We start from the raw sequence: 88658 nt of genomic DNA, 5'->3' as shown, positions 1-88658 counted from the left end.
AGCGGGGGGAGGGTGGCGCCGTCTGACATGGGAGCTACTTTATCACTGGCTTTAAAAAATCTCGATAAAAATTATTGACGCCGAGATTTATGCTGCTTATCGTAGAAAAAAAGCGTCAAGACTACGACCGGTAATCAGCCGGCGGCAGGCGCAACCTGGAGACAAGCAGTGATACGGCTACACGACATCCGGTACGTCCGGCTGGGTACCCGCGACCTGGAATCCGCGGTCCGCTACGCGACCGCGGTGCTGGGGCTGGAAGTGGCGCGCAAGGAGCACGGCGCGGTCTATTTCAAATCCGACTCGCGCGACCACACCCTGTGCTATTTCGAAGGCGATCCGCGCGACCACACCACGGCGTTCGAAGTGGACACGTCCGAGGAACTGGAGCATGCCGGCGCGGTGCTGGAGCGCAGTGGCTATCAGGTCGCCGCGGGCAAGCGCGAGGACGCCGAGCAGCGCTACGTACGCGATTTCCTCAGTTTCATCGACCCGTCCGGCAACCGCATCGAGCTGGTGCACGCGCCGCACCACAGCGGCCGCCGCTATTTCCCCAGCCGCGATGCCGGCGTGACGGGCTTTTCGCATATCGGCCTGCGCACGCTGGACGCGCGACGCGACGAGGCCTTCTGGACCGGGCTGCTTTCAGCCCGGGTCAGCGACCGCATCGGCGAAGCGCCCTTGCTGCGCATCGACGAAGTGCACCACAAGATCGCGCTGTTCCCGTCCAGCTATCCGGGCGTGCAGCACATCAACCACCAGGTCGAAAGCATCGACGACATCATGCGTGCCTGGTACCAGCTGAAGGAATGGCAGGTGCCGATCCGCTTCGGCCCGGGGCGCCATCCGACCTCGGGGGCGATGTTCCTGTACTTCGACGGCCCCGACGGCATGATCTACGAGTACTCCACCGGCGTGCGCCTGATCACCGCCGAAGACGAGAAGACCTACCGGCCGCGCAGCTTCCCCGCAGTGCCGTCCTCGTTCTGCATGTGGGGCGCGAAGCCCGACATCCCGGAGTTCAAGACGTGAGCGCCGCGCCGATGAAAGCCGACGCCGGCCAGGAAGCGCTGGTGCGGACGGCGGCGCGCGGCCTGGCCCGCGCCGGCCTGGTCCACGCTTACGGCCATTGCAGCAGCCGCCTCGACGCCGATCATTTCCTGGTATGCGCCGCGCGGCCCATGGGCCTGATCGAACCGGGCGAGGCGGGCACGGTGGTGCCGGTGCACGGCGAACTGCCCGAAGGCGTGCTGGGCGAGGTCCGCATCCACCAGCACATCTACCGCATGCGCCCCGAAGTGGGCGGGGTGGTGCGCTCCATGCCGCCCACGGTCATGACGCTGTCCTCGGCCCGCGTGACGCCGCAGCCGCGCCATGGGATGGGTTCGTATTTCTCTCCGTCCGTGCCGCTCTGGGACGACCCGCAACTGGTGCGCAGCGACGCCCAGGCGCGCGGCGTGGCCCAGACCCTGGGCGCGGCCCGCGCCGTGGCCATGCGCGGCAACGGCGCGGTGGTGGCAGCCGAATCGCTGATGCATGCCGTGGTGCTGACCTGGTATCTGGAGGATGCCGCGCGCATCGAATGGCAACTGCGCTCGGCCGGCCTGGCCGACGGCGCGCCCACGTTCTCGCCCGAAGAGGCGGCGACCCGCGCCGTGGGCACGGGCCGGATCTACGAGCGCATGTGGGAATACCTGACCGCCGGCGACCCTGAAGCGGCGCTGGCAGACCTGTCACAACCGAGGACGCAATGACCGATTTCCGCAATTTCATCAACGGCGAATGGGTCGCCACGGACAAGACGTTCGACAACCGCGATCCGGTCGACAACCGCCTGATCGGGCGCATCCACGAGGCCGGCGACGCCGAGGTCGACGCCGCCGTGCGGGCCGCCAAGGCGGCGTTGCGCGGCCCCTGGGGCAAACTCAAGACGCAGCAGCGCGTGGAGCTGCTGCACGCGGTGGCCGACGGCATCATCCGCCGCTTCGACGAATTCGTCGATGCCGAGATCGCCGACACCGGCAAGCCCTACGACCTGGCCAGCCATCTGGACATTCCGCGCGGCGCGGCGAACTTCAAGATCTTCGCCGACCTGGTGCGCAACATCCCCAACGAGACCTTCGACCTGGAAACGCCGGATGGCGGCCATGCCCTGAACTACGGCGTGCGCGTGCCGCGCGGCGTAATCGGCGTGATCTGCCCGTGGAACCTGCCGCTGCTGCTGATGACCTGGAAGGTGGGGCCGGCGCTGGCCTGCGGCAACACCGTGGTGGTCAAGCCTTCTGAAGACACCCCGGCCACGGCCACGCTGCTGGGCGAAGTCATGAACGAGGTCGGCGTGCCGCCCGGCGTCTATAACGTGGTGCATGGCCGCGGCCCCGGTTCGGCGGGCGAAAAGCTCACGCGCCATCCGTTGGTAGACGGCATCACCTTTACCGGCGAAACCCGCACCGGCGAAGCCATCATGCAGGCCGCGGCGGTGGGCGTGCGTCCCGTGTCCTTCGAACTGGGCGGCAAGAATGCCGGCATCGTGTTCGCCGATGCGGACTTCGACAAGGCGGTGGCCGGCATCGCGCGGGCCGCCTTCGACAACACCGGGCAGGTCTGCCTGGGCACCGAGCGCGTCTACGTGCAGCGGCCGATCTTCGACCGCTTCGTGGCGGCGCTGGGCGAGCGCGCCCGCGGCTTCAAGCTGGGCCGTCCGAAGGATCCCGGCGTCAACCTGGGTCCGCTGATCTCGCAGCGCCATCGCGACAAGGTGCTGGGCTACTACGCCCGCGCCCGTGAAGAAGGCGCCACGGTGGTGGCCGGCGGCGGCGTGCCGGACATGCCGGACGACCTGGCCGGCGGCGCCTGGATCCAGCCCACGGTCTGGACCGGCCTGCCGGAAAGCTCGGCCGTGATCCAGCAGGAGATCTTCGGCCCCTGCTGCCACATCGCGCCCTTCGACACGGAAGAAGAAGCCGTCGCCCTGGCCAACGCCACGCCCTACGGCTTGGCGGCCTCGGTCTGGACCAGCAACGTGGGCACCGCCCATCGCATGGGACAGGCCCTGGAAGTGGGCATCTGCTGGATCAATTCCTGGTTCCTGCGTGACCTGCGCACGGCCTTCGGCGGAGCCAAGCAGTCCGGCATCGGCCGCGAGGGCGGTGTGCATTCGCTCGAGTTCTACACGGAGCTGCGCAATGTCTGCGTGAAGCTCTGACCTGTAAGCAGGCCTTAGTACCGGCAGGCGCCGCGCAGAACGGCGCCGCCGTCCATCCCCCAAGGAGACTTAGCATGCAAGCATACGCACGCGGCCTGTCCGCGCTGGCCGCGGTCGCGGCCCTGACCGTGGCCAACGCCGCAATGGCGGACATCCGCATCGGTTTTACCGGGGTGCTGTCCGGCCCCCAGGCGGCATTGGGCCAGGATCAGTACGACGGCCTGATGTTGGGCATCGAGCAGCTGGGCGGCAGCCTGGGCGGCCAGAAGGCGGTGGTGATCCGCGACGACGACCAGCTCAAGCCCGACGTGGGCGCGCAGATCGTGCAGAAGTTCATCGAGAAGGACAAGGTCGACGTGATCGTCGGCCTGGGCTTTTCCAATGTGCTCATGGCCGAACTGCGGCGCATCAAGGAATCGGGCGTGGTGGCGCTGTCCACCAACGCCGGACCCGCGCCCATCGCCGGCCGCATGTGCCTGCCCAATCTGTTCGTGCTCGGCTGGCAGAACGACAGCATGTCCGAAGCCATGGGCAAGTACGTCAAGGACCAGGGCTACAAGCGCGCCTACCTGATGTCGTCCAACTACCAGGCCGGCAAGGACAAGCTGGCGGGCTTCAAGCGCTTCTATGGCGCCGCTCCCGCCGACGAGATCTACACCCAGCTGGGGCAGCTGGATTACTCGGCCGAGATCTCGCGCATGCAGTCGGCCTCGCCCGACGCGCTGTTCGTGTTCTATACCGGCGGGGTGGGCGTGAACTTCGTGCGCCAGCTGCGCCAGGCCGGCCTGATGGAAAAGCTGCCGTTCTTCTCGGAAAGCCTGATCGATTCCAACACGCTGACCGCGCTGAAAGAGCAGGCGGTGGGCGCGATCTACGGCACGCCTTGGGCCACCACGCTGGACAACCCGCAGAACCGCAAGTTCGTCGAGGCCTTCAAGGCCAAGTACGGCCGCTTGCCGTCGGAATATGCGGTGGGCGGCTATGACGCGGCGTTCCTGCTGGATACCGCCATCAAGCAGCAGGGTGGCAAGGTCGGCGACAGCAAGGCCCTGGCCGCGGCGGTGAAGGCGGCCGGCGCCAACTTCCCCACGGTGCGCGGCAAGTTCCGCTTCAACAGCAACAACATGCCGGTGCAGGACCTGTATGCCTACCAGGTCGTGAAGGAAGGCGACGGCGTGGGCTTGAAGCAGCTGGCCAAGGTGTTCACCGACCATCAGGACGCCTACGTGGCCGACTGCCCGCTGAAGTAACGTCCCGGGAGACGCCCCATGAACGGATCCTTGCTGTTGTCGCAGATGCTTAATGGCCTGCAGCTCGGCGCCTTGCTGTTCCTGCTGTCCTCGGGGCTGACCCTGATCTTCGGCATCATGAACTTCATCAACCTGGCGCACGGGTCGCTGTATATGATCGGCGCCTTCCTGGGCGCCACCGCCTACAACGCCAGCGGCTCGTTCGCCTTCGCCATCCTGGCGGCGGTGACGGGCAGCGGCCTGGTGGGGGTGGCGCTGGAACGCCTGATTGCGCGGCCGCTGTACAAGCATGATCACCTCTATCAGGTGCTGGCCACCTTCGGGCTGATGATGTTCTTCAATGAACTGGCCTCGGTCATCTGGGGCAGCCGGCCGTACTACGCCGCCGTGCCGCAGGGGCTGGAAGGGGCGGTCAGCCTGTTCGGCAACGACTATCCGGTGTATCGCCTGATGATCATCGGCGTGGGCGCGCTGGTGGCGGTCGGCGCCTGGTTCCTGATCCAGCGCACGCGCTTCGGCATGCTGATCCGCGCCGGCGCCAGCAATGCGCCCATGGCCAGCGTGCTGGGCGCCAACGTGGACCTGCAGAAGACGCTGCTGTTCCTGCTGGGCGCGGTGCTGGCCGGCGTGGCGGGCGCGCTTGCGGGGCCGATCCTGTCGGTGCAGTCCGGCATGGGTGAGCCGGTGCTGATCCTGGCGCTGGTGGTGATCGTCGTGGGCGGCATCGGCTCGGTGCGCGGCACGCTGGTCGCGGCGCTGCTGATCGCGATGATAGACACGCTGGGCCGGGCCTTCCTGCCCGACATGTTGCGCGCCGTGTTCGACGCTTCCGTCGCCAATGCGGTCGGGCCGGCACTCGCCTCCATGCTGATCTACGTGCTGATGGCCGTGGTGCTGGCGTTCCGGCCGCAAGGCCTGGTCTTCTCGGCGCGGCGTTGACGCGCGCTTGTACTGGGGTTGGATCATCATGCAAGAACACACATACCGGCGCTGGGCGCTGCCTTTGCTGTTCCTGGTCCTGGCCGGCGTGCCTTTCGTGGCGCAATGGCTGGGTGAACCGTTCTACGTGACGCTGGGCGCGCGCATCCTGATCTATGCGCTGGCCGCGCTGGCGCTGAACCTGGTGCTGGGCTTTGCCGGACTGGTGAGCTTCGGCCACGCCATGTTCCTGGGCCTGGGTTGCTATGCCGTGGGCATTCTCAGCTATTACGGGTTTGGCAACGGCTGGCTGCAGCTGGCCGTGTGCATCGCGGTGTGCGCGCTGGTGGCGCTGATCGTCGGCACGGTCTGTCTGCGGACCTCGGGCATAGGTTTCATCATGATCACGCTGGCGTTTGCGCAGATGTTCTATTTCCTGGCGGTCAGCCTGCGCGAATACGGCGGCGACGACGGCCTGAACATCTACGAAGCCAGTTCCTTCGGCCTGTTCGACCTGGGCGGCAGCCAGCCCGTGTACTGGGCGGCCTGGGCGGTGCTGCTGGTGTCCAGCCTGGCGATGCTGCGCCTGCGCCGCTCGCCCTTCGGCATGATCCTGCGCGCCACGCACGCCAACCCGCGCCGCGTGGACGCGCTGGGCTATTCGGTGTTCGGCGTGCGCCTGACGGCCTACGTGGCCTCCGGTGTGCTGACCGGCGTGGCCGGGCTGCTGCTGGCCAATCTGACCGCCTTCGCTTCGCCCAGCTATATGTCGTGGCCGGTGTCGGGCGAACTTATCGTCATGGTGGTGATAGGCGGGCTGGGCAATGTGCTGGGGCCGATTTTCGGCGCCGTTGCCTATCTGCTGATGGAAGAGGCCTTCAAGAGCATGACGCAGCATTGGATGCTGCTGATGGGGCCGGCGGTGGTGGTCATCGCCATGGTGGCCAAGGGCGGCTATGCCAACTCCCTGGCCTGGCTGCGGCGTCCGCCGCCCGCCGCGCCGACGGTCCAGCCCCCGACCGCGGGTGAACAACAGGACCGCCGCCCGCCGGACGCGATCGCCAAGGAGGCTTCGGCATGAGCATGCAAACCGCAGCCGCGCCCGTTGGATTGTCCACGCAGGACCTGGTGCGCCGCTTCGGCGGCCTGAAGGCGACCGACGGCGTGTCGCTGGACGTGGCGCCTGGCGAACTGCACGCGCTGATCGGCCCCAACGGCGCGGGCAAGACGACTTTGATCAACCTGCTGTCGGGCGAACTGCGGCCCGATGGCGGCGCCGTGCGCCTGGGCGCCGCCGACGTTTCCCGCGCCTCGGTGCAGGAACGCGTGGCGCTGGGCATGCTGCGCTCCTATCAGGTGACCTCGGTGTTCGACAGCTATACGGTGCTGGACAACGCCTGCCTGGCAGCCTTGCGCAAGCGCCGCCGGCGCCTGTCGGCCTGGACCGCCTTGCGCGATTGCGCCGACGTGGTAAGCGCCGCGACCGCGGCGCTGCGGGCCTGCAAGCTGGAAGACGTGGCCGAGGCCCAGGTGGACAGCCTGGCCTATGGCCAGCGCCGCCAGCTGGAGATCGCCATGGCATTGGCGGGCGAGCCGTCGGTACTGCTGCTGGACGAGCCCATGGCCGGCATGAGCGCGGCCGAAAGCGCGGGCGTGATCGCCTTGCTGCAAAGCCTGAAGGGCCGCTACACCATCGTGCTGGTCGAACACGACATGAACGCCGTGTTTGCGCTGGCCGACCGCATCAGCGTGCTGGTCTACGGCAAGGTCATCGCCACCGGCAGCGCGGAACAGATACGCAACCATCCCGACGTGCGCCGCGCCTATCTGGGCGACGACGCCGACGCATAAGGAGCCGCCATGTTGAGCATCAGCGGATTGACGGCGGCCTATGGGCATTGCCAGGCCTTGTTCGGCGTAGACCTGGACGTGGGCCAGGGCGAGGTCATCGGCCTGATCGGCCGCAACGGCATGGGCCGCAGCACCGTCATCAAATGCCTCTTTGGCCTGCTGCCCGCCAGCCAGGGCAGCATCCGCTACGGCGAGCGGTCTCTGCGCGGACTGGCGCCGTACCGCATCGGCCGGTTGGGCCTGTCGCTGGTACCCGAAGGGCGCCAGATCTTCCCGACGCTGACGGTGGAAGAAAACCTGGTCGCCACGGCTATACACCGCGGCGGCGGCCGCGGCTGGACGCTGGAACGCGTGTATGAGCTGTTTCCGCGCCTGCACGAACGCCGCGCCAACCTGGGCACGCAGCTATCCGGCGGCGAGCAGCAGATGCTGGCGCTGGGCCGGGCGCTGATGACCAACCCGAGCCTCTTGGTGCTGGACGAAGCCACCGAAGGGCTGGCGCCGGTGGTGCGCGCCGAAATCTGGCGCGTGCTGGCGCAATTGAAAGCCGAAGGTTTGTCGATGATCGTGGTGGACAAGAACACCACGGCCTTGCTGCGCCTGTCGGACCGCAACGTCATCCTCGACAAGGGCGTGACGGTGTGGCGCGGCAGCTCGGCGGAATTGTCCCAGCGGCCCGACCTGGTGGCCGCCTACGTAGGAGTCTGAGATGAGATTGCAGGACAAGGTGGCGCTGGTCACCGGCGCGGCCGGTGGCATCGGACTGGCGATCGCGCGGCGCTTCGCGGCCGAGGGTGCATACGTGCTGCTGGCCGACCGAAAGGAGGCCGAACTGATGGCCGCGGCCCGCGCGCTGGGCGATCGCGCCGCCGCGCTGGTGGCGGACGTGACCGATCCGGCTGATGCCCAGAAGCTGGCCGACGAGTGCGTGCGGCGCTGGGGCGGCCTGGACATCTGCGTCTGCAACGCCGGCGTGATCCGCGCGGCGGACTTCCTGGACCTGAAGCTCGAAGACCTGGATGCGGTCATGAACGTCAATGTGCGCGGCACCTTTCTGGTCGCACAGGCCGCCGCGCGCGCCATGGTGGCTGGCGGACGCGGCAACGGCGCCATCGTGACGCTGTCCTCGATGACGGCGGAACTGGCGATGCCGGACCAGCCGGCCTACGGCGCCAGCAAGGGCGCGGTGCGCCAGATGACCAAGTCGATGGCGCTGTCCCTGGCGCCGCACGGCATCCGCGTCAACGCCATCGGCCCCGGCAGCATCGACACCGAAATCCTCGCCACGATCACCAGCAATCCCGCAGCCCGCAGGACCGTGCTGTCGCGCATACCGATGCAGCGCCTGGGATCGACGGACGAAGTCGCCAAGGTGGCGGTGTTCCTGGCCAGCGATGACGCCAGCTACGTCACCGGGCAGACGGTGTACGCGGATGGCGGCCGGCTGGCGCTGAACTATACGGTGCCGGTGCAGGAGTAGGGCGGGGCAGGCCGAGGCCGGATACGCTTCGACAGCAAGAAGGGCAGGGTGATAAATTTCCACGCGTCATCCGGAACACAAACCCTGCCCATGAAAACCGCCCCGATTACCTCCTCCCGGGATGCCGCCTGGCTGCAACTGCGCATGGCGCTCTGGCCTGACGCGTCAGCGTCTGAGCATCAGGAAGACATGGAGGATCAGGTTTGCGCGCCGGACCGATACGTCCAGTTCCTGGCGCGCGCCGACAACGGGCAGGCGATCGGCCTTGCCGAAGCTGCGATCAGGACGGACTACGTCAATGGCACCGACTCCAATCCCGTGGCGTTCCTGGAGGGCCTGTATGTCATGCCCGAGGCCAGGCGACAGGGCGCGGCCAGGGCCTTGATCGACGCCGTCCGGGCATGGGCGCGGGACAGGGGCTGCAAAGAGCTGGCCTCGGATACCGCGCTGGACAATGTCGTGAGCCAGGCCGCGCATACGCGTCTGGGGTTCAGGGAGACGGAGCGCGTTGTCTACTTCAATATGCAGCTGATGTAGCGAGAGTCGGGCCGGTTCACGTATCCGTTTGGGCCGGATTTTTTCCAGAACTGAAGCTACTGGTTCCTTTGATGAGGTCAAAGGACATCAGGGGCTGTTCGCGATCTTCTGTGCTCTTGCGTTGTTGAAAGGCCTTCAACGATACGCACCGGCTCTCCCTTGTTCTAAAGATATTGCACAATCTCTAGGTTGTCCCCGTTTAATAGTAAGATCGCCCCGCTTCGATCATGAAACTGCATGAACTTCAACGCAACGCGCAACATCGCAATTATTTGGTCAAATCTCCATGCCTCTCTACGAACTCTCGGCTGATTCGCTTGTTAGCATTCCAAGCGCTACATACAGTGCGCTCAATCTTCGTGAGCGGGACGACATTCAGCGTCTCATTAGGGACCAGACTGAAGTAATTCTGCCGGATTTGTTCGTTCTGACAGAGGAGTTCGGAGACTGGGAAGACAGCAAACGTCGGATTGACCTTTTGTGCCTTGATCGCGATCGAAAATTGGTCGTAGTGGAGCTGAAGCGCACCGAAGACGGTGGCCATATGGAATTGCAAGCCCTCCGCTATGCTGCGATGGTCTCAACCATGCGATTTGAGCAGGCCGTGGAAACACACCGGAAGTACCTTGCATTACGCGGTAAATCTCCGGACGGTGCCGAAACGGAAATTCGCACATTTCTTGATATTCCAGAAGGACCCGTATCGTTTGCCGACAAGGTTCGAATTGCTTTGGTGTCGGCTGATTTTTCCAAGGAAATTACCTCTACTGTGCTCTGGCTAAATGCTCAGGGTCTTGATATCACATGCGTCAAGGCAAGACCATATCCATTTAAGGATCACGTGCTGTTGGATGTTCAGCAAGTGATCCCATTACCCGAAGCAGCTGAGTACCAAGTGGCGATACGCGAGAAGACCATGGATGTGGTCGCAGCTGAGACACAGGGAAGGGACTACACGCGCTATCGACTGCAGACCAATTCGGGGCAAGTCTTCTCTGATCTACCAAAGCGTCGGCTCATCTTCCAGGTGGTTCGGGAGGCACTCCAATTAGGCGTCAGCCCAGAGCGTATCCGCGATGCTGTGCCCTGGCGCGCATCCAACATTTTTGTGTCTGTCGAGGGGAACCTCTCAGGCGAGCAATTTGTGGCTGTCTCGCCAAACAGGTACCAAGTACGGTATTTCTGCCGCGATGACGAGTTGTTCTATCTAGGCGGTCGTACATTCGCGCTTAGTAACCAGTGGGGGTTACGCACGGAAGAGGCGGTGGAAGAGATCTTCAAGTGTTTACCCTCCGGACACGGCCTTCAATATGAAGCGTTGGCCTAGATGGCAGCATGGCCGCCGGCCACGTCGCTAGTCTGGCGTCAGGCGTGCGACCGCGCGTTGACGGCAGAGGCGTTGCCGGTGATGGGTCAGTATGTCGGGGAGGCTCGCGTCGAACTACGTGAGACGCCCGCGCCGACCCCATATTGCGAGTAAGGTATGGGCTGGAGGCCCTGATTTTCCGGCACCTGGGCCTGTGCCCTTCAGCGGGAACCTGAATACCATGAAGATATTTCGTTCGGCGCTGCGGACCATTCTTGCCGCGACCGCATGCACCTTGATCGCCGCCTGCGCAGATAAACCTCCCCAGCAAACCGAGCTGGACTATCGCAGCCGCTCTCCGTCCACGGGGCAGGGCACGAACAACGCGCCTGGATCTTCGGACCAACGCCTGACCATACAGTCCGGCGAAGGGGAGCGCTTGAATCTGCCCTGGTTCGTCCGGGATACGCAGGAATGGATCAACAGCAACTGACACATGACCAAGCCCATGACCATGCGATGGATACTCCTGGCGCTTGCCGCGCTGGCCGTGTCGCCCGCCATCAACGCCCAGATACCTTCCAAGCCTGCCGCCTGGACCCCGCCGGGCCCGACCGCATGTAACTTTTCCGGATGGACCACCGACCAGAAGCCAGTCATCCAGGTGCGCGCCTCGGCGTCCGCCCAAGGAGCGGTGGTGGGCAACCTGCCGACGACTCGCGGCGACGGCCCTGATCCCGAGATCGACTACTACAGCGTCACCTTCGACGTGACCGAGGCGCGCGACGGCTGGCTCAAGATCAGGAACGCCAGCGACGACAAGACCGGCGATGAACAGAGCAAGCCGCGGCCCGTGTATCGGGGCGAGGGCTGGATCGAAGCTGCGGATGCACAGGTCGGCATCCAATCGGCGCGAGGCTACGTCCGCCCCGACGCCGGCAGTGAACGTTTGCTGGATCTGGGCAGCGACTGGCTGACCGAGCGCGCCTCGCTGCGCGGCATCGCCGCCTGCGAGGGCGAATGGTTGTTGCTGGACTACGAGCTGCGCAACAGCGACACGTTCGAGCCGCTCGCGCCCAAGGACCGCACGCGGGGGCGGGCGTGGTTTCGCGGCATCTGCTCGTCGTCGGAGACGACTTGCGATATGAGGTCGGTTGATAGGTAGCGGGAGTGTCGGCCACAAAACTCCGAAGAGGCTCGCCTACAAAATTATTCCCCCGACCTCCTCTCGTCCGTTCAACTAAACGCTAGTATTCCGTCCCCCTCATGTCCTTCATGGACGCGCTGCGGTGATGGGTCACCGCAGGCAGTTCGAACTCTCTTGCCATATCAATCAAGGATAACCATGCATGTTTCGGCGTTTCATCCTGCACAATTGCAAATCACACGCAACGAGTATGCATATCCCGCCATGGCGCTCACGGGAACGCTATCCGATCTTGGCCAGATTGTGTTCGACAGCACGTCGAAACTAGACCAGTATCAGAAGGAGTTACTGCATTCTGATGATGATAACCAAGCAGTACTGGGCTATGCGTCTGCGCTATTTTGGGGGCATGTGAGCGGACAAGATAGGCGGCTAAGGTCGGAACGTGCGCTCGGCAAGGTTCTCCTGGCGCTTAATGGTGTCGATCGGATAGTAAAGGGAAAGCCCCAACGCATGCGTGGGGCCAACGATTTTGGCATTGACGTTGTGGCGCGCCATATTCGGGACGCGAAGTACTGCCTACAGACCGATGACTATGCGTCGGCCTTGAAAACCCTCAACTGCCTGCCACAACTTAAAATTGCGTTTTCATCGAAAGTCTGCGCTTTTCTTGCGCCCGAGAAGTGCGGGGTCATTGATTCTGTGATCGCTGAGAAGTTCCCGCAATTCGGTTTCGAAGTTGCAGAGGGATTCGTCAAAAGCAATGTCGCCAATCTTGAGCGCTACAAAGACTATTGCCTGTATTTGCAACATACTGCGCAAGTGCTCAATGACAGCGACGAGCACACAACTTGGACAGATCGAGATGGAACGCAACATGCGTGGCGTGCTCTGGATGTTGAGCGCGCGTTGTACGCTTGAGACTATTGAGGCTTGGGTGAGGCCGACATAAAGAAGCCCGGGCGTCAAACCATAAGGTGCCTCGAACAAGAGCAGCCTGAGCTACCAGCATTTGTCGAAAGTTAGTATCAGACTACAAATTGCGCGGCATCGCCGCCTGCGAGGGCGAATGGTTGTTGCTGGACTACGAAATGCGCAATAGCGACACGTTCGAGCCGCTGGCGCCCAAGGACCGCACGCGGGGGCGGGCGTGGTTTCGCGGCATCTGCTCGTCATCGGAGACGACCTGCGACATGCGGTCGGTCGACAAGTAGGGCGCGAATCCAGTTTATTGACATATCGGGAAATCCCGATATCATGGCGCCATGGATCTGCTCGAAATATTCAAAGCCCTCTCCAACCGTACGCGCCTTGAGATCCTCAAAGGACTGAAGGACCCCGCCAAGAACTTCCCGCCGCAGGACGAGGGCGACGTTCATACGGTGGGGGTCTGCGTCAGCAGCATCCAGGAAGGCGTGGGGCTGTCGCAGTCCACGGTGTCCGACTATCTGGCGACGCTGCAGCGCGCGGGCCTGGTGGAAGCCAGGCGCATTGGGCAGTGGACCTACTACAAGCGGAACGAAGCAACCATACGTGCTCTTGCCGGGCTCATCGGGAAAGAGCTGTAATTTTTTGCAGGTAAATATCGGTATTTCCCGATATCCCTATTTTTCGAAACAAGGAAAACCATGAAAGCGATGACACTCAAATCATTCGGCGGCCCGGAATCGTTCGAACTCCGCGACCTGCCCAAGCCGGTGCCGCTGGCGGGACAGGTCCTGGTCCGGGTACATGCGACCTCGATCAATCCCCTGGATTACCAGGTCCGGCGCGGCGATTATGCCGATCTGGTGCCGCTGCCGGCCATTACCGGGCACGACGTCTCGGGCGTGGTCGAAGCCGTCGGGCCGGGCGTAACGGCTTTCGTTCCTGGCGACGAAGTCTGGTACACCCCGCAAATCTTCGACGGGCCGGGCAGCTATGCCGAGTACCACGTCGCCGCGCAGGGCATCGTCGGGAAGAAGCCGTCCGCGCTCAGCCATCTTGAGGCGGCCAGCCTGAGCTTGGTGGGTGGCACGGCTTGGGAAGCGCTGGTCGTGCGCGCGGGGCTGAGAGTCGGGGAGAGCGTCCTGGTGCACGGCGGCGCGGGCGGCGTCGGCCATGTGGCTATCCAGCTGGCCAAAGCCATCGGAGCGCAGGTGTACACGACCGTGCGCGCCGCCAACGCCGAGTTCGCGCGCAGCATGGGCGCCGACGTGGTCATCGACTACGAGAAGGAAGACTACGTCGAGGCCGTCATGCGGGAAACGGGCGGGCGCGGCGTCGACGTCGTGTTCGATACCATCGGCGGCGACACGCTTGCGCGCAGCCCCGATGCGCTTGCGCAATTGGGGCGGGTCGTCTCGATCGTGGACATCGCCCAGCCGCAAAACCTGATCCAGGCTTGGGGCAAGAACGCGAGCTACCACTTCGTGTTCACGCGGCAGAACCGCGGCAAGCTGGATGAATTGAGCGCGTTGGTCGCGCGCGGCCAGTTGCGGCCGCATGTGGGCGCGGTCTATGCGCTTGCCGACATTGCACAGGCTCATGCGCGGCTGGAAAGTCCCAACAATGGTATCCAAGGAAAGATCGCGATTGCCGTCGCGCCGTCGGCGTACCTTCAGTGCGGGGGGTAGGGCTTCGAGGTCGCGGACGTCGGCGTTCTTTAGCCGCCGAGGCTGCCCTGCGCCATTCCGATGCTCGCCCCGGTGGGGCTGCGCTTCGGATGGCTCCGGGGTCCTCGGCTGGCAGTCGCCTAATGCGTTGGTTTCGGACCCGATCATGGGCAGATGCCGTGAGGCGGGGGCCGGACGGAGGGATCCGAAGCGCAGCCCCACCGGGGCGAGCATCGGAATCCCGCAGTCCGGACGCCGGCGACTCAAGAACCCCGCCTCACAACACCGAAGCGGCAGGGTCTCGGGCTTGCGGACGTCGGCGTTCTTTAGCCGCCGAGGCTGCAGTCGCCTAATGCGGTGGCTTCAGACCCCGTTCATGGGCAGATGCTGTAAGCCGGTGTCCGGGCGGAGGAGGCGAGACCTTATATCGCGCCATGCGCGGCGATATTCCGATACTGCCCTTTGAAATACAGCAATGGCTGCGTGGAAGCAGCGATTTGCAGATCCAACGCTTTCACCTCGCCAATCACGATCAGGTGATCGCCTGCGGCGTGTTCGGCATAAATCTCGCAATCAAGCCAATGCAGGCTGCCGGCAATGATCGGGTTACCCAGCGGCGATTCCTGCCAGTCCACGTCGTGCCACTTGTCCGTGCCGCGCTGCGCGAATTGGTTGGAAATCCTGACTTGCTCGTCGGACAGGATATTGACTACGAATCGACCCGCCTGGCGAATTTTGGGATAACTGGCCGAACTGCACATCACATTGAACGACACCAACGGCGGATTCATCGAAACGCTGTGGAATGACTGGCAGGTGAAGCCTATCGGCTCGCCTTCGATCTGCGATGTGATTACCGTGATGCCGGACGCGTAGTGCCCGAGAGCTTCGCGAAAGCGCCTGGGCTCGATCGCAGTACTGGAAAGTGACATAGTGGGGGTTGAATACTGGGTGCAGCTCGATTTGGTCGTCGCGAGCCGCGCGACGACCATTTCCGCCTGGGAATCAGTTCGGGAGTTCCCGGCGGACGATTTCCGCGCCGGCGCTCAAGGCGCTCAGCTTGCCTCGTGCGACTGCGCGGGACAAGGGAGCCATGCCGCAGTTGGTGCAAGGATAGAGCTTGTCGGCATCGACAAACTGAAGCGCCTTGCGCAGGGTGTCGGCGACTTCCTCGGGAGTTTCAATGATGTTGGTTGCCACATCAATGGCGCCCACCATCACTTTCTTGCCCCGGATGAGTTCGATCAGATCCATAGGGACGCGCGAGTTCTGGCATTCCAGCGAGACGATGTCGATACTGGATTTTTGCAGCTTGGGAAAAGCCTCTTCGTATTGCCGCCACTCCGATCCCAGCGTCTTCTTCCAATCCGTATTGGCCTTGATGCCATAGCCATAGCAGATATGGACGGCGGTTTCGCACTTGAGCCCTTCAATGGCCTTTTCCAGTGTGGCCACGCCCCAATCATTCACCTCGTCAAAGAACACGTTGAATGCGGGCTCGTCAAACTGGATGATGTCGACACCCGCGGCCTCCAGCTCCCTGGCTTCCTGATTGAGAATCTTGGCGAATTCCCACGCCAGCTTTTCGCGGCTTTGATAGTGGCCGTCGTAAAGCGTATCGATCATCGTCATGGGACCCGGCAAGGCCCATTTGATCGGTTGCTTGGTCTGCTGGCGCAAGAACTTGGCATCTTCGACGAACACCGGCTTGCGGCGCGCCACGGCGCCCACAACCGTCGGCACGCTCGCATCGTAGCGGTCGCGGATCCTGACGGTCTTGCGGTTCTCGAAGTCCACGCCTTCCAGGTGCTCGATGAACGTCGTCACGAAATGCTGACGCGTTTGTTCGCCATCGCTGACGATATCGATGCCGGCGTGCTGCTGTTCCTGCAGCGACAGACGCAGCGCATCCTGCTTGCCTTCGGCCAAGCCCTCGTCCTGCAATTTCCAGGGCGACCAGAGTTTCTCGGGTTCAGCAAGCCAGGAGGGTTTAGGCAAGCTGCCGGCAGTGGAAGTAGGGAGCAATTTTTTCACAATAGATGCCTTGATATTTTTGATTGGTCAAAGAGGGTAGTTGGCGGACCACTGCTCAAGAATCGCCTGGTGCGGTTTGATGAAGTGTTCCTCGACAAACCTTCCCTGCTCGATAGCCAATTGGCTACGTTCCTCTCGATCGTAGACAATCCGGGTCAAGGAATAATCCTGATGCTTCAAACTGGGCTGATAGGATTTTCCTGCCGCGGAGTTCGCGTTGTAGATCTCTGGCCGGTATATCTTCTGGAAGGTATCCATCGTGCTGATGGTGCTGATCAGCTCCAGATTGGTGTAGTCGCTCAGCAAATCGCCGGAAAAATAAAAAGCCAAAGGCGCGGCGCTGTTCGGCGGCATGAAGTAGCGGACCTTCATGCCCATCTTCTTGAAGTATTCGTCAGTCAGGGAATATTCATCCTGCTGATATTCAACGCCCAGTACGGGGTGCTGATTTTCAGTCCGATGATAGGTCTTGCTGCTCGATACGCTCAGGCATATCACGGGCGGCTTGCTGAAGTGCTGCTTGTAAGTGCTTGAATTTACAAAGCACTTGAACAGCTTCCCGTGCAGGTCTCCGAAGTTCTCCGGAGCGCTGAATACCGGCTGGTTCTTGGTGTGTTCCAGCAGCAGCACGCTGAAGTCATAATCCCGCACGTACGAGGAAAAGTTATTCCCGACGATGCCTTCGATGCGTTCGTTGGTCTTCTTGTCGACGATGCTCGTCTTCAGTATTTCGATCAAGGGGAGGGCATTGCCGCTGCTTGCGCCGGGGATGCTCATCTCGACGGAAATGATCTCAAGGTTGACGGCGTAGCGGTCGCCCTTGGGATTGTCCCAATGCGCCAGGGCATTGAAGCGGTTGTCGATCATCCGGAGGGTGTTGCGCAGGTTCTCCTGGCGACTCGTGCCCCGGGCCAGATTGGCGAAGTTGGTTGTGATCCGCGTATTGTCTGAAGGACGATAGTCCTCATCGAAACAAATGCTCTTGATGGCAAATGCAAACTCTTTACTCATGGTGCTCTGCTGCCCTGAATCCTGAGATAAAACCCGCGTCTATTTCCTGCTTTTCCAGCGCTGCCTGTTTTCTTTCTTTGTTCAGCAGTCTTGACTTTGGCGGTACAGGGGGCGTAGTTTATGTCGGGCAATCCATGAATAAAAGTGAATTGATCTAATGGATCAATTAGTCTGATTCATGGATGAGCGCGCGGCCGATCTGCCGGAAGATCAGACCGCCTGACGAGCAGCCGCAGCCGCGAATCAAGCCGTGGCAGGCTTTTTCGCTTGTTCAATGAACGCGCGCAGATAGTCGATGCCGATATCTGCCTCGCGTGCACCCAGATAGATGTGTTTGGCAATGCCTTTCTTGCCCAAGCGGACTGGCACCACATGCATCGTGTCCGCGTACTCCAGCACCAGCCACCGCGGCAACGCCGCCACCCCACGGCCGCTGGCGACCATTTGCAGCATGATGTCGGTGGTCTCGATGGCCTTGTGGCGCTTGGGTATGATGCCGGCCGGCGTCAGGAACATGTTGTAGATGTCGAGCCGGTCCACCGGCACCGGATAAGCCACCAGTACTTCGTTGGCAAGCTGTTTGGGAGTGACGTACTCCTCCCGGGCAAGAGGGTGGTTGCCGGCGACGACCAGCACTTGTTCGTAGTCGAACACGGGCTCGAACACGAGCCCGGGTTTGTTCAGCGGGTCAGGCGTGACCAGCAGGTCGATTTCGTAGCCGAACAGCGCCCCGATGCCGCCGAACTGGAATTTCTGCTTCACGTCCACGTCCACATCCGGCCAGGCTGCCAGATACGGCGAGACGATCTTCAGCAGCCATTGATAGCAGGGATGGCATTCCATGCCGATGCGCAGCGACCCGCGTTCTCCCTGGGCGAACTGGCGCAGTCGTTCTTCGGCCAGGGTCAGTTGCGGCAATACCCGGTTGGCCACCGCCAACAGGTATTGGCCGGCTTGCGTGAGCCTCAGGCTGCGGCCTTCGCGCAGCCAGATGTCGGTGCCCAGTTGCTGCTCCAGCTTCTTCATGCTGTGGCTCAGGGCCGACTGCGTCACGTGCAGGACGCCAGCGGCGGCAGTCAGCGAACCCTGCTTTTCGACCTCCTGCACGATGGATAGATGGACACGATCAAGCATGATGAAAATTCATGGTTTATTGAGATAAAACCATTTTACTTAATCGTTTCGCTCTATCAGAAGGTCCCGCGCACCGTCAGCGTCGCGTTGCGGGGCTCGCCGTAGAAGCTGCCCCAGCCCGGCGCGCCTATCGTCTGGTAGTAGGTCTTGTCGAACAGATTGTTCACGTTCAATGCCGCCGACCAGTTCTTGTTGATCTTGTAGCCGATGCGTGCATTCCAGACGGCGTACGGCGCCTGCGAGACCCGCACCGAGCGGGTTTCCGTGTAGCTGCCGGTCTGGTAGTTCACGCCGCCGCCCAAGGTCCACGCCGACCATGCGCCGGGCAGGCGGTAGTCGGACCACAGGCGCAGGATGTGCTTGGGCGTCACCGTGCGTCCAAAGTTGGTGCTCGATACCTCGGTGTCATCCAGGAACTTCAGGGTGTTGAAGGTGTAGCCGGCAAACAGCTGCCAGCCCGGGGCCACCTCGCCGCTGATTTCGGCGTCCACGCCCTGGCTGCGCACCTTGCCGCTGGACAGATAGCAGATGTCGCCCACGGTGCATGCGCTGACCAGGTCTTGCTGGGCGCGGTTCTTCTGGTCGACGCGGAAGAGGGCGACCGAGGCGTTGACCCGGCCATCGAGCAGCTCGCCCTTGATGCCGGCTTCGTAGTTCTTGCCCATGATGGGGTCGAGTATCTGGCCCGACGCGTCCACGGCGTTCTGCGGCTCGAAGATTTCCGCAAAGCTGACATAGCCGGACCACTGGGGATTGAAGGCGTAGATCAGGCCGCCGTACGGTGTGACGACGCCGTTTTCCTTGTAGGGGTCGGTGTACTGCTTGCCGTCGTCGCGGTACTTGCCGGTGTTCTCGTACCAGCTGACGCGGGCGCCCGCCACCAGCGTCAACGGATCGGCCAGCTTGAAGCGGCCGACGCCGTAGACGCCGGTCTGCTTCATCGTGATGACGGTCGCGGCGCCGCGGTAGGCATTCTCGCGCAACCAGTCGTCGGTGGGCTCGGGCACGTGGTGATCCGGATCCCAGACGTTCACGGCGCGGTTCAGGCGCGCGGTCGCGAAATCGTTCTTGCTGGTCAGTTCGTTGATGCTGGCGCCCACGCTGATCGAATGCTTGCGGCCCAGCGCCTCAAACGCGCCGTCCACATCCAGGTTGAGCGCCTTGTTGTGCGTGGAGAAATCGAAGATGCCGGCGTACATCGTCGGCCCCAGTCCGGTGGCCGGATTGACCGCGCCTTCGGTGAAGGCGTATTTGGAATCGTTGGACTCCTGGGTGGAAGTCCCGGTGAGTTTCAGCGACCAGTCCTGGTTGAAGCGGTGCGCAAGCTCGGCGAACACGGTGGTCTGCTTGCCGTTCCAGCGGTTCCAGTCTTGCGAGAGCGAGGTCGAACGCTTCAGCCCGATGTCGTCCCCGTTGGTGTAGTGGGGCAGGCCGTGGAAGAACGGCGTGGATCGCAGTTCTTCGTAGCTGACGCCGCCGGTCAAGGTGGTGGCGGGGCCCAGGTCGTAGCTGAGTACGCCATACAGCACGCCGGTGCGGCTGTCGGCGTTGTCGTAGAAGTAGTCCCGGTCGTTGTAGCTGGCCACGGCGCGTCCGCGCAGGGAGCCCGACGCGTTCAAGGGGCCGGTCGCATCGATGTCGGCGCGGTAGTTGTTCCAGGAGCCGCCGCTGGCTAACAACTGCACCTGGTTTTCGGCCAGCGGGCGCTTGCGCACCAGGTTGACCGCGGCGCTGGGCGAGCCGGCGCCCTGCAACAGGCCGGTGGCGCCGCGGATGATTTCGACGCGGTCCAGGATCACGGTGCTGCTGGTGAAGCTGTTGGCCTGGGGGTAATAGAACGCGCGGTTGACGCCGTCGAACTGGTAGCTGTCGACGCGGAAGCCGCGCGAGAACACGTAGTTGCCGCCCATCGGGCTCTTGTAGAGCGTCATGCCGGTGCTATTGGCCAGCACGTCGTCCAGCGTGTTGGCGTTCTGGTCGTCCATGCGCTGGCGCGTCACCACCGTGACCGATTGCGGAATCTCCTTCAGGGTCTGCTCGCCCTTGCCTATGGTCACGAACCCGCTGGTATAGCTGCCCGTGCCTTCGGTGACGGCCGGGTCGGCCATGCCTGTCACCGTGACTGGCGCGAGCGTGGTCGCTTCGCCCTGCGGAATGCGGCGCAGGTGATAACCCTCTCCGTTGGCGTTGGCCACGGCTTGCAGGCCCGTGCCTGCGAGCAGGCGCGTGAGGCCCTGTTCCGCGGTGTAGCGGCCGGTAAGCCCTTGCGTCATCACCCCGCGGGTCAACGTCGGCGACGCGGCCACGGTGACGTTGGCGGCGACGCCGAACTGGCCCAGCGCTTCGTCCAGCGTCGTGGGGGCGATCGCGAAGGCGACCCCTTGCGCGGTCGCGGGCTGGGCCCAGGACACGGCGGGCGCGGCGAGCGGGGCCATTGCGGCCAAGGCCAGTTGGACGGCAAGGCGCAAGCGCGCCGGGACTGCCCCGGGGGGCTGGGGCGCGGCAAGAGTAGAGGGTGTATGGCGTGCTGCCATGAGGGCTTCCTGGTTCGTCGATGGGTAAGGCCAGACCGCGGGCGCCTCGGGTCTGTCTCTATGTCTAACGAACCACATCCGAAAATCTTCGCCGTCGTTACAAATTTCCTGGAAGACCGCCCAGGCTGAGGCTCTGCACGTCAGGCGCGATCGACGCTGACCCAGTAGCGCGTGCGGTATCGCAGCCTCAGGTCCAGCACGCCGGCCAGGACTTCCAGCGCCCGGTCGGTGTCGTCGATGCGGAACGCCCCGGTGACTTCGAGGTCCGCCACCCTGGGGTCGCAACGCAGGATGCCGACGCGGTAGCGCCCCAGTTCCGCGAGGAACTGGTCCAGCCGCATGCGGTTCGCGACCAGCATGCCGGCGGCCCAGGCAGGCTCCGTGCCGTCGACACGGATTGCGGGAGCCAGCGTGCGTCCGTCGAATTCCGCCTGTTCGCCGGCATGCACGACCCGCCCGGCGGGATCCACGCGCACAGCCCCTTCAAAGACGGCAAGGCGCGTCGAGCCATCGCTGTCGTCCAGCTGGCGGACGGTAAAGCGCGTGCCCAGCGGCGTGAGCAGGCCGTGCCGGGTCTGCACGCTGAAGGGGCGTCCGGCGCCATCCGCGCCCGTTGCGATCAGGATTTCTCCGCTGCGCAGCGTGACGCGGCGTTGCTGCGCGTCGTAGCGCAACGCCACGGCAGTGTCGGTGTTCAGCGTCAGGAGGGTGCCGTCAGGCAGGGTCATGGTCCGCTGCTCGCCGGTGGCGGTGCGATAGACGGTGCTGCCTTCCCACCAGCCTTCGCGCGCGCCCGCCCATGCCAGCGTGCCCAGGCAGATGCCGCCCGCGGCCCATTTCATGACGCTGCGGCGCGAACGCTGCTCGCAGTAACGCAGGATGGTCTGGCTGGCGGCGCCTTCGGACACCTTGCCGGTGTTGATGGTGTGGACCTCGCGCCCGATGCCCTGCAGGCGCTGCCAAGCCAGTTCGTGGCGCGCGTCTGCCTGACGCCAAGCCGCACAGGCGGCTTGCGTGGCCGCATCGGGCGCGTCCCCGGTCCGCATCATCCAGAGCGCCGCCTGCTTGATGATGTCGGGATGCAGCCGTTCGGCTTGGGCGGCGCTCATGCGTACAGCACCGCGTAGCAATGCTCCCAGGCCTTGACGATGTCGCGCTGCACGGCCGCCACCGAAATGTCGAGCTGCTGGGCGATGTCGCGGTAGGGCAGGCCTTCCACCTGCGCCAGCACGAAGACCCGGCGCGCCCGCGGCGGCAACTGCTCCAGCATGCGGCATACGGCGTTCAGCGCCTCCATCACCAGCGCATGCGTTTCGGGACTGGGCTCGACGGCCTCGCTGCGCGAGGCCAGCGTTTCCAGATAGGCCTGTTCCACCGCGCGGCGGCGCGACTGGTCGATAAGGAGGCGCTTGGCGACGGTGGTGAGGAAACCGCGCGGCTCGGCGAACGCCGCGCGCGACTCGCTGCGCATGACGCGTTCGAAGGTGTCGTGCGCCAGGTCCGCGGCGTTTTCGGTATTGCCGCTGAGCCGCCGGCGCAGCATCTGCACGAGCCAGCCGTGATGCTCTCGATACAGGCTGACGAAATCGTCGGAGGAGGCAAAGTCGGCGCTAGGCAAGGGGGCTTCCGTTCAAACGCTAATGGGAATGATTGCTAATTGTATAGGATCATCATTCCGGGCGTGCCTCGCGATGCCGCGCCGCATTGGCCAGATCCGCAATCGGCGCCAGCAACCCCCGATCAAAACTCTCCATCGCCGCGCCCGCGCGCAATCTTGCGGGCCAATCGGAATGTGTCAGCGCGCCGCGCCCGAGCGAAACGAAGTCCGCTTCCTCCCGCGCCATCATCCCGTTGGCCGCCATCGGGTCATGCAACGATCCGTTGGCCAGCACCGGGACCGCGACGTGCCGCCGCGCCAATGCCGCGAGGCTTGGGCCCTGATCTCCAAAAGCCGGACGCCAGGCCTCGAACTCGGTCGTGTGCAGGTAGTCGACGGGCTGCGCGCCCAGCGTGCGGTAGATCTGCGCCGCATCCGCCTCGCCGCCTTCCCATTTGTGGGTGAAGTCATTGACCTTGCCCTGGGAGCTGCGCACGCCCACGACATAGCGCTGCCCCGTAGCCTGGCGTACGGCCTGGATGACTTCCAGCGTCAAGCGCAGCCGGTTGTCCAGGTTGCCGCCATAGCGGTCTGTGCGCAGATTGGTGTGGGTGGTGAGGAACTGGTCCAGCAGGTAGCCGTTGGCGCCGTGTATCTCGACGCCGTCGAAGCCGGCCTCCTGCGCCCGGCGCGCGGCCTGGGCAAAGCCGTCGATGGCCTCCGCGATGTCCTCGTCCGACATGGCTTCAGGCGTCCGGTACGGCCCATCGCCCCGATAGAACGCCATCTGCTGTCCCTTGGGCTGTACGGCCGAGGGACCCTTCGTCGTGCCGCGGTATGGGTTGCCCTGCGACAGCGCACCCGCATGCATGAGCTGCGCGACGATGCGGCCGCCGTGCGCATGTACACGGTCGACCACGGCGCGCCAGGCGTCACGCTGGGCGTCGTCGGTCAGGCCGGGCTGGAACAGGTAGCCCTGCGCATGCGCCCGGTCGGTGTAGATGCCCTCGGTGATCACCAGGCCGAAGCCGCCGGCCGCGAAGGCTGCGTAGTAATCGGCCATCTGCGGCGTGGCGCGGCCATCTTCCGTGGCGCTGACGCGGGTCATGGGGGCGACGGCGAGACGATTGGCCAGGGTCAAGCCCCTTTCCAGCTGCAGCGGCGTGAACAGTCCGGCCTGCGCCGCGTCGTTCGTACGATAGTCGAGCGCGCCCATGTCAACGGCCCTCCTGCGGACGGACGGCCGCGATGGCCTCGATCTCGATCATGGCGGCCGGGTCGTAGAGCGCCTTGATCTCGGCGATCGTGTCGGCGGGGTAGGGAGCCGAGAAGTGGCGGCGGCGCAGCGTGACCACGTCCTGGAAGTGCCCCATGTCGGTGACGAAGATGGTCACCTTGATGACGTCCTTCAGGCTGGAGCCGCCGGCTTCGAGCGCGCGGCGCAAGTTCAGGAAGGCTTGTTCGCCCTGGGGCAGAAAGCCGCCCTCGACGATCTTGCCGTCATCGCCGGCGCCAGCCTGGCCGGAGATGAACAGCAGATTGCCGAACTGGATGCCTTGCGACAGCAGGAAGGGTTCGTAGTTGTCGGGCTGGGTGATGACGCGCTGTAGCATGATGCGATTTCCTTCATTTATGGTTGATCTGTGAATCAGCGCGAGAATCGCTGGTCCATGCCGTAAATGTAGAAATCTGCCGGGACGCTGACAAAGGTTCATTTATCAGCTATAAGATGAGAAAATCTCATCCATGACCATGCAACGCCGATCTCTTCCGCTCTCTGGACTGCGCGTATTCGAGGCCGCCGCGCGCCTGGGCAGTTTCAAGGCCGCCGCCGAGGAACTGGCCGTCACGCCGACCGCCGTCAGCCATCAGATCCGCGCGCTGGAAGCGCAGACCGGGCTGGCGCTGTTCGATCGCCACGTGCGCAGGGTGTCGCTGACTGAGGCGGGCGCACAGCTCTATCCTGTGCTGCGGGATGGTTTCGATGCCTTCGAGGCGGCGCTGGCGCGTTTGACGCAGCAGCGCACGCGGATGCAGGTGACCATCTCCGCGACCAACGCGTTCACGGTGAAATGGCTGGTGCCGCGCATGGCGGATTTCCGCAGCAAGCATCCGGGCATCGATCTGCAGTTGCAAGCCAGCGACGACGTGGTCGATCTGCGATCGGCCGCGGTCGACATCGCGATCCGCTATGGCCGCGGGCCGTATCCGGGCCTCGTCGCGCAGCCGCTGTTCACGGACCGCTTCGCGCCCGTGGCGAATCCGCGGCTGGGCGTGGCATCGCCGGACGATCTGGCCGGCGTGCCCTTGATCCGTTTCAACTGGAAATGGTCCCATCCGGACAATCCGACCTGGGAGCGCTGGTTCGCGGTCGCGCAGCGTTCCTTGCCGCGGCAGGCGGGCCAGTTGCGCTTTTCCGATGAAGGCCACGCCATACAGGCCGCCGTCGCCGGCCATGGCGTGGCGCTGGTCAGCCTGGCGTTGATCGCCGAAGAATTGGAAGCGGGCCATCTGGTGCAGCCCTTCGGCCCGGAGATCGCCGGGCATACCTACCATCTGGCCATGCCCGCCGACCGGCCGCCCTCGGCGCCTGTCCAGGCGGTTGCACATTGGTTGAGCATGCAGGCGGTGGCGCAAGAACCGGGCCGCAAGAAAGCGTAGGCGGTCTGGCCGGAACCCGGGTTCGCCGTTGTCAGCGAGCCGCTTTTGCAAGCACTTCCATGGCAGCCGCCTTGGCGCGGCCGAACTCCGCATGGTCGTCCATCGACGCGGCGACGTTGGCATATGCCTGGTAGGCCAGCAGCTCCATGACCAGTTTCGCCTCGTCGGCGTCGGCTGCGATTTGTCCCTGCGCCCGGGCCTCGCGGATCAATCCGTAAAGACGCGTGCGTCCTGCTTCGCGGTATTGCTGGATGGCGTCGCGCAAGGGGCCGGGACGCGCACGATATTCGCTGCTTACCGCGGTGATGACGCAGCCGCCCGGAAGCTGGCGGGTTTCCACGAAGTCGAACCAGCCGTTCATCAGGGCGCGCAGCCGCGTCAGCGGCGTGCGCTTGCGCATGGCTGGCTCGACAACCTGGGTCTGGTACAGGCCTATCGCATGGGCCAAGGCCGCCAGTTGCAGGTTTTCCTTGTCGCCGAACAGAACCTGAAGATTGCTTTTTCCCACTTCAGCCAAGTCGGCCACCTGGCCGAAGGTCAGGCCGTCCAGTCCTTCGACGGAGAGGAGCTTTACGGCTTCGTCGAGCACGCGGGCTCGCGCGCGCTCGCCGCGCAAGCGGCGGCCATCGGGTGGGGGAGAGGGGGGCAACGGTTTCATCGGACCTTGTTTTTCTGCTTGCACGGGTTTCATTCTTTCACGATACTATAAATACGATCGTACATATATAAATGTGAAGAATGAACGCTGAATTTGCGCTGCAAGCTGAAAAGAACCGCCCCTGGCGCGCCCTCGCTGTGCTGTTGACGGGCAACTTCGTGACGATCCTGGATCTCTTCATCGTCAATGTCGCATTGCCCAGCATCCAGAGCGGCTTGTCGGCATCGGATACCGATTTGCAGCTGATCGTGGTGGCTTACGCTTTGGCTTATGGCTTGTGCCTGATCAATGGCGCGCGTTTGGGCGACCTGTTCGGGCGGCGGCGCTTGTTCCTGGCCGGCATGGGGCTGTTCACCGTGGCTTCGGCGTTATGCGGGGTGGCGGTCACGCCGTGGCAGCTCATCCTGGCGCGCGCCCTGCAGGGCGTGGGGGCGGGCGTGCTGATGCCGCAAGTGCTGGCTTCGATAAGAGTGGTGTTCGAGGGCGAGGCGCGCAGGCGCGCGTTCGGCATCATGGGCGCGGTGCAGGGCGTGGCCGCAAGCATTTCGCAGTTGCTGGGCGGCATGCTCATCACGCTGAATCCGCTGGACTTGGGGTGGCGGCTGGTGTTTCTCATCAACGTCCCGATCGGCATTGCTGCAATGCTGGCGGGGCGGCGGGCGCTTCCCGAATGGCGCGCGCCGGTTCCGACGCGGGTGGACCTGCGCGGCGCGCTTGCGGGCGCTGCCGGGCTGGCCCTGATCCTGGTGCCTGTCATGGAGGGACGAGAGCATGGATGGCCCTGGTGGTCGCTTGCGGGGCCCGCGCTGGCGTTGGGTGTGCTGGCGTATTTCGTCCGCTATGAGAAAGCGCTGGCCCGGCGCGGTGGCGTGCCTGTGCTGGATATGGGGTTGTTTGCCAACCGGCCATTCGTGGCAGGCATAGGCGCGGTGTTTTTCTTTTTTTCAGCCATCAGTTCGTTCTTCTTCGCGTTGACGCTGCTGTTGCAGTTCGGGCTGGGGTTCGCGCCGCTGGCGGCGGGCGCCGTGTTCACGCCCTCGGCGCTGGCGTTCTTTGGCGCGTCGCTTGCCGGTCCGAAACTGGCCACCCGCTATGGACGCGGGGCGCTGCTGTTCGGTGTGCTGGTCTTTACCGCGGGCTTGGCGCTGTCCGCGGTTACCGCCGCCACGCAGCCCCAGAATCTGGCGCTGTTGGTGGCGTCACTGGTGCTGAATGGCGCGGGGCAAGGGCTGGTGATCCCGCTGGCATTCAACGCCATTCTGGGGGCGGTGCAGGAGGAACAGGCCGGCATGGCTTCCGGCATGCTCAGCACCTTGCAAGTCGTCGGGACTTCCGCGGGCGTGGCGGTAGTGGGCGGCGTCATCTTCACGATGCTTGAGGCCGCGGGGAGCTTGCCCGCCAGCGACGGCGCATCGATCTACGGAGGCGCGCTGGCGGCGGCCATGCTTTACAACATTGCGGCTGCGCTGCTCAGCCTCGTCCTTTTCAGGCTGGCGACGCGCCGATAGGCGCCAAGAATCCGTTCCAACATTCCCGGGTGAACTCATACAGCGCATCCTGTGCCGTCAACGGAGTGCGCCCCGCCAGCCGGGCCAGCGCATAGTGCCCCTGGCGCTGCGGGTCGGACGGGATCGGCACTTCGACCAGCAGCCCGGCTTCCTGCTGCTGCCGCGTGACGCAGATCACGCCCAGCAGCAAGGCGTCCGTGCGCAGCGCCAGTTCCACCAGCGCGTCCAGATTCTCGCAGCGGTGGGTGACCATTTGTTCCGGCGCGCCGCCCGGCCCCAGGGTTTCCGCGAGCCGCAGCGAGACTTCCGGGCTGAGAGTGGTGGATGCCATGGGGTACTGGCGGACCTGTTCTATGCCGGGCCGCTTGTGGGCAAGGATGGGATGGCCCTTGCGACACACCAGGCCCGCGCGCAGCGGGGGCAGGGCGCGGGTTTCCAGGTCGGCCGCGTCATACAGCATGCGGGCGTCGCAGACCATGGCGTCGATGCGTTCGTCGCGCAGCATTTCCAGCAAGGCGGCGGTGGCGCCCAGTTCGACGCCCACGCGTACCTGGGGATGGCGCTCTGCCATGTGGGCCAGGAAGGGCGACAGCAGCAGCGATGCGGGCGCCGGGCTCAGGCCGATGGACAGCGTGCCCGATTCGCCGCTGTGCAGTGTTTTCAGTTCGCGCTGCAGCTCCGCTTCTTCGAAGCGCATGCGGCGCGCGCGTTCGGCTACGCAGGCGCCGTAGGGCGTGAGGCGCACGCGACGGGTGCCGCGGTCGAGCAGAGGCAGGCCCAGTTCGGCTTCGAGCGCCTGGATGCTGCGGCTGAGCGCCGGTTGCGACAGGTTGACCGCCTCTGCGGCGCGCGAGTAAGTGCCGTGTTCGACCACCGCCAGCAGGTGTTTGAGTTTCTGGAAATCCATGTCCAAGCCGCATAAATACTATGAAATAAATGCATTGGAATTATAGATAGGCTGTTCGTATCATGGTCCGCAGACGGCGCCCGCAGAGGCGCCGCAAACCGTGCCCGGGACTCGCACCGCGGCGCGGCTCGTCAAATACGGAGACAGATTCGAATGAAGCAGCACTTGTTGTCGGCCGCCATCCTGGCGGCCTGCGCGGCCATGGGCGCCCAAGCCCATGCCCAGGAAGTCCAGCAGCACGCTCAGAAGCAGTCCGAGGCCGCGTTGCGTCCGGCCGGCGCGGCCAGCGGCCAGGTCACGATCCGGCGCGACGGCTATGGCATGCCCCATGTGTACGCCAACACCGTGTACGGCATTTTCTATGGCTACGGCTATGCGGTGGCGCAGGACCGCCTGTTCCAGATGGAAATGGCGCGGCGCAGTACCCAGGGCCGCGTGGCCGAGGTGCTGGGCCAGCCCATGGTGGCGTTCGACAAATCCATCCGCGGCAATTTCTCGCCCGAGCGCATCCAGCGCCAATTGGCCGCGCTGCCCGCATCCGAGCGGCAGATCCTGGACGGCTATGCGGCCGGCATGAACGCCTGGATCGCGCGGGTGCGGGCCGAGCCCGGCAGCCTGATGCCCAAGGAATTCAACGATCTGCGTTTCCAGCCCGCGGACTGGACGGCCTATGACGTGGCGATGGTGTTCGTGGGCACCATGGCCAATCGTTTTTCCGATGCCAACAGCGAGATCGACAACCTGGCGCTGCTGACTGCCCTGAAGGACCAGCATGGCGACGAGCGCGCCATGCAGATCTTCAACCAGCTGCGCTGGATGACCGACAGCCGCGCGCCCACCACCGTGCCCGAGGAAGAGGGCGTGTACCGGCCCGATGGCGCCAAGCCGTCCGCCAGGCTGTCCTATGCGCTGCCGCGCTACGACGGCACGCCGCCCATGCTGGAACGCGTGGCGCGCGATCCGCAGACGCGCGGCGTGCTGGATGAGACGCCCGCGGCCGCGTCGGCGCGCCTGCTGGCGCAGTTCGCGGAATCGGGGCAGCCGGGCATCGCCGGTTTTCCGACCACCAGCAACATGTGGATCGTGGGCCGCGACCACGCCAAGGACGCTCGTTCCATCCTGCTGAACGGGCCGCAGTTCGGCTGGTGGAATCCCGCCTACACCTACGGCATCGGCCTGCACGGCGCGGGTTTCGACGTGGTGGGCAACACGCCGTTCGCCTATCCCAGCATCCTGTTCGGCCACAATGCGCACGTGACCTGGGGCTCGACCGCGGGCTTTGGCGACGACGTGGACATCTACGCCGAAAAGCTCGACCCGAACGACCGCACCCGCTACTTCCACGACGGCGTCTGGAAGACGATGGAAAAGCGCACCGAGCTCATCGAGGTCAAGGATGGGCAGCCGGTGGTGATGGACGTGTACCGCACGGTGCACGGCATCGTCACCAAGTTCGACGACAAGCAGCACGTGGCCTATGCCAAGGCGCGCGCCTGGGAAGGCTATGAGCTGCAATCGCTGATGGCCTGGACCCACAAGGCGCAGTCGCGCAACTGGGACCAGTGGAAGCAGCAGGCGGCGCGCCACGCGCTGACCATCAACTGGTACTACGCCGACGACAAGGGCAACATCGGCTACGCGCACACGGGCTTCTATCCCAAGCGTCGTCCGGGCCATGATCCGCGCCTGCCCGTGCCGGGCACGGGCGAGATGGACTGGGACGGCATGCTGCCGTTCTCGACCAATCCGCAGGTCTACAACCCGCGCCAGGGCTTCATCGCCAACTGGAACAACCAGCCCATGCGCGGTTATCCGTCCACCGACCTGTTCGCCATCGTGTGGGGCCAGGCCGACCGCTACGCCGAGATCGAGACCCGCCTGAAAGCCATGACGGCCAACGGCGGCAAGGTCAGCGCGCAGCAGATGTGGGACCTGATCCGCACCACCAGCTATGCCGACGTCAACCGCCGCCACTTCCTGCCGTATCTGCAGCAGGCGGTGCAGGGCTTGCCGGCGGACGATGCGCGGGCCGGGCTGGTTGCGGGGCTGGCGTCCTGGGACGGCATGGCCACCAGCGACAAGCAGGCCGGCTACTACGACAACGCGGGACCTGCCGTGATGGACGCCTGGCTGCGCGCCATGCTCAAGCGCACGCTGGCCGACGAGATGCCCGCGGACTTCTTCAAGTGGTACAGCGCCACCGGCTATCCGACGCAGGCGGCGCCCGCCACGGGTTCGGTCAACCTGACGGTGGGGGTGAAGGCGCTGTTCAATGCGCTGGCCGGCCGCGATTCGGGCGTGCCGCAGAAGTACGACTTCTTCAATGGCCAGCGGCCGCGGGACGTGAGCCTGGCCGCGCTGGACGATGCGCTGGCGGCCTTGCAGAAGGCCTATGGCCAGGATCCGGCAAGCTGGCGCATACCCGCGCCGCCCATGGTGTTCGCGCCCAAGAATTTCCTGGGCGTGCCGCAGGCGGATGACAAGGCGGTGCTGAGCTTTCCGGCCACGCAGAACCGCGGCACCGAGAACAACATGACGGTGTTCGATGGCAAAGGCGTGCGCGCGGTGGACGTGGTGGCGCCGGGGCAAAGCGGTTTTGTCGCCCCGGACGGCACGCCGTCGCCCCACATCCGCGACCAGTTCGACCTGTACACCAGCTTCGGCAACAAGCGGGTCTGGTTCACGGATGCGGAAGTGCGCGCCAACGCTAAGTCGGTAGAGACGTTGCGCTATTGACGGCGTAGCCGCCCTGGTGGCTGGCCAGGCGCGCATAGACCCCTTGCCGTCTGAGCAACTGGTCGTGCGTGCCGGCCTCCGCCAGCGTGCCGCGATCCAGCACCAGGATCAGGTCGGCATCGCGTATCGTCGACAGGCGGTGCGCGATGACCAGCGTGGTCCGATGGCGCATCAGCACGTCCAGCGCGCCGCGCACCTGCATTTCCGACAAGGTGTCCAGGTGCGAGGTGGCTTCGTCCAGGATCAGCACTGGCGCGTTCTTCAGGAAGGCGCGGGCAATCGAGATGCGCTGGCGCTGGCCGCCGGATAGCTGCATGCCGCGTTCGCCCACGCGCGTCGCCAGACCGTCCGGCAGCGCGCGCACGAAGTCCGCCAGCGCGGCCTGCTCCAGCGCGCGCGCCAAGTCCTCGGGGCTGGCTTCGGGGCGGGCCAGGCGGATGTTGCCTTCCAGCGTATCGTTGAACAGATAGGTGTCCTGCGTCACCAGCGCCACGCGTTCGCGCAGGCCGTCCAGCTGCAGTTCCCGCAGGTCCACGCCATCGAGCTTGACCTGTCCCGCGCGCGGATCCCAGAAGCGCAGCAGCAGGCTGGCCACGGTGCTCTTGCCCGCGCCCGATGCGCCCACCACCGCCACGGTGGCGCCGGCCGGCACCTTGAAGCTCAGGTCGCGCAAGGTGTCCGCGGTCTTGCCTGGATAAGCGAAGCTCACGTGGTCGAAGGCCAGCGACAGGCCGTGGGCGGAGACGGGCGCCGGCAGCGGTCCGTCGGTCACGGGTTCGGGCTCGTTGGCGACCACGTGCAGGCGGCGGGTGGCGGCGATGGTGTCCGCCAATTGCCGGCTGACCTGCGAGATCTCGGAGACTGGCAGGAAGGTCGCCAGGGCGATCAGCACCAGCAGAGGCAGCATGCCGGCCGACAGCGCGCCGGCTGATACCTGTAGCGCGCCCACGACGGCCACCGCCAGGCCACCCAGGCCCATCGCGATTTCAAAGCCCGCGGTCTGGCGCGACAGGTCATCCAGGATGTCCAGGCGGCGCGTGCGGTAATGGTCCGCCACCCGCAGGAATTCATCGCGGCGGCGGCCGGTGGCCTGGAAGGCGGTCAGGTCGGCCAGGCCCTGGATGGTGTCGGTGGTGTGGGCGCTCATCTCGCCCAGCGCCTCGCGCGCCTTGTCGCCCAGCGCGTCGACCTTGCGGCGGCCGCGCACCGGCGATACCAGCGCATAGGCCAGGAAGGGCAGCAGCGCCAGCGCCACCGGCCAGCTGTAGACGCCCAGGAAACCCAGCACCGACAGCGGCACCAGCACCGAGACGATGGCGGGGGCGATGGTGTGGGCGTAGAAGTACTCGACCATTTCCACGTCCTGGGTGGCCAGCGCCACCAGGTCGCCGGAACGGCGCTGCAACAGGTAGGCCGGGGCCAGGCGCTCCAGCTTGTCGTAGAGCTTGACCCGCATGTCGGCCAGCAGCTGGTACGCCATGGCGTGGGCCAGCCAGGATTCGAGCCAGTGGAACAGCGCGGCCAGCGGCGCGGCGACCAGCAGGCCCGCTATCAGGGCCGAGTAGTCGCGGCCGTCGCGGATGGCGGCGACGATCAGCGCGCTGAACACGCCCACGCCGATGTAGGCCGCGACCCGCGCCACGCCCAGCAGGATCGTGGCGGTCAGCGTGCCGCGCCACGGCCGGACCACCGAGAGCAGGGTGCCGAGCGTGGCGCGCCAGCCGACCTGGACCGCGTCTGCGTCCAGCGAGCGCAGGGCCGGGCCTTGCGCGCCGGATTCTTCGCCGGAGGCGTTGCGGTCGGTCGTTTCCGCGGGGACGGCAGCGGCGGAGGCAGGCGATCCCGCCGACGGATTGCGGTGCGCGGCCGCCTGTTCGTGCATCAGGCGGTAGTACAGGCCGTTTTGCCGCATCAGTTCTGCGTGCGGTCCTTCCTCCGCGACCCGGCCCTGGTCCAGCACCAGGCAGCGGTCGGCGCCGATGACGCTGGCCAGGCGGTGGGCCAGGATCAAGGTCGTGCGGCCGGCCATCAGGCGGTCCAGCGCCTGCTGGATCAGCGCTTCGTTTTCCGTATCCACCGACGACAGCGCCTCATCCAGGATCAGGATGGGCGCGTCGCGCAACAGCGCGCGGGCGATCGCCACGCGCTGGCGCTGGCCGCCGGACAACTGCAGGCCGCGCTCGCCGATGCGGGTGGCGTAGCCCTCGGGCAGCGCCATGATGAAGTCGTCGATATTGGCGGCGCGGGCGGCGGCGCGCACCTGTTCGTGGGTGGCGTCGGGGCGGCCCAGCCGCAGGTTGTCGTCGATGGTGCCATGGAACAGCGTGATGTCCTGGCTTACCAGCGCGATGTGCGACAGCAGCGCCTGCGTATCCAGTTCGTTCACGTCATGGCCGCCGATGCGGATGCTGCCGGATTGGGGCAGGCATTCGCGCAGCAGCAGGCGCACGATGGTCGACTTGCCGGCGCCGCTGGGGCCGACCACGCCAACGCGTTCGCCCGCGGCGATCCGGAAGCTCAAGCCCTGGTGGGCGCGGCGCTCGGGGGTGTAGGAAAACGCCACGTTGTCGAATTCGATGGTGGGCGCGAGCCAGCCCGGGGTCTTGCCGCCGGCGGCGGGGGCGGGTGTCAGCGGCTGCGCATCCGTCAGCGCATGGATGCTGGCGGCGGCCGACTGGCCCAGCATGCCCCGGTGCAGTACCGAGCGCAGGTCGCGCAGCGGGCGGAAGATCTCGGTGCCGGCCATCAGCACGATCAGCAGGGCTTCCACGCTCATGTCGCCGTGAGCCACTCGCCAGGCGCCCAGCGTCAGCGCCAGCGCCGCGCCCAGGGCCACGCCCAGGTCGCTGATGCCGCGCGTCAAGAGGCTGACGGAAAGTACCCAGAAGGTGTTGTCGGACAGGCTGCGGGCGCGGGCGGCCAGCCGCTGGCCCCAGGCCTTGCCCTGGCCATAGGACTTCAGCGTGGGCAGGCCCTGCACGGCGTCCAGGAAGTCCTCGCCGAAATCGTTCAGGGACTTGCTGCGGGCCAGGCTGGCGCGGCGGTCCAGCATGTGCACGGCCATGGGGCCGAACAGCGCGAACAGCGCCGCCGCCAGGAACACCAGCGCGGTGGGCACGTCCCAGAACGCGATCACGGCGAAGATGGCGAAGGGCGCTGCGGCGGCGATCGCGACTTGCGGCAGGTACTGGCCGAAGAAGGCTTGCAACTGCTCGACTCCGTCGACCACCGTCAGCATCACGCCGCCCGTGCGCTGGTTGGCGAACCAGGCGGGGCCCAGGCTCACGATGCGGTCATAAAGCCGGGCGCGCAGCGCATGCTGCACGGTGGCGGCGCAGCGGTTGGCCTGCACGGTGCGCCAATGGTCCAGGAAGGCGCGCAGCAGCACCATGGCGGCGGCCCACAGCGCCGGCGCGAGCCAGTCCTGCGACGGTGCGCCATCGAATACGCGGGCCAGCAACTGGCCCAGGAACACGTAACGGGCGATGCCGGCGGCCAGGGCCAGCAGGCCCAGGAAAATGCCGCCCGCCATGCTGGCGCGCAAGCCCGCCGTCAACTGCCAAAGGCGCGAATCGAAATACATAGCAAACTCCTTTCAGTGCTTGCATGGTCCCCGATCCCGCGACCCGGCGATAGCGATAGTTTTTCAATCTAGGGTTGAGCTAGACTTGACCCATGGCCGATCTTCCCAACCACACGCCGCCGCTGGCGGCCCTGCGCGCCTTCGAGGCCGTAGCCCGCCTGGGCAGCCTGAGCCGCGCCGCCGCCGAACTTCACGTGACCAAGAGCGCCGTCAGCCATCAACTGCGGGCGCTGGAGGCGGACCTGGGGGTGGCGCTGCTGCGCCGCGGAGGCACGGTGCGCCGCGCAGAAACCACCGCGGCGGGCGCGGACCTGTTGGCATCCGTGCAACAGGCCTTGACCCTGCTGGAGACCGCCTGCCGCAACGTGCGGGCCTCCGCCCGGGGCAAACGGCGCAATACCCTGAACGTTTCCGCCAACCCGTCGCTGGCCGCCATGTGGCTGGCCCCGCGCATCGGACGCTTCATCGAGCTGCATCCCGGCATCGACATCCAGGTGTACCTGCACGCCAGCCAGGACCCGGCCTGGAAAAGCCAGGACATCGACCTGGCGTTCCTGCACGTGCGCGCCATGGGGCCGCATATCGCCGAGCCCGGCGACATCCCGTTGATGACCGAAACCGTGGTGCCCGTGTGCAGTCCGTCGCTGGTCGATCCGGCCGAGCGCGGCGATCCTGGCGTGTTCCTGCGCCATCGCTGGCTGGAGGAAAAGCACGTCGACAGCCCGGAGACCGACTGGCGAACCTGGAGTCCGCGGCTGGGCCTGGCCGAATCCGACTGGCAGGAACCCATGGTGCTGAGCGGCCTGAGCACGGTCGCCGCAGCCGCGGCTGCCGGGGTCGGCATCGCGCTGGGCCGCGCGCCGCTGATTGACGAGGAACTGGCCAGCGGCCGGCTGGTGCCCCTGGTGCCGCACCTGCGCATGCCGGGCTCCTGGGGCTACGTGATGCGGATCCAGGCCAACCGGCCGATGGACGCCGCCTTGCCGACGCTGGTGGAGTTCCTGGCGGAAGAGGGGCGCAGCACCGGCGCCTGGCAGAACCTGGCGGACGCGGGGCGCTGAGACCGCGCCCGGGCGTCAGTCCGCGCCGCTGCGGCCTCGCGGCGGCTTGCTGATGGTGACCGCCGAGGTGACGATCAGCTCCATCAGGATGTTGCGCGCCAGGTTCTCGGCATAGTCGTTGCGCGCCTCCGCCGTGGCGATGGCGCGCTCCACCGATCCCTCCACGATGGCGTTGATCTGCTGGATGTGCAGCTCGCAGATCTGCACCAGGTCCGGATGGCGCTTCTGGTGGAAGTACAGGAAACGCCGCGCCAGCGTCTGCAGCATGGCGTGGAACTCGGCCGCGTAGCTGTTGCGCGAGGCGGCGCCGATCTGGCTGGTCAGGGTGAAATGCAGGCGCATGTACATGCGCATGTCGTTGACGGCCTTCAGGTCTTCGAGTTCACGGGCCAGTTGCGCCAATTCGGCGCGTTCGCCGTCGTCGGCCCACTGCGCGGCCTGGGCCACGATCAGCCGTTCGATCTCGCGGCGCGCCTGAATGATCTTCAACTGGCCCTGGTAGTCGATCTCGGAGATGAAGATGCCCTGGCGCGGGGCGATTTCCACCAGGCGTTGGAACGCCAGCTTCTGCAGGGCGTCGCGCACCGGCGAGCGGCCGATGCCGACGCGTTCGCTCAGGGTGGTTTCCGACCACTGGCTGCCAGGCGGCAGTTCGCCGGTGACGATCATTTCCTCCAGGGCGCAATAGGCCTTTTCGGTCTGGCTGACAGCGGTGCGGCCAAAGAGGGGGAAAGCTTGGGTCATGGAGTCGGAAGCGCGCGTTGTTGGAGTTCGCGTTTTAACACTTTGCCGGTGCTGTTCTTGGGCAGCTCCTCCAGAAAGACGTAGCGCTTGGGGCGCTTGAAGCGCGCGATGGATTCCAGGCAGAGCCGGTCCAGATCCTGCTCGGAGGCCCGGGCGCCGGGCTTGAGCACCACGAAGGCCAGCACCGACTCGCCCCATTCGGGGTCGGGGCTGCCGACCACCGAGACCTCCTGCACGGCATCGTGGCGCATCAGCGCCTCTTCCACTTCGCGCGGATAGATGTTGGTGCCGCCGCTGATGATGACGTCCTTGGAGCGGTCCTTCAGGTGCAGCAGGCCGCGTTCGTCCAGGATGCCGATATCGCCCGTATGGAGCCAGCCGCCAGCCAGCGTGTCGGCGGTGGCGCGCGGATTGTTCCAGTAGCCCTGCATTACGGTCGGCCCGCTGACGACGACTTCGCCCAATTCGCCAGGGGCTGCCGGCCGGCCGGAGGCCTCGCGGATTTCGACGTCCATGGCCGACTGGATGTACCCCACCGAGCCCAGCAGCGCGTCATCGTTGCGGGCCACGGCGTCGGCGATCTGGACGGCGGACAAGGCCGATATCGACATGGGGCTTTCACCCTGTCCGTAGATCTGCGCCACGCGCGCGCCGTAGCAGGCCACCGCGTCCTTGATGTCTTCGATGTAGAACGGCGCGCCGCCCACGATCAGCGTGCGCAGGCCGGGCGGCGGGCCGCCTGCCTGACGGGCGTGGCGCACCATGCGCTGCACGATGGTGGGGGAGGCGAACAGGCTGACGTTGCGGTAGTGCGTCAGCAGCCCGGACAGTTCTTCTTCGTCCAGGCCGCCGCTGTCGGGCACGATCTGCAAGGCGCCGTGCAGCCAGTACGGAATGCTGTAGAGGCCGCCGCCGTGCGACAGCGGCGCCACGTGGACCATGGCGTCGCCGGGCTGTACCGGCTGCACGTCGGCATAGAAGTTCAGGCACATGCCGACCAGGTTGGCATGGCTGAGCATGACGCCCTTGGGCTTGCCGGTAGTGCCGCTGGTATAGAACAGCCAGGCCAGGTCCTGGGGCGGACGCGTTTCCAGGGGCAAGGGCTGGCCCAGGGCGCCGGCCGCGTATTCTGCCGACTCCACGTCCACCACGCGCGTCGCTGGCAAGCTGCGGGCGACGGGCGCCAGCGCCTGCAGCAATTCGCCTTGCGACAGGCACAGGCGCGCATCGCTGTCGCGCAGGATGTATTCGAGTTCGTTGGGATGCAGTTTGGCGTTGACCGGCACGGCGCAGAGGCCGGCGTGCCAGATGGCCAGCATCGATTCGATGTAGCTGGGGTGGTTGCGCAGCGCCAGCATGACGCGCTGGCCGGGCAAAAGGCCCAGCGGGCCGCGCAGCCAGCCGGCCAGCGCCTGCACCCGGGCCTGAAGCTGGGCGTAGCTGAGGGGATCGCGGGTGCCGGCGGCCAGCGCGGGCTGATCGGCGTAAATAGTGGCGCTGCGGTGAAAGAGAGAGCTGAGATGCATGGCGGTCTCTGGGTTGATGGGGGGCGCGGATCAGCGGCCAAGCAGGGTGATGCAGGTCACCGCCTCTTCCACGCCGTTGAAGCCGCCGCCGTTCTCGGCGATGGCGAAGCGCGCGCCTTCGACCTGGCGAGCGCCGGCTTCGCCGCGCAGCTGGATCACCATTTCGTGGACTTGCGCCAGCCCGGTCGCGCCGATGGGGTGGCCGCGCGACAACAGGCCGCCGGACACGTTGATGGGGATGCGGCCGCCCAGGCTGGTGGCGCCGGACTCGGCCATCGGTCCGCCTTCGCCGAAGGCGCAGAAGCCCAGCGCCTCGGTCTGCTGGATCTCGGCGAAGGCGGTGGCGTCGTGCACTTCCGCCAGCGACATGTCCTGCGGGCCGACGCCGGCGCGCTCGTAGGCCTCGAGCGCGGCCAGATGGCACAGGTGCCGGTCGTAGCGGTCGGCCGGGCGGTCGGTGGCGGTGCGCAGCACGCTGGCGTACAAGCGCACGGCGCGGGCGCGTTGCAGGCGCTTCAAGCCCTGGGCGTTGCAGACGATGGCGGCGGCCGCGCCGTCGCTGATGGGGGCGCACATGGGCAGGGTCAGCGGCCAGGACACGGGCCGGGCGGCCAGGGCCTCGTCTATCGTCATGGGGTACTGGAACTGGGCCAGCGGATTGCGGGTGGAATGCATGTGGTTCTTGGCGGCCACGGCGGCAAGCTGGCGCTGGGTGGTGCCGAAGGTCTTCATGTGCAGCCGCGCCAGGCTGGCGTAGATGTCCATGAACACGCTGCGTTTGCCCGGCTCTTCGAAGCCGGGCGGGGGCGTCACGTCGGGAGCCAGCGCCATCAGGCGCGCCATCTGCGCCGGCGCGTCATGCACGTCCCAGGCGCCGTCGAACACGGCGAAGCTCTTGGCCTTGTCCTCGGAAAACAGCTTGTCCACGCCCACGGCCAGGCAGATGTCGCCCGCGCCCGAGGCTACGTACAAGTGCGCGGCGTTCAACGCGGTGCTGGAGCTGGCGCAGGCATTCTCCACGTTGACGACGGGGATGCCGGCGATGCCCATGGCCTTCAGCGCAACCTGGCCGGCCACCATGTATTGGCCTTCGATGGAACCCTGGCCAGCGGTGGCGAAATAGGCCGCCTGCAGGTCGGCGGCGTCGCAACCCGCGTCGGCCAGCGCCTGCGTGACCGCGTCGCGCACCAGGTCCTTGACGCTTTTGGCCGGCTGCTTGTCGAAGCGGGTGATACCCACGCCCGCGATGTAGGTGGTGTCGTTGCTCATGCTTGGATGCCCGTGGTGAGGATGGATTCGATGATGTGGCGGTCGGCCTGGACTTCCGCGGCCGATCCGCTCCAGGCGATTTCGCCGTGGTCCAGCACGTACTGGCGGTGCGCCAGGCGGGCAGGCACCTTCAGGTTCTGCTCGACCAGCACGATGCCGGTGCCCTGACGGTGGACTTCGGCGAAGACCTCGATCAGTTCGTTGACGATGCGCGGCGCCAGCCCCTCGGTCGGCTCGTCCAGCAGCAGGACGCGCGGATTGCCCAGCAGGGCGCGCGCGATCGACAGCATCTGCTGTTCGCCGCCGGATAGCTGGTCGCCATGGAAGCCTATGCGTTCGCCCAGCCGCGGAAAGACCTGCAGCACCCGGTCCTGCGTCCAGTAGCCGGGCTGGTGCGCCAGTGCGCCCATGCGCAGGTTTTCGCGCACCGTCAGGTTGGGGAAGATGCGGCGCGTGTCGGGCACCAGCGCGATCCCGTCGCGGCTGATCTGTTCGACGGCGCGGCGCGTGGCGTCCTGGCCGGCGATCAGGCGGTTGCCGGCGGACAGCGGCAGCAGCCCGATCAGCGTCTTGAGCACGGTGGACTTGCCAGCGCCGTTGCGCCCGACGATGGCGACGATCTCGTCCTGGGCCGCGCGCACGCCTATGTTCTTGAGCGCCAGCGCCTGGCCGTAGTGCACGCTGGCATGTTGCAGTTCGATCATGCCGCCACCTCCTCGCCCAGATAGACGGCGCGCACGGTGGCGTCGTCGCGGATGGCGGCCGGCGGTCCCTCGGCCACCTTGCGGCCGTTGGACAGCACCACGATGTGTTCGGACAGCGTCATGATCACGTCCATGTTGTGTTCGATCAGCAGCACCGTGCGGCCGTCGGCGGCGTGGCGGATCAGGCGGGTGGCGGCGGCTATCTCATGGTGGCCGACGCCGGCCAGCGGTTCGTCCAGCAGCAGGATGCGCGGGTCCGGCAGCAGCGTCAGGCCCAGCTCCAGCGCGCGCTGCAAGCCGTAAGACAAGGTACCCGCCACGGTGTCGCGCCATGCCGTCAGGTCGGTCAGTTCCAGCATGGCGTCGATGGTGGACGCCAGGCGGCGGTCGTAGCGCGGCGCCAGCCAGAACGGCAGCAGATGCGAGTGGCTGATCTGCGCGGCGATGCGCAGGTTCTCCAGCACCGTCATTTCAGGAAAGATCTTGGTGATCTGGAAGCTGCGGCCGATGCCATGCCTGGCGCGCTCATGGGCCCGCAGGCGCGAGATGTCCGCGCCGTGGCACAGGATGCGCCCGCCATGTCCGGGCAGGTTGCCGGACAGCACGTTGAGCAGGGTGGTCTTGCCCGCGCCATTGGGGCCGATCAGGCCGTAGACGCGGCCGGTTTCGAAGGCGTAGCTGAAGTCCTCGATGGCGCGCAGCGCGCCGAAGGTGACGCTGACCTGTGCGCATTGCAGTGCGATATCGCTCATGACGGGCTCCCTTCGCGCGGCGCCAGCGGCACGGCGGGCGCGGGTGGACTGGCGGGGGCGGGCGCCGCGGGGCGCTTGCGGCTCCAGCGGGCCTGCAGCGCGCCCAGCACTCCTTGCGGGAAGTACAGCGTGGCCAGGATGAAGACCAGGCCCAGGATGCCGTACCAATAGGGCGTCCAGCCGCTGAGCCATTCCTTCAGCGCCTCGAACAGCAGCACGCCGGCCACCGGCCCCCACAGGGTGCCGGCGCCGCCCAGCAGGGTCATGATGATGACGTCGCCGGAGGTGGTCCAGTGCAGCATCTGCGGGTTCATGTACATCAGCACCGCGGCCAGCAGTCCGCCCGCCAGGCCGCCGATCGCGCCGGACACGAGGAAGGTGATCTGTTTCAGGCGCTGCACGTTGTAGCCTAGCTGGGCGGAGCGGATCTCGTTCTGGCGCACGCCCGCGACCGCGCGGCCGAATGGCGAAGCGCGCAGCATCGCCATCAGCGCCATCACCAGGGCGAACACGGCGGCGACATACCAATAGAAGTTCACGGTATCGAAGAAGTCTATCCCCGCGAGTTCCGGCCGGCCGATGCCGGGCAGGCCGTCGGCGCCGCCGGTCCATTCGCGCAACTTGCTGTCGGCCAGGATGTACATGAGCTGCGACAGCGCCAGCGTGACCAGGGCGAAGAAGATCCCCGAGACCCGCAGCGCGAACACGCTGAAGATCCAGGCGCAGGCCGCGCCCGCCACGACGGCCAGCGCCAGCCCGGCCTCGAACGGCAGGCCGTAGCGCTGGGTGGCCAGCGCCAGCGCGTAGCCGCCGGTGCCCAGGAAGGCCGCGTGGCCGAAGGACACCATGCCCAGCAGGCCGAACACCAGGTCGAAACCCACGGCGAAGATGGACCACACCATGATCAGGATGGTCAGGTTCAGGAGAAAGTCGTTTTGCGTGCAGAAGGGCACCGCGATCACCGCGGCGGCCACGCCTGCCGCGATGGCGGCATCTTGGCGGGAAGTCGTCATGCCAGCCTCGCTTGGCGGGAGAACAGTCCTTGCGGACGGGTGAGCAGGGTGGCGATCAGCATGGCGAACGTCAGGATGTCGACCCAGCTGGGCATGAAGGTGTAGCCCACCGCACGCACCATGCCGATCAACAGCGACGCCGCGACCACGCCGCGGATATTGCCCAGCCCGCCCAGGATCACCACGATGAAGCAGTCGATGATGGTGTTGGTGGCCATGCCCAGCTCTATCGGGAACAACGGCGCGGAGATGGCGCCGGCCAGCCCGGCCAGCGCCGCGCCCACGCCGAACACCGCGCTGCGGATGGTGGCGGCCGGCAGGCCCAGGATGCGCACCATTTCGCCGTCGCTGCTGGCCGCGCGCACCAGCATGCCGAAGGTGCTTTTCTCCAGCACGAAGAACAGCGCGGCCGACACCAGCAGGCCGAAGACGATGACGAACAGGCGGTAGACGGGGATGGTGCTGCCGGCCAGTTCGACCGTGCCCGCCAGCAGCGCCGGCATCGGCGTTTCCTGGTAGCCCAGGCCCCAGACGAACTTCACGGCCTCGCTGATGACGAGGATGAAGCCGAAGGTCAGGATCAGTTGATAGAAGTGCGGGCGGTTGTACAGCGGTCGCAGGGCCAGCCGTTCCATCGCCACGCCGACGAGGCCGACGCCCACCGTTGCCACGACCAGCCCGGCGATGAAGGAACCGGTGCGCAGCTGGATGTCGAAGGCCAGGTAGGCGCCCAGCATGTACAGCGCGCCATGGGCGAAGTTGATGACGCCCAGCATGCCGAAGATAAGCGTAAGGCCGGACGCCAGCAGGAACAGCAGCATTCCCAGGCTCAGGCCGATGATCACGGTGGACATGGCAAAAATCCGTCAGGCGGCGCGCAGGGGCGCGCCGGGGGGAAAACCGGTCCACGAGGACCGGCGGGTGCGTCACTCGGCGGCTTCAGCCCGCGCAGGGTTCGAAAACCTGATCCGGCGGGAACACCTTGACGATGTCCATGACGTAGGCGGGCTGCGGCGGCTTGCCCGTGTCCACCACGCCCCACAGGCCGTTCTGCATGGCCTGGTGGTCGCAGGCGCGCATGGTTTTCTTGCCTTCCACGGAGTTGGTGCGCTCGCTGGCGGCAAACGCCTCGACCCACTTTTCCTTGTCCCAGGTGCCGGTCTTGTCGACCACGTCCAGCCACCAGCTCATGCCGTCGTAGGCTTCGCCAGCGGCGGCCGAGGGGAACTCGTTGTATTTCTTGCGGAAAGCCTCGACGAATGCCTTGTTGGCGTCGTTCTCGACGGTGAAGTGATATCTCACGCCGGACTGCACGCCGACCGCGGTGGGGCCGACGCCGGCCGCCATGGTCTCGTCGGCGATCACCGGGCCGAAGATCTTGCGCGTCTTGCCCAGTTCGATCTGGCCGGCCTGCTTGACCATGGTGACGGCGTCCGAGCCCGTCATGAACAGCGCCACGCCGTCGGCGTTGGAGCGCGCGATCTTGTCGGCGATGGAGGAATAGTCGCGATTGCCCAGCGGCGGGAAATCGGCGCCCACGATCTCGATGCCGGCCTTCTCGGCTTCGCGCCGGTACCAGTCCCAGCTGTCGCGCGTGGCCTGGTAGTCGGCCGTCACGCCGTAGATGCGCTTGAGCTTCTGCTCCTTGGAGTAGGCCAGCGCCATGCGCTGCTCCATGCCCAGCGTGTTGGAGGTGCGGAAGGTATAGCGCGAGCCGCCCGGCACCGTGATCTTGTCGTCGGCCGACATGGTGACCAGATGGGGAATCTTGCGCTGCTTGGCGATGTTCATGATGGCCAGCGTGCTGGCCGAGCTGACCGCGCCGAAGATCATCTGCGATCCATCGGAGATCAGGCGGGTGGTTTTCTGCACCGCGGGCTGCGGCTTGGTTTCATCGTCTTCCCAGGTGACCTGGATGGGCTTGCCCAGCACCTTGCCGCCGCGCTGCTCGATGGCGATGGTGACGCCCTTGCGCATGTCTTCGCCAAAGATGCCGTAGGTCCCCGACAGCGAGACCACGCCGCCGATCTTGAACGTGTCGGGATCGGCGGCGCGCGCCCCTGTCGCATACAGGGCGCACAGCGCCAGCGCGCCGCAGGCGGCGTGACTCCATGTCTTCATTTTCTGTCTCCGCGTATTTTTCGTTATGGCTCGTAATGTTTTACGTAGCGCGGTTGAGATACTACGTTTTGGATTGTGATGTGAAAAATTGGGGAATACCCGAGCGCCGAGACAAAAAAAACCGCCCCGAGGCGGCAAGCGCCTGGGGCGGTTCGGGGTGGGGACCGGCTTGCGGTCAGCGCTGGCGCGCTTCGGTCTGTTTCAGCGCCGACTGCACCATGCTTTCGACCAGCGGGATGACCTTGCCCGCCAGGTCGGGGCGATAGGCGTAGGGATGCGTTTCGTCCATGTAGGCGGACTGGCACATTTCCAGCTGGATGGCGTGGACGTTGTCGGCGGGCTTGCCGTAGTGGCGCGTGATGTAGCCGCCCTTGAAGCGGCCGTTCACCGCCCAGGTGTAGGCGGTGTTTTCGCGCAGCCGCTCTTCGACGGGCGCCAGGATGTCGGGCGCGCAGGCCGCGCCGTCGGCGGTGCCGATGTTCAGGTCGGGCAGCTTGCCTTCGAACAGGCGCGGCAGCACGCTGGCGATTGAGTGCGCTTCCCACAGCAGTACGGTGCCGTGCTCGGCCTTGATGCGGTCGATCTCCTCGCACAGCTTGGCGTGGTAGGGCTTCCAGTAGGTCTGCAGCCGGTGTTCGCGTTCCGCGTCGGTCAGGACGGCCTCGTTGCGGTAGAGGGCGTCGCCGCGGAAGGTCTGGGTCGGGCACAGGCCGGTCTTGGTCTGGCCGGGATACAGGCTTTCATCGTTGGGCGGGCGGTTCAGGTCCACCACGTAGCGCGAATAGCGCGCGCCGATGACGGACGCGCCCAGCGCCTCGGCGAACCTGTACAGCGTGTCCAGGTGCCAGTCGGTGTCGCCCGACTGCAGGCCCAGCGGCGTCATCTGCGCGCGCTGCGAGTCGGGGATCATGCTGCCCAGATGGGGAATGGAGATCAGCAGCGGCGCCGTGCCGCGGCTGAATTGGTAGATGTCGCTCAAGTAAAACTCCGGGGGAAATGGCGGGGCGCAGGCAAGGGCATGCCTGGCAGCGTCCCTGGGTGTCCGGTATTGCGCCCGGCGGGGCAATGCCGGCAATCATAGTGGATCGGGCGCGCGCCTATGGCCGCGGCGGCGCGGCGTCGCTGGTCCAGGGCGCGCCGCCGCGCCATCTGTCGGCGATGGCATCGATCAGGACGCGCACCTTGGGCGCCAGGTGGCGCCGGTGCGGATAGACCGCGCACACCGGCGCGCCGGCCGGCGCTACCGATTCCAGTACCGGCGCCAACCGGCCGGCGCGCAGATCCTCGCCCACCAGGAAGGCGCCTAATTGGACGATGCCTTCGCCCGCCAGCGCGGCGTCGCGCAGCGCTTCCGTGTTGCCCAGCCTCAGCCGTCCAGTGACATGAACACTGCGTTCCTGTCCGTTGACGGCAAAGCGCCAGGGCACCAGTGCGCCGGCATGGGTGTAGGCCAGGGTGCGATGGCCAGCAAGGTCATCCGGGCTGGCTGGCGCGCCGTGGCGGGCCAGGTAGCCGGGCGCGGCGCAGGTGATCAGGCGATGCGGCGCCAGCACCCGGCGCACCAGCCGGCTGTCGGTTTCGCCGCCGATGCGGATGGCGACGTCCACGCCGTCACGCACCAGGTCGATGTAGTCGTCGGAAAAGCTGACGTCCGCCTCGACTTCGGGCCAATCGCGCAGGTAGTCGCGCAGCAGCGGCATGATGTGCAGCCGTCCCAGCGATACCGGCAGGTCGATGCGCAGCCGGCCCCGCGGCGCCTGCTTGCGGCTGGCCATGGCGTCGGTGGCGTTGTCCACTTCGGACAGGATGCGCTGCGCATGTTCGTAGAAGACGCGGCCTTCGTCGCTGAGGCTGACGCTGCGCGTGCTGCGGTGGAGCAGCCGCGCGCCCAGGCCCAGTTCCAGGCGCGCGATGCACTTGCCGACGGCCGAACGCGACAGGCCCAGCTTTTCGGCCGCGGCGGTAAAGCTCTGGGTGTCGGCCACGCGCACGAACGCGAGCAGATCGCCGATGTGGTCCAGACGGGCGGCTAGGTAGGATGAATTGCGCACGATTCGTCCCTTGTGTTTATTGGTTTTCCTACTTTATCAGCGAAATGGAAACAGTAGACTGCCCAGGAGTCGGCCCGGCCTGGGCCTTGCCTGGAACCTTTGACCATGACTCGCGGCATTTCCCCTGAAGACCACGCCATCGCTGGCGCTTCGTTTACCGAACCCATGCCTGAGCGCGCTGGCTGGCGTGCGTGGCTGGGCGTGATCGCCGTCGGCCTGGCGACCTTCTGCGTGGTCACCACCGAAATGCTGCCGGTGGGGCTGTTCGTGCCCATTACCGCTGCGCTCGACGTTTCGGTGGGCATGGGCGGCTTCATGCTGTTCGTGCCGGCCATCCTGGCGGCGCTGTTCGCGCCGCTGGTCGTCATCGGCGCGAAGGGGGCGGACCGCCGCGTGATCCTTTGCGGTTTGCTGGCGCTGCTGGCCTGCGCCAACGCGGCCAGCGCCTGGGCGCCCAGCATGGCGTGGTTCCTGGCGGCGCGGGTGCTGGTGGGCTTTTGCATCGGCGGCATCTGGGCGATCGCGGGTGGATTGGCGGGCAGGCTGGTCGGGGCGGGCTCGGTGGGACTGGCCACTTCCGTCATCTTCGGCGGGGTCGCGGTGGCGTCCGTGCTGGGCGTACCGCTGGGCGCCTTCATCGGCGAGCTGGCTGGCTGGCGCGCGGCCTTCGGCGCCATGGCCGCGCTGTGCGCCGCCGTGCTGCTGCTGAATCTGCTGAGCCTGCCGCCGTTGCCCACCGCGCGTTCGCTGCGTCCGCGCCAACTGGTGTCGCAGCTGGCCAATCCGGGCCTGCGGCGGGGTCTCCTGATCACGCTGTTCCTCGTCGCGGGCCATTTCATGGCCTACACCTTCGTCCGTCCGCTGCTGCAGATCCACGCGGCGTTCGGAGAGAACTGGATCGGACCGCTGCTTTTCGCCTACGGCGCGGCGGGTGTGGCGGGCAACTTCCTGGGCGGGACTGCGGCCGCCAGGCGGCCGGCCGCGACGCTGCTGATGATCGCGGTCAGCCTGCTGATGGTCTTGCTGCTGCTGGGCATGCTGGGGCAGTTGCGCCCGGCCGTCGCGGTCTTGCTCTTGCTGTGGGGCCTGGCTTATGGCGCGGTGTCGGTGTCGCTGCAAACCTGGATGATGAAGGCCGCGCCGGATGCCGTGGAAGCCGCCACATCGCTGTTCGTCGCGGTGTTCAACCTGGGCATCGCGGCAGGTTCGCTGCTGGGCGTGCCCAGCGTGGACGCATTGGGGCTGCGGGCCAATCTATGGCTGGCTGCGGCCTGCATGCTCTGGCCGGCGCTGATGCTGGCGCGGGCTGGGTGGGGCGAGTGGCGCGGCGATTACGCGCGGAAGGCGCGCAACAGGGTATCCACCCCGTAGCGGCAGGTGGCCAGATGGTCTGCGTCGGGGCCGTCGGCGCGGCCGCCGGTCAGCCGCGCGTGCGAGGCGATGCCGTTGATCAGGTTGCCCAGGGTACGCGCTGCCAGGCGCGGATCGTCGATGCGCAATTCGCCGCGCGCGCAAGCGCGTGTCAGGCATTGTTCCAGGGGCGCGTGCAGTTGCACTTCCACCGCCTGCCGCAGGGATTCGGCCAGGTGCGGCAGGCGATGCGATTCCGACACGATCAGGCGGTAGAGCGCAGCCGATTTGGGCTGCAGGGCGTAGGTCAGCAGGCGTCGCGCAAGTTCATGCAGAGCGGGACCGACGGGCTGGTCCAGCATGGCGTCGGCGAAGACCGCCGCGCGCATGCCGTTCAATTCGTGCTCCAGCACCGCAACCAGCAGGCCTTCCTTGTTGCCGAATAGCTGGTAGGCGGTGGCCGCCGACCCGCCCGCCTGGCGCACGATGCGCTGGATGGAAGTTTGCGCGTAGCCGTGCTCCAGCAGTGACTGGGTTGCGGCTTCGAGCAGGCGCTCGCGGCGCGCCTCGCCGCGGCTGGTCAGCGCGCGCGGCGCCGTATCGTCTGGAATCGTATTCACTTCATTCCCATGGCCGCGTATCGGTCGCGGACTCTCTTGCACCAGGCGGATGTCTGGTTGAATTTGTGTAATGTATAGTACATTACGCGCTTGCAACATCATCCAAGCAGCTGTGACCCGCCGCAACGCCGGCGCCCGCAGCGCTCATCACCATGATCGACGACCTGGTTCAATTGGGAAAACTGGTCAGCCTGGGGCTGGCCTTGATGCTGCCTCTGGCCAATCCCCTGACCTCCATGACATTGCTGCTGTCCCTGGGCCAGCAGATTCCCTATAAAGAGCGCGAACGCCAGGTCAGGCAGGCCGCCTTTTACGTGGTCGGCATCATGCTGGTCACCTACTACGCCGGCGCCTGGATCATGCATACCTTCGGCATTTCGATCCCGGGGCTGCGCATCGCCGGCGGGCTGATCGTGGCCAGCATCGGCTTCAGCATGGTGTTCCCATCCGCGCCGTCGACCGCCTCCGAGGCCGACGTGGCCGATGCTCAGGCCAATCGGCAGACGCCCAACATCGCCTTCGTGCCGCTGGCGATGCCTGGCACGGCGGGCCCCGGCACCATCGCCATGATCATCAGCGGCGCGGCGACCCTCGATGCCTCGGTGACGCAGACCTATGCGCCCTGGGTGCTGGCGGTGACTCCCATCCTTGTGTTCTCCCTGCTGGGCCTGCTGTTCTGGATATGCCTGCGTTCGGCCGGGCGCATCGTGGCCGTGATCGGGCAGGGCGGGGTGGAAGCCATCTCCCGCATCATGGGCTTCCTGCTCGTGTGCATGGCGGTGCAGTTCGTGATCAACGGCGTTCTGGAAATCGTGCAACAGCATGGCGGCATGTAATCGACCCGGGCGCGGCTGCCTGGCGATCGCCGGACGCGTCATCTTCAGTCTTGTTCTTATCCTGTCCGCGCTGTGGGGCGGTCTGGCGCTGTTCTACCGCATGCCGGGCGGCACAGTGGTGCAAGGCGTAGCGGCGCTGGCCTGGGCCGCGCTGTGCCTGTATGCGGCCGTCGCGCTGTGGCGCGGACGCACGCGGCGATCCGCCTGGACCTGGTTGATCGGCATGGCCGCGCTGTGCGTCTGGTGGCAGACTCTGGCCCCGTCCAACGACCGGATCTGGGCGGACGATGTGGCGCGCACGCTGCGCGGCAGCGTCTCCGGATCCATCGTCACGTTGGACAGCGTGCGCGACTTCGACTGGCAGGCCGATACCGACGCGCGCTACACGGCGCGCTGGGAAAGCCAGCAGTACAACCTGAACGAGCTCGTTTCCGTGGACATGGTCCTGTCGTACTGGGGCAGCCCGGCCATCGCCCACACGCTGGTCTCCTTCGGTTTCACCGACGGCCGTCACGTCGTGTTTTCAGTCGAGATCCGCAAGGAACGCGGCGAGCAGTTTTCCGAGATCGGCGGCTTCTTCAAGCAGTTCGAACTGAGCGTGATCGCCGCGCAGGAGCGCGACATCCTCTACGTGCGGGCCGGGCCGCGCGCCGAACGCGTGTACCTGTATCCCGTCGACATGCCCGTGCCCGCCATGCGCGAATTGTTCTTGTCCTATGTGCGCACCGCGAATGAACTGGCCGACGCGCCGCGCTTCTATCACACGGTGACCGCCAATTGCACGACGCTGGTCTACAGCATGGTGCGCGCCATCGTGCCGGGCCTGCCGATGGATTACCGCATCCTCCTGTCCGGCTACCTGCCGGAATACCTCTACGAACAAGGCGGCCTGGATACCCGCAAGCCGCTGGCCAAGCTGCGCGAACAAGCCTACCTTGGCAAGCCCGCATTGCCGGGCCCCGATCCGGTCGAGTTTTCGCGGGCCATCCGCCAACCGGCATCCGCTGGGGCCGCGCAGTGAGCGGAATCCGGGCGGCCGGCGCGAAGGGCGGCGCGATCCTGGCCCTGCTGCTGTGCGCCGGCTGCGCAGGTGTCAAGGTGTCTTCCGTCAGCACCCAGGACTACATCGCCCAGCGCCGCGGCGACGTGCTCACCACCGGCCAGTTGAGCGCCTCCGCGCGCGAGTCCATGGCCGTGCTGGGCCTGAACGCGCAGGAATGCCGCAAGGATCGCGACGCCTGTACCCGCGCGCTTGCCACCATGGATGGGCTGGACAGCGAACGGCGCCTCTCCACGCTGTCCGAAGTCTGGCTGATGGAGGCGTTGGCCACGGAAAAGCAGCGCCCCGACGGCCAGGCCGGCCAGGACGAGCTGCTGGACGCCTATCTGCAGACGGCGCGGGCCGCCTATGCCTATCTGTTCTTCACGCCGCGCTCGCCCAGCGACCGCGCCTTCGAGGACCGCCAGACCCAGGTGCGCGACTATTACAACTACGCGGTGCAGCAGGCCGTCACGCGCCTGTTCGAGCAGCATCGCGGCCGTCCGCCGGAACCCGGGGCCAGCATGGCGGCGGGACCCTGGCAGGTCGTGGGCGAGATGTCCGATGTCAAGCTGCCCGGCGGCAAGCAGTTTCCGCACGAACTGGTGCCCGCGGCTAACTTGACCTTCCGGGGGCTGCGCAGCATGTACCGGCGCGACGGCTTCGGCGCCGAGTTGGTGGCGGTCACGGCGCGCCGTGTCAACGATGCCGACACCTTCAAGACGCCGTACAGTGAAACGCCGTTTCCGGCAGTGACCGTCATCATGGCTTTTCCCGGCGGCACGCTGGAGGAAGTCATGGCCACGCACAATGCGACCCTGGCGGCCTACGATCCATACAAGCGGGACTCGGTCGAACTGGCCGGCACGAAGGTGCCGCTGGCCGCCAACTTCACGTCGGGCTACGGCCTGTGGCTGGCGCGGTCGGGCTTCGCCACCCAGGCGCTGCGCAACGTGCTGGGCAAGGAAGAGGGCATCGAGGCGCCGCACGTATACCTGTTACAGCCCTACGACCCGGACCGGCGCACCGTCGTCATGCTGCACGGTCTGGCGAGCAGCCCCGAGGCCTGGATCAACGTCGCCAACGAGGTGCTGGGCGATGAAACCCTGCGCCAGAATTACCAGATCTGGCAGGTCTATTACCCGACCAACACGCCGCTGGCGCTGAACAACCGCGCCATCCGCGATGCGCTGCGCCAGACGATCGAGCATTTCGATCCCATGGGGGCGGCGCAAGCTTCACGCGATGCCGTTATCATCGGGCACAGCATGGGGGGCGTGCTGAGCCGGCTGCTGGTATCCTCGTCCGGCACCGTGCTCTGGGACGCATTGCGCGACCACGCCAAGCTGGACGAGACCCGCCTGGCCGAGGCGCATGCTGAATTCGACCCGGTGCTGAGCTTCGAGCCATTTCCCGGCATCTCGCGCGCGGTGTTCATCGCGGCGCCGCACCGGGGTACGCCATTTGCCGAGAACACTTTGTCGCGTTGGCTGTCCAACCTGATCACGCTGCCTGTGACCGTAGTCAGGCAGTTCGCCAAGCTCAACAGGCTGGCCGACGCCGATGGGCCGCCCCGGCCAGAAACCTCGATCCGGGTGCCCAATGGCGTGGACAACCTGAGCGAAAAGGACCGATTTGTGAAACTGACCGAGTCCATGCCGATTTCGCCGGCGGTGCGCTACCACAGCATCATTGCGAACAATACGCCCGGCGTCCCGCTGGCGGATTCGGACGACGGGCTGGTGCCGTACCGCAGCGCGCATCTGGACGGAGCCGAGTCCGAGAAGATTATTCCGTTCTCGCACAGCGTGCAGGAGACGCCGCAGGCGATCCTGGAGCTCAGGCGCATTCTGCGGCTTCAGCTGGAACAGGGAGCGCGCTGATGCACGGGTTGTTGTTCGGCCTGCTGGGCGCCGCCGCCGGTATCTTGATCGCGGCGCTGTTGCGCCAGCCGGGCGTACTGCTCTATGACTGGATCGCGACGCGCGCAGCGGCCAGGCGCCAGGCCACTTTCCGCAAACGCCAGGCCCTGATCGTCGAGGCAGCCGCGCGCGATGCCGCGAAGGCCAAGCACAGGCGGCCTGTCACGCAAGCCGGATAATCCTGCGCGCAGGAACGAAATGGCCGGCCAGGGGCCGCTGCGCCGGCCTATCGGGATTCCAGCCCCAGGTGCCCGCGCAGCGTGCGGTGCTGGTACTCGGTGCGGAACAAACCCCGGCGTTGCAACACCGGAATCACTTGCTCGACGAAATCGTCGATGCCTCCGGGCAGGGAAGGCGGCATCAGGTTGAAGCCGTCGGCGCCTTCGTTGCGGTACCAGTGTTCCATCCTGTCGGCGATCTGTTCGGGCGTGCCCACCATGGTGCAGTGGCCGCCGCCGGCCGCCAACCTTCCGAGCAACTGGCGCACGGTGGGCTTTTCGGTTTCGATGATGCGCAGGATGGTGGCGTAGCGGCCCTTGGGGCCGGTGAATTCGGCCAGGGGCGGCAGGGTGGGGACGGGCGCGTCCAATTCCCAGGCGGAGCAATCCTGCAGCACGAACATGCCCAGTTGGCGCAGCGACGCGTCGCTGGGCAGCAGCGTGTCCAGTTCGCGCTGCTTGGCCCGGGCTTCGGCCTCGGTCGAGCCCACGTAGGTGACCAGGCCCGGCATGATGGGCACGAAATCCGGGCGTCCGGCGGCCAGCACGCGCCGCTTGATGTCGCGGTAGTAGGCCTGCGCCGCGGGCAGGTCGTAGGCGACGGCGTAGATCGCTTCGGCGCGCCGCGCGGCCAGATCGCGGCCCTGGTCCGAGGCGCCGGCCTGGAACAGCACCGGGCGGCCTTGCGGCGGACGCGGCACCGTCAGGGGGCCATCGACCAGGAAATGCTCGCCATGATGGCCGATCTTGTGCACGCGCGCAGGCACGCCATAGTCGCCGGCGCGATCGATGGCCAGGGCATCCGCGTCCCAAGAGTCAAACAGCTTCAATGCGACGTCGACGAACTCCTCGGCGCGCGCATAGCGCCAGTCGTGCCCCGGCATGGACTCGTAGCCGTGGTTGCGCGCTTCGGCGTCGAACATGGACGTGACCACGTTCCAGCCCATGCGACCGCCCGAAATATGGTCCAGCGAGGCCACCATGCGGGCTGCGTGAAAGGGCGTGAAGAAGGTGCTGGAGACCGTGCTGATCAGGCCGATGCGGGAGGTGGCGCGCGCAATCGCGGCCATGGCGGTCAGCGGTTCCAGGTGCCAGCGCGGGCCGTCGCCGATGTTGTCGACCGATTGTCCGTCGGCAAAGAAAATGGCATCCAGCTTGCCGCGTTCGGCGGTGCGCGCCAGTTCCTCGTAATAGGCGATGTCGCCCAGCCGCTCGGCGGCCGAATCCGGATGGCGCCAGGCGGCGCGATGGTGGCCGCAGCCGAAGATGAACAGGTTCAGATGCAGCATGGCGATCCTGCCCGGGCAGGGGCGGTAAAAGGCGCGATAGGCATGGTCAGGCTCTACGATTGCGGCGGCGGACAGGAAAACTGCCGCCGCACGCGGGCGAACTTAGCACAAAAGCCGTGGGCGGTCGTCCGTGCCTGGCGCGTTGACATTGCCGTGCCGCTCTCCTAATCTTGCGGCAATTCCTGGGGGAGCCCTGCAAGGGCTGAGATTCCGCGGCATCGCGGTAACCCTTTGAACCTGATCCGGGTAATGCCGGCGAAGGGAAGGACATCGCGCAGTCCGCGCGCCCTCCCTAGACTTTCATTCATCTTGCGGCCTGCGCACCAGCGTGGCGGGGCCGCCGCGTTGCGCGTCCGGCTGTCCGCCGGCAGCGGGAGGACCGATACCCATGTTGACCCAATCAACCGCCCTGATGTGGCTGCTGCTGTTTTCGGGCGGCTTTGCCGTGGCCAGCGTGCTGTACACCCGCCGCAAGCGCGGCACGCTGGAAGACTACATCGTCGCCCGCAACAGCCAGGGCGCCTTCGGCACCATCCTGACGCTGATGGCCTCGACCCTGGGCGCCTGGATCCTGTTCTCGCCGGCGCAGGCGGCGACCTGGGGCGGCCTGGCTGCGGTCATCGGCTACGCGCTGGGATCGATGTCGCCGCGCCTGGTCATGATTCCGCTGGGACGGCGCATGCGCGAACTGATCCCCCACGGCCACACCCTGACGGAGTTCCTGATGGCGCGCTACGGCCGGCCCATGTACGGCCTGGCGCTGTTCATCATGCTGTTCTATCTCTTCATTGCGCTGTCGGCCGAAGTCACGGCGATCGCCAAGCTGGTCACCATGCTGGCGCCGGTGCCGCTATGGGCCACGGCCGCCATCGTGATGGGCACCACCTTGCTCTACACCACCTACGGCGGCCTGCGCTCGTCCATCTTCACGGACCAGGTGCAGATGATGGTGATCGTGCCCCTGCTGGTGATCCTGTGCCTGGTCGGCTGGCAAGCCGCGGGCGGGGCCATGCCCACCATCGAAGCGCTACAGGCCAAGGCGCCGCAGTTGCTGGACCTGACCGATCCGGTGGGCATCAAGGCGGGGCTGACCTTCTTCGTCGCCATCCTGCTGACCGGAATATTCCACCAGGGCAACTGGCAGCGCATCTATGCCGCCCGCGACGCGCGCTCCATGCGCAACGGTTTCCTGCTGGGCGGCCTGCTGGTCGCGCCCTTCATCTTCCTCATGGGATTGTTCGGCCTGGCCTTCGTCGGCCTGGCGCCGCAGGGAGACAGCTCCATCGCGCTCTTCAGCGTCATCATGCCGCATGCCCCCGCATGGTTCGTGATTGCGCTGATTCCATTGGGGCTGTCGCTGGTCATGAGCACCGCCGACACGGCGATCAGCGCCGTCTCCAGCATCATCGCGGTCGACATGCGCCGCCTGATGCCCAACGCCAGCTCCATGACCATGAAGCGGCTGGCGCGCTGGCTGGTGCTGTTGATGGCCATTCCGGTCATGATCGTGGCCTCGCAAGGCTACAGCGTGCTGTACCTGTTCCTGCTGGCCGACTTGCTGTGCTCCGCAGCCGCCTTCCCGGTCTTCTACGGATTGTTCAGCCGCAAGCACGACGGCCTCACCGCCACCGTCGCCACCATCTCCGGCTTGGCGGCCGGCCTGTTCTACTTCCCGGCGCCGGGCGACAAGCCCTCGTTCCTGCTGGAGTCCTTCCTGCTGGCGGCGGTGGTGCCGGTGGTGACGACCGTGCTGATGCGCTGCCTGTTGCGCGGCCGCAAGGAGTTCGATTTTTCGACGCTGAGCGCGGCGGTGCGCCGGCTGGATCGGGATCCCGTCTAGGCGCCCGCTTTGCAGCGCGGCGCTTTTCAGCGAGCGCCGCGCTGCGTTCATGGCGCGCGCAGCGCCTTCTTGTCCACCTTGTTGGCGCCCGTGTAGGGCAGGGCGTCGAGTATGCAGATGACCGCCGGCACCTTGTAGCGCGCCAGATTCGATTGGCAGTGCGCGATCAGCCCGGCTTCGTCGATTGCCGCGCCCGGCCGCAGGACGACGAAGGCGCGGATGACCTCGCCGCGGTAGCTGTCGGGCCAGCCCACCGCCGCGGCTTCGGCCACGTCGGGATGCAGGTACAGCACTTCGTCGACCTCGCGCGGGTAGACGTTGTAGCCGCCGGAAATCACCAGATCCTTCTTGCGGTCCCGGATGTACAGGAATCCGTCCTCCGCGAATTCGCCGATGTCGCCCGTGTACAGCCAGCCGTCGCGCAGGGTTTCAGCGGTAGCGTCGGGCCTGGCCAGATAGCCTTGCATGATCTGCGGCCCCCGCGCGCGGATTTCGCCGCGCTGGCCGGGCGCCAGCACGACCGTGCCTGTTTCCAGGTCGACCACCTGCACCTCGGTGCGCGCGACGGGCGTGCCAACCGAGCCATGGCGGGTTCCGGCCGGGCCGTTGTAAGTCAGGATGGGGCCGGCCTCGGTCTGGCCATAGCCTTCGTAGATCGGCGCGCCTACCGCAGCTTCCCAGCGCCGGTGCACCTCTTCGGCCAGCGGCGCGGAACCGGAATAGCAGGCCCGCACGCTGGACCAGTCGGTGCCGCCAAAGCGCGGATGCGACAGCAGGCCGGTATAGATCGTGGGGCTGCCCGGAAACAGCGTGATACGCTCGCGCTCCACCGCGTCGCAGACGTCGTCGGGCCGGTAGCGCGGCAGCACCACCAGCGTGGCCGCCGCGCTGGCGGCCAGGAACAGGCCCATGGCCATGCCATAGGAATGGAATAGCGGCATGGCGCAAAGCACGCTGTCGGCGCCGTAGCGGGTGGGCAGCGCCAGTTCCCGCTGCAACACATTGGTGGCGATGGCGTCGCGTCCGAGGATCACGCCCTTGGGATGTCCGGTCGTGCCGCCGGTGTATTGCAGCAGGGCCGGCGCCTGGGCCTCGGCATCGTCCAGCGGCGCATCGTCCATGCCAGGCTCCAGCCACGCACGGGCTTCGTCTTCCGCGACCAAGCGGATGCCCAGCGCCGCAGCCAGCGGCGCCGCAACGGCGATGGACGCGGCATCGGCAATCAGCAGCGCGGGCTGCGCGTCGCGCAGGATGAATTCCAGTTCGCGCGCCGTATAGAGCGGATTGAGCGGCACATGCTGGTTACCGGAGCACTGCAACGCCAGCGTCACCACACAGGCCAGGTCCGAATTGCCCAGCAGGGTTGCGATCCGCGCGCCGGACACCGTACATGCTTGCAGACGGCGGGCCGTCGCACAGACTTCGGCGGCGTAGCGCCGGTAATCGACGCGCCGCGCGCCGCAGACCAAGGCCGTGCGTTCGGGCCAGTCGCGCACCGCGCGGGCCAGCAGCGCGGGAATGCGCAGGACGCCTTCGAGGCTGGATTGGCTCATCGTGCAGCTCCGCCAGCGTCCACGCGCAGGACCACTGCCATTGCACTGTCGCCGGCCGCGCAGCCCGTGAAGAGGCCCAGTCCGCCGCCGCGCTCGGCCAGTTCCTCGATAAGCTCGATGACGGACCGCAGGCCGGTCGGGCTTTGGGGATGGCCCCACACCAGCGAGCAGCCATAGTTGTTCATGGCCATGACGTCCAACCCCGTGGCGCGCGCCAGCGCGATGTCGGAGACCACGAAGGGATTGTGCGTCTTCACCGCATGCAGGTCGGCCGCGGCCAGGCCGGCGCGTTGCAGCGCATGGCCGGCGGCTTCGATGGGCGCCTGCGGCATGTAGCCCTTTTCGGTGCGCGACTGGCCGAAGCCCAGTATCTCGATGCCGATTTCAGGACGTTGCGACAACTCACGCGCACGTTCGGCGGTTGCCAGAATCATGCCGGCGTTGCCGTCGGCCGGATGCGTCTGCCCGCCATAGGTAATGGTGCCGCCGGGCAGCACGGGTGCCAGCCGCGCCAGACCCTCCGCCGTCGTCGCGTGGATGCCTTCATCGCCTTCCAGCACCGATGCGGTCTTGGCGTAGCGCGCGTCGGGCACCTGGAAGGGCAGCGTCATGTAGCGCTGCTGGAACCGGCGGTCGTCGGCGCAGGCCTGCGCATATTGCTCGTAGCGGCGCAGCGTGACCGCATTCTGCTCGTCCGTGGAAATGCCGTGGCGCTCGGCCACGCGCTCCCCGGTCTGCAGCATGGACAGGCCGCTCCAGGGATCGTGAGAAAAATTGTCCAGCACCCAGTTTTCATGCGCGCCGGAGCCACCCGGGCCGGCGGGATCGGGATGGTAGAGCTGCGGTCCGTTGGACACGCGGTCGGCCATGAGGACCAGCGAGGTCTCGGCGTTGCCGAGCATGAGTTCGGCCGCGGCCGTGGCCAGGCCCCGCGCCGAGGTGGCGCAAGCCTGCGAAACCACCGGCCCCGCCAGATGGGGCGCGCCGAGCATGCCGGCCACCCAGGGCAAGCCGTAGAACGAGCCCTGCTGCGGCACCGAGCAGCCCAGCACCGCGCTTTGCAACGCCGCGGGCGCGATGCCGCGGCGTTCCAGTTCGCGGCTCGCGGTCCAGGCCGCGAAACGCAGGCTGTGCAGGCGTGACAGGCTGCCCTGCCAGCGCGAGAAAGGCGTGCTCCAATACGCGCCATAAGGAATGTGTACGCCGGTCATGCGGACTCCTGCTGCAAATGGGCGGCTTACGGCAGGAACTGCCAGGCGCCCGAACGGGCCTGCATCAGCACGACGCCGCGCTCGTCCAGGCCGTTGTGGTTGGTGGGCGACATCATGTAGATGCCCTGTGTGCCGACGGTGCCCTGCAGGCTTTCCAGGGCGTCGCGCAGCGCCTGGCGGAAGGCCGGGGTGCCAGGCTGGGTGCCCGCCGGAATCTTGGCCACGGCCGCGTCCAGCAGCAGATAGGCGTCGTAGGTATATGGCGCGAAGGCGTTGCGAGAGTCGGCGCCGTAGGTCGATTCATACTGCTGGGCGTAACGCGTGGCGACCGGCTTGATCGGGCTGTCCGCGGGCAGCTGTTCCACCACCTGCACGGGCCCGCTGGGCACGATCACGCCATCGACTCCCTTGCCGCCGAGCTTCAGGAAATCCTTGTTGATCACACCATGCGTGTTGTACTGAACGCCCTGATAGCCGCGTTCGCGCAACGACAGATGGGGCAGGGCGCCCGGCGTGCCCGAGCCCCCGACCAGCACCGCGCCCGGATTGAGGGCGACGATCTTCAGCACCTGCGCCGTGACCGAGTTGTCGGTGCGCGCATAGCGTTCGTTGCTGAGCACCTTGATGCCGCGCTTGGCGGCCGATTCCTGCAAGGCGCGGTAGACAGCGTCGCCCCAGGCGTCCGAAAACCCGATGTAGGCCACGCTCTTCACGCCGCGCTTGACCATGTCGGCGGTCAGCGAGTCCACCATGAGGTCTATGCCGTGGGCCACCACGAAGATCCATTCGGCGCGGTCCGGGCTGACCGCGATGGGTGCCAGCGAGAGTTGCGGCGTGCGGGCTTCGCGGGCGACTTCCGTGACCGCCATCGAGGTTGGCACGTTGCTCGGGCCGATGATGGCGTCCACCTTGTTTTCGGTGATCAGCTTGCGCGCGGTCCTCACCGCGGACGATGGATCGGTCGCATCGTCCAGCGCGATGTACTCCACCGGCTGGCCGCCCAGCGTCTTGGGCAGGAGCGGCACGGTGCTGCGGTACAGCGAACCCATGGAGGCTCCGGGTCCGGTGCTGCTGGCGATCACGCCAATGCGGATGTCGGCGGACGCAGCGGCAGGCGCCAGGGCGCAGGCCAGCGCCAGCGCGGCAAGACGATGAAACATGGCTATTCCCCTTTTTTGAATATCGCCCGACTAGCGGGATGCCCCCAGTATGGGCGTGTCGGCGATAACTGGATAATTGCGGTTCCTTATCAATCGATAACCAACTCACCGACCGCATTCCATGCCGGACATCCCCACTCTGCAGCAGCTGCGATCGCGCCTGCGCATCCGCCACCTGGTCTTGCTGGACGAGCTGGGACGGGTCGGCAATCTGCACCGGGCAGCCGAAGCCATGCACCTCAGCCAACCCGCGCTGAGCAAGCTTCTGGGCGAGGCCGAGGCGCTGGCAGGGCAGCCCTTGTTCGAGCGTTCGCATCACGGCGTCGCCCCGACCGCGCTGGGCCTGCTGATGATCGATCGCGCGCGTCTGCTGCTGAATGAGCTGGACGCCACGCACGCCGAACTCGCGGCGGCCGCCAACGGCGCGACCGGCAAAGTCCGGGCAGGCATTTTTCCGGTGGTCGCGCACCTGCTGGTGCCGCTTGCGGTGCAAGGCCTGCAAGAAAGCCATCCAGCTCTGCGCATAGAGCTGTCCGAGGGCCTGGAAAAGCAGTTGCTGCCCGCCTTGCGTGCGGGCGAGCTGGACTGCGTCGTGGGACGGCTGGGGGTGGAGGGTGCGGACGCGGATCTGCAATGCGAGATCCTTTACGACGAGGCTACCGCGGTCGTCTGCGGCCCCGCCCATCCGCTGGCCTCGCGCAGCCGCCTGAGCGGCGCCGCGCTGGACAACTGCCGCTGGGTGCTGCCGTCGCGCAACGCCGCGCTCTACAGCATGGTCGCCGCCGCCGTCTCGGCGCGCGGCGCAGGCTTTCCGCAGGTAGCCATCGAATCCAGCGCCATCCTGACCATCGTCTCGTTGTTGCAGCGGACCTCGCTGCTGTCGGCCATCCCGCTGCGTGTGGCGCGCTCTCTGGCGGCAAACGGGCAACTGGCCATCCTGCCGCTGGCCTTGCAGGCGCGGCTGCATCCCGTGGGCATCATGACGCGGCGAGATGCGCGCGCCGCGGCTGCGGCATCGTTGTTCCTGGATGCGCTGCGAGTCGCTGCGACGACGGTGCGCGCCGACGCAAGCGTTTGAATGCCGGCAGTCAATAAATAAAATATAAACAAGTAATCATATTTGTTTATATTTTGAAATATTTCAGGAGTTTAACTATATTGCGACAGCGGCCATTTCTTGATTTCAGCCGTGCGATTTTCAAATGATTGCGATGCAAATGCACGGGGACGGAATTCAGAATGAAGCGGTGGGCACAAGACCTTCTATTGGCGACTAATAGCGCAACCACTGAGCAAGCTGTTTTCACGAAGGTGGCAGCCGCTGCATTGGATTTGGGGTTTACTTATTGCGGGTATGCAGTGGGGACGGCCTTGCCGTTTACCAACCCTCAGGTCGTCATGATCAGCAATTATCCGACTGTGTGGCAGGAGCGCTACGCACAGGCGCGTTACGTGGAAGTCGACCCTACCGTAAAACACTGCAGCCAGTCTGCGCTGCCTATCGTCTGGTCGGAGAGGGTATTTGCCGAAACGCCAGAGCTTTGGGACGAGGCGCAGGCAGCCGGGCTTTGTGTGGGATGGGCCCAGTCGAACCTGGACGCGTACGGAACCGGCGGAATGCTGACGCTGGCCAGGCAGAAGGAGCAACTCTCCGATGAGGAACTGCTCAGCAAGGAATTGCGCATGCGATGGCTGGTGACCGTTGCGCACCTGGCGCTCAGCAGGGTCTTGCTGCCGCGATTTAAATTAACGCCGGATACTCCGCTGACGCGCCGCGAGACCGAAATTCTAAAATGGGCGGCGGACGGCAAGACCAGCAGCGACGTGTCCGAAATACTGGCGATTGCCGAGTCGACGGTCAGATTCCATACGAAAAACGCCATTTCCAAGCTCGGCGCCCGGAATCGGACCGCAGCCGTCGCTCGCGCCGCGTTGCTCGGACTTCTACGATAAGTGGGCGGCGCCTTGGCAGCCAGTCGATTTCCGCACGTTGCGGGATCGAGATTCGGCAGATGCCGGAACCCGGCGCATAAAGCAAGACAGGGCACTACATCGTTAAATGTAGCGCCCTGTCTTGGCGGGAATTTTGGTGGAGCGGAGGAGGATCGAACTCCCGACCTTCGCATTGCGAACGCGACGCTCTCCCAGCTGAGCTACCGCCCCAATGAAGCAAGACCAAGACTATACAGGAATGTTCTTGGCCTGCGCAATATGCTGCCGAACAAAAAATCAGGCGAATGCCAAGGTCGCAACGACCGGGGCGTGATCGGACGGTTGTTCGTTGCGGCGCGGCTCCTTGTCGATGACGCAGGCGGTGCAGCGCTTGACCAGCGGCGCGGACAGAAGGACATGATCGATGCGCAGGCCGGCATTGCGGCGGAACGCGAACTGGCGGTAGTCCCACCAGCTGAAGGATTTCTCCGGTTGCTCGAAAAGGCGGAAGGAATCCGCCAGTCCCAGGTCGAGCAGGGCGCCGAAAGCCTTGCGCTCCGGCTCGGACACCAGCACCTGGCCTTCCCATTTTTCGGGGTTGTGCACGTCTTCGTCGGCCGGCGCGACGTTGTAGTCGCCCAGCACGGCCAGCCGCGGATACTGCTTGATCTCGTCGGCCAGCCAGGCTCGCATGGCTTCGAACCAGTCCAGCTTGTAGGCGTACTTGTCCGAACCCACCGACTGGCCATTGGGGCAGTAGGCGCAGACCACGCGCACATCGCCTTCAGGGCTGGGGAAAGTCAGCGCCAGGACGCGCTGCTGCGGATCCTCATACCCGGGAATGTTGCGCACCATCGACGTGCCGGGCACGCGCGAAATGATGGCGACGCCGTTATAGGTTTTCTGGCCCGCCCAGACGGCGTGGTAGCCGGCTTCGGTGAAGGCGGCCTCGGGGAACTTGTCGTCCGTGAGCTTGAGTTCCTGGATGCACAGCACGTCGACGGGATTGGCTGCCAGCCAGTCGAGCACCTGCGGCAGGCGCACATTCAGGGAGTTCACGTTCCAGGTGGCTAATTTCATGGTTTTTGTAGACCGTTCATTCATGCGGCTTGCGGCGGCGTCGCCTGCCACGGTCCCGGTTCCAGTTAATCATCTGGCCATACATCCGGGGCGTGGTCGGCGGTCGCCGGGGGCAGACGCAGATGATACCGTGGCCGCGCCGCTCGAGCCGGCGGGCTGTCCATTCTGAAGTTGACGTAGAGGCTTTCGAGGCTTCGTGCCGCAAGCAATCTGGAGCAGATTCGAATCCCTGTAAAAAGCGCCAGGTTAGGGCGAAAACGAGGGCGCGGCGATAGACATTCGATTTTTCATTAATGATAATTTTTCGCAATAGATTGAGTTATTACAAGTCACCATAAATCTTTGCGCGGAGGCGCTTCAATGTCCATGGGTACGCAGGGAGTGGGGCTTGGAGACATATTCATTGCGCATCGGGCGCAGCTTCGTCGCATCGCGCAAAGAATCGTGGGCACGCCGGAGATCGCGGACGAAGTCACGCAAGACGCCTACCTGAAACTCATGGAAGGGGCATGCGCGCGCGATGTCAGCAAACCTTATAGCTATTGTTGCCAAGTGGTCCGCAATCTGGCGTTGGACCACTGTCGCCGTCAGGCCGTCGAATCTACGTATCGCATCTATACCGACGACGGGGAGTTGCCGCAGGTCGCCGGCGGCTGCGTGCCGGACCGGCGCTTCCAGGAGCGGCAGGTGATCGATGCCATTGACCAGATCCTGGGCACCTTGCCGCCCAGGACGCGGCGCGCCTTCGAACTCTACAGGCTCGGCGGTTTGACGCAGCGGGAGGTTGCGCGGCAAATGGGCTGCTCAGCCACGCTTGTGAACTTCATGCTCCGGGATGCCACCGAGGCCGTCGCCAGCTGCCGCGATTTGCTGGAGGCCTGAGCCCGCAGGCATCAGGCTGCGCAGTTGCCCCTTGGGCCAGGTGGGCGCAGGCATGCGGTTTGGACAGCGTGTCGTCCCTCAGAGAGGTTATCGTGGATAACCTTTTCCTTTACCATAGCGCCAACCAGCCTTTTAGCCCCCAAGGTAGCCTATGGGCGATGACATCAATTCGAAGCAAGACCCGGTCTGGGATGTTGCCTGGTCCTGGGTGCTGCGCCAGCACGAGCACGATAGTTTCGATGCAACCCACGAAGCCGAGCTGGTGCAATGGCTCGCCGCCGATGCGGCACATCGCCAGGCCTACGACAAGGCTGGCCGCTTGTGGTTGATGGCGGGTCTGGTTCCTTCCGCGAACGATATCGATGTTCCGGGCGCCGAGGACCTCGGCGGCAAGGCCTAGTTTTCAGGCCTGTTCTCGCCACGTCTGCCTCCATTGACGCCATGCCGCCATGCGCGGCTTGCATCTCCTTCCCCGCAGCAAACTCGATCAGCGCGGCGGTGCTGGTGATCTCCCACGACGACCGCTATTTCCATCTGGCCGACCGCCTGATACGGATGGAGAATGGCCAGATCGTGGCAATCGAAACGCTGGTTGCGCGCGATCCGGCGACCTTGGCGCCCGCCGAGCTGGCTGCCGCGCAATGAGAGGCAGCCGTTCCTCGGCGCCACCCAGATAGTTTATGTGTGAATTTTTATTTCCACCCTGCGTGGCGTGCTCAGCCAGGGATGATTGCTCCGCGCCGCTGGCGGGGAATACACAAAATGTTCTATTTTTTGCGGTTTTCTAATGCCTGAGAATTGACCCGGCGTCTACGCTCCCTACAGTTCCCTGAACGGAGAGGAGTATGAAGCCCCTTGATTTGGATCAGGTTTCTCCTGGTGTGGCCGTCATGCCTGGCGTCCCCATCGTCGGCTGGTTGCTGGACGGGCCGCAACCCGAGTTCACCGATGTCGTCAGCGTCGCCCGCCAATGGATGGCGGACGGGCAGCGCGTGTCAGAAGTGGTGCGGGCGCAGGACTACCGCGCAACGCCCGCGGGGCCTGGGCACATCCTGATGCGCGCCTGCGCCATCGCGGGCCAGCGTTGAGGCGCCGGGGAGAAAACAATGAGAACCGGAGTGATCAGGCTCAACGGGCATCAGCTCGAATACGAACTCAGGCCGCTTGCGTCCCAGCAAGGCTACGAAGCCTGGGTGCGCACCGCGCCAGGCCGCGAATGGACGCGGATAGGCGTGGGCGATTCCGCCTTCGTGAGCGAGGACGCCGCGCTCAAGGGCATCAAGTACGCCGCAGTGGAAATCAGCGCGAGACGATTGCAGGCATAGCGCGCGGCGCGCCGTGTTGGCGCAGCGCGGCTCAACCCTTCACCAGTCCGCCGTCGACGATCAGGTTCTGGCCCGTCACAGCGCGCGACCAGGCGCTGGCGAAGAACAGCACGGCGTCGGCGAATTGCTCGGGCGTGGTGACTTCGCGCAGCGGCGTGCCCGCGGCAATCATGTCGAAGACCGCGTCCGGCGTGGCCGCCGAGGCGTCGGTGGTGCGCAGCAAGCCTCCCGACACCATATTGACGGTGATGCCGTCCGCGCCCAGTTCATGCGACAAGGTGCGGGTGAAGGCCAGCAGCGCCGCCTTGGCCGCGGTGTAGTCGTGGTACGGCACCACCGGGTTCTGGACCAGGTTGGTGCCCACGTTGATGATGCGCCCGCCGCCAGCGGTCCGCATGGCGGGCAGAGCGGCCTGCGTGGTGTTGAGCGCGGCGCGCACGCTGCCTTCCAGCTGCGCGTTCATCTGCGTCCAGTCCAGCGCGCCGGCATGCGGACGGGCATCGCCGTTGAACTGGAAGGCGGGCAGGGCGTTGTTGACGACGGTGGTCACGGGCTGGCCGAAATGCTTGGCGGCTTGCGCGAACATGGCGGCGACGGCGGCCGGGTCGCGTACGTCGGCCTGCAGCGCGATGGCGCGGTCAGGCGCACTGGCGGCCAGTGCCTGCGCGCGTTCGGCGCTGTTCAGATAGTTGACGACGACCTTGGCGCCTTCGCGCAGGAAGGCGCGGGCGATGGCGGCGCCCAGGCCGCGGCTGGCGCCGGTGACGACGACGAGCTGCTGGTTCAGGTCCAGGGAGGGGCGTTGTTGCGATGACATGTAGTTAAGGCTTCCTGCTCAATGTTCCGAGCCGCTGTTCAGCATGCGGCTGCGGGCTTTTTCAATATGGGCGCGCATGACGTTGCGCGCGCCTTCGGCGTCCTGTTCCTGGATCAGCCGGTAGATGTGGCGGTGTTCTTCGATGGCGGCGCGGGTGCGCTTCCAGGGTTCGCTGTGGACCAGGTGGCGCATGACGTTCACGGCGTGGCTGACGTCGTACTCCAGGGATTTCAGCACCTGCACGAAGCGCTGGTTGCTGGTGGCCGCGGCGATGGCGCGGTGGAATCCGTAATCGTGATGGTGGGCGATGGCGCCGGAAGCGTCGGCTTCTTCGTAGCCGGTCAGCATGCGGTCCATTTCGCGCAGGTCTTCGTCGGTGCGGCGCAGCGCAGCCAGGTAGGCGCATTCGGGCTCGATCACCATGCGCAGTTCCAGGCCTTCCAGGATATGGCCGACGCGGCGCGCCGGGTCGACCGCGGGCATGCCGCCCATCAGGTCGGGTTTTGCGCGTACATAGGTGCCCGAGCCGCGGATGGAGTCCACCAATTGGTCTTCGCGCAGCCGATCCAGCGCCTGCCGCACCACCGGTCGCGATACCTCGAATAGCGCGGCCAGCTCCAGTTCCGTTGGCAGCTTGTTGCCGGGCGCGATCTTGCCGGTGGCAATGGCATAGAACAGGCTTTCGTAGACGCGCTCGGCAAAGCGTTCGGCGCGCACGTAGCCCAGGCCCGAAGCCACTTCCGCCAGCACGTCCAATTCAGGACGGGGGCGGTCCACGGCTTGCAGCAGCGATTCCAGCTGTGGATCCCGCACATTGCTCATCGTCATTCCTACATGCATTGCCGGGCTTGTCAGTCACCATGACAAATCCGGGGTGGCGTTAAGCCGCTGAATTATTAGGGATTACCCGAGGTGGTCGGGAAATATCCTGACTCTTGGGACAAAAGCTGTCAATTCAATTGACAAGTTGCGGCGCGCTCCCGTACCTTGATCCGAAACCAAAACGCAACCCGCGCGCGACGCCATATCCCCGCAACCGGCCGTTCGGCCGCTACTTTACTCCGCACATCGTGACTCAGAAGAACTTTATCGCCAACCAATGGGTGGCCGCCGCCACCGGTGAAACCATTCCCGTCCTGAACCCGTCCGATGGCAAGCCCTTCGAGGCGATCGCGCGTTCGGGCGCGGCGGACGTGGACCGCGCCGTGACCGCGGCGCGCGAGGCTTTTGAAGGCGAGTGGGGCCAGATGGCGCCCGCTGCGCGCAGCCGCCTCTTGATGCGTATCGCCTTTGCGCTGCTGGAGCGTCAGGAAGAGCTGGCGCAGCTGGAATCGGCCGACACCGGCAAGCCCATCAAGCAGGCGCGCGCCGACGCCGCCGCCGTTGCCCGCTACTTCGAGTTCTATGCCGGCGCGGTCGACAAGCTGCATGGCGAGACCATTCCCTACACCCCGGGCTTCACCGTGCTGACGGTGCGCGAAGCTCACGGCGTCACCGGCCACATCGTGCCCTGGAACTATCCGCTGCAGATCTTCGGCCGCAGCGTCGGCGCGGCCCTGGCCGCGGGCAACGCGTGCGTGGTCAAGCCCGCGGAAGACGCTTGCCTGTCGCTCTTGAAGCTGGCGGAGATCGCGGCCGAGGTCGGCCTGCCGGCAGGCGCCTTGAACATCTGCACGGGTTATGGCCATGAAGCCGGCGCGGCGCTGTCCGCCCACCCGGGCATCGACCACATCTCGTTCACCGGTTCGCCGCAGACGGGCAAGATGGTGGCGCATGCCGCCGCCGAAAACCACGTGCCGGTCACGCTGGAACTGGGCGGCAAGTCGCCCCAGATCGTGTTCGACGATGCCGACCTGGACGCCGCCATGCCGGTGCTGCTGGCCGCCATCATCCAGAACGCGGGCCAGACCTGCTCGGCCGGCAGCCGCGTGCTGATCCAGCGCGGCGTGTACGAAACGGTGCTCAAGCGCCTGTCCGACGCGTTCTCGGCCACCGTTACCGGTCCGGCCGCGGCCGACCTGGACGTGGGCCCCCTGATCAACGCGCGCCAGCAGGACCGCGTGCGCGGCTTCCTGGCTGAAGCCGAAGCTGAAGGCATGAAGGTCGCGGCCCGCGGCAAATTGAAGGAAGGCACGCCCGAGGCCGGTTTCTACCAACCGCCCGTGCTGTTCCGCGACGTGCCGCCCAACAGCCGCCTGGCGCAGGAAGAAGTCTTCGGCCCGGTGCTGGCCGCCATGGTGTTCGACACCGAGGAAGAGGCGCTGGAAATCGCCAACGGCACGCTGTACGGCCTGGTGGCCGGCGTCTGGACCCGCGACGGCGGCCGCCAGCTGCGCCTGGCGCGCAAGCTGCGCGCAGGTCAAGTCTTCATCAACAACTACGGCGCTGGCGGCGGCGTGGAGCTGCCTTTCGGCGGTTCGCGCCAGTCAGGCTATGGCCGCGAGAAGGGCTTTGAAGCGCTGTACGGCTTCACCACCCTGAAGACGATCGCCATCCGCCACTGATCCCGGCTTGCGGGCGGCCCGGCCCCTGGCAAAATATCGGTTAACGTTGATGTTTTGCTTCAGGGGCGCCGCCCCGCATTCAGGATCCGTATGTTCACCGGTATTGTTCAAGGCACCGCGAAGATCGCCAAGATCGCGGATCGCGAAGGCCTGCGCACTTTCACGCTGGATTTCCCCCCTGGTTTTTGCGTGGACCTGGCCATTGGCGCCAGCGTGTCCACCGATGGCGTCTGCCTGACCGTCACGGAAATCCTGTCCGAGAACCAGGCCACTTTCGACGTCATGCTGCAAAGCCTGGCCATCACCACCCTGGGCAGCTACCAGGAGGGCGACCGCGCCAACGTCGAGCGGGCCGCCAAGGACGGCGCCGAGATCGGCGGCCATCCCTTGTCCGGGCACGTGGATTTCACCTCTGAAGTGGTGATGGTGAAGTCGTCCGATACCAACCGCCTGATGCGCTTCAGCATCCCCGAGGCATTCCGCAAGTATGTCTTCGCCAAGGGCTATATCGCCATCAACGGCGCCAGCCTGACCGTATCGGAGGTCAACCGCGTCGAGGGCTGGTTCGAGGTCTGGCTGATTCCGGAAACCCGCCGCATGACGGTGTTCGAGGACAAGCAGGTGGGCGATTTCGTCAACATCGAGATCGAACGCAGCACCCAGGTGGTGGTCGATACCGTGCGCGAAACCGTGCAGGAAAGCCTGGGCAAGCTGCAGCCGCTGCTGGAAGCCATCCTGAAGGAAAAGGGGCTGACGCTGGAAGACTTCGTCAGTCCGCAGGGCAAGCTGAAGTAGTGAGCGGGGGCGAGCGGGGCAGGCGGCGCCTGGCCCCTCAGCCGGAAAGCCGGGCCGAAGTCAGGTCCGTCAGCACGCCATTTTCCAGGACAGCCATCGTCAACTTGTCGACCGTGCCGCGGATTTCAAGTCCGTTGCGGTTCAATTCATCGCACAGCGATTTCATCAGCGCCCGGTTGGTGGACGACCCCATGGTGATGTGCGGCACATAAGGAATGTCCAGGCGCAGGGTCGGCGCCAGCACCTGGCGGTACAGGGCGTCATGCAGCCGCGACAGCTGGCTGTGGCCTTCATCGGGAACCAGGTACGCGTAAGCGTGCGCGGGGTCGGCCCCCAGCATGGCGTAACGGCATACGAAGTCTATCGGGCCGTTCAGGCCGGCGACCTCTTCGAGGTGCTGCTGGTAGGCCTGTTCGTCGATGCCCGCGCAGCCGAATGCCATGGTGAAGTGCGCCTGCACCAGCGGATGCTGGCCGTCATGCTGGCGCCGGAACTCCTCGATGAACGCGGAGTCCGACGCGCCGAGGCGCGGATAGGCGAGCGTATGGAGCTTTTTCATGCTTCCAGTCTGCCACTGCGCCGCGCGAAAGCAAACCCCGCCGGCTGGCGGCGGGGCGGGGCGTTCAGTAAGAGAACGGCTTGCCTTGCGGCCGCACGCGGATGCCGGGCTGCAGCCGGGTCCAGGGCAGGTCGGCCGGGTCGGCCTGCATCGGGCCGGGCGCCTTGGCCACCAGCACTTCGTGGGCGATGGGCTGGAAGTCCGCGCGGAAGTGCACGGAACTCTTCACCACCAGTATCGCCATCTCCTCGGGCTGCACGCCGCCGACGCGGAACAGGTTGCGGTCCAGCATCTGCGACTTGGTGGCACTGACCACCACCCGCACGCCGCCGATGCGCAGGCCGGCCACGGCTTCCAGGTCCACGTCCATACCGTTCATCATCGGCCCGTCAAAGCGCAGCTTGCCGGGCGACAGGGTTTCGACCACGAACTCGCCTTCGAAAGCGGAGTCGCCCGCCACGCCCGATTGGCCTCCCAGGCTCAGGCGGACCTTGCCGCCGATGCCGGCCGCGGTGGCCTGGCGTACCGCCTCGGGGTCGTAGAACAGCCCCAGCGCGGCATTCTGGGCATCGGCCTGCACCAGCGCGCGCAGCATGCCGGTGGTATTGGCGTCGCCGCCCGCGCCCGGATTGTCCTGCGTGTCGGCGATGACCACGGGGCGCGATGCGCCCGCCGCCAGCGCCTGCGCGCGGCGCACGGCCTCGGACGGATCGAGGAAGTCGGGCGACCATTGCGGCTCCAGTTCCAGCACGCGCTGGTACAGGGTTTCGGTCACGCGTTCGACGGCTGCCGCATCGGTGCCGTAGGCCCAGACCACCGGGCCGCACTCGGGGAAGTCCGCCGCCGGAAAGCCGGGCGCGAACGAGATGGAGGCCACGCCCGGGGTCTGCTCCAGGCTTTCCAGCAGCTCGTACACACCCTTGGACGGCTGCAGCATCGTGCACATGCCGTTGATCGGAATCAGGAAGGGCAGGCGGCGTTCGCTGCGGCTCCAGCTGTCGCCGGCCGCGATGCGGGCCTGCAGCAGGCGCGCCGCGTGTTCGCCGGTGTCGGCCATGTCCACATGCGGATAGGTGCGGAACGCGGCCAGGCCGTCGGCTTCCTGCAGCATCTGCGCGGTGACGTTGGCGTGCAGGTCCAGGCTGGCGATCACCGGCACGTCGGGCCCGACGATCTGGCGCACGCGCGCCAGCAGTTCGCCTTCACCGTCGTCCAGGTGTTCGGCGACCATGGCGCCGTGCAGGTCGAGGTAGACGGCGTCGTAGCTGCCGTTGCGGGCCGCGTCCAGGATTTCGCCGGCGATTCGTTCGTAGGCGTCGCGGGTTACATGGGCCGAGGGGCTGGCGCCCGCCCAGATCACGGTCTCGACCGTATGGCCCTGGGCCAGCGCCGCGTTGATGAAGCCGCCAGCGGGGATGTTGACCTCGCGCAGCGCCAGCATGTCCTTGCCGCGCACCATGGCGGGGAATCCTTCGCCGCGCACGAAGTTGTCGTAGGCGGCGAGCGACGGCGCGAAGGTGTTGGTTTCGTGCTGGAAGCCAGCAACCAGAATATGCATGATCGTTTCCTGTGAGTTGGACTTCAGGCGCGGGCGGGCGCGGAACGGGGCGGACGGTTCACCAGCAGGAGCAAGGCGCCTGCCACCAGCAAGGCGGAGATCACGTACAGGCCGCCAGCCAGCGTGCCCGTGGCTTCCTTGGACCAGCCGATGATGGACGGGCTGAGGAATCCGCCGAGCAGGCCGATGCTGTTGATGAGGGCGATGCCGCCGGCTGCTGCCTCTCCTTTGAGGTACTGGGAAGGAATCGCCCAGAATACCGTGTAGGAGGCCCACATGAAGCCCGTGGCCAGGGTGATGGCGCTCAGGGATAGCGCGAATTGCGTCGGCGCGGCGGTGGCGATGCACAGGGACACGCCGGCCAGGAGCGCCGGAATCAGCGTATGCCAGCGCCGTTCCTGCATGCGGTCCGAGCTGCGCGCGAACCACAGCATGAAGACCGCCGCGGCGATGTAGGGGATGGCGGAATACAGGCCGATCTCCATGGTGTCGTGCACGCCCGCCAGCTTGAGCAGAGTGGGCAGCCAGAAGCTGACGGCATAGATGCCGCAGATCAGGCAGAAGTAGGTCAGGGCCATGCCGTAGATGACGGGGTCGCGCAGCACCTGCTTGAAGGCGTGCTTCTGCTGCGTGCCGCGGGTCTCCAGGTCGGCCGCCAGCAGCGCTTTTTCCTCGGCGCTGAGCCACTTGGCCTCGGCCGGCTTGTCGTCCAGGTAGCGGTACGCGATGACGCCCAGCAGCACGCAGGGCAGACCTTCCAGCAGGAACATCCATTGCCAGCCGTCCAGGCCGTGCGCGCCCGAGAACGCGGTCATGATCCAGGCCGACACGGGGCCGCCGACGATGCCGCCGATGGGGCCGGCCAGCATCACCACCGCCATGACGCCGGCCATGCGCGACTGCGAGTACCAGTAGGTCAGGTAGAAGATCATGCCGGGCGCGAAGCCGGCTTCGAATACGCCCAGCATGAAGCGCAGGACGTAGAAGCTCCATTCGCCCTGCACGAACAGCATCGAGGCCGAGGTCAGGCCCCACAGCACCATGATGCGGCTGATCGTGCGGCGAGCGCCGATGCGGGTCAGCAACAGGTTGCTGGGCACTTCGAAGATGACGTAGCCCAGGAAGAAGATGCCGGCGCCCAGGCCGTAGACGGCGTCGGAAATGCCGATGTCCTGCTGCATCTGGAGCTTGGCGAAGCCGATGTTGATTCGGTCCAGGTAGGCAAAGACGTAACAGAGCAGCAGGAAGGGCAGCAGGCGCCACGTGATCTTGCGATAGAGCGGGGCCAGGCGCGGGTCCGCGCCCGGCGTGGTCGGATGGGGCATTGCATGTCTCCTCGCGCGGGTCTGGCGCCCGCGCTGGCTGGGGTTGGGCCGGAAACCCTGTGGCTTCCGCGGCCGCCATTATTGGAAGACAGGGGCGTTCCGAACAATGACCGGGGTGATAAATTATCGTTGCCCTGTGGGCAACGCTTGAATCACCTTCAACCGGCGCCACCAGGCGCCCCAGGAACGCGGGACATGCAGGAAATCAGCCAGGTCCGCCTGAAGTACTTCAACGAGGTCATGGCTTGCGGCTCGATACGGGGCGCGGCCGACAAGCTGGATACCGCGGCCTCCGTGATCAGCCGGCAGATCCAGCTGCTGGAAAAGGAACTGGGCGTGCAGTTGTTCGAGCGGCGCTCGCGCGGGCTGACGCCCACCGAGGCCGCCGATATGCTGCTGGAGTACCACCGCGGCTGCCGCGCCCAGCAGGAGCATCTGAATGCGCGCCTGCAGGAATTGCGCGGCATGCAGCGCGGCAACGTGCAGCTGATGATCAGCGAAGGCTTTATCGACGGCCTGATGGAACACGTGGTCGGGCCGTTCTGCATCGAATATCCGCAGATCAACATCAGCGTCAACGTCGGTTCGGTCAATGAGGTGGTCGAGGCGGTGGCCTCGGACGCGGCCCACATCGGGCTGGCCTACAACCCGCCGGTGGACCCGCGGCTGCGCTGCCGCGCCAGCCGCAAGCATCCGGTCTGCCTGCTGGCGGGCCGCGGCCATGCCCTGGCCGCAAGGCGCGGGCCGCTGACCATCGCCGACATCATGCCGTATCCCTTCGCGCTGATGTCCGCGCCCTACGGGCTGCGCCAGGCGGTGGACCTGCTGGAATTCACCGAGCGCATCCATCTGACGCCCAGCCTTACCACCAATTCGCTGCGCGTACTGAAGCAGTACGCGATGACAGGAGCGGGCGTGACGCTGATGCCGAACCTGGGCGTGCATCATGAGCTGGCCAGCGGCGAACTGGTGGCGATTCCCATCGCGCATCCCATCCTGAGCGCGCCCGAATGCCAGGCGCTGCTGCGGCTGGGGCGGCCGCTGTCGTCCGCCGCCAATGAGGTCATGCGGCGCATAGAACAACGCCTGCCGGCGTTCTCGGGCGGCTGAGCGCCAGCGCGCCGGGCCGCGCCCGCTTACAATGGGCGCACTTTCGGAGGTATCACCATGTCGGTCACAACCGATATCAAAATACGCCCCCTGGAGCGTGGCGACCTGCACTTCGTGCACAAGATCAACAATAACGACGTCATCATGCGTTATTGGTTCGAAGAGCCTTACGAGGCCTACGACGAACTGGTCGCCCTGTATGACCGCCACTTGCACGACCAGAACGAGCGGCGCTTCATCATCGAGCACGACACCGGGCAGCCCGCCGGCCTGGTCGAGCTGGTGGAAATCGACTACATCCACCGCCGCGCCGAATTCCAGATCATCATCGCGCCCAGCTATCAGGGCCGGGGCTACGCCAAGGCGGCGACGCGCATCGCTGTGGGCTATGCCTTTCGCGTGCTGAACCTGCACAAGGTCTATCTGGTGGTGGACAAGGACAACACCGCCGCCGTGCACATCTATGAGCGCTGCGGCTTCCAGATCGAAGGACTGTTGAAGGAAGAGTTCTTTTCCAACGGCGGCTATCGCGACGCCTACCGCATGGCGCTGCTGCAGCACGACCATCTGCGCGACGTGGGGCCTGGCGCGCCGGACGCGCCGGTGCTGCGCGACTGGCCGCAGGAAGAGCAGGCGGGCTGAGGCCTGCTTTTCCCGGCGGCCATGCAATGCATGCGCCACCGGGAATCGGACTGCTCCGCGTCAGTGTGCCGCAGGCGCCGCCCGCAACAGCCGCAGGCCGTTCGCCACCACCAGCAGGCTCGCGCCCACGTCGGCGAACACCGCCATCCACAGCGTGGCGTTGCCGGTCATGGCCAGGGCCAGGAACACGGCCTTGATGCCCAGCGCCAGCGCGATGTTCTGCACCAGCACGCGATGCGTGGCGTGGGACAGACGCAGGAAAGTGCCGATCTTGCGCAGGTCGTCGTCCATCAGGGCCACGTCCGCCGTCTCGATGGCGGTACCGGTGCCCGCCGCGCCCATGGCGAAGCCGATGTCGGCGCGCGCCAGGGCGGGGGCGTCGTTGATGCCGTCGCCCACCATGCCGACGCGGCCGCCAGACGCCAGCTTGCTTTCGATGGCGGCCAGCTTGTCTTCGGGCAACTGGTCGCCGCGCGCTTCGTCGATGCCGACTTGTTGCGCGATGGCTTGCGCGGTGGGCGTGTTGTCGCCCGTCAGCATCAGGGTGCGCACGCCCAGGGCGTGCAGGTCCGCGATGGCGGCGGCGCTGGTCGGCTTGACCGTGTCGGCCACGGCGGCTACGGCCAGCACGCGATTGCCGTCGGTCAGCGCGATGGCGCTCTTGCCCTGGCGTTCCAGTTCGTCCAGGCGCGCTTCCAGCTTGGGGCTGGAGACGCCCAGTTCGCGCATCAGACGGCGGTTGCCCAGCTGGAAGGTCACGCCGTCCAGCGTGGCGCTGACGCCGCGGCCGGGCAGGGCGGTGAAGTCCTGCACGTCCAGCAAGGCCGTGCCGGCGTCGCGCGCGGCATTGGCCACGGCCAGCGATACCGGGTGGTCGGAGCGGGCGGCCAGGCTGGCGGCGACCAGCGCGGCCGGCTGGCGGCTTTGGTCGGACACGTCCCAATCCTGGATGTCGGTCTGCACCGGCTTGCCGTGGGTCAGGGTGCCGGTCTTGTCCAGCGCCAGCCATTTCAGGTTGCGGCCTTCTTCGAGGTACACGCCGCCCTTGACCAGGATGCCGCGGCGCGAGGCCGCGGTCAGGCCGCTGACGATGCTGACCGGCGTGGAAATGACCAGCGCGCAGGGGCAGGCGATGATCAGCAGCGCCAGGGCGCGGTAGATGGCGTCGAACCAGGGCTGGTTCCAGAACAGCGGCGGCAGCACCGCCACCAGCACCGCGATGCCCACCACGGCCGGCGTATAGATGCGCGAGAAGCGGTCGATGAAGCGCTGGGTCGGCGCGCGCGCGCCTTGCGCCTGTTCGACGGCGTGGATAATGCGCGCCAGCGTGGTGTTGCCGGCGGCCGCGGTGACGCGGTATTCGAAGGAGCCGGCCGCGTTCACGGTGGCCGCGTAGACCGGGTCGTCCTGCGTCTTTTCCACGGGCAGGCTTTCGCCGGTGATGGGGGACTGGTCCACCGCCGAGCTGCCGCTGACGATGATGCCGTCGGCGGCGATGCGTTCGCCCGGGCGTACCCGCACGATATCGCCCACCTGCAATCTGGCGGCGGGCACTTCCAGCCAGTCGCCATTGGCCTGGCGCACGGTCGCCGTTTCCGGCGCCAGGTCGAGCAGGCCACGGATGGCGTTGCGCGCCCGGTCCAGGGAGCGGGCTTCGATCAGTTCGGCCACGTTGAACAGGAACATCACCATCGCCGCTTCTGGCCATTGGCCGATCAGCACGGCGCCGGTGACGGCGATGCTCATCAGGGCATTGATGTTGAGGTTGCCGTTGCGTACGGCGATCCAGCCCTTGCGGTAGGTGCTGATGCCGCAGGCCAGGATGGCGGCCACGGCCAGGGCTGCGGTGACGCCCAGCGGCCAGCCGGCGAAATGCGACAGTTCCGACAGCGCGGCCAGGACGCCGGAGCCGCCGATCAGCCACCAGTTCACCGGTTTGGCGGCAGGGGCTGGCGTGCCAGGAGCGTTGTCGGCCAGGGGCTCGGGCGTCATGTCCAGCGACTTGATGGCGGCCATGACACGGTCCAGCGCGCCTTCGGCGTGGACCACGGTCAGCACGCGCTGCATCAGGTTGAAGTCCAGCGCGTGGACGTCGGCCATGTTGTCGAGCTTTTTGCGGATCAGCGTTTCCTCGGTGGGGCAGTCCATCTGGCCGATGCGCAGGCGCGCCAGCGACTGGCCCGGGCCCGCGGTAAGCGTGGCCGCGCCGGCGCCCGAGACGGTGAAGGGCTGGCCATCGCCATGGCCGCAGCAGGCGTCGCCGCCGTGGTCGTGCTTGTGGCTGCGATCGTGCTTGTGATCGTGCGCGTGGTCATGGCCGGCATGGTCGTGGCTGTGATCGTGGCCCGCGTGGCTGTGATCCGCGTGATCATGGCCCGCATGATCGTGTCCGGCCTGGGCCTGGGCGTTCTTGGCGGGCGCGTCGCAGCCGTCGTGCGCGCAGCAGGCGCCGCCTTGCCCGGCGGGCATATGTTCGTGTTTTTTGACCGGAGGTAAAGACATCGTCCTCTGCCTTGAAATAAGCTGGTGACGCTATTCCACACCTTGGAGTTACTATAGGGTCAACCCCCTATATCAATCGGATGCGATCCGGGAGGCAGCGATGCGTATCGGCGAATTGGCCACGGCGGCCGGAACCACGGTCGAGACCGTCAGGTATTACGAGAAAGAAGGGCTGTTGCCGGCCCCGGAAAGGGGACTGAACAACTACCGCAGCTACGGCCAGCCCCATCTGGAGCGGCTGCGCCTGATCCGCAACTGCCGCGCGCTGGACATGACGCAGGACGAGATCCGCGCCATCCTGTCGCTGGCGGATAACCACCAGAGCGGTTGCGGCCCCATCAACGAACTGTTCGACGAGCACATCTCCCACGTGGATGAACGCATCGCCGAACTGACCCAGCTCAAGACCCAGCTCACGGAATTGCGCCAGCGCTGCCTGTCGGCCCGGCCCGACACGGAAGACTGCGGCATCCTGCATGGCCTGAGCGAAATGCAGGTCGAAGAGCGCCAGGAACGCCACACGCACCTGGGCTGACAGCGGCCCTGGACAGGGCGGCATCACGGAGCACGGGCCTGATGGCCTAGGGAAAACCCGCCGCGCAAAAAGCGCGGCGGCGTCTTGTTGCGTCCAAAATCAGCATGTAAGATGTCCAACATCCAACAAATAATGACAAGGCAGCCGCGGTCGACGATTGGCGGCGCCATACAGAGAGGCAGACAAGCATGGATTCCAAGCCCTTGGGCCGATTCACCGTCCTGGACCTGACGCGAGTGCGCTCGGGTCCCGCCGCCGTGCGCCAGTTCGCGGACTGGGGCGCCACCGTCATCAAGATCGAAGAGCCGGGCGACGAGCAGGACGACAAGCCGGGCGGCTCCGCCCAGTTCGCGGACTACCAGAACACCCACCGCAACAAGCGCAGCGTCACGCTGAACCTGAAGCATCCGCAGGGCCGGGCGCTGTTCCTGGACCTGGTGCGCCAGGCCGACGTGGTGGTGGAAAACTACCGGCCCAACGTCAAGTTCAAGCTGGGCATCGACTACGAGACGCTGCGCCAGGTGAACCCGCGCATCGTCTACGCCAGCGTGTCCGGCTTCGGCCAGGACGGCCCCTACGCCGGACGCCCGGGGCTGGACCAGATCGCGCAGGGCATAGGCGGGCTGATGTCGGTGACGGGCGAACCCGGCCGCGGCCCCATGCGGGCGGGGATTCCGGTGGCGGACCTGACCTCCGGCCTGTTCTGCGCCATCGGCATCTTCATCGCGCTGCTGGAGCGCGAGGTGTCGGGGCAAGGGCAGTGGGTGCAGACATCGCTGTTGCAATCGCAGGTCTGGATGATGGATTTCCAGGCGATGCGCTGGCTGATGAACGGCGAGGTGCCTGGCCAGAGCGGCAACGACCATCCCACCAGCAGCCCGACCGGCGTGTTCCCCACCAGCGACGGCTATATGAACATCGCGGCCATGGGCAACGACATCTATGCGCGCCTGTGCCGCGTGCTGGAATTGCCGGAACTGATCGAGGACGAGCGCTTCCTGACGGTACCGCTGCGGGCGCGCAACCGACCCGCGCTGAACGCGGCCATCGGCGCGCGCACCGCGACCCGGCCCACCGCCGAATGGATAGCGCTGATGAACAAGGAAGGCGTGCCTTGCGGTCCGATCCTGGGCATGGACCAGACATTCGAGGATCCGCAGGTGCGCCACCTGGGGCTCAGCCGGGAGATCCGCCATCCCGCGCTGGGGCCGATTTCGGTGGTGGGGCAGCCCATGATCCTGAGCCGTTCCACCACCGGGGAAATGGCGCCCGCGCCCGAACGCGGCCAGCACAACGGCGACGTCTATGGCGGCATGCTGGGATTGGCGCCTGCCGACTTGCAGCAGCTGGCCCGCGAAGGCGTCATTTAAGGGATACGTCCAGGCACCGAGCATAAAATCGCCGCCAAGGCCGCCCGCGTATCCGGCGGCCCAGACGGAGACAGCCCAGACATGAACGCACCATCCACCGCCGCCGCCGACCAGGTCTTTTCCAGCCTGGGACGCCCCGACAACCTGCCGGACGAGATCGCTTCGCAGATCCGCCAGAAGATCGTGGCGCGCGAATTCGAGCCCGGCCAGCGCCTGCCCACCGAGTTCGAGCTGGCGCAGATGTTCGCCGTCAGCCGCAATGTGGTGCGCGAGGCGATCGCGAGGCTGAAGCTGTCGGGGTATGTGGATACGCGGCGCGGCGTGGGGTCCTTCGTGGCGCAGGACGTGGGCACGCGCAATTTCGAAATCGCGCCGGAAGACCTGCTGCAGCCCGAGCCGCTGGCGCACATCTTCCAGCTGCGCGTGGAACTGGAATCCGGCGCGGCCGCGCAGGCGGCCCTGCACCGTACCCCCGAACAAATCGAAACCCTGCGCCAGGCCCTGCAACGGGTCGACGCGGCAGGCAATGACTGGCAGGCAGGCGCCGACCACGCGCTGGACTTCCACATGGCCGTGGGCGAGGCCACCAACAACCCTTATTTCGTGCGCCTGTTGGCGCACCTGCGCCACGTGTTCCGCGGCGCCGTGCGCACGCTGCGCTACACCAGCGCCGGCACCGAGCGCGTGCCGGAAATCGAACGCGAACATCACCGCATCTTCGATGCCATCGTCGCCGGCGACAGCGAGGCAGCGCGCCTTGCCATGCGCGTCCACCTGACCAACGGCATACAACGGCACCAGACAGTCATACAAGGAAAGCAACCGTGACCATACAACGCATTCTGCAGGGCGACATTACCGACAACATCGTGGCCGAGAAGCGTGGCGCGATAGGTTGGCTGACTTTCAACGATCCGCAGCGGCATAACGCCGTATCGTTCGCCATGTGGGAAGCGGTGCCGGTAGTGCTGGAAGCTTTCCGCCAGGACCCGGAGATCCGGGCAGTGGTGCTGCAGGGCGCGGGCGGCAAGGCCTTCGTCAGCGGCGCCAACATCTCGCAGTTCGACAAGCTGCGCAGCGGCGAGGACGCGGTGGTGGAGTACGAGCGCGTGGCCGAAACCGCGCAACTGGCGCTGTACGACTACGACAAGCCCACGATCGCGTACATCCAGGGCTATTGCATCGGCGGCGGCCTGAACATTGCCCTGTGCTGCGACATCCGCATCGCTTCCGACAACAGCAGCTTCGCGATTCCCGCAGGCAAGCTGGGCCTGGGCTACCGCCTGACCGCGATCCGCAACCTGGTGACGGCGGTCGGCCCGGCCAACGCGCTGGAAATCTTCCTGACGGCGGCGCGCTATGACGCCCGCGAAGCCAAGGAACTGGGCCTGATCCGCAGGGTCGCGCCGGTGGACGAACTGCCGCAGGTGCTGGAAACCATGCTGGCCCAGATCCAGGCCAACGCCCCGCTGACGCTGCGCGCCGGCAAGAAGATGATCCGACAGCTTCAGCAGCTGGGACCGGAGGTCGACGTGGAAGGCATGCGCCGTCTGGTGCTGGAGTGTTTCGAAAGCAATGACTACCGCGAAGGCCGCAAGGCGTTCGCGGAAAAGAGAGCGCCGGTGTTCACCGGTACCTGATCTCCGGCCGCGGGCCGGATTCCCTACGCGGCTTTCAGGTCCGCGCCGTCGCCGGCGCGGCCCGGGGAGGCTTGCGTCCTGAATTCGCCGCGGACCGGATCAACCCGGCCACCGATCCCACCGGGGACGGCCTGGCCATAGACCGCGCAGCAGAAGCGCGGCGACGAGGAGACAGACATGAAAGCGGTTTATCTGAGGGCAGGCCTGGCTGGCTTGGCGGCGTGGCTGTGCGCGGCGCCGCTGCACGCGCAGGGGGCGTACCCAAGCCAGCCGGTGCGCATCGTGGTGGGCTACGCCGCCGGCGGCACCACGGACATCCTGGCGCGGGCGCTGGGCGAGCAGTTGAGCAAGGAGCTCAAGCAGCCCGTCATCATCGAGAACAAGGCTGGCGCCGCCGGCAACATCGCCGCGGCCTCCGTGCAGCAGGCCGCGCCGGATGGCTACACCTTGTTCATGGCGACCGTGTCCAGCCATGGCATCAATCCGGTCGTGTACAAGAAATCGCTGGGCTACGACCCGGTGGGCGGCTTCGCGCCGGTCAGCATGATCGCATCCATCCCGCTGGTGCTGGTGGCCAATCCCAAGCTGCCCGTGGCGTCGGTGGCCGACCTGGTCAAGCTGGCGCGCGAGAAACCGGGCGACCTGAACTATTCCTCCAGCGGCAATGGCTCGCCAGTGCACGTGGCCGGCGCCATGTTCGCCTCGGAGGCCAAGGTGCAGATCCAGCACGTGCCGTACCGCGGCGGGTCGCTGGCCAATTCCTCGGTCATGAGCGGCGAGACCCAGTTCAGCTTCGCCACCTTGCCGGCAGCCTTGCCGCAGGTTCGCGCGGGCGCGCTGCGCGCCCTGGCCGTGACCACCCGCGACCGTTCGGCCGAACTGCCCGATGTGCCCACGGTGGCGGAGGACCCGATGTTCAAGGGCTACGAGATCAACACCTGGAATGCGTTGATGGCGCCCAAGGGCACGCCCGATGCGGTGGTGGCGGTGCTGAACCAGGCGGTGGCGCGCTCGCTGGCCGTGCCGGCCTTGCAGACCCGCTTCAAGGGCGAGGGCGCCACGCCCGGCGCCAGCAGCCCGGCCGAGCTGGGCCAGTTCGTCAACGCGGAGCTGACGCGCTGGGCGGGGGTCATCAAAGAGGTCGGCATCCAGATCGAATGACCTCTGGCGGTCCGGGGGGATGACGGCCTGGGGCGGCGGAGTGGCGTAATATGAATTGTGTTTCTTTCTCATTGACGCCCGATCCGATGACCACGACCCAGACCGCCACCCCGCTGCACGCCCTGAATACCCGCCGTTCCTTCAAGTTCCTCCGCGCCCCGGCGCCCAAGCCCGAGGAACTCGAACAGATCCTGCAGGCGGCGATGTCGGCGCCCGACCATGGCGCCTTGCGCCCGTGGCGTTTCGTGGTGATCCAGGGCGAGGCCATCGGCAAGCTGGCCGATCTGGCGTTGGACGCCGTCAAGCGCAGCGGCGATCCGCGCATGACGCCGGAAAAGGAAAAGTCGGTGCGCGAATGGATGGCCGGCGTGCCGCTCTTCGTCGCGGTGGCGCAGAAGATTGCGCACGACAACACCAAGATCCCGGAGCAGGAACAACTGCTGGCCACCGGCGCCGCCACCATGAACCTCCTGAACGCCGTGCACATGCTGGGCTACGGCGCGTTCTGGAGCACTGGCATCGGCACCTACGTCGAAGACGTGCAGAACGCGCTGGGCCTGGACGCGCTGGACTACCGTTTCCTGGGCTTTCTGGCCATCGGCACCCCGGCTTGCGCCGTACCGCCGGCCAACCGCCCGGACTACCGCGAATTCGTCACGGAGTGGACCGGTCCGGTCTGAGGGCGCCGTCCTGGATGAAGCAAACCGGCCCATGGCCGGTTTTTTTATGGCATCTCCGGCTTAGCGCCGGCCCGGGATCGGCCGGAATGCGGCGCGCACGAGCTTCTCCAGGCCCCAGCCCGCGAAGTAGAAGAGGGCCAGCGTGGGCAGCCCGATCAGCAGATAGCCGCCGACCCAGGACAGGTCTCCCAGCAGGCGGTCCAGGTTCAGTTCATGCAGCAGCGCCAGTTGCGGCGCCAGCGGCAACTGCAGCAGCACGAAACGCCCCTTGTCATCGCCGTCGGCCGAGAGCGCGCCGGCAACGCAGAGGATGACGATGGCGAGGTACAGCGCGGCGAAGACGATGCCGGTCCAGCAGAACCATCTTGAGGCTGTCGATCCGGGCACGTGGCTTTCCAGGGAATCAGGGACGGCAAGTATAGAGCGCTCCAAGCCTGGGATGGGGCTGGCGGGGCGCATGCCGCGCTTGCGTGGCGGGGAATAAATAACAATAATTCTTATTTTTATTGACCCGCTACCGCGCCTTCCCCCATGTCCCATTCTGCGCAGCCGACGCAGCCTACCGCCGCCCAGCTGTACGAGGCCCATCATCCATGGTTGCAGGAATGGCTGCGCCGCCGGCTGGGCTGCCGCCACGATGCGGCCGACCTGGCGCACGACACCTTCGTGCGGGTGCTGACCGGCAGTCGGGCCGAGGTCATCCGGGAACCGCGCGCCTTCCTGACCACGCTGGCACAGCGCACGCTGTACACCTTCTGGCGTCGCCGCGAACTTGAGCGGGCCTATCTCGACAGCCTTGAACTGCTGCCGCAGGCTCATGCGCCCAGCGAGGAACAACGCGCGCTGGCGGTCGAGGCCCTGATGCAGATAGACCGCGCCCTGCAGCGCCTGCCGGCGCGCACGCGCCAGGTCTTTCTGATGAGCCAGCTGGAAGAACTCACGTATCCGCAGATCGCCGAGCGCCTTGGCGTGTCGGGCATCACCGTCAGGCGCTGCATGAAACAGGCCGTCACGCTCTGCGTCGCGGCGCGCCTGGCGGCATGAGCGGGCCCACGCTGCCGGCGGACCTGGAGGCCGCGGTCGACTGGATGGTGCTGTTGTCGTCGGGCGTGGCTGGCGACGCCGACCGTGCCGGCTTCGACGCCTGGCGCCGCGCCGACCCGCGCCACGCAGCCGCCTGGGAGACGGTCGCCGCGGCGTTGAAGAACACGTTCGCGCCGTTACCCGACGGGGTCCCGGCACGCGCCGCGGGAGCCGCCCTGGCTACCGCGCCGGCGCGGCGTCGGGCCTTGCGCAACGCATTGGGGCTGGCATTGGCGGCCGGGGGCCTGGCTGTCCTGGTCGACCGGCAGACGCCATTGCGCACGTTGGCCGCCGATCTGCATAGCGGCACCGCCGAGCGCAGCACGCACACATTGCCGGACGGCAGCCTGCTGACCCTGAACGCCCGCTCCGCGGTGGACCTGGAATTTGGCGGCCGCGCCCGCGTGCTGCGGCTGCGGGCCGGCGCGGTGTACGTGCGGGTGGCGGCCGATGCTGCACGGCCGTTCATCGTCGCCAGTCCCGATGGCGAGGTGCAAGCCCTGGGCACGGTGTTCGGGGTGGCGCGCGATGAGCGGGGCAGCATCGCCAGCGTGATTGAACACAGTGTCGAAGTGCGCGCGGCCGGCCAGCGGCGGGTCCTGGCGGCGGGCGAGGGCGCGCGTTTCGGCGCGGATGGCGTCGGCGCGCCGGACGCCGCGCTGGCCGAGGCTGCAGCCTGGCGGGACGGCATGCTGGTGGTGCGCGACCGGTCGCTGGGCGAGGTGGTGTCGGCCTTGCGGCCGTACCGGCGCGGTTTCCTGCGTATCACGCCCGAAGCCGCCCGGCTGCGGGTGCTGGGGGCCTTTCCCCTTGACGACACCGATCAGGTGCTGGAGTCCTTGCGCCAGACCTTGCCGATCGAGGTGCGCGCGCTGACCGGCTGGCTGGTCAGCATCGACCTGCGCAGCCCGTCAGTCGAAAAAAAATGATCGCTTGCGCCGGGTCCGCTGGACATACCTCCTGAAGCACACACTTGCAGCAGGAGATTCCATGTTCCCCGTTCGTTCCGCGCCGCGCCTGGCGGCCGCGTTCCTCATTGCCCTGGCGGTGCCGGCCGGCACCGCCCAGGCGCAATCCAGCACCCAGGCGGGCGCATCCGCCGCGCTGCGCTACAACCTGCCGGCTGCGCCGCTGGCCGACACCTTGACCCGCATCGCGCGCGAGAGCGGCCGTGCCGTGTCGGTCGAGCCGGCGCTGGTGGCGGGTCGCCAGGCCCCCGCCGTGGTCGGCGTCTACACCGCCGAACAGGCCTTGCGGCTGGCCCTGATGGGTAGCGGGCTGGAGCTGCGGATCACCGCCAACGGCACCTTCAGCGCGCAACCCCTGCCGCAGGGCGGCGCGGCCATGCTGGAGCCCGTGCGCGTGACCGCCGCGGCCGAATCGCCCACCGGCCACGTCGACGGTTACGTGGCCCTGCGCAGCATGGCCGGCGCCAAGACCGACACGCCGCTGATCGAGACGCCGCAATCGGTGTCGGTGGTCACCAGCGACCAGATCCGCGTCGTCAAGGCCGCCAGCGTCGCCGACGCGCTGGGCTACACGCCGGGTGTGGCGGCCCAGTCGCCGGCTTTCAGCCGCATGGTGGACGACCTGATGTTGCGCGGCTTCAACGTGGCCACCGGCAATTCGGGCCTGCTGCGCGATGGACTCAAGCTGCAGTCCAACGTCTACGATGGCGGCCAGGAACCCTATGGACTGGAACGTGTCGAGGTGTTGCGCGGCGCGGCCTCGGTGCTGTATGGCCAGCTCACGCCGGGCGGGGTGGTCAACACCGTCAGCAAACGCCCGACCACCGAGCCGCTGCGCGAACTGAACCTTGAGACCGGCAGCTACGCCCGCCGGCAGGTGTCGGGCGATTTCGCTGGCGCGCTGACGGAAGATGGCACCTGGTCCTATCGCCTGACCGGCCTGGCGCGCAACGCCGACAATTGGGTCGATCACGTGCCCGACGATCGCACCTACCTGGCGCCGGCCCTGAGCTGGCGGCCCAACGCGGCGACCTCGCTGACGCTGCTGGCCAGCTACCAGCGCATCCGCACGCGTTTCGCGGCTCCGATGCCGGCGGCCAACACCTTGAACGGCCAGATCCCGCGCGACCTGTTCATCGGAGAACCGGACTTCGATCGCTATGACACTGACACCTACACCGCCGGCTACGTGTTCGAGCACGCCTTCAACGAGCGCGTCAAGCTGCGCCAGAGCGCGCGCTACTTCACCGCTTACGGCGAGTGGGACTATCTGTCGTTCGGTGGCCTGCAACCCAATGGCACTACGCTGCGGCGCGGGGTTGTGAGCCGAACCGAGAACTCGTATGGCATCGCCGCCGACACCTCGCTGGAATTCAAGCTGGAGGGGGGCGGGTTGCAGCACACGGTGCTGGCAGGCCTGGACTATTACCGCAGCAACTACGACACCAGCCGCCACTCGGGCACGGTGGCGCCCTTGGGCGACATCTATCATCCCGTCTATGGCGCGGTGCCGGTGGTGAACACCGCGCGCAACAACGGCTTCGTGACGCGTTCGAACGGCATCGGCTTCTACCTGCAGGACCAGATCAAGATCCATGACCAGTGGGTGGTGGTGCTGGGCGGGCGCCAGGACTGGGCCGATACGGACCAGCGCAGCCATGCCAGCGGCGCCGCCACCCGGCAGCGGGACACGGCCACCACCGGGCGGGTCGGCCTGGTGTACCTCGCGCCGGCGGGCCTGGCGCCTTATGTGAGCGTGAGCCAGTCTTTCGCGCCCACCGTGGGCATGGACCGCGCCGATAATGCCTTCAAGCCGACCAAGGGCGTGCAGTACGAATTGGGTCTGCGCTACGAGCCGCCTGGCAGCGACATGCTATACAGCGCTGCCGTCTATGACCTGACGCAGACCAACGCCCTGACGGCCGATCCGGTGGATCCGACCTATTCGGTGCAGACCGGCAAGGCGCGCTCGCGCGGCCTGGAACTGGAGGCCAAGGCGCGGCTGGGGGCGCTGAACCTGACCGCGAGCTATGCCTACACCGATGCGCGCACCATCCGCAGCACCTTGCCCGAACTGGTCGGCCAGCGCACCACGCTGGTGCCGCTGCATAGCGCCGCGGTGTGGGCCGACTACAACCTGACGGCGGCGGGCGTGCCCGGGCTGACCCTGGGCGCCGGCGTGCGCTACGCCAGTTCGACCAACCTGCCGGGCTATCCCGCGGAGGTGCCGGGCCAGTTCCTGGTGGACGCGATGGCCGCGTACGACTTCGGCGCGGTCTCGCCCCAGTTCAGCGGCCTGTCCTTGACCGTGAACGCGCGCAACCTGTTCAACCGTGGTTACCTGTCGTGCGCCGGCGCCACCGGTTGCCGCTACGGCGATCCGCGCACGCTCTACGCGACTCTCAGCTACCGCTGGTAGCGAGGCCCGGCGCGGCCCCTGTCTCGGGGCTGCGCCCTGTGCTACTCTGGCTGCCGGTCGTGCATGTTCATCCCTTTGCACCGGCCGACGATGGCAATGTCCGAGGTCACCCCCTTGGGCAGTGTCTTGGTAAGAAGAATGCGCATGACACGATCAAGCGTGGAGACAATACATGAGCCAATATGGGCCGTTGAAGTTGCACGTCCCGGAGCCTACAGGGCGCCCGGGTTGCAAGACCGATTTTTCCTACCTGCACCTGTCGCCGCCCGGCGATGTGCCCAAACCCTCCATTGATGTTGCCGCGGTCGATACCGGCGGACTGGCATACAGCCTGGTCCGGGTGATCGCGGACGACGGCAGCGCCGTCGGACCGTGGGCGCCGCAACTCAGCCACGAGCAGCTGCGCGCGGGCATGCGCAACATGCTGAAGACGCGTCTGTTCGATGCGCGCATGCTGACCGCCCAGCGCAAGAAGAAGATCTCGTTCTACATGCAGAGCCTGGGCGAAGAGGCCATCGGCACGGCCCACGCCATGGCGCTGGAGCAGGGCGACATGTGCTTCCCGACCTACCGCCAGCAAAGCATCCTGCTGGCGCGCGACGCCTCGCTGGTCACCATGATGTGCCAGTTGATGTCCAACGAACGCGATCCGCTCAAGGGCCGCCAATTGCCGGTCATGTACTCCGACCGCGAACGGGGCTTCTTCAGCATCTCGGGCAACCTGGCCACGCAATTCATCCAGGCGGTGGGCTGGGGCATGGCCTCGGCTATCAAGGGGGACACCCGCATCGCCTCCGGCTGGATCGGCGACGGCGCCACCGCCGAGGCCGACTTCCACACCGCACTGACCTTCGCCCACGTCTACCGCGCGCCGGTCATCCTGAACGTGGTCAACAACCAGTGGGCCATCTCCACCTTCCAGGCGATCGCCGGCGGCGAGGGCGCGACCTTCGCGGGCCGCGGCGTGGGCTGCGGCATCGCCTCGTTGCGGGTGGACGGGAACGATTTCCTGGCGGTCTACTCCGCCTCGCGCTGGGCCGCCGAACGCGCCCGCAGCAATCTGGGACCGACCCTGATCGAATGGGTGACCTACCGCGCCGGGCCGCACTCCACGTCCGACGATCCCTCCAAGTACCGCCCCGGCGACGACTGGAGCCACTTCCCGCTGGGCGATCCGATCGCGCGCTTCAAGAAGCACCTGATCTCGCTGGGCATCTGGTCCGACGAAGAGCATGAAGCCGTCAAGGCCGAGCTCGACGCCGAGATCCTGGCGGCGCAGAAGGAAGCGGAAAGCTACGGCACCCTGGTGGACGGCCACGTTCCCAGCGCCGCCAGCATCTTTGAAGACGTGTACAAGGACATGCCGGAGCATCTGCGCCGGCAGCGTCAGCAGCTCGGAGTCTGATCATGGCTATCGATAACAACGCTGGTCCGGCCTCCGCGCCGATGACCATGATCCAGGCTTTGCGCTCGGCCATGGATGTGATGCTGGAGCGCGACAACAACGTGGTGGTGTTCGGGCAGGACGTCGGCTATTTCGGCGGTGTGTTCCGCTGCACCGAAGGCCTGCAGACCAAGTACGGCAGCTCGCGCGTGTTCGACACGCCCATCTCCGAAGGCGGCATCGTCGGCGTGGCGGTGGGCATGGGCGCCTACGGCCTGCGTCCCGTCTGCGAGATCCAGTTCGCCGATTATTTCTATCCCGCTTCGGACCAGATCGTGTCCGAGGCCGCGCGCCTGCGCTACCGCTCGGTCAACGAATTCGTCGCGCCCATGACCATCCGCATGCCTTGCGGCGGCGGCATCTACGGCGGCCAGACGCACAGCCAGAGCCCCGAGGCCATGTTCACGCAGGTCTGCGGGCTGCGCACGGTGATGCCGTCCAACCCGTACGACGCCAAGGGCCTGCTGATCGCGGCCATCGAGAACGACGACCCGGTCATCTTCCTGGAGCCCAAGCGGCTCTACAACGGCCCGTTCGACGGCCACCATGACCGGCCCGTCACGCCCTGGACCGGACGGCCGGGCAGCGTGGTGCCCACCGGCTACTACACCGTGCCGCTGGATACGGCAGCCATCGTGCGCCCCGGCAACGCGCTGACCGTGCTGACCTACGGCACCACCGTGCACGTGTCGCTGACGGCCGCCGAGGAAACCGGCATCGACGCCGAGATCATCGACCTGCGCAGCCTGTGGCCGCTGGACCTGGACGCCATCGTCAACTCGGTCAAGAAGACCGGCCGCTGCGTGGTGGTGCACGAAGCCACGCGTACCTGCGGCTTCGGCGCCGAGCTGATTTCGCTGGTGCAGGAACACTGCTTCCATCATCTGGAGGCGCCCGTGGAGCGCGTGACCGGCTGGGATACGCCGTATCCCCACGCGCAGGAATGGGCGTACTTCCCCGGCCCGCGCCGGGTCGGCGAAGCGTTCAAGCGCGCGATGGAGGGTTGAGAGATGGGTATTCATGTCATCAAGATGCCCGACATCGGCGAAGGCATCGCGGAAGTGGAACTGGTCGCCTGGCACGTGAAGATCGGCGACATGGTGGCCGAGGACCAGCCGCTGGCCGACGTCATGACGGACAAGGCCACGGTCGAGATTCCCGCGCCGGTGGTCGGCCGCGTGGTCGCGCTGGGCGGGGACGTGGGCCAGGTCATGGCGGTGGGCGGTGAACTGATCCGCCTGGAGGTCGAAGGCGAGGGCAACCTGAAGCCGGGCGCCGATGCGCCGCCGGCCAAGGCGGCTGCGGCTCCCGCTGCGGCACAGCCTGCCGCCGCAGCGCCTGCGCCGCAGCCCGCGCCAGCGCCGAAGGCTGAGCCTGCCGCACCCGCGAAACCGGCC

General features: G+C 66.2%; 84 protein-coding genes, 1 tRNA gene, 1 pseudogene and 1 riboswitch. Of the genes and pseudogenes, 50 read left to right on the top strand and 36 right to left on the bottom strand.

Going from position 1 to position 88658, the window contains the following annotated elements; all coding sequences use genetic code 11:
• Nucleotides 1-168: 168 nt before the first annotated feature.
• The 17 genes from HV766_RS28640 to HV766_RS28565 all read left to right on the top strand — a co-directional run bounded on the left by HV766_RS28640 (nt 169) and on the right by HV766_RS28565 (nt 14309).
• Nucleotides 169-1032 (top strand): VOC family protein, encoded by an 864-nt coding sequence (locus tag HV766_RS28640; RefSeq protein ID WP_054456504.1) that lies wholly within the window; start codon nt 169-171, stop codon nt 1030-1032.
• Nucleotides 1029-1754: a class II aldolase/adducin family protein gene (locus tag HV766_RS28635; protein WP_233564475.1), complete on the top strand. Its 726-nt coding sequence runs from the start codon at nt 1029-1031 to the stop codon at nt 1752-1754. The genes HV766_RS28640 and HV766_RS28635 overlap by 4 nt, the downstream gene beginning before the upstream one ends.
• Entirely contained in the window at nt 1751-3205 is a 1455-nt protein-coding gene (locus tag HV766_RS28630; protein WP_175162561.1) for a 2-hydroxymuconic semialdehyde dehydrogenase, read from the top strand. The genes HV766_RS28635 and HV766_RS28630 overlap by 4 nt, the downstream gene beginning before the upstream one ends.
• Nucleotides 3206-3279: 74 nt before the next feature.
• Nucleotides 3280-4455 (top strand): ABC transporter substrate-binding protein, encoded by a 1176-nt coding sequence (locus tag HV766_RS28625; protein WP_054456506.1) that lies wholly within the window; start codon nt 3280-3282, stop codon nt 4453-4455.
• A gap of 18 nt (nt 4456-4473) precedes the next feature.
• Nucleotides 4474-5394, top strand: a complete 921-nt coding sequence (locus HV766_RS28620) for a branched-chain amino acid ABC transporter permease (RefSeq protein ID WP_042793142.1) — start codon at nt 4474-4476, stop codon at nt 5392-5394.
• 28 nt (nt 5395-5422) lie between these two features.
• A complete protein-coding gene (locus HV766_RS28615) occupies nt 5423-6454 on the top strand; it encodes a branched-chain amino acid ABC transporter permease (protein ID WP_175182277.1) in 1032 nt (343 codons plus the stop codon).
• Nucleotides 6451-7224, top strand: coding sequence for an ABC transporter ATP-binding protein (locus HV766_RS28610; RefSeq protein ID WP_054456507.1), 774 nt, complete (start codon nt 6451-6453; stop codon nt 7222-7224). Before HV766_RS28615 ends, HV766_RS28610 begins: the two co-directional genes overlap by 4 nt.
• A gap of 9 nt (nt 7225-7233) precedes the next feature.
• Nucleotides 7234-7932, top strand: a complete 699-nt coding sequence (locus HV766_RS28605) for an ABC transporter ATP-binding protein (protein ID WP_175182276.1) — start codon at nt 7234-7236, stop codon at nt 7930-7932.
• Nucleotide 7933: 1 nt separating this feature from the next.
• The gene (locus HV766_RS28600) at nt 7934-8704 is read left to right on the top strand and encodes an SDR family NAD(P)-dependent oxidoreductase (protein ID WP_175182275.1); all 771 of its coding nucleotides are present in this window, start codon (nt 7934-7936) and stop codon (nt 8702-8704) included.
• 90 nt (nt 8705-8794) lie between these two features.
• The gene (gene aac(6') / locus HV766_RS28595) at nt 8795-9241 is read left to right on the top strand and encodes an aminoglycoside 6'-N-acetyltransferase (protein WP_175182274.1); all 447 of its coding nucleotides are present in this window, start codon (nt 8795-8797) and stop codon (nt 9239-9241) included.
• A 286-nt stretch (nt 9242-9527) separates the two neighbouring features.
• Nucleotides 9528-10568 (top strand): PDDEXK family nuclease, encoded by a 1041-nt coding sequence (locus HV766_RS28590; RefSeq protein ID WP_175182273.1) that lies wholly within the window; start codon nt 9528-9530, stop codon nt 10566-10568.
• A gap of 220 nt (nt 10569-10788) precedes the next feature.
• A complete protein-coding gene (locus HV766_RS28585) occupies nt 10789-11040 on the top strand; it encodes a hypothetical protein (RefSeq protein ID WP_175182272.1) in 252 nt (83 codons plus the stop codon).
• Between the two features lie 3 nt (nt 11041-11043).
• Nucleotides 11044-11712 (top strand): hypothetical protein, encoded by a 669-nt coding sequence (locus tag HV766_RS28580; protein ID WP_254593377.1) that lies wholly within the window; start codon nt 11044-11046, stop codon nt 11710-11712.
• A 180-nt stretch (nt 11713-11892) separates the two neighbouring features.
• Complete coding sequence (locus HV766_RS28575) at nt 11893-12615, top strand: hypothetical protein (RefSeq protein WP_175182271.1); 723 nt, start codon at nt 11893-11895, stop codon at nt 12613-12615.
• Nucleotides 12616-12785: 170 nt separating this feature from the next.
• Nucleotides 12786-12908: a hypothetical protein gene (locus HV766_RS30315; RefSeq protein WP_302476951.1), complete on the top strand. Its 123-nt coding sequence runs from the start codon at nt 12786-12788 to the stop codon at nt 12906-12908.
• A 51-nt stretch (nt 12909-12959) separates the two neighbouring features.
• Nucleotides 12960-13262 (top strand): ArsR/SmtB family transcription factor, encoded by a 303-nt coding sequence (locus tag HV766_RS28570; RefSeq protein ID WP_054456511.1) that lies wholly within the window; start codon nt 12960-12962, stop codon nt 13260-13262.
• Nucleotides 13263-13322: 60 nt separating this feature from the next.
• Nucleotides 13323-14309, top strand: coding sequence for a zinc-dependent alcohol dehydrogenase family protein (locus HV766_RS28565; protein WP_175182270.1), 987 nt, complete (start codon nt 13323-13325; stop codon nt 14307-14309).
• Between the two features lie 401 nt (nt 14310-14710).
• On the opposite strand, the gene HV766_RS28560 is transcribed toward HV766_RS28565, so the two are convergent.
• The 9 genes from HV766_RS28560 to HV766_RS28520 form a co-directional block, all read right to left on the bottom strand.
• A complete protein-coding gene (locus HV766_RS28560) occupies nt 14711-15220 on the bottom strand; it encodes a flavin reductase family protein (protein WP_054456513.1) in 510 nt (169 codons plus the stop codon).
• A 73-nt stretch (nt 15221-15293) separates the two neighbouring features.
• Nucleotides 15294-16322, bottom strand: coding sequence for a methionine synthase (locus tag HV766_RS28555; protein ID WP_175182269.1), 1029 nt, complete (start codon nt 16320-16322; stop codon nt 15294-15296).
• Nucleotides 16323-16349: 27 nt separating this feature from the next.
• A complete protein-coding gene (locus tag HV766_RS28550) occupies nt 16350-17333 on the bottom strand; it encodes a DUF1852 domain-containing protein (protein ID WP_054456515.1) in 984 nt (327 codons plus the stop codon).
• Nucleotides 17334-17576: 243 nt separating this feature from the next.
• Nucleotides 17577-18467 (bottom strand): LysR family transcriptional regulator, encoded by an 891-nt coding sequence (locus tag HV766_RS28545; protein ID WP_054456516.1) that lies wholly within the window; start codon nt 18465-18467, stop codon nt 17577-17579.
• A 56-nt stretch (nt 18468-18523) separates the two neighbouring features.
• A complete protein-coding gene (locus HV766_RS28540) occupies nt 18524-20902 on the bottom strand; it encodes a TonB-dependent siderophore receptor (protein WP_254593376.1) in 2379 nt (792 codons plus the stop codon).
• A gap of 239 nt (nt 20903-21141) precedes the next feature.
• The gene (locus HV766_RS28535) at nt 21142-22110 is read right to left on the bottom strand and encodes a FecR domain-containing protein (RefSeq protein WP_175182267.1); all 969 of its coding nucleotides are present in this window, start codon (nt 22108-22110) and stop codon (nt 21142-21144) included.
• The gene (locus HV766_RS28530) at nt 22107-22619 is read right to left on the bottom strand and encodes a sigma-70 family RNA polymerase sigma factor (RefSeq protein WP_054456519.1); all 513 of its coding nucleotides are present in this window, start codon (nt 22617-22619) and stop codon (nt 22107-22109) included. Before HV766_RS28530 ends, HV766_RS28535 begins: the two co-directional genes overlap by 4 nt.
• Nucleotides 22620-22671: 52 nt before the next feature.
• A complete protein-coding gene (locus HV766_RS28525) occupies nt 22672-23814 on the bottom strand; it encodes an NADH:flavin oxidoreductase (protein ID WP_175182266.1) in 1143 nt (380 codons plus the stop codon).
• 1 nt (nt 23815) lies between these two features.
• Nucleotides 23816-24211 carry a RidA family protein gene (locus tag HV766_RS28520; protein ID WP_175182265.1) on the bottom strand — a complete coding sequence of 132 codons (396 nt, stop codon included), beginning with the start codon at nt 24209-24211 and terminating at the stop codon, nt 23816-23818.
• A 139-nt stretch (nt 24212-24350) separates the two neighbouring features.
• On the opposite strand from HV766_RS28520, the gene HV766_RS28515 reads away from it, so the two are divergent.
• The gene (locus HV766_RS28515) at nt 24351-25259 is read left to right on the top strand and encodes a LysR substrate-binding domain-containing protein (protein WP_175182278.1); all 909 of its coding nucleotides are present in this window, start codon (nt 24351-24353) and stop codon (nt 25257-25259) included.
• Nucleotides 25260-25290: 31 nt separating this feature from the next.
• On the opposite strand, the pseudogene HV766_RS28510 reads toward HV766_RS28515, so the two are convergent.
• Nucleotides 25291-25982: pseudogene (locus HV766_RS28510) on the bottom strand (TetR/AcrR family transcriptional regulator).
• A gap of 15 nt (nt 25983-25997) precedes the next feature.
• On the opposite strand from HV766_RS28510, the gene HV766_RS28505 reads away from it, so the two are divergent.
• A complete protein-coding gene (locus HV766_RS28505; protein WP_175182264.1) occupies nt 25998-27425 on the top strand; it encodes an MFS transporter in 1428 nt (475 codons plus the stop codon).
• On the opposite strand, the gene HV766_RS28500 is transcribed toward HV766_RS28505, so the two are convergent.
• A complete protein-coding gene (locus tag HV766_RS28500) occupies nt 27403-28332 on the bottom strand; it encodes a LysR family transcriptional regulator (RefSeq protein WP_175182263.1) in 930 nt (309 codons plus the stop codon). The genes HV766_RS28505 and HV766_RS28500 overlap by 23 nt on opposite strands.
• A gap of 153 nt (nt 28333-28485) precedes the next feature.
• On the opposite strand from HV766_RS28500, the gene HV766_RS28495 reads away from it, so the two are divergent.
• A complete protein-coding gene (locus HV766_RS28495; protein ID WP_175182262.1) occupies nt 28486-31068 on the top strand; it encodes a penicillin G acylase in 2583 nt (860 codons plus the stop codon).
• Here HV766_RS28495 and HV766_RS28490 read toward each other — a convergent pair.
• Entirely contained in the window at nt 31040-34651 is a 3612-nt protein-coding gene (locus tag HV766_RS28490) for an ABC transporter ATP-binding protein/permease (protein WP_175182261.1), read from the bottom strand. The two genes, HV766_RS28495 and HV766_RS28490, sit on opposite strands and share 29 nt — an antisense overlap.
• A 92-nt stretch (nt 34652-34743) precedes the next feature.
• Here HV766_RS28490 and HV766_RS28485 point away from each other — a divergent pair, with 92 nt between their 5' ends.
• Nucleotides 34744-35712, top strand: coding sequence for a LysR substrate-binding domain-containing protein (locus HV766_RS28485; RefSeq protein WP_054456528.1), 969 nt, complete (start codon nt 34744-34746; stop codon nt 35710-35712).
• A 15-nt stretch (nt 35713-35727) separates the two neighbouring features.
• On the opposite strand, the gene HV766_RS28480 is transcribed toward HV766_RS28485, so the two are convergent.
• The 10 genes from HV766_RS28480 to HV766_RS28435 form a co-directional block, all read right to left on the bottom strand.
• On the bottom strand, nt 35728-36456 hold the full coding sequence (locus HV766_RS28480) for a GntR family transcriptional regulator (RefSeq protein WP_054456529.1): 729 nt from the start codon (nt 36454-36456) through the stop codon (nt 35728-35730).
• Entirely contained in the window at nt 36453-37982 is a 1530-nt protein-coding gene (locus HV766_RS28475; RefSeq protein ID WP_119449391.1) for an AMP-binding protein, read from the bottom strand. The genes HV766_RS28480 and HV766_RS28475 overlap by 4 nt, the downstream gene beginning before the upstream one ends.
• Before the next feature lie 30 nt (nt 37983-38012).
• A complete protein-coding gene (locus HV766_RS28470) occupies nt 38013-39251 on the bottom strand; it encodes a thiolase family protein (RefSeq protein ID WP_054456531.1) in 1239 nt (412 codons plus the stop codon).
• On the bottom strand, nt 39248-39955 hold the full coding sequence (locus tag HV766_RS28465; protein WP_125472646.1) for an ABC transporter ATP-binding protein: 708 nt from the start codon (nt 39953-39955) through the stop codon (nt 39248-39250). Before HV766_RS28465 ends, HV766_RS28470 begins: the two co-directional genes overlap by 4 nt.
• Entirely contained in the window at nt 39952-40707 is a 756-nt protein-coding gene (locus HV766_RS28460) for an ABC transporter ATP-binding protein (protein WP_175182260.1), read from the bottom strand. Before HV766_RS28460 ends, HV766_RS28465 begins: the two co-directional genes overlap by 4 nt.
• Nucleotides 40704-41720 carry a branched-chain amino acid ABC transporter permease gene (locus tag HV766_RS28455; protein WP_175182259.1) on the bottom strand — a complete coding sequence of 339 codons (1017 nt, stop codon included), beginning with the start codon at nt 41718-41720 and terminating at the stop codon, nt 40704-40706. The genes HV766_RS28460 and HV766_RS28455 overlap by 4 nt, the downstream gene beginning before the upstream one ends.
• Nucleotides 41717-42574: a branched-chain amino acid ABC transporter permease gene (locus tag HV766_RS28450; RefSeq protein WP_054456535.1), complete on the bottom strand. Its 858-nt coding sequence runs from the start codon at nt 42572-42574 to the stop codon at nt 41717-41719. Before HV766_RS28450 ends, HV766_RS28455 begins: the two co-directional genes overlap by 4 nt.
• Nucleotides 42575-42659: 85 nt before the next feature.
• Nucleotides 42660-43841, bottom strand: a complete 1182-nt coding sequence (locus tag HV766_RS28445) for an ABC transporter substrate-binding protein (protein ID WP_054456536.1) — start codon at nt 43839-43841, stop codon at nt 42660-42662.
• A gap of 175 nt (nt 43842-44016) precedes the next feature.
• On the bottom strand, nt 44017-44820 hold the full coding sequence (gene hutG, locus HV766_RS28440) for an N-formylglutamate deformylase (protein WP_175182258.1): 804 nt from the start codon (nt 44818-44820) through the stop codon (nt 44017-44019).
• A 118-nt stretch (nt 44821-44938) separates the two neighbouring features.
• Nucleotides 44939-45892, bottom strand: a complete 954-nt coding sequence (locus HV766_RS28435; RefSeq protein WP_175182257.1) for a LysR family transcriptional regulator — start codon at nt 45890-45892, stop codon at nt 44939-44941.
• A gap of 105 nt (nt 45893-45997) precedes the next feature.
• On the opposite strand from HV766_RS28435, the gene HV766_RS28430 reads away from it, so the two are divergent.
• Nucleotides 45998-47263 carry an MFS transporter gene (locus HV766_RS28430; protein ID WP_175162588.1) on the top strand — a complete coding sequence of 422 codons (1266 nt, stop codon included), beginning with the start codon at nt 45998-46000 and terminating at the stop codon, nt 47261-47263.
• Here the strand turns inward: HV766_RS28430 and HV766_RS28425 are convergent.
• Nucleotides 47224-47862 carry a TetR/AcrR family transcriptional regulator gene (locus HV766_RS28425; RefSeq protein WP_054456539.1) on the bottom strand — a complete coding sequence of 213 codons (639 nt, stop codon included), beginning with the start codon at nt 47860-47862 and terminating at the stop codon, nt 47224-47226. The genes HV766_RS28430 and HV766_RS28425 overlap by 40 nt on opposite strands.
• 152 nt (nt 47863-48014) lie before the next feature.
• Between HV766_RS28425 and HV766_RS28420 the strand changes: the two genes are divergently transcribed.
• The 4 genes from HV766_RS28420 to HV766_RS28405 are packed head-to-tail and all read left to right on the top strand — an operon-like array spanning nt 48015 to nt 51838.
• Entirely contained in the window at nt 48015-48698 is a 684-nt protein-coding gene (locus HV766_RS28420) for a MarC family NAAT transporter (protein ID WP_054456540.1), read from the top strand.
• Nucleotides 48685-49719: an Lnb N-terminal periplasmic domain-containing protein gene (locus tag HV766_RS28415; RefSeq protein WP_175182256.1), complete on the top strand. Its 1035-nt coding sequence runs from the start codon at nt 48685-48687 to the stop codon at nt 49717-49719. Before HV766_RS28420 ends, HV766_RS28415 begins: the two co-directional genes overlap by 14 nt.
• The gene (locus tag HV766_RS28410) at nt 49716-51620 is read left to right on the top strand and encodes an esterase/lipase family protein (protein WP_175162592.1); all 1905 of its coding nucleotides are present in this window, start codon (nt 49716-49718) and stop codon (nt 51618-51620) included. Before HV766_RS28415 ends, HV766_RS28410 begins: the two co-directional genes overlap by 4 nt.
• Complete coding sequence (locus tag HV766_RS28405; protein ID WP_175182255.1) at nt 51620-51838, top strand: hypothetical protein; 219 nt, start codon at nt 51620-51622, stop codon at nt 51836-51838. Before HV766_RS28410 ends, HV766_RS28405 begins: the two co-directional genes overlap by 1 nt.
• Nucleotides 51839-51885: 47 nt before the next feature.
• On the opposite strand, the gene HV766_RS28400 is transcribed toward HV766_RS28405, so the two are convergent.
• Nucleotides 51886-53166, bottom strand: coding sequence for an LLM class flavin-dependent oxidoreductase (locus HV766_RS28400; protein ID WP_054456544.1), 1281 nt, complete (start codon nt 53164-53166; stop codon nt 51886-51888).
• A 174-nt stretch (nt 53167-53340) separates the two neighbouring features.
• Nucleotides 53341-53447, top strand: a riboswitch (TPP riboswitch).
• Between the two features lie 107 nt (nt 53448-53554).
• On the opposite strand from HV766_RS28400, the gene HV766_RS28395 reads away from it, so the two are divergent.
• Nucleotides 53555-55006, top strand: a complete 1452-nt coding sequence (locus HV766_RS28395; RefSeq protein ID WP_119449093.1) for a sodium:solute symporter family protein — start codon at nt 53555-53557, stop codon at nt 55004-55006.
• Nucleotides 55007-55053: 47 nt separating this feature from the next.
• Here HV766_RS28395 and HV766_RS28390 read toward each other — a convergent pair whose 3' ends face one another.
• Genes HV766_RS28390 through HV766_RS28380 form a run of 3 tightly spaced genes read right to left on the bottom strand, consistent with a single transcriptional unit; the run spans nt 55054 to nt 58930 of the window.
• The gene (locus HV766_RS28390) at nt 55054-56559 is read right to left on the bottom strand and encodes an AMP-binding protein (RefSeq protein ID WP_175182254.1); all 1506 of its coding nucleotides are present in this window, start codon (nt 56557-56559) and stop codon (nt 55054-55056) included.
• Nucleotides 56556-57770 carry a thiolase family protein gene (locus HV766_RS28385; RefSeq protein WP_175182253.1) on the bottom strand — a complete coding sequence of 405 codons (1215 nt, stop codon included), beginning with the start codon at nt 57768-57770 and terminating at the stop codon, nt 56556-56558. Before HV766_RS28385 ends, HV766_RS28390 begins: the two co-directional genes overlap by 4 nt.
• Before the next feature lie 26 nt (nt 57771-57796).
• Nucleotides 57797-58930 carry an ABC transporter substrate-binding protein gene (locus HV766_RS28380; RefSeq protein ID WP_175162602.1) on the bottom strand — a complete coding sequence of 378 codons (1134 nt, stop codon included), beginning with the start codon at nt 58928-58930 and terminating at the stop codon, nt 57797-57799.
• Nucleotides 58931-59051: 121 nt separating this feature from the next.
• Here HV766_RS28380 and HV766_RS28375 point away from each other — a divergent pair, with 121 nt between their 5' ends.
• Nucleotides 59052-60008 carry a LysR substrate-binding domain-containing protein gene (locus tag HV766_RS28375; protein WP_175162604.1) on the top strand — a complete coding sequence of 319 codons (957 nt, stop codon included), beginning with the start codon at nt 59052-59054 and terminating at the stop codon, nt 60006-60008.
• Nucleotides 60009-60169: 161 nt separating this feature from the next.
• Complete coding sequence (locus tag HV766_RS28370; RefSeq protein WP_175182252.1) at nt 60170-60883, top strand: autoinducer binding domain-containing protein; 714 nt, start codon at nt 60170-60172, stop codon at nt 60881-60883.
• Between the two features lie 134 nt (nt 60884-61017).
• On the opposite strand, the gene HV766_RS28365 is transcribed toward HV766_RS28370, so the two are convergent.
• Nucleotides 61018-61093, bottom strand: a tRNA-Ala gene (locus HV766_RS28365).
• Between the two features lie 66 nt (nt 61094-61159).
• Nucleotides 61160-61942 (bottom strand): exodeoxyribonuclease III, encoded by a 783-nt coding sequence (xth, locus tag HV766_RS28360; RefSeq protein WP_054456551.1) that lies wholly within the window; start codon nt 61940-61942, stop codon nt 61160-61162.
• A 360-nt stretch (nt 61943-62302) separates the two neighbouring features.
• On the opposite strand from xth, the gene HV766_RS28355 reads away from it, so the two are divergent.
• From HV766_RS28355 to HV766_RS28335, 5 genes are all read left to right on the top strand, one after another.
• Nucleotides 62303-62824: a sigma-70 family RNA polymerase sigma factor gene (locus tag HV766_RS28355; protein ID WP_119449087.1), complete on the top strand. Its 522-nt coding sequence runs from the start codon at nt 62303-62305 to the stop codon at nt 62822-62824.
• A gap of 151 nt (nt 62825-62975) precedes the next feature.
• On the top strand, nt 62976-63224 hold the full coding sequence (locus HV766_RS28350) for a FecR/PupR family sigma factor regulator (RefSeq protein WP_175182251.1): 249 nt from the start codon (nt 62976-62978) through the stop codon (nt 63222-63224).
• Between the two features lie 41 nt (nt 63225-63265).
• The gene (locus HV766_RS28345) at nt 63266-63469 is read left to right on the top strand and encodes a hypothetical protein (protein WP_217472171.1); all 204 of its coding nucleotides are present in this window, start codon (nt 63266-63268) and stop codon (nt 63467-63469) included.
• Between the two features lie 200 nt (nt 63470-63669).
• A complete protein-coding gene (locus HV766_RS28340) occupies nt 63670-63912 on the top strand; it encodes a hypothetical protein (RefSeq protein ID WP_054456554.1) in 243 nt (80 codons plus the stop codon).
• Nucleotides 63913-63930: 18 nt separating this feature from the next.
• The gene (locus HV766_RS28335) at nt 63931-64149 is read left to right on the top strand and encodes a hypothetical protein (RefSeq protein WP_125472666.1); all 219 of its coding nucleotides are present in this window, start codon (nt 63931-63933) and stop codon (nt 64147-64149) included.
• Between the two features lie 31 nt (nt 64150-64180).
• Here HV766_RS28335 and HV766_RS28330 read toward each other — a convergent pair whose 3' ends face one another.
• The gene (locus HV766_RS28330) at nt 64181-64966 is read right to left on the bottom strand and encodes a 3-oxoacyl-ACP reductase (protein ID WP_175182250.1); all 786 of its coding nucleotides are present in this window, start codon (nt 64964-64966) and stop codon (nt 64181-64183) included.
• Nucleotides 64967-64984: 18 nt separating this feature from the next.
• Nucleotides 64985-65788 (bottom strand): FadR/GntR family transcriptional regulator, encoded by an 804-nt coding sequence (locus HV766_RS28325; protein ID WP_054456557.1) that lies wholly within the window; start codon nt 65786-65788, stop codon nt 64985-64987.
• Between the two features lie 245 nt (nt 65789-66033).
• Here HV766_RS28325 and HV766_RS28320 point away from each other — a divergent pair, with 245 nt between their 5' ends.
• A complete protein-coding gene (locus HV766_RS28320) occupies nt 66034-67470 on the top strand; it encodes an aldehyde dehydrogenase family protein (protein ID WP_119449139.1) in 1437 nt (478 codons plus the stop codon).
• Nucleotides 67471-67560: 90 nt separating this feature from the next.
• Nucleotides 67561-68265, top strand: coding sequence for a riboflavin synthase (locus HV766_RS28315; protein WP_054456559.1), 705 nt, complete (start codon nt 67561-67563; stop codon nt 68263-68265).
• A 37-nt stretch (nt 68266-68302) separates the two neighbouring features.
• On the opposite strand, the gene HV766_RS28310 is transcribed toward HV766_RS28315, so the two are convergent.
• The 3 genes from HV766_RS28310 to HV766_RS28300 all read right to left on the bottom strand — a co-directional run bounded on the left by HV766_RS28310 (nt 68303) and on the right by HV766_RS28300 (nt 71707).
• Nucleotides 68303-68824, bottom strand: coding sequence for a 2'-5' RNA ligase family protein (locus HV766_RS28310; RefSeq protein ID WP_175182249.1), 522 nt, complete (start codon nt 68822-68824; stop codon nt 68303-68305).
• Between the two features lie 64 nt (nt 68825-68888).
• Nucleotides 68889-70382, bottom strand: a complete 1494-nt coding sequence (locus HV766_RS28305) for a M81 family metallopeptidase (protein ID WP_119449119.1) — start codon at nt 70380-70382, stop codon at nt 68889-68891.
• A 23-nt stretch (nt 70383-70405) separates the two neighbouring features.
• A complete protein-coding gene (locus HV766_RS28300; RefSeq protein WP_054456562.1) occupies nt 70406-71707 on the bottom strand; it encodes an MFS transporter in 1302 nt (433 codons plus the stop codon).
• Nucleotides 71708-71902: 195 nt separating this feature from the next.
• Between HV766_RS28300 and HV766_RS28295 the strand changes: the two genes are divergently transcribed.
• Complete coding sequence (locus HV766_RS28295; RefSeq protein WP_119449121.1) at nt 71903-72817, top strand: LysR family transcriptional regulator; 915 nt, start codon at nt 71903-71905, stop codon at nt 72815-72817.
• Nucleotides 72818-72874: 57 nt separating this feature from the next.
• On the top strand, nt 72875-73459 hold the full coding sequence (gene speG, locus HV766_RS28290; RefSeq protein WP_013393257.1) for a spermidine N1-acetyltransferase: 585 nt from the start codon (nt 72875-72877) through the stop codon (nt 73457-73459).
• A gap of 60 nt (nt 73460-73519) precedes the next feature.
• Here the strand turns inward: speG and HV766_RS28285 are convergent, their stop codons facing one another.
• Complete coding sequence (locus HV766_RS28285) at nt 73520-75928, bottom strand: heavy metal translocating P-type ATPase (protein ID WP_225596763.1); 2409 nt, start codon at nt 75926-75928, stop codon at nt 73520-73522.
• Nucleotides 75929-76061: 133 nt separating this feature from the next.
• Here HV766_RS28285 and cadR point away from each other — a divergent pair, with 133 nt between their 5' ends.
• The 6 genes from cadR (at nt 76062) to HV766_RS28255 (ending at nt 81347) form a co-directional block, all read left to right on the top strand.
• Nucleotides 76062-76496, top strand: a complete 435-nt coding sequence (cadR, locus tag HV766_RS28280; protein ID WP_054456564.1) for a Cd(II)/Pb(II)-responsive transcriptional regulator — start codon at nt 76062-76064, stop codon at nt 76494-76496.
• A gap of 188 nt (nt 76497-76684) precedes the next feature.
• On the top strand, nt 76685-77866 hold the full coding sequence (locus HV766_RS28275; RefSeq protein WP_054456565.1) for a CaiB/BaiF CoA transferase family protein: 1182 nt from the start codon (nt 76685-76687) through the stop codon (nt 77864-77866).
• A gap of 81 nt (nt 77867-77947) precedes the next feature.
• Complete coding sequence (locus HV766_RS28270) at nt 77948-78694, top strand: FadR/GntR family transcriptional regulator (RefSeq protein WP_054456566.1); 747 nt, start codon at nt 77948-77950, stop codon at nt 78692-78694.
• Nucleotides 78691-79506 carry an enoyl-CoA hydratase gene (locus tag HV766_RS28265; RefSeq protein ID WP_119449125.1) on the top strand — a complete coding sequence of 272 codons (816 nt, stop codon included), beginning with the start codon at nt 78691-78693 and terminating at the stop codon, nt 79504-79506. Before HV766_RS28270 ends, HV766_RS28265 begins: the two co-directional genes overlap by 4 nt.
• 177 nt (nt 79507-79683) lie before the next feature.
• Nucleotides 79684-80667, top strand: a complete 984-nt coding sequence (locus HV766_RS28260; RefSeq protein WP_175182248.1) for a Bug family tripartite tricarboxylate transporter substrate binding protein — start codon at nt 79684-79686, stop codon at nt 80665-80667.
• An 86-nt stretch (nt 80668-80753) separates the two neighbouring features.
• Nucleotides 80754-81347, top strand: a complete 594-nt coding sequence (locus HV766_RS28255) for a nitroreductase family protein (RefSeq protein WP_041653427.1) — start codon at nt 80754-80756, stop codon at nt 81345-81347.
• A 60-nt stretch (nt 81348-81407) separates the two neighbouring features.
• Here HV766_RS28255 and HV766_RS28250 read toward each other — a convergent pair whose 3' ends face one another.
• The gene (locus HV766_RS28250) at nt 81408-81734 is read right to left on the bottom strand and encodes a hypothetical protein (RefSeq protein WP_175182247.1); all 327 of its coding nucleotides are present in this window, start codon (nt 81732-81734) and stop codon (nt 81408-81410) included.
• Nucleotides 81735-81878: 144 nt separating this feature from the next.
• Between HV766_RS28250 and HV766_RS28245 the strand changes: the two genes are divergently transcribed.
• From HV766_RS28245 to HV766_RS28220, 6 genes are all read left to right on the top strand, one after another.
• On the top strand, nt 81879-82391 hold the full coding sequence (locus HV766_RS28245; RefSeq protein ID WP_175182246.1) for a sigma-70 family RNA polymerase sigma factor: 513 nt from the start codon (nt 81879-81881) through the stop codon (nt 82389-82391).
• A complete protein-coding gene (locus tag HV766_RS28240) occupies nt 82388-83359 on the top strand; it encodes a FecR family protein (protein ID WP_175182245.1) in 972 nt (323 codons plus the stop codon). The genes HV766_RS28245 and HV766_RS28240 overlap by 4 nt, the downstream gene beginning before the upstream one ends.
• A gap of 61 nt (nt 83360-83420) precedes the next feature.
• A complete protein-coding gene (locus HV766_RS28235; RefSeq protein ID WP_175182244.1) occupies nt 83421-85817 on the top strand; it encodes a TonB-dependent siderophore receptor in 2397 nt (798 codons plus the stop codon).
• Between the two features lie 172 nt (nt 85818-85989).
• Nucleotides 85990-87222: a 3-methyl-2-oxobutanoate dehydrogenase (2-methylpropanoyl-transferring) subunit alpha gene (locus tag HV766_RS28230; protein ID WP_119449131.1), complete on the top strand. Its 1233-nt coding sequence runs from the start codon at nt 85990-85992 to the stop codon at nt 87220-87222.
• A 2-nt stretch (nt 87223-87224) separates the two neighbouring features.
• The gene (locus tag HV766_RS28225; RefSeq protein ID WP_054456573.1) at nt 87225-88268 is read left to right on the top strand and encodes an alpha-ketoacid dehydrogenase subunit beta; all 1044 of its coding nucleotides are present in this window, start codon (nt 87225-87227) and stop codon (nt 88266-88268) included.
• Between the two features lie 3 nt (nt 88269-88271).
• A partial coding sequence (locus tag HV766_RS28220; protein WP_302476950.1) for a biotin/lipoyl-containing protein occupies nt 88272-88658 on the top strand: 387 nt, incomplete at its 3' end.

Source organism: Achromobacter aegrifaciens (genome assembly GCF_902859735.1).
GTDB lineage: Bacteria > Pseudomonadota > Gammaproteobacteria > Burkholderiales > Burkholderiaceae_B > Achromobacter > Achromobacter aegrifaciens.
Note: the sequence above shows the minus strand (reverse complement) of the source record. Positions and strands in the feature narration are given on the sequence as shown.

Excerpts from the sequence above, each read along its gene's own strand:
- HV766_RS28630 (WP_175162561.1), top strand. The coding sequence starts at position 1,751 with ATGACCGATTTCCGCAATTTCATCAACGGCGAATGGGTCGCCACGGAC.
- HV766_RS28625 (WP_054456506.1), top strand. The coding sequence starts at position 3,280 with ATGCAAGCATACGCACGCGGCCTGTCCGCGCTGGCCGCGGTCGCGGCC.
- HV766_RS28620 (WP_042793142.1), top strand. The coding sequence starts at position 4,474 with ATGAACGGATCCTTGCTGTTGTCGCAGATGCTTAATGGCCTGCAGCTC.
- HV766_RS28615 (WP_175182277.1), top strand. The coding sequence starts at position 5,423 with ATGCAAGAACACACATACCGGCGCTGGGCGCTGCCTTTGCTGTTCCTG.
- HV766_RS28610 (WP_054456507.1), top strand. The coding sequence starts at position 6,451 with ATGAGCATGCAAACCGCAGCCGCGCCCGTTGGATTGTCCACGCAGGAC.
- HV766_RS28605 (WP_175182276.1), top strand. The coding sequence starts at position 7,234 with ATGTTGAGCATCAGCGGATTGACGGCGGCCTATGGGCATTGCCAGGCC.
- HV766_RS28600 (WP_175182275.1), top strand. The coding sequence starts at position 7,934 with ATGAGATTGCAGGACAAGGTGGCGCTGGTCACCGGCGCGGCCGGTGGC.
- HV766_RS28590 (WP_175182273.1), top strand. The coding sequence starts at position 9,528 with ATGCCTCTCTACGAACTCTCGGCTGATTCGCTTGTTAGCATTCCAAGC.
- HV766_RS28585 (WP_175182272.1), top strand. The coding sequence starts at position 10,789 with ATGAAGATATTTCGTTCGGCGCTGCGGACCATTCTTGCCGCGACCGCA.
- HV766_RS28580 (WP_254593377.1), top strand. The coding sequence starts at position 11,044 with ATGACCAAGCCCATGACCATGCGATGGATACTCCTGGCGCTTGCCGCG.
- HV766_RS28575 (WP_175182271.1), top strand. The coding sequence starts at position 11,893 with ATGCATGTTTCGGCGTTTCATCCTGCACAATTGCAAATCACACGCAAC.
- HV766_RS30315 (WP_302476951.1), top strand. The coding sequence starts at position 12,786 with ATGCGCAATAGCGACACGTTCGAGCCGCTGGCGCCCAAGGACCGCACG.
- HV766_RS28570 (WP_054456511.1), top strand. The coding sequence starts at position 12,960 with ATGGATCTGCTCGAAATATTCAAAGCCCTCTCCAACCGTACGCGCCTT.
- HV766_RS28565 (WP_175182270.1), top strand. The coding sequence starts at position 13,323 with ATGAAAGCGATGACACTCAAATCATTCGGCGGCCCGGAATCGTTCGAA.
- HV766_RS28560 (WP_054456513.1), bottom strand. The coding sequence starts at position 15,220 with ATGTCACTTTCCAGTACTGCGATCGAGCCCAGGCGCTTTCGCGAAGCT.
- HV766_RS28550 (WP_054456515.1), bottom strand. The coding sequence starts at position 17,333 with ATGAGTAAAGAGTTTGCATTTGCCATCAAGAGCATTTGTTTCGATGAG.
- HV766_RS28545 (WP_054456516.1), bottom strand. The coding sequence starts at position 18,467 with ATGCTTGATCGTGTCCATCTATCCATCGTGCAGGAGGTCGAAAAGCAG.
- HV766_RS28540 (WP_254593376.1), bottom strand. The coding sequence starts at position 20,902 with ATGGCCCCGCTCGCCGCGCCCGCCGTGTCCTGGGCCCAGCCCGCGACC.
- HV766_RS28535 (WP_175182267.1), bottom strand. The coding sequence starts at position 22,110 with ATGAGCGCCGCCCAAGCCGAACGGCTGCATCCCGACATCATCAAGCAG.
- HV766_RS28525 (WP_175182266.1), bottom strand. The coding sequence starts at position 23,814 with ATGGGCGCGCTCGACTATCGTACGAACGACGCGGCGCAGGCCGGACTG.
- HV766_RS28520 (WP_175182265.1), bottom strand. The coding sequence starts at position 24,211 with ATGCTACAGCGCGTCATCACCCAGCCCGACAACTACGAACCCTTCCTG.
- HV766_RS28515 (WP_175182278.1), top strand. The coding sequence starts at position 24,351 with ATGCAACGCCGATCTCTTCCGCTCTCTGGACTGCGCGTATTCGAGGCC.
- HV766_RS28505 (WP_175182264.1), top strand. The coding sequence starts at position 25,998 with ATGAACGCTGAATTTGCGCTGCAAGCTGAAAAGAACCGCCCCTGGCGC.
- HV766_RS28500 (WP_175182263.1), bottom strand. The coding sequence starts at position 28,332 with ATGGATTTCCAGAAACTCAAACACCTGCTGGCGGTGGTCGAACACGGC.
- HV766_RS28495 (WP_175182262.1), top strand. The coding sequence starts at position 28,486 with ATGAAGCAGCACTTGTTGTCGGCCGCCATCCTGGCGGCCTGCGCGGCC.
- HV766_RS28490 (WP_175182261.1), bottom strand. The coding sequence starts at position 34,651 with ATGTATTTCGATTCGCGCCTTTGGCAGTTGACGGCGGGCTTGCGCGCC.
- HV766_RS28485 (WP_054456528.1), top strand. The coding sequence starts at position 34,744 with ATGGCCGATCTTCCCAACCACACGCCGCCGCTGGCGGCCCTGCGCGCC.
- HV766_RS28480 (WP_054456529.1), bottom strand. The coding sequence starts at position 36,456 with ATGACCCAAGCTTTCCCCCTCTTTGGCCGCACCGCTGTCAGCCAGACC.
- HV766_RS28475 (WP_119449391.1), bottom strand. The coding sequence starts at position 37,982 with ATGCATCTCAGCTCTCTCTTTCACCGCAGCGCCACTATTTACGCCGAT.
- HV766_RS28470 (WP_054456531.1), bottom strand. The coding sequence starts at position 39,251 with ATGAGCAACGACACCACCTACATCGCGGGCGTGGGTATCACCCGCTTC.
- HV766_RS28465 (WP_125472646.1), bottom strand. The coding sequence starts at position 39,955 with ATGATCGAACTGCAACATGCCAGCGTGCACTACGGCCAGGCGCTGGCG.
- HV766_RS28460 (WP_175182260.1), bottom strand. The coding sequence starts at position 40,707 with ATGAGCGATATCGCACTGCAATGCGCACAGGTCAGCGTCACCTTCGGC.
- HV766_RS28455 (WP_175182259.1), bottom strand. The coding sequence starts at position 41,720 with ATGACGACTTCCCGCCAAGATGCCGCCATCGCGGCAGGCGTGGCCGCC.
- HV766_RS28450 (WP_054456535.1), bottom strand. The coding sequence starts at position 42,574 with ATGTCCACCGTGATCATCGGCCTGAGCCTGGGAATGCTGCTGTTCCTG.
- HV766_RS28445 (WP_054456536.1), bottom strand. The coding sequence starts at position 43,841 with ATGAAGACATGGAGTCACGCCGCCTGCGGCGCGCTGGCGCTGTGCGCC.
- HV766_RS28430 (WP_175162588.1), top strand. The coding sequence starts at position 45,998 with ATGACTCGCGGCATTTCCCCTGAAGACCACGCCATCGCTGGCGCTTCG.
- HV766_RS28420 (WP_054456540.1), top strand. The coding sequence starts at position 48,015 with ATGATCGACGACCTGGTTCAATTGGGAAAACTGGTCAGCCTGGGGCTG.
- HV766_RS28415 (WP_175182256.1), top strand. The coding sequence starts at position 48,685 with ATGGCGGCATGTAATCGACCCGGGCGCGGCTGCCTGGCGATCGCCGGA.
- HV766_RS28405 (WP_175182255.1), top strand. The coding sequence starts at position 51,620 with ATGCACGGGTTGTTGTTCGGCCTGCTGGGCGCCGCCGCCGGTATCTTG.
- HV766_RS28400 (WP_054456544.1), bottom strand. The coding sequence starts at position 53,166 with ATGCTGCATCTGAACCTGTTCATCTTCGGCTGCGGCCACCATCGCGCC.
- HV766_RS28395 (WP_119449093.1), top strand. The coding sequence starts at position 53,555 with ATGTTGACCCAATCAACCGCCCTGATGTGGCTGCTGCTGTTTTCGGGC.
- HV766_RS28390 (WP_175182254.1), bottom strand. The coding sequence starts at position 56,559 with ATGAGCCAATCCAGCCTCGAAGGCGTCCTGCGCATTCCCGCGCTGCTG.
- HV766_RS28385 (WP_175182253.1), bottom strand. The coding sequence starts at position 57,770 with ATGACCGGCGTACACATTCCTTATGGCGCGTATTGGAGCACGCCTTTC.
- HV766_RS28380 (WP_175162602.1), bottom strand. The coding sequence starts at position 58,930 with ATGTTTCATCGTCTTGCCGCGCTGGCGCTGGCCTGCGCCCTGGCGCCT.
- HV766_RS28375 (WP_175162604.1), top strand. The coding sequence starts at position 59,052 with ATGCCGGACATCCCCACTCTGCAGCAGCTGCGATCGCGCCTGCGCATC.
- HV766_RS28370 (WP_175182252.1), top strand. The coding sequence starts at position 60,170 with ATGAAGCGGTGGGCACAAGACCTTCTATTGGCGACTAATAGCGCAACC.
- xth (WP_054456551.1), bottom strand. The coding sequence starts at position 61,942 with ATGAAATTAGCCACCTGGAACGTGAACTCCCTGAATGTGCGCCTGCCG.
- HV766_RS28355 (WP_119449087.1), top strand. The coding sequence starts at position 62,303 with ATGTCCATGGGTACGCAGGGAGTGGGGCTTGGAGACATATTCATTGCG.
- HV766_RS28350 (WP_175182251.1), top strand. The coding sequence starts at position 62,976 with ATGGGCGATGACATCAATTCGAAGCAAGACCCGGTCTGGGATGTTGCC.
- HV766_RS28345 (WP_217472171.1), top strand. The coding sequence starts at position 63,266 with ATGCCGCCATGCGCGGCTTGCATCTCCTTCCCCGCAGCAAACTCGATC.
- HV766_RS28340 (WP_054456554.1), top strand. The coding sequence starts at position 63,670 with ATGAAGCCCCTTGATTTGGATCAGGTTTCTCCTGGTGTGGCCGTCATG.
- HV766_RS28335 (WP_125472666.1), top strand. The coding sequence starts at position 63,931 with ATGAGAACCGGAGTGATCAGGCTCAACGGGCATCAGCTCGAATACGAA.
- HV766_RS28330 (WP_175182250.1), bottom strand. The coding sequence starts at position 64,966 with ATGTCATCGCAACAACGCCCCTCCCTGGACCTGAACCAGCAGCTCGTC.
- HV766_RS28325 (WP_054456557.1), bottom strand. The coding sequence starts at position 65,788 with ATGAGCAATGTGCGGGATCCACAGCTGGAATCGCTGCTGCAAGCCGTG.
- HV766_RS28315 (WP_054456559.1), top strand. The coding sequence starts at position 67,561 with ATGTTCACCGGTATTGTTCAAGGCACCGCGAAGATCGCCAAGATCGCG.
- HV766_RS28310 (WP_175182249.1), bottom strand. The coding sequence starts at position 68,824 with ATGAAAAAGCTCCATACGCTCGCCTATCCGCGCCTCGGCGCGTCGGAC.
- HV766_RS28305 (WP_119449119.1), bottom strand. The coding sequence starts at position 70,382 with ATGCATATTCTGGTTGCTGGCTTCCAGCACGAAACCAACACCTTCGCG.
- HV766_RS28300 (WP_054456562.1), bottom strand. The coding sequence starts at position 71,707 with ATGCCCCATCCGACCACGCCGGGCGCGGACCCGCGCCTGGCCCCGCTC.
- HV766_RS28295 (WP_119449121.1), top strand. The coding sequence starts at position 71,903 with ATGCAGGAAATCAGCCAGGTCCGCCTGAAGTACTTCAACGAGGTCATG.
- speG (WP_013393257.1), top strand. The coding sequence starts at position 72,875 with ATGTCGGTCACAACCGATATCAAAATACGCCCCCTGGAGCGTGGCGAC.
- HV766_RS28285 (WP_225596763.1), bottom strand. The coding sequence starts at position 75,928 with ATGCCCGCCGGGCAAGGCGGCGCCTGCTGCGCGCACGACGGCTGCGAC.
- cadR (WP_054456564.1), top strand. The coding sequence starts at position 76,062 with ATGCGTATCGGCGAATTGGCCACGGCGGCCGGAACCACGGTCGAGACC.
- HV766_RS28275 (WP_054456565.1), top strand. The coding sequence starts at position 76,685 with ATGGATTCCAAGCCCTTGGGCCGATTCACCGTCCTGGACCTGACGCGA.
- HV766_RS28270 (WP_054456566.1), top strand. The coding sequence starts at position 77,948 with ATGAACGCACCATCCACCGCCGCCGCCGACCAGGTCTTTTCCAGCCTG.
- HV766_RS28260 (WP_175182248.1), top strand. The coding sequence starts at position 79,684 with ATGAAAGCGGTTTATCTGAGGGCAGGCCTGGCTGGCTTGGCGGCGTGG.
- HV766_RS28255 (WP_041653427.1), top strand. The coding sequence starts at position 80,754 with ATGACCACGACCCAGACCGCCACCCCGCTGCACGCCCTGAATACCCGC.
- HV766_RS28245 (WP_175182246.1), top strand. The coding sequence starts at position 81,879 with ATGTCCCATTCTGCGCAGCCGACGCAGCCTACCGCCGCCCAGCTGTAC.
- HV766_RS28240 (WP_175182245.1), top strand. The coding sequence starts at position 82,388 with ATGAGCGGGCCCACGCTGCCGGCGGACCTGGAGGCCGCGGTCGACTGG.
- HV766_RS28235 (WP_175182244.1), top strand. The coding sequence starts at position 83,421 with ATGTTCCCCGTTCGTTCCGCGCCGCGCCTGGCGGCCGCGTTCCTCATT.
- HV766_RS28230 (WP_119449131.1), top strand. The coding sequence starts at position 85,990 with ATGAGCCAATATGGGCCGTTGAAGTTGCACGTCCCGGAGCCTACAGGG.
- HV766_RS28225 (WP_054456573.1), top strand. The coding sequence starts at position 87,225 with ATGGCTATCGATAACAACGCTGGTCCGGCCTCCGCGCCGATGACCATG.